Genomic DNA, 109,045 nt, shown 5'->3' on the forward strand with positions numbered 1-109,045 from the left:
TCACTTTACCGCTACATCTCTTCAAGTATTGGTTAATCAGTACCAATTTACCTTTACGATTAAGTTCTGGACTTGAAATGGTTAGCTGTAAGTTACTCATAGTATTTCCCCGTAATTTCATGTTTTTAATTATACATATTTAATGGTTAAATTCAATAAATTAATTTTGTTTTTTATTAAATAAAAACCGAGTAATATGACTAAAAACGAAAGAGTAAATGCTATGAAGTATGAAATTGTAGAGGGCGATCTTATTGGTCAGGACGTTGACGTGATTGTTAACGCTTGGAACAGAAACATTATTCCTTGGTGGCTGCTTTTACCTCAAGGCGTTAGTGGTGCTATTAAGAAAGCCGCAGGCACAGCCCCATTCAAAGAGCTGGCGAAAGCGAGGGCAATTCCATTAGGCGAAGCCAGGATGACAGGGGCAGGGCAATTAGCCTACAAAGCGATCATTCATGTGGCTGGCATTAATATGCTATGGACAGCATCAGAGAAGTCTATACAAGATTCAGTAATAAACGCGCTGAAACTCGCATCAGATAGCGGGTTCGACTCTGTAGCCATTCCTATTATAGGGGCGGGTTCTGGTCGATTTTCAGAGCTACAGGCGCTTGAGATAATAGAGGAAACCATATCCCGAATGAACACTCGTGACATTCGAGATATGAGAGTTGTGATTGTACGCTTTAAGCGCTAACTGACATTCTCTTTAGTTTTTCACCCAGACGACCAATGCATATTATCAGGTAAGTTCTGGCAGGGCTTACGGAGCGACAATCTCTGCCGCTCCTAAAATTTCTTAGCAAGACTCTGGCTTGCAACCTTTCAAACTTAACAATTCCGCTTTCGCTTGCGTATATTGAACCGTTTGAGTTGCCGAGTAATTATCATTGCTTACAGCACGGCAGTATCGATCAAAAGCGCCTTGCAAGCGTTCTGCTTGTTTAACATCAAAACCACCAAGCTTTTTAAAGTCCCATGACTCAATAATTAGGCTAGGGGTGATAGATTGCTCACTGAATTTAACGGTGAACTTACCTTCAATCAAATTACTTTCTAAATCTGAAGGGTTTTTCACATCGCATTCAGATAAGTACGAAATGAAACCATCTACGCTTGGGTATTCACAGAACTTTTCTGACAGCTCTCGCGACAACTCGTGATCAAAGCCTAACCATTCACCCAATTTTAAACCTTCAACGTAAGGGATCACAAAATCAGGCATCGTACTTGAGCATTTAAGGTTTGGATGCAATTCATGAAGCGGGTTGCAATCAGGAGTAATAGGCTTAACAAATTGACTAATACTATACAGATTGAATGAACTGCATTTTGTAAGATCCGCCATGCACATTGGTGAATCTTCATCGTCATCCATGTCATTAAAACCTAAATCTGCTTTGATTTTTTCAAAGTGAATATCATCCACTTCAACAGCTTGCAGGTAAAAAAATGAAAACGGTTTGCCTTCTTCCGCTTGAGAGACAATAGCTGTATGAGCTGCGATGAATTTCATAACGAATGCCTTTTGTTAATTCGATTTAATAATTTAATTATACACGAATCGAACGCAGAGTAAATAAAAAAGACAGCCTCTAGCTGTCTTTCTGTGTTTTTAACTGAAAAATGTGACGTTTATGAGTTAACTAGGCATACCTTTCCATCTTTAAAGGTAATGCTCGCAGGCTCAAAATCAACTAATTCAAGATTTCTTTGGTATTGCTCAATCACTTTTTTAGCATTTGAAAACTTAATCTCATAATTAGAAAAGTCAGGTTTAAAGTTTAGGTAAGACTCAATCCCATATCCTTTACCTAGAAGCGCATCAAAGATTTTTTGGGTTTTATTCAGATCTTTACTGACGGATGCTGTTAGTTGCTCATGCTGCTCTTTAGTGTAAAACCCTGCTGATGCCAATTCATCAATGACAGCTAAAACCTGATAGCCGTAGATATTCATAACTGGAACAGAAACAGCACTTCTCTGACCTGATAAAACACCGATCACACCTTGCGCACTTCCGAAACTATTACTTCCACTATCGCCAAAATGAATCTGTAAGTGTGGAGGCTTAATAGAAACAGCTTCATGTACAATCGCATCAATTTCATGAACCACTGAAGAGTTAACGATGGCTGCTTTCACCATACATGCAGGAATTTTCGAACCATTAATAAACACTGACTTCATTAGAAATTACCTCGTTAATTCAAGATGCATTTTTTAACTTGCTTTTTTTACGCCACTTCTCGACAAAGCCATGATTAACAAGCGTGTTATAAGCAGTGACAGGAATACATAAGTCCTTTAGAGCCTGCTTGATTTCGGCAACTGTTTTGCCTTCAAAAATCATCGATTTTACTAACGGCTTCGCTCTATCGGCTTCACTCAGCCTTTTCCACATGGCTGTACGCGACTTTGATTTCATACCTATTCCTCATCATCATCCTGATACTCTGACACAATCGCTAGAAATTCTTCTTTCTTGTCTGCAAGACAGAAGTTCTCGATAAACTGAATCATAATCTCAAATGACTCTTGAGTTACATTACCTTTTGTACCGAATACACCGCAATTTAACGGAAGTCCGAGTTTTTGGCGAAGCTCTTCGTTTTGTACAGACTCCAGATTTAACCCTCCGAAGTAACAAACATCGAAGATAAATTCATTTTCAGAGCCTGATTCATTGTAATATCCAACAACAATCTCCCAATACTTTTCATTACCCAAATCGGCAATGCAGAAGCGGGGTAAAGCATCGTTGTGCCATGATAGATCTTCAAGTTGCTCAAGTAAGTCCACCAGCTTTTTAGGCACACCTTCAAAAGCATCACGACCAAATTCGTAAGCCCAATTTGGCATCATTTGACGCAAGGATTTCCTTGCTAAATCACTGGCTGAATCCGCAGACATCGGATTAATCATGATATTGTTTAGCGCCAAGAATCCAATCAGAAGCTCTTTATCAGCGCTCTCTTCATCGCTGAAATTAGGATCTACTTCAAGCATGGCTTTTGTCGCAATCATGCGCTTTTCGTTCATAGTTTTATTATGGTGTGTACATTGTGACAATGCACTTACTACGATGTCGTACTTACGCTGTAAATCTTCTGTGCGGATTTTCATGACTGCCTCTACCAGTTCGTATCTTATGTTTACCAATATACATCTTTAATAATTAAAAGTAAATAAAAAGATTTAAAATGCGGGTGATTATATTTGTTTATTTATTGCGCTTAAATCAGTATAATGCCTGTAAAATCAATAAATACGGTCAAGCCATGAATGAATTTAATCGTGACCCGTTTCGCTATAACCCAGACGAGGAAGCGGAATTGGAGGTATTGAGAAATCAAGTGAAAAGTCAAAGGCGTGAGCTTTTGAGCTTAAAAGTTCAGCTATTTAAGATGAGAGTTAAGTGTGTTGCACTTGATATTGAGAACGCTTGTTTAAAGCTTCAAAATGCTTACCTAACTTTTAGGGTAAATCAGCTAACAAAGCGTAGAGAGAGTTATGAAAGACGATTTTACGCTTAAGCGTTAGTGCCAGATCGTTGCTGGCACTAGATGGCTGAAGTTAAACTCTGTGAAAAAATATCGTTGGACTATCTAACTAACCACCACTTAATTGAGACAGTTGCTTTTGATACATTTCAATATCAGACAATACATTTGACAACTTCACTTCATTTGCTGAAAAGTTTTCTTTGAAATTTGTAAAATTACAAATTGCAAAGCCATCCCTCACTTTGTCATCAAAAACCTTCTGGATTTTATTTAGCTCAGCATTTAATTGTTCAAGCAAATACTCAGACTCTTCCAGAGTATAATAATCAAAAGAACGAAGGGTTTTAACAGCATCTGCGGCTGGATATCCGTAAACATTCAATGAAATCAATTCCGAACCCATGTGATCTTGAATTGATTTGGCATTTTCATTACAAGCATTAACTTTGATTTGCAAGCATGGCGGAATAATTAAAACAGTAGAGTTAATTGCTGTCTTAATATTTTGCACATGAGCAGGTCTATAAAAAACCGAATCAATTTTATCTAGCTTGAATTTACTACCACTGATAAATAAAAACTGTTTAGATTTCATAGGAAAATCTCTACATGGAAAATACAATTTCACAAGCCAGCTCGATAGTTCGCTCATCATACTCGGTTTTACCCGTTCTAAGCGCATTCTCAGCATCTTCACGAGACATATTAGAGAAGAACATGCAAACGTGGATCGCGTTATTTAGGGACTCTAAATCCACATTAATGAAATCCGAATGGAAGAATAATACATCTAGCTGTGCTGCTTGAATTCGAAAGCTCTCAGAGACTTCCTCGATAGCCAGGAAAGCGCCTACCAGGTCGAATCCTGGATTCGAACGTTTTTCAGGAACTAACCCAACAAACAACTCAAAAATAGGGCTAGGCAATCCGCCAATGGTCACGCCATTGGTCGCTGCACAGCACTCACAAAGCGCCTCGTTATCAACGAATTTAGCTTCAAAAATTTCCATCTGACAAGAGCAGCGGTCACAGGTAAGCATGGGTAATTCCTAGTTTCTTGATTTGTTTTTATTATACATGAAATACATTGCAAGGCAATATTTAATTATTTAAAATCACCTTGCGTAGATAGCTACTGTCCTAGTAGCTCTTTAACAGTTGGTCTGTCATCTTCAGCTAAAAAGTGCTTATTGATATCTTCTACACAGACTGCTTCGCAATCTGCGATTAAACGAATGCGGTCTTCTGTTAGGCTTAGCCATGCTTCAAGTCGCTTTTCTCGCTTTGAGACTTCCGAATTGTCGATCTGACCATTATTAATAATCCAAGGCGCGGAAATACGGTCAATATCGCAGCCACCAAACAACTGATAATGTAAGTTCAGCAGGTATTTTACCGCATGGTAAGTGAAGGTGAGCGGTCTTAGCTCCATTTGAGCGGTATAGCCTTGTAAGATTTTCACAATATCAGTGGATAGCAAGCCACCATGATCGGTAATCAGCGTTCTCACTTGCTCCATTAATGGATTTTCATTAGGTCGAATCATATTATCCTCTTGACTCTCTGAATACATTTTACCCCTAGTGTCCCATGTCCTGAGACATAGGACAGCCTAGAATTAAGCTGCCTTACCGAAAGCTCTTTTGATTTAATAGTTTAATTATACATATGTAGTAACCAGAGTAAATACTAAAAACTCTATTTTTTTGATTTTAATAATTAAATTTCCTTTGACTTTTATCCTTAGAAATGTATAATTTAACCATAAACTAATAAAGAGAGACACCGCCATGTTACTGATTAATAAAGGCATCAACTTACACACCAAGCGCAACAGCAGCGAAGTTCAAAAACGTGTATGGTTGGAAGGCAAGCGCTTTGCAAAATACGCGCCTATCGGTATGGGTCTGAAAATTACCGACAATGACGAAGAAATCGTTATTGATTTTGTTGACCCGAACAGCGAAGAAGCGACACGAACAGTTTCTAAGCGTAAAGCTCGTGGCGACTATGTTCCACTGATTGAAATCAATGAGTGTAACTCAGAATTACTAACCAAAATGAGCGAAGACGAAGTTTTGCGCATTGTGGTAAAGGAAAACGGCATCCGTATTCGCGCTAATAAGAACACTGTGGCTAGCCGCAGAAAAGAGCGTGAAGAAAGCATTAAGTACAACGTAGCGAACAACATTCCGCTTGATATGGGTTCAATTTTCGCTGGTGGTGGCACATTCGATCACGCTGGACACGAAGGTTTTGAATTATCTGGCTTGAGTACAGTTGTTCGATTTGCGATTGATAACGACCCTGATTGCATCGAAAACTTAGCTACAAATGTGCATCATGTGTTTGATAGCCGCTCAGTTTTGATTGAGTCAGATATCTCCCTTTTGAACGTTGGAAATGGCGCTCTTCCTAAGCTAAACCTGCTTAAATTAACGCCTCCATGCACAGACGCTTCAAAAGCTGGAAAAGCAAAGAAAGGCAACAAATTTGAAACCTCAAAAACGGCTCATCTAATCTACTACTACAGCCAGATTATTGAGCGCACAAACCCTGCATATGTAATTGTAGAAAACGTGCCATCGTTCCAAAATGAGGTAAGCTTCCACCTACTGAGAGCACTACTTGAGTCGTGGGAATACAAGATTCATTTGCGCGTAATCAACTCGCATTCAGAAGGCTTTTCACTGGAAACTCGCGAGCGTATGTTCCTTGTTGCCGAGTCTGCGGGACTTGATTCAGGCTTCGACCTTGACCATGTTTGCCCTATCTTTGAGCGCAAAGGTGTGCTTGGTGAAATCTTGGATGATGTACCTCTTGATGATGATTGCTGGAAGTCAAAACAGGGACTGATCGAAAAAGAGAAGCGTGACCGTGAAGCGGGTAAGGGCTTCCGTATGCAAATCTTTAACGAAGAGTCTACCTATATCGGCACTATCCGCGCTCAGTACACTAAGTCAGGCAGTTCTGATCCACTAATCAAGCATCCAGAGAAAGACCTGTTCCGACTAATCAACAAGGAAGAACACTGCCGATTAAAGAGCTTACCAGAAAGTTTTGTTGAGGGTTGGCCTGAGACGACTGCTCATAAATTCCTTGGCAATGGCTTGGATGGCATGACAGCAAAATCCATCACTTTTGAGCTAGGTCGCTGCATTGGGCTTCTCAATATCAGAGAAGCAGCAAATCAACAGCTAGAACCACAAGCAGCATAATTTTAAGGCACTCAGTCATAATTGGCTGAGTGTTCCTCTTTTTAGGAGCTTAACACCATGAAAAACACCTTTAATCTAACCATTTTCTTGCCAGAATCAAAAATCGACCCAAGTCAGTATCGTGTCTCACATAACGACCTTAAAAGCGCCTCATTTTCACGCTTGGACAGCGAAGAGGGAAACCCTTGCGCCATCTATCAAGTCGAAATGAATAAGCCTTACAACGCCCAAGATTTAGAGGGTGAGTTTTGCGTAACCCATCCAGAATATGACGTAATGGGAGTGGATGTTTTTGTTGATGAGTAATCTTTTTAATTAAACAATTAAATTTATATTGACCCGCAATCTTATAAGTGTATAATTGAGCACATAAAGTTAATTATGAATTTAGTTTAGGAACACCATCATGGAAGCAGTTGCATCACCTTATGAAATTGGTAAAAAGGCTTACCGCACTGGCATTTCAATTCCTGCTCAAGACAAGTCTTTTATGAACTGGCTAGCGGAAAATACAACTGGCGAAGTTGGCACAGCAATTGAACCATTAAAAGAGTGGAAAAAGGGCTTTGACGAAGAGCTTGAATTGGATTTGAAATTGAATTTTCCAGAGAATTTCGACGAATAAATACCAGACAGGGGGCGCATGTTGCCCCTTGTGTATTTGATCCTTATACTGCTTTTTCATCTTCAGGCTCAAGACGATTTAAGGAAAGCCATGTTTGAACTGATTAAAACCTTTGTTCTAGTGATTGTTCCTTCGCTCATGTTTAGCCTGACACTTCAGGAATACTTTCAAAGTAAATTCGAAAGACAGTTGTTTGTCGATAGAAAGCCACTGTATCGCCTCGCATTGGCTTTCACGGCAAGCTTTCCGATGAATCTAGCCCTTATCATTAACGCCTATTCTCCAGCGCATTACAGCTACTTAGAAGCAGCTTTATTGTTTGTCCTTAGTGTGACTGCCACTACAGCCATTATTATGCGCCGTTACAACAATATTGAGTATTTCGGTACATACTGTGTACATTACTCAAAGAAAAAGTCATGCAAGACGGCTACAGTACATTTTACGCCTAGCGTGAATGCCAAGCTTGCTAGAAAAGGTTTTTCCAAGCATTCAGAATTCAAAAAGTTGTATCACGACATTCTTTTTGACAGCCTAGATAAGATCGATAGCGATACATCAATCATCACCATTAAATCGCCAATGTTGAGAGCAAGCAGTCAATCTAAAATCGCCAAGGCTTTTAAAGACGATCCCCGAGTGCTAAGGGTAGAGAGAAAAGGTAAGAAAAACCTATTTATCAACCTTTACTATTTTGTATTTCTCTCTTGCTTACTACGAACGCCTGTAAAGCTGCGAGACGTTTACACGATTAATATCGTACTCAGTCACAATAATAGCTCAGCAATGGAAACTCACAGCGTATAAACTACTCTCGAATAAGATACAGAGTACTAAAATACTCATTAGACAATTGGCATTTGACCCACTCTTGTAGTGGGTCTTCTTTTTTAATTATTAAACTATTGACCTAAAACCTTATTTGTGTATAATAACTACATTAACCAAATAAAGGAACACCGCCATGAATAACCAAACTTCTTTACTGTCACTGGTTGACAAAAACACACTGGAAGCAAAGATCGCAGAGGCTCGTGAGCACGACCAGATTAACGGCATGACACCTGCTGTATTTGCATACAAAGACCTTGATGGTGAATTACGTGTAGGCTTTAATTTCCAACCTGTAGGCACTGAAGTTGGTGATCGCTTCCATATTGATCACGGTGTGGGCATTAACCGCAACGAAGATGGTGAGGTTCTTTGGGTTTACTCGCCTGAAGAAGATAAGACAGAAGAAGAGCTAACCGAGCAACAGCGTTCTGATCTGGCTTTTCGCGCTGTACTTGCACACTCAAGCTACGCTGGTCTTGATACGGCAAGCATGAGCATGGAAGAGCAAATCACCGAGCTTATGAAAGGTATGCGCTCTCTTTGTGCAGACTATGGCGTTGATTTTGCCTCATTCTCTAAGGAGCCGTTGACGTTCCCTGACATGATTAATTACCCGATGCCTGAGGTCTTTGCTCAATTAGCCGATCAAGAGGGTTGGGGCTTGTTTGAGTGCGAATCTGGTATCAGTCTTTGTCGAAATGATGAAGCTAACCTTTTAAAAGACGATACTGAAGCTTGGGATTTTGTGATCCGCAAAGCAATGACAGGCTCAGAATTCCATATCGCGGTTATTGCAGGCATCAAACAGCAAAACCCTGATGAATACACACTATGGGTCAATGAGAACCGTGTATTTAATAACTATCACTTCCACAAAGATTTTACTAACAACAAAGAACAAGCACTCAAAAATCTAGGTCTATAAAATACAGGTTTTCCCTTAGTCATTGGGCTAGGGGAAAACTAAAAATCACTCGATAAATTCTAATTATTTTATTGCAGATAGTGTGCTAAAATAAATTAAAATTCAGTTGGAATTCCTACTGAATATTCAATTGAGGAATCTATAAAATATGTTTGCCTTAGAAGAACACTCCCGAACAAGTAAGCTAGAACCGATCTCAGTTTCTGATGTTTTTGATGACATTAAGCTTACCGCTGGTGGAGCAAACCTTGAAGAACAGGGCTATATTCCGCTAACGGATGAAACCTACAAAACACCCCCTCACTCACTAAAGCTAAACCTACGATACATGGTAAAGCCTTCTCAGGCTGTTATTGAGCACATGGAAAAGTTTGGTTGCGGATACCCAAAAAGAGCGATTGAAAGTATTGTAAGCTCAATTTCGTTTGCCTACGCTGCGAGTCAAATCAACGTTAAGACTGCGGGAGTAGTGAACCCTGACGAACTAGCTTTATTTAAAGAGAATGCTGATTTAGTAGGTGATTGCCTTGTAAAAACAGCTTACAAGAAATTTCACGCTTTACACCCTAACTTTTATTTGCGCTCTTGTATCCCGCCAAATGAAAGCCAGTTGTCTAACATCGAACAACATGCCAGAAACCTTTGGATTGCGGTAGGCTTTACCCTTAAGAATGACGCGATCATCAAGGAAGCAGAGAAAGGGGGCTTTAATAAGTTCTACCTAAATCAAGCTCGACTTGATTATCTGAACAAGCATTTCGGCATTGACGTTCCAACCGTCCATAAAGACAAGCGTATCGATAATGACGACTCGTTAACTCTTGGTTAATCTTGCCCTACGAAATTCAGAAGAATGTAATAAAGCCCGTTTTTTAAACGGGCTTTTTATACCATTAAATCATCCAATCTTGATACTTATCGTTCCAAGTCAGTAAATTCCCGTGATGCTCAAAAAGGTAGTTTTCGTTAAACTCCCACGTTTCTTTAGCTGTAGAATCTGCCTTAGGAAGTCGCAGCCATGCGCCAAGCAATTCAATAGAACCATTGGTTTTTAAAAGCTCTAGGAATTTCGGGAAAAACTCCTGATGCTCACTCTCATAAAAGCACTCTAGAATCTTTCCATCGCGACTATCACAAATAGCATGAACCACTTTTCGCGTTGGGTGATTTTGACGTTCCTCAAAATCTTTAGTCAGGCGAGTAAATGTTTTGATTGACTGCTCTTTCATGGTGAAATTCCTTGTTATTTAATTATTAAATTATACATAAATTAAATAAAAAGTAAATACCCTAATTCCACAGAGAGCTTAAATAAATTTAATAATTAAATATTGACTCAAATACCTATAAATGTATAATTAAGACATCAAATAAAGAAAGGAACATCGCCATGCAAGTTTACGCTCAAGGTCTTACAGATTACAACCGTCACAGCCTACTACTGGCTTACGAGTTTGACGGTACTCAGCTCGCTATGACAGATTCGAGCATTAATGTGTTCACCAAAAAGCCTAAAGTTGGCGAGTTCATTTTAAGCCGTTGTAAAACTCAAGCGTTTCGCGTTGTACGCCATGCGAAAGCTACCGCTTGTGGTCAAGATGTAACAGTGACATTCCTATCAGAACCGACACCAGTTTCAAAAGAGAATCCTCACGCTGAAGCTAAAGGCGATAAAGGTGTTCAAGTAGAAGTTCACCTGATGCGTGGATGCTGTCATTACATCGAGACCTACTATCTGGCTCGCCCTCGTGGTTTCAAGCTAAACGCACGTCTTCTATAAATAAATCGCCCTCTCCAAGCAGGAGGGGGCAGGCTTAACAATCAGTAAGGAACTGACACCATGACAATGACACTACCTCTAATCACAGACATCAACTTAGCTCCAACGTTTGCGACTGATCGAGAGATCGATTTCAGCCCGAATGCGCTTGTTAGCGAAGAGCAAAAAGCTACTATTAATGCTATCTCAGACGCTTATGGGTTCGAGTATCCTGATGAGCTAGTTGATGGCGACCCTCGCAAATTAATTATCTCAAATGAAGAAGTGGACTTCTTAGGCTTCCATAACGGCAAATTTGGTCTTCTTATGGAATTTGAGCTTGCGTACCTACAACCAGAGTCTCAAGCAGGTATGGCGCGTAATGAGTGCGCTAGTGATGCTGAAATCAAGCGCCTGTACGAAGAGCTTTGCAAAGCTTTCAATTCTGAGAAGTGCGAATACGTGAAGAAGTACGATAAGTCTGAATTCTTCTTTACCTATCATCACGACAACTTTGAAAACGGTTTATGCTTGGTTATCTTTACCCCGTTTGTTGTCGATGGTGCGGTGTACTCATCACCATACGAAAGCAAAACAGCACTGAAAGATATCGTTACAGAAACATTTACATTTCTTAATGAAATCTGGCCGACACTAAACATCGAAGAAGCCGCTTAGCGTTAATCCCCCTCTTTAAGCCTTAAAGAGGGGGTAGTCTTAAACCAATACATATTTAGAATAGTGAATATTTATGGCAGTAAGTATTTTTATTGGAAAATGTAAGTCCAGTGGGGAGGAAGTGCTAATTTCAAACGCCCTGAGAGGAATGAAGTGTAATTGCGTTTGCTTTAACTGTGGCGGTGATCTTGTAGCAAATAAAGGAAAGATTAAAGCACATCATTTTTCTCACAAGGGAAATTTAGAAAGAAACTGTGGCGAGTCAACTTTACATAAAGTAGCCAAACATATTCTTTTTTCTAAAAAGGATCTCAGCCTTTTTACTTTAACAAAAAAACTTCATCACAACCTTAAATACCCCAAACCTTCTGAAAAAACTCTTGAAAATGCAAAGCTAAATCTGAGTTCATTTAAAGTTGAAGATCGTCAACAAGGTATCATTTCTGATGCATCTTGTATGGCAGAATTTAATGGCGCATCCTTTCCGATTAATTTTGAAATCGTTTACTCGAATAAAATCGATAAAAGAAAGTACAAAAAAATCAAAAACAGAGACATCACAACAATTGAGATTAATCTGAATAAGATCCAGAATGAACTAAAAGATTCCAGCAATATTGGTTTGAATCTTATTATTGATAATGTATTAAATGAGATTAACTATAAGATTATTCACATTTCTAAAGATGTGATTTCACTATATCTAAAATTCCACTCAAATGACAAATTATCCTCCCTTTTTTCATCTTATGAAAAACTTTTGAGCCTAAAAATTGAAGAGAACCTCAAGGCGAAAAACATTGGCGTGATTAATTATTTGAAATTATATGGTTTTGTTAATGATAAAATCGAGAGCTTAATTTATTCAGAGTTTAGTTCAGAAAATTTGAGACTAAATTGTTTTGATTTAAATAAGCACAGTTTCTTTGTTGATAATGGCAATGTAGACTTACTATATTCAGAGAGTCCACTTAATGAAAAGGATAAAGTATTCTACTTTAATGAAGACGGGATTTATTCAAATTACTGTCAAAATAATGAACGCTCGGTGATTAAGGATTCTATTCAAAGAGAATGCTACGATGATAAGATTTCAAATCTTACCCAGTACCTAACAGGGATTTCAATTTTCAAAAAGAAAGAGATTGAAAAGCTTAGATCTGAATCCATGAAGATTAGCGATAAAGAACTACAAAATAAAATTAATAACTATCTAGATAAAATCTCAGGATTCTATATTTCAAGAATTGAAGTTTCGGGTTTATGCTCTAGATTTAAAGATTTTAATGTTGAAATCAAAAACTCAAAAACGGATGATAAATACAGTTATACATTCAACTATAAAAGTTATTGTGATGGCAGCGCCTTTTATCTCGATCCAGTGAAAGTTCTTGAATATAAAAAAGACAGCAATATTCAAGACCTAATTGTTTGGCATCATTTCTCACTATCAAAAATCAAAGAAAGAATTAATCGCAGGATTGATGAAGATACAAATGCTGTTAGTCGTGGATATATTGGCAATAATCAAAATCAGCCAAGTGAAAACTCAAAATATAATCGAGATCTATCTAATATTCTAAATGACTTTATCAACAGAACTAACTCAATTTACCATAGTAAGCCATTAGCATTTCCAAAAAATCATACGGACGGATTTTACAGAATTAGAAATAAACATAACTCTACATATAACGTTATTTTTCGAACAATTCCTGATTATGCAAAAGAATACATTAGCGAGTTTAGCGAAAGTTATAGCCGTGATAAATGTAAGTTTCTAAGTATTGAGCTTGGAGAGCTTGACCACACCATTAAATTCTTAGTGAATGGAAAAAAGAGAGAATACCCTCTTTCTATTATTAACGATGCATATAATGAAGCAAACTTACCCGAATCAAAAGGTATTCAATTTTGCATTTTCACAAAAGACCTGTACACAAAAGGTTTCGAGCAATCTTTAAAGGTAACGCTTACTGAAAAAGTGAGAAACATTTGTGAAAAAATGGAGCTTGAAGCAGCTACCAAGAAAACTCAAGTTTGAATGCTGATTTTTAATTGATAAACTTTACTTTGATTGTTTTTTATGTATAATTGAAACATGCAAAAATTAAGGTAAAGCCATGATTAATTATAAAGAACGCGTAGTTGCTGAGCTGATTTTTAAGCATCAAGTACACTCTCTACTCGTGACCCGTATTGAAGACAATGTAATTGAAGTTCGTTGCTCAGGTCGAATTTTCGACGCGAAAGGGAATGGCTTCACATTCACAACGCTAACAGCAAAAAACAAAATTGAAAATTTGGGCGCTTACATCTACACCTATCTGACCCGAACGCTTAAATGGAACAAAAACCTGATGGTGATCCGTGTTGATGGTCAAAGTTACAACTTTCACCAATTACACACTCATGCTTCTGGTTCTATGTTCATCGCAAGCGTAAAAGAGAAAAACGGTGTACCTGCTTACACGCGCTCAGACTGTCTTAACAAGGTTTTGTTCCATAGTGGCGCTAACGCACATCATGGCAACACACATGAGCTTACCGTGTTCCTGAATCAACATTTCAACGAGGTTTCTACTGTTGCCAAAGCAATGAATGAAATCGGTCTTGAAACTATCCGATTTGAGTTTTTAAAGCAGTTGGTGAACAAGCAGAAAAACGTATCTAAAACACTGAAAATGGCAAAGGCGCTATACAACAGCTTAGGCAATGAAACTGACTTTGCTAAAAGTCATCGTCAGGTTGGCATGGTAGGTTCATTTCCTGATAACCGTACCATCACGCTAAATCACGAATGGTTTCACGCTTAAATCAAACTTACCGTTAATAGGGAATCACCATGATTGAATTATCGCCAGAACTGGATATCAAAGGTAAAGTGGTTACTTTTACTGAATCTATGGGGGAAAGTGAATACGACATTCACTCGGGCAAAGATGTTCGTGTCGTTGAAGTCTATCTCGACCACAACACCTGCAAAGAAAAGGGCGGTTGTGACCCAATCACATTACCAATGATTAAGGTTGAGCTGGTGGACGATCCTAGCATTACCTTTAACGCATGGTCTGATGAAGTCGGTAGCCATAAAGTCATCGACATTTTTCACGCAGGGATTAAAGCAGCTCAACCGCTGTACGATAGTTATGTAGGCGTACCTGGCTTACCAGGTTACGATCCAGAAAAGGTTAAAAGCCTTGAGGACTACACAGTCGAAGCTGAAAAGCTTAACCCTTATCAGAAAGGCTCGTGCAAGCATGAGGTCTTCAAGAAAGGCTTTGAGTCTATGTACTTTAAATAGCTTTAATTAAGAACGCATTCAAAAAATATACACAATCAAATTAAAATCCCGAGCTTTTAATCTCGGGATTTTTCATAAAAAACTATAAGTTATAGTGAAGGGGCGTTATCTGACGAAAGCTCAACTTTCTTATCTGCCTTATCCTGGTTTACCATCGCTTCAAAAACCATATCACCTTTTTCTGCTAAATCTGGATTCTCTTTCAAGAAGCAAAGGGCGCTAAGCTCTTTTTCAGCAAGTTTTTTATCCTTACTATTGTTGAACCATAGACCTGATTGAATATCGAGGAACTTCTCTTTAAGTTCACTCAACATAAATCCACAAGGAACTTGAGAAAACGGTTTTCTCCACATCTGATCTAGGATTTTTTCAACACTTCTAAGCTCAATAAAGTCATTCATCACGTTGCTTGTACCGTCTCCGATAGTAAAGCCAACCTCATGTTTCATCCCATCTGCCGCTGTGTCAAACGCCTTTTTCAGTTCAGATTTTGAAAGGGATTTAACGTATTTATCAGTGAATTTCTCATGTCCATCTGGATGATTAATTGATAAAAAGAAGCTCTGATAATTCACTGTTTCATCAAAGAAATTACGCTCAAGAGCAGCCTTTCTTTCTCGCATCAAAGTGTCGGTGAACTCTTCCATGAATCCTTGAAACTTATCTAAATCTTTCTTATTGAAAGCAATAGAGAAAATCTCATCAATTCTTGAATGCTGAACGCTCGGTTTTTTATCGCCAAAGTCATGAACGGGTACGATTGCATAATGCCCTTCAGGGAAATGACTCTTTAAAATCGAGTTCAAAGCATCTTCCATCGCCTGCAAATCCAAGTAGGCATCATCATCAGTAAATGCTCTTCTGTGATCGCCATTAAAGGTTTTAACGGTTGTAACGCAATCCAAAATAGGAGCGCCGATCTCGTAAAGTTTGTCTTCGATTTTTTCAATGACCTTGTCAGATTCAACCAAAGATTTTTCAATCTTTTCTTTTTCCGCATCGAGCTTTTCAATCGAGCTTTCCAACAGTTTTTCTCTATCATCCATTAGCTGATCTACGATTGATTGACCATCCATTACATAAAGGTCATCATAAGATTTAGCCTTACTTCTTTCTCTCTTCAGTTCTTCTAAATCCGAAACTAAACTGCGGTGTAACAACCCCATCTTGCGAAGATATTCATTAGACGATGAGATAGTACCGATGGCTTTTGCCAGCGCGTAATGGAAAGCGTTTTGCTGTGCATTATTTGATTTTGAAATAATATGTCTGTAACCCTTCATTATTGGTCTTTCCTTTTTTATATTTAAATTATTATATCACCGCCAGGATAAATAAAAAACCAATACAACAAGAAACAATCGAAAACTCTGTCCTCGTAAGAGGGCAGTAAATAAAAGAGCTTCGCTCTCAATAAACAATTGGCTTTCTTCTCTTCTGCTTCTCATTCTTTTTTACGCTTTTCATAAATTAATAATTGACTCTGAATCTAATTTAGGTATACTAAGAATGTTCCCGATAAGAAGTGTAGCACTAGGGGCTGCATCTCTGGGAATGAGTAAGTAGCGTCAACTCTTTGTTGAACTCTCCCCTATCGCAGGCTAGGGAGGCGGAATCCGCTTCAATAGCTCGGTAAAGCTACGAATCACACTGATTCTCTCTGCTAAAGGTAGAGAACCCAAAACCAGTTTTTATCAATGCTCATAACCTATAGGGCTTGATGCTGACTAACGCGATAGGCGCATACATTAAGCCGAACAAATAGGAAATGACCATGACTAAAAATATCACTACTCCACATCAAGTTGTCACCGCTGACGTTATCAAACTGAATGTAAATAACGTTATCGCAATGATCCGCAAACACCTTAAAGTAGGCTGTACACCTTCTCATGCCCTGGATATCGCTTGCGCTGGCTTTATCAAAGACTATCAAACACTGAAAGGTCTTGCTGACAAAAACTTCTACGTTGCTAAAGCTAACTTTGGTACTCGCAGTAATCCGTTTATTGTTGAGCGCGATATCGGCTTTTATGATAGTGCTTGGTTTGCTCGTGAAGCATTCGAAGCAGAAGCGGAACAATGTATCGCTGCGGTTGAATGGCAAATTTACTGCAATGGTGAAGCTACAGGTATTCACATTCAGTCCACACCAGTAACAGAGAAGAGAGGTTACACGCTAGTTGTCGAGGTGACGGGCGAAGATGAGACAGACCTTGAAGATGGACTAAATGAAGTGATTAAGAATCTACACTGCTACACTGGTGGCGATAGAGGCGAAAATCGCTCTTACAGCTTCACTAAGTACGGTGAGGAAATGGAGCCAAATGTTTTCCCTTACACTTTTGAAGAAGCCATTATTGACAATAACGGATTCCTTAGAGTGTCTAATTACGATGACGAATTAGAGGAAGTGTTTAGAAAAATCGGCTACAACGAAAGCGATATCAAGCGTTGGGATGGCGACCTAATGCTTGTGAAGTGGGTCGATATTGAAAATGCTGACGATGAGCTTGATTACGATGATGAATGCTTAGCATTAGATTCTGATGGTAAAGTGGTTCATGAGCTAGAATTCGAAGACATGAAGCAAGCGCTAAAGAACTCCGATGAAAAGCTTCACCTATGCGTTGTAAAAGACACGAAGTGATAAAACACATATAATTATTCAATCGCTTATTCATAAAGCCCGTTCCTGAACGGGCTTTTATCAAATTCTACATTAGAGCACGAACCCGAACCAAAGGAATAAGAGCATGAAAAGCTTAATCGGTGAAAGCGTTATTAACATCCATCGCACAAACCCAATCGTTGGTAAAATCCTCCGATTTGAAGAAGGTGTGAATGGTGGAACTGTGGTTAGATGGGAAGGGCAGAGCTGGGATTCCCACATGGTAACTGATGACTTAGCTCTAGTTCGAGATTGGCCTGTCAGAGATGAAAACGGTGAGAGCTTAGGGCATAAAAGACTTTCAACCTACAATGTTAATCAAACCTCTGAAGAATCTAACGAAAATTGATTACTTTTTAATTATTAAATTATTTACTTTTGCTTCTCTTTATGTATAATTAACACATAACCAAATGGAGAGAAGCAAATGCGCACTCAAGATGTTTTAAAGCAATTCGATAAAGCTGTTACTGAAGGCTGCTACGGCAAGCCTGATGCGAGCGACCATGCACTTAACGCCTTATTTCACAGCGAGGTCGTTTCAAAATCTATTCAGGATTACACCGCTAATCAAGAAGACCACTTTATCTCAGACAATACAGGACACGATTTTCACAAGTCGTTCCGTGAGTGGGGCGTGATTGCTGATACAAACCTTGCTCTTGCTGTATGGAATCTTCTGCAAGCTTCAAAGCTATTCTGGATCACCATTGATAAAATGATTAAAGCAGACCGTGACAGCGGCATTGTTTTTATTCATATTGGTGACGATAGCGAACTCACCAAAACGAATGATTTGAACAATCCCAACTACGCTTAAGCAGGAAAATATCATGATGACAGGTAGCACAGTAGCCCTAATTGCTAAACTACAAAGTAACGGTTGGGATCACTCAATCAGAAACGTAAATTGCACAGCTTATTGCGTAGACTCGCTTTCAAAAGACGGTGTTACCATCATTGATATTTGTACCATCAAATCACGCCTGGTTGATGGCGTTGAGGTTTCAGAGCGCTTTCTGTCTGCCTATGTCACGACATTTGAGCACGATTTTGAGATCGACACTCTAAAGGGTCTATTTCATTGGCTGGAAAGCAAAAATTTCATCGAATCTGAGCACTCTCTCAATGAATCCGAATAATAAGACAGAATCATCCACTCAGTTAGAGTTTGTTGATCCAACAGGTTGGGCTTTATCTGTATTTTGGTTTCTGGAACTGGAAGACAACGAAGAGGTTATCGCGTTCTCTTCTGATGACCGAGTAGTAAACCTTATCGGGGCTATGCGCGTATCATCACCATCATTAGCGGGATGCGGGAGTTCTTTAGGCGGTGTTCTTTGGGAGTTTGAAGAGGTTAAGCCCAAGCATGACGGACTGTATGATCTTGTATGCGCATTGCCAGAAGCCATCAAGCAAGAGAAAGCGAGGCGTATTGCAAACAAAATTGCGTGGAAGCGATGGGAAAAGAACGCTATCTCTTTGGGGTATGAACTAACTAGTGAACCCGACTATGCTGATGTAATCCTAGAAAAAGGATTAAATCAGTTTTTACAAGAGCTGAGGTAGGGCTGATTGAACTCAATCAGCTTCACGACACATGGACACTATTGAACATTTATCCGATTTTAAAGATGAGCTAGCCTTAGTTATCAACACTAAGCTATCGCGCTCATCTTTAAGTTTACGTGCGGTTGCTGCGTCAATCGATGGTGTGACCCCTGCGTTACTCAGCAAAGTTCGAAACTACAAGCTTGACTCTATTACGTCTGACCGACTTATTCTTTTAGTTGGGCAAATTGAGTTATTGCTTGATGGTAAAGTTTCAGGGTTTGACGTTACTTTAAACGAAGCCAAGAAAGAGGTTACAGTGTCCTTTCTTGGCTCAGTATAGCGCTTTCCACATCATCCCCGTATTTCTCATTCACCTTCTCTGCGAGCATAATTACCGCTTGTTCGAAACTTGGCGCTGACACATCCAGATCGTAATCGTGCGTTGTAACAATTTCACCGTTTTCATCCTTGATAAGTCCACCAGCTTCAAGGCAAATAACAGGCGCGTCTCTCTCGCCCAGCACGACAACAGACAAAGCATCCTCAAAACGGCTCCTGCGCGTTTCTAGCCGTGTTCCAGCTTTCCAGTCAAGCCCAAGCTGCTTTGCTGTCAAAGAGTCCTTACTGTACGTTGTGGAGTCTTTTACGTTGAAAATCCTGTGCTCCATTAAAAAGTACCACGCATCCATAAATAACATATTCATCTTACCTTTAATGATTAATTTCGGTCTAATGATACGGGCAAAAATGGCGTGTTATCAGATTTTGTATAAATGGCTGTAGGAAGGGGTAGGGAAGGGTTTTATGGCAAACAAAAGCTGCCTTATGAAAGGCAGCAGGAACAATTGGGTCTTTCTTTTCTTCTATGGTAGACCAAGCACTAGGAATACTAATGCCTGACACCGAATTTTTCCCAACGTTGGTAAACTTACCAGTAGTTCTAATCGTCTTTTTTTGCGTATTTCAGAACTTCTGAACGGTAAACTTTTGTGCTGTATCCGCCTTGCTCGTAAGCTAGAGAGCGCACTGTACTCTTATTGCCTTGCTCTACTTCGTTTTCCTTAAGTAGCTCAATAGCGACCTTTTCAGTGTCATACAGGGCAACAATCGTCGTTGCGTATTTACTGATCTTGTTTTTGTAACGTTGCTTAATCCAAAAAGCTGTAGCAACATTTAAAACCAGACCCGTTACAGCAATGAAGGTAAACTGCTTAGGGTTAGTGATCATCACATCAACCACTTTGGTTAACCCATCAATTAAATCATAAAGCATGTTGCCTCCAGGCTTTTCTTAGTTCATGTATCCATTATACATTTACAACCCTAAAAGTCAATAGAAATTTAATAATTTAATTCTTTACCTTTTGATTTACCTATGTATAATTGAGCGCAATTAATTAGAGCAACAAAAAAAAGAGAATCCCCATGTATATCAATATTCAATCGCTAGATTTTGAAAGCCTAGACCTATCCAAAACAGAAGGCTTCCTGCTACTTGCAACGATTGAAACAGATCTAATGGTCGAAATTGCACTTTGTGAATTGAAAGAGAAGAACTCGGCTCATGCCCTTGAAATGTCTCGTCTATATCAAGTCGTTTGCCATATTTACAATATCATTTTCAATGAAATTAACATTAACATCCAGAAACTCAGCCAATCGTCGCGTTATGTTCAGCCTGCTTGGTCTATGGGTACACAAATTTCACTGGATAAATACGATCACTTACGCACTGAATCAGCAACAAGAAATGCCGCTATCAGACCGTTTTTTGCCGCGCTAAATATTGACTATCCACGTTAATATCAAGAGAAGGAAAGCCACATGCCAAAGACTCAAGAAATTGTCATTCGTTTTGGTTGTTTTATCGTGAATGGGGATGAGAAGACCGCTGAAAGCCGATTGACTCATTTTTTAGAAGTGAAATTCAATGAGCGATTTTCGTCTCATGGCATTTCTATTTCAATGCCAGGATTTGAGCGAATCCCACCGCAAACTGATGATGTGAGACCGTCATTCATCCCTAACAACCTATGGTTTGATGTGGTCAGCAACTGCCAGGAATCAGCAATCAACCTGATCCGTGAAACACTCGGCTCAACAGAATTTAAGTCTTTCGCGTCTGAGTATGATATTGAATTAGATTGGTTTGATTTTGAATAATTTTAGTTTTTAATAATTAAATCATTTACTTTTTATTCTACCTATGTATAATTGAAAACATCTAAAGAAAAGGGTGCATCTCATGAATGAACAGCGACTAATTGACTATATCAGTAAGAAATTCAATGGCGCTAGCGTAGCCCAAGTCGTCATTGATGATGAGTTTGGTAATGTTACTGCCACTGTAGATGGAAAGACATTCACAGACTGCGGCTTCATTGAAGAGTTTGAAAAAGAAGCGCAAACGCAGAATTCGCTATAAGACCACGTAAAAAAAGAGTAAGGAACCGCCATGACTGCCAAATACGCCACTGTAATCGAAGTAAATAAAATTGCTGCAATCGCAGCAATGATTGAGAATAAAGCAACGGTAGAGATCCTACCTACGCTTAATGGTCAACTTGAAGTACTTATTAACAAGGTTCAGTTTGCCGTTTTTGATATGTACACTGACGCTTGCGGCTACATCACTCAACTGGCGAATGATGGCTTGTCAGAAGAGCAAGAAAGCCTACTTGCAAAACACCAAGACCTTGTGTTTTTCAACGGTAAAAATGGCGTACTAGTCGATTTTAGCGAAATTGAGTCGTTTTTCAGCAGTAGCACTATGCAGGAGAATCTGAGTCATACCGCTGATCGATACCATGCCCTGATTTGCTTTGATATGAGCAAGCGTAAAATTAACCGCTCAAATCAAAAACACCTTTTCCTAATTTCAGGTGATAACTTGGCTCATGCCCTTGAAGAATTCAAGAGCACAGATGAATCAAGCGGCTTAGTAGAAAGCGAGCACAGCAATGATTTTGGTGGCGAAGTCATGACCGTTATTTTTGAATGTGAAGCGTAATTAGACGTTAAAAAGGGAGGCTTAACCTCCCTTTTTTGAATTCTTATTGCTGGTGGTTTTCTTCAGCGATAACCTTAGAATAATGAGCCTTTCTTTTTTCAAGGGTGTCAGTTACCTTTAGGTAAGCCACAAGCCATCTAAAATCTTGAACTAAAATGACCTTATCATCATTGAATTTTGAGTATATTTTTTTATATCTCTCATCTTCATATTCATCACAACCGCGATCTTTAATCGCCTCTTTGATTGCTGCAATTAAAGCCTCATGATCGCCAGAATACAAAAGCTTGTTGTTAATTAGATTACTTTCCCTGATATCACAAGACCCCATATAAATCCAAGTGCAAAGCATAAACTGAGCCGTGATTACGGCAAGCGATTTTGTCAAATCCGCCTCATTAAACGTAATCAGCATAAATGCGGTATACATGGTTACAACCAAGGTCGGAAATATCATTAGTAAGTTCTGTTTTTGTGTGACAATATTAGCCGCATCCTTTAGAAGATCCGCCTTATCACTGCTTGTATTATTCTCTATTGATTTCATTCGCTATTCCCTATTCATTATTTTTATTCGTTAATAAAATACACCAACCTGCCAGAAGACAAAAGGTGATTGTTTATCACCCACACACAAACCTTCTCTTTTGTGACTCTTTTCGTTAATTTAATTATTAAATCATTTACTTTTGGGTTGCGTTGTGTATAATTAAGATAAATAAAGAACACCGCCATGAGGAACGCCAAATGAACAAGATTGAATTAGCTAAAAAACTTTTAGAGTACGCTGTTTATGATAACCACTTCGTTAACCCCAACTATCATAAATCAGCAAGTTTCTTTGAGGCACTGGAAAATCGCGCCAATGAAACTATGGTTTATGCAAAGGTTTTTTGGCGTGAAAATCGATTCACTTATGCTTGGGGTAAGGGCTTCTTAACTCCAAATGACAAAGAAAAATACCTGGCATTTGTTGAAGAACTGGCTAGCCATATCGAATTCCTTGGGGTTGACAAAGGTAAGCTTACCATCGACTCAAGCGCAGGTTTCGAAAACTCAGCACTTGGTTCTCCGTACACGTACAGCGAGCCTATGAACTTCACTTTTGTACTGAGTGCAGAAAAAGCCTGTGAGTTGTTTGCTGTATTAGAGCAACATTACTCAAATATGGTTCACTCAATCTCACTGATTGAACTATTCAATCCTGTTCATGAGCAAGATATTGATTCAATTGTTGAAAGCAAACGCGAACAGGCGAGAGCAGAGATTATCAACAAGCTATCTAAAATCAAGCGCGGATATCTAGCTCATCTACCGTCAGTTTTTGGATTTAGCGTTAATCAGTTACGCGGCAACACATACGATCTTGTGCGAAATGATGTAACCGAACGGTTATACGACAAAGTTGAACAGCTAAACCGCTCAATTCAACAATCTTTGATTGATGCTGGCGTGCTGGTATTCGCAGCCGATAATCGTGAACACGTTCGATTCATGAATAAAGCGGACTTCAAGAAAACCTTCAAAGCTGCTGAACGTAAAGCGTTATACGCTGAACTCCCAGAGCTAAAAGACCATTTTGAGCCTGTAAATGCCGCTAAAGCTGCTTAAATAACCACCCCCTAAGAGAAAGCCATCATACCGATGGCTTTTTTATATTCTAGCCGAAGAATTTATCCATTAAATACTTAAAATTATTCTTTACCTATATATATTAATATGTATAATAGTAAACATTAAATAAAGGACACCATGTAATATCAGGAGCTACCAATGAATATTGGTCTATTTTTCTCGTGGTTTGTAGCCATGTTTATTTTCATGTTTGCAACCTGCAACTTTAAAGGGGATCGCTACGATTTACAGTCAGATGCGTTTGCAATCGCTCAGTTTTCTTTCGTTTTAGCGTTTTTGGGCTTTATGGCTAACGCACCACTAACGCTATCATTTGGACTGTATATCATGCTTTTGCTCGCAGCCGTAATGGTTGGCTTATATCATATGAAGCAAGAAGATTGGTGGAGAGCACCAGTACCACTTCTACTTGTTCTATTGGTGTACACTGTCACTTCAACAGGCATGTTCCGTGCAGAAGCAATGGGTAACTTGATTGCACCAAAAGAGATTGATGCTCCATTATTTACGCAAGTTAAAGATCCTGAATTACGCCTGGTTCCTAAAGAAATCGCATTTAACAAGCAATCAAAAGCTGTGAATGGTCGCCTACCAGACGGATCAATTATTGGTTCGATGTTTAGCCTCGATTTCCGTTCATCTATCATTCAAGTCATTAATGGCGAGAAATACTACGTCACGCCGCTCACATGGTCGGGCTTTTGGAAGTGGGCATTGAATGACTATGATGTGATTGGTTATGTGATCTCTAGCGCGACAGAAAGCAATGCAGAATCAAAATTAATCACAAAGAACCCTGATGGTTCAGACATCCAAATCAAACTTACTAAGGGTGGCTTTTTCGGCTCTAACCTTGAACGACACATTTACTCAAAATTTGGCAACGTCCTAACAAGCAACTCTTACTTTGTTCTTGATGACAATATGTACCCATACTACGTTACATACAAAATCAAGCCTGAAGTCGGATTTGATAACTACCTGCCTGATGGAGCGTTTATTACAGACCCTCAGACAAAAGAAGTGACGTATTACGCACAAGAGGATATCCCTGATTTTGTTGATACCAACGCCTCAGAATGGGTACTTCTAGACAATATTGATAAGTGGGCTAGTTTACGAGAAGGCTTCATTGAATCACTAGGCTCAAAAATTGAACTTAGCGCAACGGAGTTTAATGGTGAAAAAGACCTGTTCTTCATTGATGCTGCGAACACTAAAAACGGGACTGCATTCTTTACGGGAATGGAAAATCCAAAGTCAGCAGGTAAGTCACTATCAGCGATGCTGTTTGTAGACAGCAAGACACTTGAAACATACATCTATTACCCGACTAAGGAAGCGCAAAGCGAAACAGCGGTACTTGATTCTGTACGCTCAGCACTGGGTAATCTATCTGACAAGTGGTCGCCAACACAGCCAATTCCTTACCGAATTTTTGGTGAAGAAGATGTATGGTTGACCCCAATTGTGACTCAGGGTGGCACTAGCCGTAAAGTTGAGGCTTATGCTTACACGAAAGTATTCAGCACTGAAAAATCGGTATGGGATAAGAAGCTCTCAAACGCTACTACAAAGCTTTTAACTGTAAGTAGTGAATCAGGCCAAATCTCTAATGAAGAATCGTTAGAGCCTGTTTCTGGAAGCCTGAGAACCATTTACTTTGTAAACGACAATGCTTATCTCACTCTTGACTCACAAACTAAGGTCATTGAGTGTAACCACCAAAGCGTAATTGAATGTCGCGGTGTTAAAGTCGGTCAGTGGTTAGACTTTAAAGCTATGAAGAAATCAGACAAAGAATTTGTTCTGCTTAGCTTCACTAAAAACCCACTAGAGCAATAAAACTAAACAGCCTCTCAACATGAGAGGCTATTTTTTCCAGCCAGGAAACACAATTATGATCATCAAAGCTATCGCACTTATCTCTGTAGTCGCTCTATTCGCTCTTTACTTCAATCTACAGAGCATCCACACAAAGAACATGCTAGGGCATGACTAGGAGGAATTTGAGCCGTATCGCTTAATTTCTATCGGACACACTATATAAAACCTGAATTGTCACAGTTCAGGTTTTTTATACTTATTTAAAAATAACTCTTGATTGTCCCTTTTTTGTCCTGCATACTAAGTCCATAAAAAGGGATAAAAGGGTTCACATTATGTTTTTAAATTCAATTTTAGCAATTGCCAATGTTCGCGTTCGTCTAACACCTTCACTGGTAGAAGACATCTGCAAGCTTGCTGGCACAGACAAATTTTCAAAAGCGCTACCAAACCTTGAAATCGCTATCAAAACCGTCAGCGGCATTCTTGATGATATCAATCGCGGCTGCAAAGTCTACGTGGTCGATGCTGAAGGGAATAAAGGTAAAATTTCATTCGATGTTCAATGCGCACTTGGTGACGACGAAGAAGATGATAGCGCAATTGTGCGTAATCGAATCACGAAAGGTCTAGCAAACGACATCATTACGCTCGCTGAGCGCATGGGCTTTAAACGTAAGGATGGGAAAACAACAACCATTTCCAACGCACTGCCATATCTACATGCTGCAATCATCATCGCTGAAGACCTAAAAGAAAGGCTTGATAACGGGACTAAGTTCTACTTAGTTGAACCAAACGGTGAAAAATACATTATGCGTTTTTTCCAATAAAGCCAGATAGGACACTAAAAGCGCACACGATGGAAAAGTCAGAGAACGGAGTCAAAGGAACCAATCGTTAATCCCTTGCTCTGCAAGGGCAATATCAATGGGTCGTTTTATCTCTTTGGTTTTTACATGCGTTTTTAATAATTAAATAATTGACTCTCAATTTTAAATATGTATAATTAGAAACATAGAGTTAAGCGATAACAAAGAGGATTTCGCATGAGCCAGCAAAGAACACTTTCAACCTTCGGTTTCCCTTACCACGTAGATGATGAATTCGGTGGTATTTACATGGCTCCTATGGATTGTGTCATGGTAAACCCAGAAGGCGCTATGCGCTCTCCTAATCAGGAAAGTGTCGATAAGTTCAAAGCTGAGTTCATCGCGAACGGCTACAAGTTTAAAAAACCTTTAGTCGTTATCCCACAGCTTATTGATGGTGAATTAAAACTTTCTGTTGCTGATGGTTCTGCTCGCTTTACAGCGGCTAAACAAGCTCAGGAAGAAGGTCATGAATTCGATGGCATCAAGGTTGCTGACATGCGTGACAAGCAAATCCGAGATGCTAATTTCTTCGACATGACGGATGAGCTAAAAGTAGTTTGTGATGCAATGAATGCAGATAACTTCGTTGAAATTAAAGCTCTGGTTATCAAAATGGCGCTACGTAATTACAACCGTGAAGATCTAACTCAATTCGCGCTAGATTACTTCCTTAACTAACAGCAGAGAGTAGATACCATGAAATCTCATGCAACCATTACTATCAACACATCCATTAATGGCATCGACCCTCATAAGTTTGTGGTAAAACATCCATTCCTATATGAATGCCAGTATGATCATTCACACGTAGAAAACGGTAAAACCCAATACGTGTTTAATCTTACTGTAGACACGACCCAAACGTTAGACGTTAAGCGTCAGGAAGTCACTGTAACTCACCCTGATTACGAAGTGAAAAGCCAGGATGTTAATGTTAAGACCAATAAACAGGTTTACCTTGTGATTTGGCATACAGATGACAATGAAGCCCGTAGCTCTCTGGTTGAGTCAATTGATGCTCATAGCGCATGGGGTAAGGTAGCTACAGATTACGAAGCTAAATACGGTCTTTCTGAGGATGAGGATGTTTACCTCGAACACGTTAAGTCTCTGGCTGAATTACACGAAGAATCAGGTATCGCTTTGGTCAAAGCTAACTGAGTCTAGCGACTAACTCAAAACATACTGATAATAAGGGCTGCACTACGCAGCCTTTTTTATTTAATTTAATAATTAAATCCTTTACTTCGACCGTGACTTGTGTATAATTAAACACATAGAGAGTTAGCGCTCTTACTAACCTAAAAGGGGAGTGGTTATGCTTCAAAGAAAGTGCTGTAATTGCGCCACAATCATGTATGTTCAATCAGACTTTTGCTCAGAAAAATGCAGTGATGAGTTTGATGCGTACATGAAATCAGAAATGGGTTGCTCTGATACTCAAGAGCAAGCGGAATCAAACGAGGAAGCATCATGAGCCGAGTTAAACTTACAGTAGATACCGTGGATATGGTTCATGTAGAAATTGACGGGATCGACGCAGGGGTTTTCGATAACATCGACGGAGGGAAATACTCTTGGTTCCCATGTCGAACAGATCAGCTTTCAGGCGATCACATTATCGAAATTGGCAAGGCTCTGAATGAATACAACAAACAGCAAAACCAACCTGTTTAAGTGTGAAATTCAATCCTAAACCCATAATGATGTAATCATTTTTATTTGCTTAATTAATTAAATTATTTATTTTGATTTTTGTTTGTGTATAATTTCAGCAAAATGACAAATAAAAATAAGCGAATGAACATGAATTACATAAAAACTCTAATACTTTTTGCATCGGTACTCATACTTTCTGGCTGCGCTGACTCCATGAGCTTTCAGCAAGCCAGTGAAGCAACCCAAGTAGGCTTTTTCTACGGGTTCTGGCATGGAGTCATCGCGCCGCTGGCATTCATTATCTCGTTGTTTGATGAAGATGTCGCGGTATACGCCATTTACAATAACGGTGCATGGTACGACTTTGGTTACATTCTTGGCATAGGTGGTTTTGCAAAAGCATGTGATGAAGGAGTACAAAGCAAATAGGACTAAAGCATGAAACTGACAAAAGCACAATCAAATCAGCTAAATGACATGGTTACACAAACTCGCATTACTCGCGGTAAAAACGCAGGTGTGCGTAAAGACGCTTTAGTCGATATTAATCACTTTGATATGCGCTCATTCAATAAGCTTATCAGTGAAAAGCTGGTGGCTCCGAGTGAATACAACGGTAACGAATGGTATGCCACTGAAAAAGGCTACGCGTTTTGGTTACAAACAAAATCAGCCAAGTAGGGGATCGATATGCCAGGCTCAAATTTAAGCGCTGAGATTCGCCTTTTAATCGTTGAAATGAATGATGAGGTTGAACATCTCAAAGGCAGAGCGCTCAAGGAACCCGAAAAATCCGAACACTATTACGGTTATATCGGTGGCATCACCGAGTACCGAACCAAGCTTGAGCATATTTTAGAGAAGTCTGGCAATAGAGACCGACCAGTAACAATTGACCAATAGCCCCATAAAGAGCCGCTACTACAGCGGCTCTTTTTCGTTCTTATCTGTTCTTAGCTTCATCTTCACGCCAATACTTCTGATAAACAGGATGTAAGCGATAAGAGATGCCGCGAAAATCGTCACAGAACCTATCACAATAGGGAGTTCCCAGTTACTTTGACTCATAGCCAGCAAACAGGTGAAAAACATCACCATGAGGGACATGGACGTTGAGATAATTGCTCCATTTTGCGCCCTGGTTAAGACTTTATTAGTCATCATCTATTCTCATGTATTTAACTGCCTTCATGATAATTCAACGATGAAATATGTTAAAGCAACTTTGGAAGAAAAAAGGGCGAGGTATCGCCCATGTATCGAATGGCTTCTTTCTACTCTGTTTATGTCTCTGAACTTATTCAGCCTAAAATGAAAAAATCACAGCATCTAGCCGTGATTAATAATCTCATAAATTGTACCGAGATAAGCTAAAATTATTAATGTAAGTCATCAACTTACATTAAGCCAAAAGGGAACATGAAAATATCCTTTTTATATATAAACGAATAAATTCCTATGTTCCCTTTCGCATTAAATTTGTCAGCTTATAGTTGCGCGTCACAAGCGTTGCAGCAATCCGAGTCATCAAGGCAATCATAACGACCACCAGACAGATCTACTGAACCATTCGACTTGAAGCACTCGTCTTTATCTTCATACTGACCAGAAACAACAACATCATCGTCATCGTCTTTACTCACATATGTGCGACTAACGCTATCTTCCTGAGTTAGATCAGCAAAGCAGTTTGGGCATCGAGGCTTATCATCATCGACCCACACACCTTCTGGACTCATCAATACAGGCTTAAATGCCGATTTCATGTAGTCTACCATTTCAGGCTTATCTGAATGCGCCCATTGTTCAATAACTTCATGCATTTGGCGTTCTGTACAATAGTACTCAACCTGACCACCAGCACGTAAACAAAACGCATGGTAACGATCAGCGTTAACGATTCTGAAGCTATGAACAAGATAAGTCCATTCCCATTGAGTAAGGAATAATGAAGTTGAAAGCCACATATTCCCATTGTTTACGAATAAATCAACAATATGCTCACTACCGTACAGTTCTTTTTGAACTGAACCATGCATCTTCAGGTCACTCATAAGGTATTCAGCACCTAAAATAGAAAAACCATAGAGAGTTTCTTCATATCGCTTTTCAAGAACTTCACGAGCATCCTGGCTTGGATGAATGTAAATCGTATTTTTTACATTAAATGTAGCGACCTTTTGTTCAATAGGGGTTAGCGAATCAGTTTTCATGGTGCCTCTTAAATGAGTAGTTAACTTTTATGTTTTAATTATACATAAGCAGCAATAAAAGTAAATGTAATTTTTAATTATTAAATTATTGACTGTCAGATTAATGAATGTATAATTGATTACAAGTTAAAGAGTTCAACCATTGGGTATTCAAATGACTGAAGAAAACAAAGAATTACTGCACAAGCATTTTCGCATGGGACGCGGCAAGTACCGTCTTATCAGTATCTGGTCAGCGCCATCAAATGCAGTGCTTGAATCAAACCCAATGGGCTACAACAAAATGATGGCTGAGCGCCCAAAATGCTGCAACATGGTTTGTGACCACTGCGGCACAGGGATTATTCATCACTTTATCCTTGAAGATGAAGACAAAGAGCGATTTAGCGTAGGTTCAAGCTGCATTGAAAAACTCGGTCAATATGACTTAGTGACTGCCGCTCAGAAGATGGAAAAAGAGCGTCAACGTCAATTACGCCAGGAACGTGCAGAGAAAAAACGTGCGGAACAACACGCGAAGTACGAAGCTGAAATTGAAGAGCAGCGTAAAAAGAACGGCGGACTAACCGATCATGAAGTGTTGATTGAAGAGCGTAAGCAGCGTGAACTGGATAACAAAAAGAAATACAGCGAACTGTCAGCTCCAATCGTTGCGCTTCTTGAAAAGGCTGGTGGCAATTTCTGTTCTGATATGGCTGACAACCTACGAAACGGCTCTATTCCTTCAGGTGGCGCTAAGAGAATCGTTATCGAAGTAATGACTAAACAGCACACTGGTGCTCGTAAGAACAGCAAAGCTTACAATGCCGCACAGCCAGAAATGGAAGCGTTGTTTGAGTCGGTAGAGGCTGAATTCAAAGTCATTAGTGAAGCGCACTATGCTTACCTGCATAAGTCATTTGGCTTCAACTCATAAAAACTTACACCCAATTCTGTTTAATGCCCTATAAAAAGGGCATTCCATAATTCAATTTAGGAATTTAAACCCATGACAACTTTAACCTTAAATGAAAAACTCCTTACGGTTCTAGCCGCTCTTAAAGCAAAGCAAAAACTAGCCGTTATTGAATGCTCTATTGATGGTTTCTCAAGTGACTGGCGCAAGGTTTTGAAAGATTACTTTTTCAAACAGCTTTCAGATGAGCTAATTGAAGAGGTTGGCTTGAAGAAAAATGAGTTTTGCCTAATGGCAGTTGAGCGCTTAGAAATCCCCGAAGAGTGGATGTTCACTAAGAGCACAGAACTAGATCAGTTCAGCTTCTCTTACTAAAATTCAAATCCCTGTCCAAGTCGGGCAGGGATAGTCACTATTGATTACTTATGTTGCTCGGCAAGGTAGCTGTCAAGCGCTTCACTGCCTCCAATTAGCTTACCACCGATAAACACCTGTGGAACTGTAGTCGCGCCTGTAATCGCTCTTAGGCTCACTGTGGTGGCATCCTTACCCAAAACAATCTCTTCGTACTGCAAACCCGCATCAATCAGCGCTTGCTTTGCTTTTACGCAGAAAGGGCAGCTAGGCTTTGTGAATACCGTGATCGACTGTGCAACCTTGTAGTCTGGGGCAAGGTACTTAAGCATAGTATCCGCATCAGACACTTTGAATGGGTCGCCTGGCTCATTAGGTTCAATAAACATTTTCTCTATTACGCCATCTCGAACCAACATTGAGTATCTGTGCGAACGCATTCCAAATCCTAAGTCGCTTTTTTCAACTAGCATTCCCATGCCTTTTGTGAATTCGCCATTACCATCAGGAACAACTTTAATATTATCCGCTCCCTGATCCGCTTTCCAAGCGTTCATCACAAACGTGTCGTTAACTGACACGCAAAGAATATCGTCAACGCCATGCTCTTTAAAAACAGGGTATAGCTCCGCGTAACGGGGCAAGTGCGAGGAACTGCATGTCGGTGTAAATGCACCTGGCAAGCTAAATACGATGACGGTCTTACCTTTAAATAGGTCATCAGTGGATACATTTACCCATGCATCACCTTCACGCACAGGGAATACTACGTGTGGCACAGATTGTTTTTCTTTGGACTCAAACATTACTAATTTACCTTTTAATTGATTCTATTTTATTGGTTTACCAGTACAGTATCCCAACTAATAAATAAAAGATAAATTCGATTAATTCTATTAAATCAATTGTCCAGAACTATTAATAGCCATGTCATAAGAGTAATTTGAGGTTTATTTACTTAATTTTTGCGTGTAAAATTCACAAAAAATAAAGGAATAAACAATGAATAATGAAGATTTTTTCAATCAATTAATGAACTTTTCCACAACGCCAGATACCATATTCTCACTATGCGGCATCACATTAGTTGCGGGATTCGTTTATATGCTACTCAAAGTCATTGTCATGCTATTTCATAGCTTTAACAACACCCCTGAAGAAAGCAAGGCAAAGTTCCCTAGCGTATGGATGCCAATTCAAACCGTACTTCTCATGCAACTAATCATAAGCGCAATGAAATTCAGCAGTCAGGATGAGCGATACACGACTATAGGCAATGTGTTTGGCTCAGCGGTTCAGGGCTATCAGGTAGCAGGGCTTTTCATAGCGGTAGTCATCATCTGCCTTTCCATTTCTTTAGTGTCTGATGTAAAAACCTTTTTCCAATCCAATAAAAACGAAAAGCGAGCTTAAAAGCTCGCTTTTTCTTTTATGGAGTCGGTAAATCAGACTTCGTATTTCAGTACCGCGTTTCCGTCCTTCATTTCCATTGAAGTAGGGTAAACGCGATCACCGTCAAACCATAGCGTTAATGAGGTCTCACTTGGCACATCTTCAAGCTCAGGAATCATTTCAGCAGCCAACATAGGTTCTTGATTTGAGCTTGTCTTGCCTTGCGAGTCAAAAATCACTTTTAATTCAACAAAATTACGACTCTCAATTTGGCTAGTGTCCACCATATACACAGGGTGATCGGCACTTGAATAGGGTACGTTGGCGTGTACCTCATTCGCGTCATTTTCAACTAAAAATGAGATAAGATCTGAAACGTTAATGGACATTCACTTTCCTTTTTATCGTAAACAAATAAAGTTATACTTTTTAATGACCCAATTATACATTAGCAACATCAAAAGTAAAGGTTGTTAATGATTAAAATTGTGGTTAGTCCGCCTATTTCCCTGGTTCGGGATCTGCTCGTTTGATAAGGACTAGCTCGCCCTTGTTAAGTTGACCCCAGTAATTACCGCGCTTGTCATGTACTCGGTAACGCCAATTAACCGCATACTCGGCACTACCAAACAAAAATCGCTCACCCGTTTTTTTAATCTCAATAAGGTCGCCCTCATTGAAAGCGACCTCTTCTCTTAGAAAGTTAGGATTTTTCATTAGACCTAACCTTGAGCTTCGATATTATGTGCAGCCCATACCGCTAAGGCTTGCAACTGCTTTGGCGAGAAATGACCATCGAGATGCACTTTGCCTTTTTCAAAGTCACCCACATCAAGCTCGCTATCCGCTTCCTTGTCAAAGTGAATGAAGTTATCAGAGCCTTTTAACTCAGCATCTGACACAACGGAGCATTCATTTTTCAGGATGGCTACAGCCTCATCATAAGTCATGTTTTCCATTCCAATTCCCTTTTAGCTATTAGCTGCAATGATTTCTTCAAGTTTACACTTAATCAGTTGATTAAGTGATGGATCAATTGGCTTCTCTCTGTCACTTAGCTGTTCTTTCAGCTTGTTAATGGCGCGAGTACGGTTTTTCTCACGAGTATTGAACAAGTAGTTAAGCGGTTTCGGTGCCGCTTGAAACGCCAGGGAGATACCAAAGCCTACCAGATCGCAAATATGCGGTGCGCTCAGCTCCAGTTTTTTCAGGTACTCTTGAGCCATAAGAGGGGTAAGCTCTTTATCCATCATTGATTCAATCAGGGTGTGCAGAGCCGCTTGAGTCGAGTGCTCATTCTGGAAATTACCAACATGTAGAAACACATCGAATGCCTGCTGATTGTTCTCGACAATCAGCTCAGGAATAATTAAGTTAATTTGCATAAGCTACTCAGTTCACTTTATTTATTGCCAGATTTTACCATAAATATCATTAATTTACAATAAATATCAAGCGTAATGGTTATCATGAACCAATAGGAAAATGAGAGGGTAGAGCGACCCACTTACTGATCGCTCTCAATACATTACTCGTTATCCATCTCGATTTCGTAGAGCATATCAAGTGCATCCCTGTCGAAACCTTCAGCCTCCAGCGTATCCATATTGGCATCTGGATCATTGAAAAGGCGACATAATGCATTGTGGTACAGCTCAATCACATTATCATTGACCTCAAGACTTAAACGCTCCAATACGTTGCGGATAACCTCGGTTTCTTGCTTATTAACGCTCATAAAGTTTCCTTTATTGATTTGATAACCTTTAATTATTATTATACATAAATAAGGTTAAAATGCAATAATTTAATTATTAAAAACTCACAATCGCTGAGCATGTAGCCCAGCGGTTTAGTAGAGCAATTTTAATCGCAAGGGAACGCTGATAGGGCTAGGCGTATTTTTCTAGCAAATCTGCAAGCGCACCATTTTGTTTGTACTCTTTGAGCTGTTCAAAGCTAATCTGAGTACCACCAAGATCGGAGGTGTTATTCAAGCAGCTAATCGCATTAAAACCAAGTTTGTGCTTGCGTAGGTAAATGTATGCCTTAGAAAAGGATAGTGGTCGAGAAGAATCCTTTAGGTAATCATCTAGCACACTAAGGAAAGATTGCTTAGAGAAACGGTAATCACCTTTTAACTCAGTCTCAAAAATCGAAATGATTTCATCGATTTCATATTGAGCCAGCTTTGTTACGTCCAGAACTAGCGGTAGAGAAAGATATGTGCGATCCATTTTCCAAGCCTTTTAGTTTGTTATTCATGCATTTCTTGATTTCCATTATACATGAATAAAGTCACCGTACAATAATTTAATTATTAAAATCTGCATTTTTGTCCACCAGCGAGCTGGCAAATAGCTATTGCTCTTACCTCCTGGCAATAAAAAAGAGAGAAGGGGAAACCTTTCTCTCTTAACTGTTCGATTAGCTATCTATCACACCTTACGAGGCTTAACCAACTTCAACTGCCCGATACCCAGCTCACCTCCATCAAATGGAATGCAGAACTCCACACCGATTGGAACCGTGTATTGTTTAAGCATACTGTTATTCATAATTAAGAACCTTACAGGCTCTTCTCTAAGATGATTAGGCAGAGATTTCAACGTCTCAATGGCTTCCTTCCAGTATAGGATTGGATCAGCAGCCGCGTTCATTGTTGTTGCAACTTGGTCGAACCAATTCATCTGAGATTCGTAATCAATAAGGTAAGAGGAAATAGTGATTACACCTTCATTCAAAAGCATATCGGAACAAACTAAAAGCTCTTGATTTTGGTTTGGCATTAACGCACTGTTTGTCAGAAACACAGGCTGATCTTCAATCCCTTCACCCATCTTAATAAGGTCGTTGTAGGTGAACGAACCAAAGTTATTGTGCATTGATTGAATACACCGCTGTAAGCGAGACTCTTCAGTAGGAGAGACGCACGATAGGATCTCGCTATTAAAGCTCAGAAGTCGCACTTTGCTCTTGCTAAGGTCAATAGTTTTGCTGAATTTGCCATCAACCGATAACTTAATAGAGTTTCTTGAAATAGACGATTCAAAAGAGATATGGTCGATATACCCATCAGGTAATTCCTCATCACTATGAACGGTAATCACTTTCCCTTTAGAAAGCGCCTTTGCAGCCGTGTAAGCGTGAAGTTCAAAACCGCTATCCATATTGTATTCAAAGTAATTAACGATGAATTCCTCATTATCCACAAGCACAGAGAAACAATATTCTCTATCATGCTCTGACTCTTCGATGAGGATCGTCATCATGCAAGAAAGCAATTCGAGAGTGATGTCATACGGATCATGCTCATAAATACCAGCTTCAGTTCGGCACTCACTCTCAGTAAATTCGAACACGTCAGGAAGCTGCATAGTCTCAACGTAGCTCTTTTCCGTCAGTTTCCCAGAGGCTTTCACCAGGCTAGCACTCGCCGCGTTTGTGGATGAGAACCCAAATAGCTTAGAGGCAATGACTTGCCCTTCAGACAGGGACTTAAGAGACAGACTTGTCTTTAAACGCTTGGAAAGCGTTTTGAATGCATTTACATACATAGGGATACCTTAATATCTATGAAACGATGCCTGCTACCAACTTCAAACACCGCATCAATGAAATTAAGATACAAGTGGCTTGATAAATATTAATTGAGATTTGGGACGCGGTAATCCGCTATAAGGTAGCCATCCTGCGTTTCTCAATGACGCTGATATAAGGCTACCATAAGTCATGATTTATTACCACGAAATAAGCTCTAAGCAATAAAATAACCGATGTATATCATGCATTTTCATTTATTATCTGTTTTTGATTTAAATGTATTGACTCTGTGTATTATTTATATATAATGGACTTATCGTTGAGAAAGGCACTGCAAACGGGCAGATAGCTGGCAACGTAGGTTCAGAATCTCCTGCCACCTTCATAGGCAAAATTCGTAGCAGTTAATCACAATTTTTAAATACATAATTTTCTAATGGCGATTAACGACAAATCACTTAAGAAGGTAGAGTGTCCGACACTTTAAAAGTTAATTGCTGATTGTGGAGAATTACCATGTTTAAAAATGCCGATCACGCAAAGAAAGCGACTAAATCAATTTTCGATTTCACTAAAGCTAACCCTAAAGCCAAACTCTCAGAGTTCCGCGATTTCCTGGCTTCTAGGATCAGCTACAATACGTTCCATGACCTCCTAAACAACGTCTCTGCACCTCAAGAGGCGAAAGAAATTCCGCTTTTAGGATTGCTTTCTGGTGATAACGCCGTACAGGTGAATAACACATCATTTGGCAGAGTCTTTATCATGCCTGACTCCATTGTAATTAATTATGATGTTGAGATTGATAAGAATGGCTTGTTTACTGATGAAAAATCACTAACGATTCCCCTAAGCCACATCAACAAAGCGAAGATTGTTGGCTCAAAGGTATTCCTGAAAGATGAATGCGATGAGCTGGTGGAGCTGGTTATCTACCTACCAATGAATAGCCATCAAGTTAAAATTACAACCAATCATGACCTAATCACTGTTAGAAAATCTCTGGATAGTGGAGAAACCGAAGAGTACAGCTTCAGCAATGATCGCTCTGGTGAGTACATGGCTAAAGACAAATTTAAAAATCTCTTAGAATCGTCAGTATCGAACTTTGATGAATACAGCAAGGACGACATTGATTCTCTATGGGAAAGTGGCAGTGAGTCATTTGGCGCAGGTAAGATTGAGGTTATCTACGAACTGGATTCTGATGATGACATTCTATGTAAAGGCGAATTAGCTGAGATTCAAATTGAATTTGATATTGAATCAGCATCTGTTAGTCAGATCGTGCAGATTGTTAATGACAACTACGATGAAGACTCAATCATTGAAGGGTTAGAGGATGGCTCTCTTAGCACAACGACTTGGCATGGCAATGGAATTCCTGAAATTACCATTACCGCTACAGGTGAGGTTGTAGGCATTATTCTGTCACAAGAGATTGAAGGCAATTACGACGAGTTTCGTTAATAAGAACTGAACACCAAAAACCAATTTAAAAAGCGTGGCTCTTGAGTCACGCTTTCTTTTTGCCTGTTCGATGTAATGAAAGAGCTTATCAACGATGAATAAGCACCTATTACGATTTCCTAAGCCCACTCATAATCTTTTCAAGCGTTACACTTGCGGCTTTGTTCGCTTGCGTTGTAGCAACATCATGAACGTTAGAACCGATATTGCTTTGAGTCCAGATCACACCTGCGGTGAATAAACGAATCTTTTCGATTACCTCTGCACGATTATCAGGGCTAAACAGTCGCTTTGCGTCCATGTTCAGGATGTGCGTCAGAAACGGCTCAGAAACAACTCCAAGGAACTCCATTGCCATTCTAAACTCTCGGTTCGAGTCAATGGTGTAACCCTCTCTAACGTACTGCACACGCTCGCTTAGCTGCTCCATAGCTTTCTTGTATAGTGCCTTAACAAGCGGTTCTCGATAGAACATGCTAAATTCATTCGAAATAGATACGATTTCACGCAGACGAAACTCAAGCTGTGTGAGGTTGTTGATTTGCTGAATGCTATCTATATTGCCCTCAATAACGCCAGGCAATTTAGCCTCTAAGAACTCACTTTCAAATGGCTGGTATTCTTCCTGTAGCACTTTAACGTACTCACGCGCCATCTCAATAGTCACTAAAGGGTGATCAACAAACGTCATGTACTCATTCGGACTGGTTTCATCTACTTTATTCACGCTTACTCTCTCATAAACTCGCATTTATTTTAACGAATAATATCAATGATTTTACTATTTACCTAGCACTTTACGCACATTGTAATTCAGGAATTAACCAATAAATCATTTAGAAACTAACTTAATTTTTAATTATTAAATTATTGACTCGCAATCCGCACTCGTGTATATTAACTGCAAATGGAAACGCAATCCAAAACGAATTAGTAAAGGGCATCACCATGAAAAACCAACAACCATCAAGCACTACTAGCCAACCTGAAATCACTCACATCTGGTTTCACGACTCTAAAAAGCGCGTATGGGATACACCACTTGATGAGCGTTGGGAAAAGCAATGGGAGAAGCTGGAAGTTGTTGGTGAGAACAACCGCAGTTACATCCTGAGCAACGGTGCGAAAGCCCCTAAGAAGCAAGAAAATGTCAAGCTAGGCACTTTTGCTTACTCAGACGAGCAGCTAAAAGAAATCATCTGGCACCACAATAACAACCGCAAAATCGCTGAGGAAATCAAAGCTCTTGCTGGTGGAAGCATCGAACTGACTCGCGAGCTAGAAGCTCTACTTGCTAAGTACAAAAGCTAGCGCAATCTTTCTTGGTAGGGCATGATAGTGAATCATGCCCTTAACAAGCCAAATAATCGCTTTGTATTCAATGGAGAACCTTAAATGGCAAGAGCCACTAAACAAGCTGCTTGGATTTCGTTATGGAACGAAATCAACCACATTACCTTCCTTGATACCAAACTTGACGAGGAACGGTCTCAAAGCGTTAATGAGCTAATCGAAAGCGTTCAGAAAATCCAAGATTCTGGAGATCTGAGCATTGAACAAATTTACACGCTGGCTGACGTTATCAATCTGTCATTCAAAAGCGGGATCAGCAAAGGACAATAGGAGTCAACATGGCTGTCACTCAACACGAAAGCATTAAGTACACTCTGAGCTTCCAGGAAGCGCTTGAGCAGGTAATGGACGGTAAAGGCTGGGCGCAAGGCGAACATTTTGCCGATGGTGTGATCATGATGGAAAAGGGCGGTATGTTCATTGATGGTCGCGATTACCTACATGTTCATGACTTTAAAGATGAACGCGGCAACCAAAAGTCAGACATTCAGATCACTAAGAACTTGATGATGCAAAAGTTCCGTATCGTAAGCACTCAAGCGGACGCTGAACGCAAAATCAGCTAATCCCATGCCTATCTCAAACACCGCAAGCAATGTAGGTGACTGGACGTTTGCCGATTTAGACGACAATGCCAGAACTGAATTTGTTTGCGGTGGTTGCTATTATCTCGCTGTAACCCTCCATAAACTCACTGGTTATCCGATTTACGCGGAAATCGATGGTGATGATTTTATCCATTGCTGGGTAACTGACCCTGACGGTAACGCTATCGACATCAATGGGATTCATAACGGGAATTGGGCAAAGACCCCGTACTCTAGCGCAACCCCTAAAGGCTCTATCCTCAAGTACCACGCTCTCGACACTTTGGATAATACCGATCTGCTTGAATGGGCTAGGGACTTGGTATTAAGCCACCCATCACACTTCAATTTAATCTAAAATAGTTGGTTTTTAATAAATAAATTATTGACCTAGCGCCATAGCGGTGTATAATTGAAAACAATTAAAGGGTAGGGCATCGCCACTATCTAAACCGAATTCAATAAAGAGGCTTATTATGGCTACACAAAAAGAAGTAGTGTTCCTGAAAAATCGCGGTGTTGTGGAAATTTGTCAGGCATTTCATCGTGAACTAGAGCAATACGGCGAGCTAAAACCTCGCGGTGAAGAAAGCATTGATGCATTCGTTGCATCTATTAACGCTAAGATTAAAGGCGAAGAAAAAGCCTCTTAATCCAACCAAGCTTTTAACTATTTTATTGACTTTTTCTGTTTGTTTTGTATAATCAAGGAAAGTCCAATAAATAACAAAGGTTATCGCATGGAACGTCAATTAAAGAAAAGTCAGCCGCGTAAAGTGAAAGCGAAACAGGTAGTCCTGGCTAGCATCCTACTGGTTGGGCTGACCACTGGCAGCATTAGTGTTTACAAGGACTTTTGCGACTTTAAAGAGAAGGCTTGCGCTGGCTTATTGCAAGGCATGTAAGCGGAAATATTGGTAACAAACAACCATGAGCAACACACGCATTAATCTTTCTGATTTGAAATCAGCAAGACTTCGTACCCTATTTACCTCGCACCTAAGAGGCGAAGCACTTGGCTCAACACTTTTCAATCGCGGCTATGTTTTGCACGAAAGAAAAGCCGAAACAAAATCAGCCCTTGATTTTCTTGAGCCTGCTGCGAATAAAGAAAAGCTTAAATTAGCGTTTCTTTTCCTAAAGCCTGTGATTGAGATTGCGGTTTATCTAAGCCTATACCTGTACTTAAGCAACCAAGACGGCTCATGGTTGTTTCCAAAGTACGCAGGTCTGGTGACGCTTGCAGCCATTGCAGCTATGACCACTATGCAAATCACTGGCTCTTTGAGCGATAAGACTAACCAAAAGTATTACCTTCCATTTGGCTTAGGTTTCTTGTTTGGCAACCCATTTTCAGATCTAAAGATCACGTACAGAATCGCAAGCCTTGAAGATGAGGTAAAGGAATACAATGAAATGTGCTCCTACCTCGCTCAGCACGAACGTACAATGGATTATGTTCGCAGCAACTACAACGAATTCAACGGAGTCGAGAGAGCATTCGCTGATAACCTAATCAGAATTCGAATGAAAAACTCAGAACAGGAATTATTGATTAACAAGTTTCTTAGCGAAAGCAAAGTTATCAAAGAAACCACAGAGAGCGCACACCATGAGTAACATTATCGATGCAACGTTCGTTTCACAATGGGACGAAGGCAATGTAGAAACAACCTGTAAGGTTAATCTTGAGACTTTAGAAGTCACGGACATTGAGCAGAGTGACGATTCAGAACACATGATCAACCTGCTTGAAGAAACGGTTGAAGTGACCATCAACGAAAAGTACGAAATCTACCATCCCGACCAAAAGGGCGATAAGTACTTTATCAAGGAAGCAGACAAGGCTCGACTACTCGCCCAAGTCAACACATAACAGAACCACTCGATACTGGCAGCAATAAGCTGCCTTTATCAATCTAAGTAGGTAATAAGCCCTATAACCACCATAAGAGAAAACATCATGCAGCACCAAGAATCCAATAAGACAAGTAACAAAATCACTAAGCAAGATTTAATTGAATTCTGCGCATGGGTAGGTATCTTCGCAGTATGTGCATTCTTTGAATTGCATGACAAGGTAGATGACAAAATCGCAATGCTATCTTTATCGTTTGTATAGAGAGGCAATAGGTGATCGTGTATAGGAATAATACATAGGGGAAGATACAACACTCATACAAAATGAGTAACACATCTTCCCAACATAAGACCCCAAAACTCAAATTAAGATTCTTCAGAATCCATATCATCTTGGCATCGTTTAACACCATCCATATCTGCTTTATACCAACTAAGCACTAGCTGAAGTATTAGTAGAACAAAAAAGCCTGACAGTAAGAAAATTTGAGTTTTAATATAAGACTCCATAGAGGCATCAAAAACAAAGTAGACGACAGTAGCCATTGCAATCACAGGTAAGATCAGCATAGCTACATACTTTCCCTTCGAAAGCTTGCTAACTGGAATTTGTTCATTCACAGATAAAGTAGAGGGACGCTTTACGTTTGTCTTTTCTAACTCACACTTTTTCATTTTTGCCGATTCCATTTCTGTATAAGTGGTAGTGCGAATAATACATGAATTAAAAATTACTTCACCAAATTCATTCGCCTGCCACTCTATAAGCGCCCAAACGATAAAAGAAGGCAACAATGCCAACTAACTTACTTTGACCGCTTACAATGCAAATGGGGCGCAAATAGAAAGGGTGTTACAAGTAATACCTATAACACCCCAAACAAAACTACCTTATCGCTCTAAACCACTCACTGACTTTTCAGGCTCATCATGAATAACATCATAAGTGATAATCTCCTGGATACCGTTAGCTTCCTCAATATCAATCAAGTCCCTATAGACGTAATCATTGCAAGTGACGTTCATGTTAACCACTTCAAGCACCTTAGCTAGAATATCGGCAGTCTTATCACCATTACACTTAACGTCTTTAATCTCTACAGGGATAATAGCGTTAAGCCTTACATGGTATCCATCCTCACTACCACCTTCATTGATTTCATCGATAATCTCAAAGGTCGATTCTGCCCTTACCACGTTAGACAGGGTAATGTGATCTTTCATAATAGGATGTCTTACCCTTACCATCGTATCAACAATCTCAGATGTCCTATCAAGGATCTCAGCAAACTTATCTTTGTCCAAACCCTTAACACATACTGGTAGAGCAATCTTATATTCACCTGAAAATTTCATCTTACTTCTCTTTTATTATTTATTTTTCTTATTATATCAGTCCAAACCCAACAAATAAAACTCTATTGCTGGTGGATGTTCATAGTACAAGCGATAACAATGAGGATATGGCTGATACAGTATAAGCATTGATTCTCAATGCAGAACCAATTGGTTCCTCTTTACTATGCATCTATGGTCTCTCATTTAATTAAATTATTAAATTTACTTTTGAGCTTGTTTATGTATAATAAAGACATTAACAATAAAGCCCAAAGGGGAACGCCATGTCTATTATCACTTTTGAACAACGTCGAGCTAGAATGACTACGCCTGAAGACGTAAACAAAGAAATCAACCTGGCTGCTGCCTATGCCAAGTCCCTACATACAAAGGCTAAGACTTGCCAAGGCACACTAGCTGAAAAGCTGGCTATCAAAGATAATGCGAAGAAAGCTGATGAAGTGACTCGCAAGCTTAAGCTACAGTCTTTCGACATCGAAGATGAACTGAGAGCGGAAAGCCTGACTCACTAAGATATAAAGGCTCTAGGTGAACTGGAGCCTGTTTAAGTTACTCGCTGTAGTGTGGCTATAGCGAATACTTGTTTGACCCCAATAGAAAAAGGCACACCGTGACAGTGTGCCTTTCTCATTAGTGAAGCGTTTCCGCCTCAATGATGTTAATGAACCGTCTTCTTTGAGGTTTAATTGTCAGATCCAGCGTAAGCTCTCCCGAGTTCGCCCAGCGGTCAAAACACCCCTTAGGCTCGCTGAATTCAACCACGTTACCATCTCCGATCACACGGAGGTAACGATCACCCAAATCGACTCGCTCGTAATCCCTATCAATAACAAGCCCAAGCCAAGCAAAAAGCTCGCGTGTGCTCATTTTGGTGTTCTTACGGCAAAGCTCAAAAACACTCATTTCCTGTTTCATACCCTACGTTCCTTTTAATTCAAAATTAAAAGGTCGTTAGCTCAGTGCAGGTACGAGACTCATATTATATATAAAAAAGCCAGCGGTCAAGCATTAAATCTAAAGGTTTTCAATTTCTAAATAACCACTTACCATTCCTAGAAATGCCTTAAGGTTTCTTTTATGCAAGTTCCTAAGATGCTCAGTGCTGCAATCGTAAAACTTAGCCACCTTAGTCAGACTCCTTGCACCAAGATCCTTTGCAACCTCGCTTGGCAACATGGATTGGTATCCGCGATTTGAGTATTTGAAATCATTTAAAGCCACAGTAGCCACCTAACCATTAAAATAAAAGGAGAGCCGCTACAGCCCTCCTAGTGAACAATCAGAAACAGAACTTGTCGATTGCCTGCTCTGCGTAAGGGAGAGTCGTAAATGAACCCAAGTCATTAAAACCTTCTACCGCGTAGTTGCCTTTATGCACACCACACATAACCAAGTAGATCTTGTGACCTCTGTAAAAGTGTTCTTTCTTCATTCTAACTCCTTACGTTAGCAATCTAATGAATTTGGGATTAAGCCGCTACTTTTGCTTCAAGTGCGCGTTTGAAATTAGCCAGTAAAGTATCTACTTCACCTTTCATTTCATCGGCTTCAACTTCCATCTTGAACGGGTCAAACTCAGTGTCATCACCGTTGTCGTAAGCGTTCATTGCATCTTCAGCAGCTTGAGTGTGAATAGCACAACCTTCAACCTTGCTACGGCAAAGCTCTACAGCAGCATGAAGGTACATTTCAACCTCAATGTCGTTACCGTCTTCGAAAGTAACTTTAGTGCGAGGTGCTTCAACCGCAAGCTTAGCAGCTAGGCTCTTAGCCTTCTCATTGGTGTAATGGCTTAGGTTAGTAGGGCTAACAGCTTCAAGTTGCTCTACAACTTTTAGGACTTCTGCGTACATTTCAGTTTTTTGTGCTTTATTCATTTTTATTGTTCCTTTCTGACTGTTCGTCTTTAATATAACGCCAATATTATTGGCATTTTGAGCAAAAATCAAGTGTTTAGGTAAAATTTTTTGTTCTTATTATATGTAGTGACAAAACCAAGTAAATATGGTAGTATTTTGCAAAATTAAACAGTAAAGGTTTATCCATGAATAATGAACAAGCAACACTAATTGAAGACGCCATAAACGCTTGCATCTTCAATACTGGACTCAACTTTGAAATAGTAGACACCATCATGTCTAAAGTTAAGGACGGGGATCTAAGTTTCCATATGGATACCAGACAGGGGCGCTTCTTTGGACTGTATAGCGAGAAACCCATCTATGAATTTGAGTGGCTACATGAGTTCACTCGCACATCATTGATTGATTCCAATATTAGAGAACTGACCAATACCAATGATCCTCGTAACTTCATTGATGGCGCTGTAGCTAAAGAGAACACGATTTTCTACATGCTAAGTCAACGATTCATCCTGGTTCAGGACACCTCATGCACCGCTAACGACATTGATGATGTTTTGAATCGCAAGAATGTAAGAGCCTCAAGCAAGTTCATTAAGGCTATTATCGACCAGGGCGAGGGGAAGTTCGTACCATTTAACCTACTGGTGTTTACAGGGGAAAAACTCCCACTATCTCACTTCAGCCAGCTAGACAAGCTGTCTAAGTGGTACGAGAATAACAACGGTAAGCTCTTCATTGTTAATGGCGGTCACGTAATCAACGAATCAAATCCGCTGGTGGTCTTTCAGAAGCTTGTGAGCAATAAAAACTACCCAATTACAGATGACCACAAATCCCTCCTAAAAAGCGCTGAGAATGTCTGTATTGGCTTTGACTCCAATATGGAGCCATTGACCATCGACATCATCACAGTCACGCCAGAGCTTATTACAGCCGCTAAATCGAAAGATGATAATGGCATCTATGTAGAGCTTTGCAATGTCGATAACGGATGGATTCGCTTTCTTGAGCTGGGCAAGTCCTATGATGCTTTACGCTTCACTGAGTTCGATAGAAAACTCATCAAAAACATCTAACAAAAAGGGCAGCTAAATAGCTGCCCTTTCTAGTCCGATACCGTCATTCACTCAGACAGGACTCGTAACACTAAAGTAAGCGTTACCCAAAACTCGGTCACGTTTGTTCACAAGTGAATTAACCGCTGATTCAATACTAATCGCAGACATCTTGCTTGCTGAAAAGATCAGGCGTTGCGGCATTTCAAGGATGTAAGCGAGCTTCTGGTTGATGCACTCAATCTTAGCCATATCCGAGATCGTAAACTCAAACACTTTTGCTAGAAGCTCAGTCTCTTGGAGACTTTCATAATCCGAATGGCAATACTCCGCAGCCATTTTCAATGAACTTGCCAGCGTGGTTGCGATTTGTTGACGATATTGCTGCACTTCAGCGTTAAGTGTACTCAATTCTTTTTCAAGAAGAGATTCAATCTCAGTCATAACAAGCTTTGCTTGCTCACCGTCTAGCATAAACAGTTTTGGCACTAGTGATTCGTTTGGCATGGCGCATACTCCAGTTTCAATAATTGAATTAATTATATACGGATAGAGCCGAAGGTCAACATAAAATAATTAACTTAAAATTATTGACTCTTTTACTTATTGATGTATTATTTATGTATTAGCTTTAAAGGTGACTACATGAACGAAAAGACACTAGCTATCATCCTTCAAGCTACAGTAAAAAATGCTGTTGGTGTTCTACAGGGTGTTGAGGCACACCAGCTAAAAGAGTTTCTTATTCTTGAATCCAAAACAAAGATTAAGAAAAACTTAGCTACTGAGCAGGTTAAGCGAACCAGTCTCGATGGTGAGGTTCAAATCAACCTAACCTTCATCCCTGGTGATGAAGATAAGCGCCTGGCAATGATTGCTAAGGTTAAAGATGAGATCGTAAAGGTTCAGGCTGAGACTTTACAGGAATTGCAAAACGCATTGCTGCTCGTTAATGAAGGGATTAGCAATACGGTGGTGTTCACAGAGGATGACAAAGAACATTAATTGCTAAATAATTCTTTACTTTTATGCCTTTTTAGGTATACTAGAAGAGTGGGTTAGGGGATAACCCACTCGTCAGATGGAGCTACATTCCTAGAGATGATTCTCTTGAAGAGTCTTTCTCTTTAACCTTAGAGAGGTCGATAACATTTCTAATTTCGATTGCGTCAGTATTAAAGATGACACCGAAGTTTTCATCTGGATGCGCCCTAGCTACTGACAGGTCTCCAGGGTTTTGCTCATACTTGCAAACCTCTTCATGAAACACTTTTGAATAAAAATCTACATTTCCATCGGTTCCAATTACTGCAATGGTTTCAGACATGTTTCGGATCATTTGCCACATATTATTGCTTCTTCTCATTGTCTCAAGAACAAAGTGTTCTCTTGATTTGCATGTGGCAAATTCTTCGTAGACAAGATTGCAAGGGTCGATAAAGTTATTAACGTGTTCTTCAGCGGTATCTTTCCAGTAGTCTGGATCATCATATTCATCAGGAGATACATCATCCAAGAAATCTGGTAGAACAGTGTTTAACTCATCGAAAGCTTCACCTTCTGATGGTGCCTCGCCATTTTCTTCCCATTCAGAAGCGAAATTGTAGATTGCTGAAGATATTCTTTCCTCATCATACCCATTAATCTCGTAAACCCTAGAAATAACGTTGTTAATTATTTCAAGCCAAGATTCCGTGTCGATGTAATCTGATTCTAGATCATCAATAAAGCCATTATGCTCTACCTTTAAAACGTACACGTAACCAGGATTTTCTTCATGAGATGCATGTAATGAGGCTTGCTCTGTGTTTACCCCATAGTATGCATAAATACCAGAGCCGTAAATGTCATTATTATTGTTTGAAAAAACAACGTCCTCATCAAGCGCAACTACCATTTTTTTATCGCGTCTAATCCTTCCATTAAACAACTTGAATTCATCAATTTTGTTTGGAGAGCCGTGCGTAAATAGAGATATCATAAATCTTCCAACATTATTATTTATTATTTAATAAATATTTTACCGCATTGAGCAGTCAAATTGGAAGCATTCTTTTATTGATGACTCACCAAACCTATAGATTTAAAAAAATCAGAGATTTTATTTGACATATAAATTCTGAAGTAATAATATCTCCACATCGCCTAAGGATTCCAAAGGATTCTCTTAAGTGATTCAAAAGTGTTTGAAAATGTGTGTTTGTGTTGGGAACAGGAAGGGGTGCCTTCCTGTTCTTTTTTGTGCGTAAAAAACAAAATCGACACAAGTGTCGATAATAACATTGTAGTTGTCGCAAGCGACAACAGTATCATTGTAGCTGATGCGAGCATCAGCAGTAGCGTTAAGATCAAAAAAGCCCACAAGTAAGGATTAACCTTTCGTGGGCTTTTTAATAGAGGATTGAGGGTTTAATTATGCGTTTATAACCTCAACTTCTGTATCTGGCTCTTTATGCTTGTTAACAGAAAATAAAGAAAGTACAGAAACTGAACCAGCAGCAATGACTGAAAAGTCCAATATGGTTTTTAGGCTTCCGCTAACCAACCCAAATGATGAGATTGCGTAAAGCACAAAAGAAAGTGTGAGCGAAGTCAAAATTATCTTTGAAAAAGACATATCAATAAAATTAGGCATAAATATCAATCCTCTAAGCTTGAATACACTCTTTTTATATACCAATAAAAATAGAAAATCAAGCGTTCTTATTAAATTTTACGTAATAAATAGCAAAAAACCACTAACGCGAGCTAACTCAAACGGTTGCATTATATACAGCCATGAATTAAGATGATCAAAAAAGTAATAAACGGAATAAAAAAGATGAATAATAAAATACCTGCTGCTGTAATTACCGCTTCCATAAGCGCAGTTGCATTGGTTGCCGCTCATCAAAAACTAAATATCGAAGAAGATAAAGTAAATAAAGAATCAGTTGATGATCTGGCAGATACAATCGCTCAAATACAGTCCGCAAACGGAAATAATTCAATATTAAATAAAGAACTAGCTAAGTCACTAGCTAATGAAAATGGTGAGTTACTAGGGATTAACATTAATGAAGTTTTAGCCAAATCAGACTGGAGTAGTAAGTACAACCCATATGGTTATTTTGAGGAAACTCACTCAAATGCTGGTGAAAACCCATCTGGCTGTTATACGAACTGTCACAGCAACTGCCACGGAAGTAGAAGCTGGAGATAAAGAAAATGGGCGAAAGCCCATTTTTTTATACCTTGCAAATTAATATCCAACCTTTATAATCCCAAAAAACAAACAATTAAATCAATAAATGAGAACTAATAATGAAAAAGACCATTCTTGCTCTAGCGCTAACAGTCATTTCTCTACCATCCTTAGCAAATGATTTTGTAAACAAAGAAATTGCAGAAGCAACAATTAGAACCTTACCTGGATTGACAGAGTCAGACATTGTATTCGCCAAACATGATAAAGAATCTAACTTTAATGTTGTTAGACTAAAAACTGGTCAGGTTCTTTATGGCGATCAGAATTTAAAGCATTTCATTGTTGGCGATTCTTACTCAAGAAACTCAATCTTAGCTTCTGATGAGATTACAGGTGAGCTGTATAATCACACATCCAGCTTGTATTCCGATTTTCATAAATCAATTTTTGATAACCTGACTGGTTATGGAGTACAAGCAAAATCTAAAGATGAGCTTATCAAAGTTAAAGTATTTTTTGAGCCTCGATGTGGATATTGCAATAAGCTTCATGATAATGAACAAAAGTATCTTGATGCTGGCATTAGTATTGAATACATCCCGTATCCAATTTATGACGGTGAAGAAAAGCTATCATCCAAGGCTCTCGCTTACATGATCTCTGCTGAGACACAAACTGAAAGAAAAGAAAGAATGGAGCTTATGATCAAGAAGTTCCATGAGAACATGCAGAAACCCGATATAGCCGAATACGTAAAAGATGTCGATTTATCTATCCTACAAACCCATATCAAAGACATTTCAAATCTGGCAATTGAAGGTACTCCTTACATTCTTGGTGAAAACGGTATAGCAATACCAGGTTACGCTGAACCAGAAGATATCATTCGAGCCATGATGAAGTAAAAAAACCCCGACATTGTGTCGGGGTTTTTATTATTTTCTTTTTCTCATCAAGGCAAATCCAAGCAACCCTAATAAAGATAACGTTGAACTACTACCACCACTCTTAGAAGAGTCAATTAGCCCAGAATATTCAGGTTCATCTTCAGCTTCATCAGAATTGATAAACGGGTCAACATTAAAGTCATAGCTTACATTTTGAATACTTGTTACATCGTACCCATTGAAACCTGACAATGAATCAACAGCCTGGTTTATCCAATCATAGTAATGACTGATTTTCGTAAACCCACCGTGCTCATTATCATTTTTCATTATGCATTTTTTATCAATCTTGGTAACACTAACGTAAGAAGTAACACCAACCAATCTAAGTCCAAAGTCTGCATCAGCTACATTGTCTTTATCTTTCCAAACTAAAGGACCACCGCTATCACCACTACAAATAGCGTAATTAACTTCTACATCAGGAGATTTAGTGCAGATAATATCATCTGAATTTCCACCTCCAGCTTTCATATCTTCGCAATATGTTCGACTGACACCTGTTAGCATAACTCTATTCAAAACATCAGATACATCGTTCTCATCAAGACCATATCCACTAGCTAAAAGGTTTCCAGTATTAGCACCATTATGCGCATAAAGAGTATCGAATTCAGTCATCATACTCGTAACACTGGATTCATCTGCCACCTTAATTTTTTTAGCATTGAGTAACTGATCTTCGGCATAGATAACAGCAATATCGTTTTTATTTTCAATATTACCATCCCACAAATCATCTATAGCAACATCTTTAGGGTAAACACTAAAAATCTTCTCTACTGGCGCTTCTGGGTCTTCAAAATCTAGGTATGTAACATACGCCTGAGTAAAATTCATTGCTCCAACATTCTCAAGACAATGCGCTGCTGTTAGAAGAACACTACTGTCAAGAATACTCGCTCCACACAAAGAATGCTGTACGAGATTACCATCGGTTCTTTCAATAATTAACTTCGCCTGATATGGGACTTCAGCAAGCTGACTCTTTAATCCATTATGTATTTGAGGTTTGAAATCTGTAGTATCTGCATTTGCACTCAAAGCCAAGAATCCAAGTGACAGAGCTACGATATTTTTCTTAATCATTTTATTCATTCACGCTTTTATTAAATTTAATGCGCAATATAAAACAAGCCTATTAATTATTCAATTAAAAAAGGAGCTTTCGCTCCTATATACTAAACTCTTCCCTAAAATCACGTCTAAACAACACACCTATAGAGTCTTTGTGAACTCCAAAGTCCTGATTTATTCGCCCATGACTACGCAAAATATCATCTACCGACTTCACATCAGATACATCAACTAGTTTATTGTTCAAATCATTATCAAGAGACTTAAAAAGCACAAACTTGCCATTTGACTTCGCTTGATAATACACTGTGAACAAGTCATTGAAAGACATCCCGTCAACCAATACTGCAAATCCATCACATGCTTGATTCCAAGAAGACATCTTCGTTCTCATTTTTATCGCCAATTCGGGTTTAAAAATTTGATGATGAAGCATCTCAGGCATAAGCGGAGCATGTTCTGTTTCCAACAGTAATTTTCTCATAAAGACGCGATCTTCAATCTTGAAATATTTTTCTTGAAACCCTGCTTTCTCTATAGCCTCAATATCTAAGAAACTATCAATTCTAAACCTTGTGTAATCACCAAAAGAACCGACTGGCAATGCGATATCCTTAAGCTTCTCAATGTTTGACACAATAAATTTTAAAGCATCATCGGGATTTACAGTTAAAGAGTTTGCATAATCAATAAACTGCTGAACCTTTTTATCCTTTGATAAACACCTAAACTCGACAGGTATCCCATTATCGATTGCATGAACAAACCCCTCCCTCATTCCTTCAGTAAAACCTCTATCTAGATAGTAGATCTTCCTGTTCGCTTTTTTATGAATGGCAAAGCTCCTACCGAGACCAAGGCTTCTTTCACTAGTATCCTCATCATTAATAATTTTAGGATATATTAGATGAAGACACTGAGGGTTTTCATTGTGATTGATAAGAGAATCTCGTACACACGCCTTAGTAAACTCTGAGTTATACTCGATGTTTCCTGCATAAGGAGTCTCGATAATGACCTTGTTATCAATATCGCTAAAGCTTAAATCGTTGTATGTGTTTTTAGTTAATTGTCGTATAAACATTTTAAATTTGATTTTTTTTATTCTTTATATAAAATTGTACCACATCAAAAATCAAACAATAGAAGAAAAAACATGAACGATAAAAAAACCAACAAACTTGCCATTGCTGCATTTGTAGCTGCTGCTGCATTCACAGGCGCTGGATACTACGTACAAAGCACAATAGATACTCAAGACCCAACTTCAAGCGTAAGCGTTGAACAAGATGGTAAATACCAATTAGGTAAGCACTACTTGAAGCTTGATAAATCCTACCCTGAGTATAAAGGCAAAGTAGTAGAATACATTAACTACCTATGCGTACACTGTAACTCAGTAGTTCCTAAAGTTAAAAGCTTCGATGAAGGTAAGGATGTTGTAGAAGTTCTTCATATTGGCTCACCAGGCAACAACTTCCTAGAAAAATTATTCTTTGCCATCGAAGATATGGGTAGGGAAGATATTCATACTCTTATTCAAGAAAAAGCTGTAAACGGCAAGCTCGCAAACGAAGATCAATTCATTTCTTTTGTAGTGTCTCAAGGCATCAAAAAAGAAGAACTTTTAAGCAAAATGGAATCAAAGTCAGTATCTGAAAAGATTAAGAAAGCAAATGCAATGGCATTTGAATCAGGTATCTCAGGCACACCATCGTTTATCATTGATGGGCAATACGTATTGAACATTGGTGAGATTAGCAGTTGGGACATGGCATTCGATGTCATGGAAGAAATCTACAATAAAGAAATGAAGTAATAAAAAACTCCCCTACAGAGGTAGGGGAGTTCCAAACTTACCTTTTGCCAGAATAGCCTCATCTTTTAAAACATAACCCACCTCGTCAGAAACAATAGAAAGCCTTTCTTTTCTATCAGAAACATAAAATGAAAACAGAACTTTCAATTCACCCCTGATTTTAACTATTAACTTACCTGTGAATGGAATGTTTTTAATTCTGATGAGACAGTTATCAGCCGATATGATTTTAGTGCTAACCAAATCAACATCACCGCTGAAGTCGAAAAAATCATCCTTCCTAACAGAAATGAACTCATCAACGATTTCCTCAATAGAACGGCTAGCAACCATACTAGCTTCAACTAAAAATGACATATCGCATGGAACATCACTGGTCATAATCTTCAAACCATGACTGAAATCTACAAGATTGGATATGTCCTCATCAACGAGAAACCCACTGTCATGACAATCTTTGCAATATGCTCCAACAACGTTGATATCATCTTCATCAAACCCAAAATGTTTATTGAATGATACTAGCTGCTTAACAGCGTTAGTGTAATTCGTAAATTCATTTAAATTCATTAGTCAAATCCCATAAGAAGATCAATCACTGAATCATTATCAAGAGTTAATAACGCTTCTTTCATAATCTCAGAATACTTTTTATCAAAAACAAATTTAGAGACGAAACAATTCTTAACACGATCAATATTATCTTTAGTTGCTTCATGTCCTGATCGGCTCACAGAAGTCTGGAAATATGATTCTGGAATTTTCAGTATCAAATCACCCATAACTTTCTTATGACCAAAGATTTTGTTTGCATCACCACCCACTGCAAATGACTCAATAAGAGAATCAACACTCATGCTTGGTGAGAAGCTTGAATTAATGTAGTGCGAGAAGTTATCGATAAAGATAGCTGATTTTTTTATGGACTCAACTGAAGCACCAGAATGACCGTTCTCAATCATTACTGAGATATACTTCTTGTATAGTTTATTCTTATCGATAACCACTTCAATATCAGATGCAGTATCAGCTTGAAAAGCTGAGTTACTTACGTGATTGGAAGGATTTACTGCTTGACCAAAATGACCAGAACTAAAGCTTGGTTCACCTTGCGGCTGAAAGAAAACATCATCATCCTCGTCCAACTCAGCCCTAATCAGCTCTAAACGCTTATCCTGCTCAGATACAGAATTGTCCTGAGTCATTTCTAAAGTTGAATTCTGTGACAAATCTTCAATCGGAGTTGTAGATGGAGAAGTAGATTCAAAGTTTAAAGATTTTTGATTTTCATCAGAAAGCCTTGCCTGTTCTTCCAAAGCTAGTTCATGTTCATTCGCTAGTTCTGAGCAGACGAACTCAATGAAACTCTCATCCTCACGACTAGGGGTTTCCAGTCGAATATCTGAAAGTTTGAAAAGGGCATGATTGATCTTTTCCAGACCATGTTGGCAGGAAACAGTTTCTTTCGAATAGAGAAGTGCATCCTCGACAGCGTCAAGGAAATCATTAAATTTATTAATTTTCATTTTGTGTTTGTGTTTTTTGTGTTTTGTGTGTTGCAAGAGTTTACACAGAACAATCCATGAAGATCAATAAAAATTTTCTATGTTGTCCGAGTATTTCCTGAATAAAGGAATATTAATTTATTAATATCCAAAAACTCTCAGTGTTGTCCGAGTATTTCCTGTGTATTAGTATTTTAAATTAATTATTAAACACCTTCGGTGAGTTTACGATTACTTTGAGTTTCTCTAACTTGATAATTCTAGTCTTACTCAATGATCAAATAACAAGAAAATTGATCTTCCAAGATACTTGTATCTTGGTTTAATTATAAATTTATTATTAATAATATTTATTATTATAGTAATTTTAATTGAATAGTTAATGTTTTTTATTATATAAATATTAAAACATAGTAATTATAAATATATTATTAATATTATATATAGATAATCATATAAATTGTTTTCAAACTATAGTCAACTGTTTTTTTTGAAAGATAAAAAAACTTGATTTAGTTAAATTTCTAGTGTAGATTTCGAATCCAACATAAAAAACACATAGGTATTCAAACATGTCAAAACAAGCAAAAAACACTGATAAGTCAAAAGCTTTAGAATCTGCACTTTCTCAAATTGAAAAACAGTTTGGTAAAGGTTCGATTATGCGACTTGGCGATAACCGAACTATGGATATCGAAACCGTCCCAACTGGCTCTCTTGCGCTGGATATTGCATTGGGTGCAGGCGGTCTTCCTATGGGTCGTATCGTTGAGATTTATGGACCTGAAAGTTCAGGTAAAACGACTCTAACTCTTGAATTGGTTGCTCAAGCTCAAAAGCTTGGTAAAACCTGTGCGTTTATCGATGCTGAACACGCTCTAGATCCCGTATACGCTAGAAAGTTGGGTGTTGATATTAACTCACTTCTAGTCTCACAACCTGATACAGGTGAGCAAGCACTTGAGATCTGTGATGCTCTAGCTCGCTCAGGGGCAGTTGACTTAATGATTGTTGACTCTGTTGCCGCATTGACACCTAAAGCCGAAATTGAAGGTGAGATGGGTGATAGTCATATGGGTCTTCAGGCGCGTATGCTTTCTCAGGCTATGCGCAAGCTTACTGGTAACTTGAAACAATCAAACTGCATGTGTGTTTTCATTAACCAAATCCGAATGAAAATTGGCGTTATGTTCGGTAATCCCGAGACAACGACAGGCGGGAACGCATTAAAATTCTACGCTTCAGTCCGTCTTGATATTCGTCGCACAGGCGCTATCAAATCAGGCGATGAAGTTGTTGGTAACGAAACTAGAATCAAAGTGGTTAAGAACAAAATCGCTGCTCCATTCAAAGAAGCAAATACTCAAATCATGTATGGCAAAGGATTTAACCGCACAGGTGAGATTCTTGACCTATCAGTCAAAAACGGTCTAATTGACAAGTCTGGTGCATGGTTCTCAATGAACGGCAATCAAATTGGTCAGGGTCGTGAAAAGGCATGTGCTGAACTAGAGCGCTTAGGTATTCTTGAAGAGCTGTACACTAAGATTATGGAGATTCATAAGTCTAGTGTTTCTGAAGACTCTGCTAACGCAGAAGAAGCGATTCTTGAAACAGAAGAGTAAAAACAATGCCAGCGTGTAAGAATATTGATGAAAAATACTTACGCGATTTATCTTGGGGGATCGTGGTTAGAATCCCCCAGATTGATATCGAGAAAAACTTCCATTACAGAAAATATGGCTCGATTAAAAACACAAGAAATGAAGCAATAAAGTTTAGAGATGAAATCTATAAAAAGCACTTTGGTAGATCAATCTCGAAAAGAACATTTCATACTAAAAAGCGCAAGTCCAAGAAAAACACAAAACTTCCAGAACTAGAGCCAGGTCTATCTTATGGCTACAGCCGAGGAAAGCTCCTTTATGTTGTACTTACCTATTCAGAAGATCCAGAAAAGCCTGCACAGAAGATTAGGTTTAACATTAAGAAACTTGGCTTGGAATCAGCAATAGATCAGGCAAAAACTGAATTATCAAAAAAAAGAGGCTAAGCCTCTTTTTCCATTTCCGATCTCAAAAACTTATGCCTACTGAAGCAGAGAAGACATTACCTCTAAGCCAATCACCTTTTTACCAATCAATCATATCCTACTTAATAAAAATTTATTGAATCACTGTGTTACCAAAGCATAATAAAGCTAATAAGGTAGGAAATAACGAAGAATGACAATTAAAAAGAAGAATAAAAAATATTTGTTTTGATATTTACTTTGATTAAAAAACATGTTATAACTATTATAACTGTTATAACTATTATAAAGTTATAATTCTAATATAAGGATAGAACTTTCAAAAACGAAGTTCTTATGAAAACCAAGTCAAAAATACCTCAAAATTCTTCTGCCACTACTGGCACTTTAACTGCCAGCACTGGCACTTCCTCTGCCAACCTTGGCATATTCACTGCCAACCTTGGCAAAACAATGTGCCAGTAAGATTTACCCTTTATTTTTCCATGCAAAAGTCGAGTGTCTAAAAAGTTGAATTGGGCAAAGGTGCAAAGCCTTGGTAAAAAGCTAGATTTTGCAATCAAATTAAGCGCAATATAGAGTTCCATCCATTAAAATGATTAAAAAACTCTCTCAAATTTGTTGAGAGAGTTTTTTATTGGTGATATTATTCACGAAATTAAGAATAAAAAATAAAGAAGCATATAAAAATGAACGATATGAGCGAAAAGATAAAAAAGTTTGAGTCAATGGTTGATGAGGAATCAGCTTTAATTGACTTAAATTCTGGAAAAGAGTTTATTACTCACTTGCGTAAATATCGTCTGCTTGTCTTTGCATTCACTGTTTCTTGTTACTTAGTAATTGTACTTCTTATGTATAGTGGCTTTAAGCTTTACGGTGCATTTGATGAGGATTACTACATATCAACTTATAGTGGTCACACACAAAAAATTTATCAATGTGAAAAGAGCAAGTGTAGTGCTAAAGGTTTAGTAGAGGAATAAAAATGAATAATAAAACACCTAAAAAAAGTAAACCTGTAAAACAAGTAGCTGTAGCTGAAAGGCGTGAGTTCTACAAAGATGCTCACGCTTCACTTGTTAAGCTGGCTGTAACATCTGTAGTTTGTTTGGTTGTTTCTGTGGGTCTAGCGATTTATTCCCATTCAAGCACAACCAAGAACGTATACTTCGCGGCTACCGATGATGGACGAATGGTTAAAATGGTTGCCCTAAACACACCAAACCAAAAAGACGCAAACGTATCTGCATGGGTGCAAGAAGCAATCATAGAAACTTTCGATATGAACTTTCACAACATGAAAAGTCAGATCGCAAAATCATCTATGAAGTGGTTCACTCAGTCTGGTGGTGAAGCGCTAGTTCAAAGTCTAGATAGCGAAGGCTACTTTGACACAATCATCCGAAACAAACTGATTGTTGCATTTGCGCCAACACACACTCCTGTAATAACCAAGAAGTTTTACAACTCTTCTACAGGAAAGTACACCTGGCATTTGCAAATGGAAGGTTTACTAACATACCGCACACAAACCAAGGTATATAGCGACACAGTAGTGTTTGCCATAGAAGTAGAACGAATCAGCTTAAGAGAAGACCCTAAAGGAATGGGAATCTCAAAAATCATATTAAGAAAAAAATAAGAAAGGCGAATAAATAATGAAGACTAAATTAGGTATTCTTGCACTCTCTGTAACAACAGCTTTTGGAGCGAATGCAAACACTCAAAATACTGAACAAAGTCAGCCACCAGCGCCTGTTCAATATCAAGAACAAACAATTACGTTCAAGAATGATCAGGGTTTTATGATGGCTTCAGATTTTACTCCTGAAGAACTTCAGTTATTAAGACAAAAAAAAGACGTTTTGATCAAGTATCTTTATGAGCAAGAGCAGTTAGAAAAACTTCGTTCAGTATTAAAAGAAGAAGAGCGAAGAAAAAACTGGGAATCGACCAAAGAATCGTCTTACCCATTAACTCCGCAAGAAGTTATTGAGCTAAGAAAACTATCAAAGAATATTGAAGAATCCCAAAACAAGCCTCTTCAAAATATTAAAAACCAAATTAGAACAGTGAATCTCGATGTTGGCGCATCAGAACCAGTAACTATTAATGTTGTAAAAGGCTTAGCTTCTTCTGTTGTATTTTATGATGAGACTGGCGCTCCTTGGCCTATCGAAGGTGAAATCATTGGAGATGTTACAGCATTTAAAAGACATAAGATTGGTGACAGACAAAACATCGCTGGCTTTGAGGTTATGAGAAACTTTGCTGAGTCAAACGCTCTTATTCATCTTAAGGGCTTGGATGTAAGTATTGTTATTCGATTGGTAGGTAGCGATACAGTTAATGATTCACGTCTATCAGTACGAATTCCTAAACCAGGACCACACGCAAAATTGATTCCAGTAGCCACTCAGACGGTTGGTGTAAATGACCCGCTACTTGTAAGTGTTGCTAATGGTGAGTTTATTCAAAACTCAAAGCGCTACGAAATCGAAGGTGTTGAAGCTACAGCATTCTTCAAAGATGGATACTTGTACATCCGAAGCAAACATCAATTAGTTATACCATTACCAAAAGAAGCTCAAACAACACCTTCTGGTTACTTGGTATATAAAGTGCCAGCAACAGAAGATTTCTTATTCCTCGTAGATGGTGAAATGATTGAAGCTTCAATTAAAGAATCTTTTGATGTGAAAATTAAACATAAAAGCAGCTTATTTAAATAATAAAGGCAATAAAGATGGCTAAGAAAAAAGGTTTGTTTAAAGATATACCGTTACCAGTAAAAGTATCTTTAGTCGCGTGTGCAGTAGCAATGGGGTTGGGTACAGCATTAATGTTCTCTCTCCCTTCTAATAACGCAATGCTGAATACAGATAACGGTGAAGTAAAGATTACTGCAACACCAAGCACCAGTCAGATAGAGACTGCTGCTGAGTCTGGTCAGCAATCTGAAATTATCAATAAAATTTATGAAGAAGAAAAGAAGGACAAGCTTAATGAAGCTGTAAATGGCAAAGCATCCTACTTAGAATCGCTAAAGCTCAAAAATGAAGAAAAAATGACTGATAAAATGGATCAGCGTGAAAAGGAAATTGAGCAAAAAGCAAATATAGATGCTGTTTTAGGTTTAGATACTCGTGTCCAAGAGGCAAGAAAGAAAGAAGAGGTTCGTCAAGACCGCAGAAATCTAAATAATCAAAATCAACAAGTGCAACAGGTTCAACAACCATTAGTGCCTACCATCCCACTATTTGATAGAGATGCATTCCTTGCACAAGAGACAGGTAAGCTGACCGAGATTAAGCAACTAAGAATGGCAACTTCACAGAACATTGTTAGCAATGGCATTGCTGGAAATACCTCTTCTACTGTAACTGCTAACTATACTCAAACTGGTTCATCATCTGGTAGTTCAAGAGGAAATCAAAATACTGGTGAAGCCGCGCCAATCGCAGATTTCTTGACGGATGGTTCTCGACTAAAAGATGTGAACGAAAGAGCGAAGCAATATCAGGTAGCTCAACTCGATGAGTTGAGAAAAGCAAGTAATAGCGCTGCTGGTCGTCCTACTCAACAAGGTAAAGTAACTAGTAGTGCTGGCGTAACGACAAATTCAACTATCCAGGATTTAGCTAACCCTATGGGATTTGCCGATACAAGCTCTATGGCTTATGTAACACCTGGCACCATCTATTACGCGATTTTAGAAATTGGCGTAAATACAGATGAGCTTTCTTATGTTCGCTCAATTATCATTCAAGAGGGACCTTTGAAAGGAGGTGTTCTGTTGGGTATGCCTGAGAGAAGAGGCGAGAAAGCTGTAATCATGTTTAATAAGCTAGCTCTGAACGGTAAAGATTACAGTATTAATGCTGTAGCACTAGACCTAGAGACTATGCGTTCAGGTATTGCTGATAATGTAGATCGACATACGTTTGAGCGATACATGAAGCTAATGGGCGCTGCATTTATTAGTGGCTATGCTGACTCATTGGCTGGCTCAACAACTAAAACTTACAGCGATGGTACAACAGAAACCATTACTGAAAGACTGCCAGATGCTGATGACCAAATCGCTTATGCGATTGGTAGAGCGGGTGAAAAACTTGTTCCTATTTTTGAGCGCGAGTTTGATAGAGAACCAACTGTTGAGGTTGACTCAAATAGAGAAATTGCAATCATGCTTTTAAACGGGATTCAGGTTGAAGAGCAATAATAAAAAACGAGGCAGTAGCCTCGTTTTTTATTACTCAAACAAATAGATACATCAGATAAGAATTTCCATTAACATGAATACCTATGAAAAATCTTGCCTAATGTTCTGATTTGATTTAATTTATGTTAAAACAAATTCGCAATAATGCGTTTTACCAATAATAACAACTATTAGTTAAAGCATTGAATAAAATACATAGATGTCATGTAGGTTAGTACCATCTGCATGATGTTTTTTATGTTGAATAATAAACAGATTAATGTTATCTTTGCGCAAAATTAAACTAAAATAAATTCAAGAGAATTAAAATATGGCTAAAGAATTAGACGATACTTTGGATGATCAGCTAGACATTAATGAGTTGGAAGATGATGAGCTGCAAGATGACGAGCTTGGAAATGCGTATTCCACTGAAGAAGATCCATACAGCGACGATGAAGAAGATGAAGATGAAGAAGACTTAACTCCACCAAAGACTGGTTTGAGTCCAATCATGAAGGGCATCCTAGCTTTCACTGGTGTTGCTGTTGCAATCGGTACGGCTGGCATTGCATACCTTACAATCGCTGGCGGAAGCGCTCCAGCTCCTGTACAAAATACAGCAATGAGCGTTGCAGACACCGTAGCACCAGATGCTAGAGATAACATGGCTCAAGCATTGAATGAGGCAAAAGCAACTCCTGTACTACCTGCTTCAGTTAATACTGGTAATGACCTACAGATTGATGGTTTAAGCACTCCTGAACAAATCGTTCAGAATTCTGGTGCTTCAGTAAGTCAAGGCTCTGTTGTTTCCGATTTTGATTTATCTTCAAATGTTAAACCTGAAGTTCAAGTTCAACCTAATGCATCCACTGGCATGACCAAAGAAGAAATGGATAAATTTAAGGAAGATCTTGAGCGCGAACTTGAAGAAAAATATTTAGCAAAATTCAAGACTATGTCAAGCAGCATCAAATCTGATCTTGAAAGTGAGCTAACGAAGAAAATTGCAGACTCAAGCTCGCAGAATGCTGAAATCGTTAAGCTTAGAAAAGAGATTCAAGAACTTAAAGATAGCAAGCTGAAACTTTCTGATAATGAAGAAATCAAGAAGATCTACGAAGAGCTTGAAACTAAGCTATCTGTTGTTCGCCTTAGTGAAGAAGAGAAAGATGAGCTTTTAGATGGCAGAAAACGTCTTCAGGGATTCATGGTTCTTACAGCTAGCCTAGATGGTGAGATGTCTATCGTAAGAACGCCAAGTGACCGAGTGAACGTTTTCTTTAAAGGTGAAATCTTTAATAATGCGGGTGACTACGTAAAAGTTACAAATGTGACTGATGGTGGATACTTAGTTCTTGTTGGCGACAATTACTTCATTGATGAAACCTATGTAGAGCGCTCTAAAGTAAAAACCACAAAGGTTAATCGCCCTGCAAAGAAACAGCAAACCTCTCAGAAACCAAAAGTAGAAGAGAAGAAAGCTGCTGAAAAGCAAGCAAAGGTTAAGCCAACTGAAATTGATAGTCGTGCATACCGCGCTCAAGAAATTAATGGTAAAAAAGTTGCTGTTGGTTGGGTTAAGAGCGGTGAGTACTCACAAGGTTACTTAGTAGCAAGCCCTTCAGGTGATTGGACACCAGTTAAAATTGGTGATGAACTAAAAGGTCTTGGTCGTGTAACTGGTGAAGACTTTGATGGAAATCTAATTGTTGGTAACTTTGTAGTGTTAGCTGCTGAATAACAACACGAAACTTAAGAAAATTTAAAGCCACCGATTCAGGTGGCTTTTTTATGTTTGATAAAAATAACACGCAGGTTTATAATCCGAAATAAAAAAGAATATTATTAAATTATGAAGATTAGAGAAATAATACTATCAGTCAAAAGAAGCACTTTTCGTGTTGATGATCCATTTTCTGATGAGAGCAATCCAGAGTTCAAGAAAAATAGAAAGATCGTGTTAGAGCGCGATGGATTTTCTTGTCAATGCTGTGGTTTTAAAGCTGAAAAGTTTCAGGATGTTCACCATATTGATGACAACCACAACAACAATAAAGAAGAAAACCTTATTACCGTATGCCCACTCTGCCACATGTGTCACCACTTAGGTCATGCTGGCGCGAAAGAGATGGGGGATTTAATTCATATTGATCCTAAGCACGGTTTAACTCAAGCATCACTTAACTCTTTAGTAAGATTTTTATGGTTAGCTGAGGGTTCATCAAATAAGGAATTCGCTCAAAATGCAGTATCTTTGTATAACCGCCTACATCTACTTTCAGTAAATGCAAAGAGAGTAATTGGAACGAGCAAGCCTGAATTGCTTGCCAGACACCTCCTTAGCTTAAGCGAGCGTGATTATGGTAAAAGGAAAGAGAAGCTTGAAGGTATTTATTTCCTTCCGTCCAAGTCTGGGTTTACAAGGCAGTTGGAATATTGGCGTAAACTTTATGATAAAAACAACCCGCCAGATAAATGGATTGATAACGCTTCGGCAAGATTACTTAAATGGTTTGAGAATGAACATGGTGATGCTGATACCGATAATGCGGTAGCGAGCTACCTGAACAGTAAGAGGGTATAATTTTGAAAATTGGTGTTTGCTGGTTTGATGAAACCAAAGTAGGTAGTTCAGGATGGTGTTCGGTAGCTGGTAGCCAATCAAGACGAATTACAGGTATTAGTGAGCTTGAAAGCAGTGTTTTCTGGGTTACTAATTTAAATTATTTTGAATACAAAAACCTAAACTTGGTTAGAACTCCCAACATAGTAGATGAGCAATTCTTTAGAAGTAAGCTATCTGTTTTAGCTCAAGAAATTGGAACGAATGAAACTCCTGATGTTTTATGCCAAAAATTATCTTCAATACTTCACGGAGTCCATTTGTTGGGTATAACCAACCTTGGGATGAGTGACAACAGCTTAGCTAGTTACAGATACACTAATGCTATGCAAAGTGTTTTGCTAAAACAAGAGTGGAGAAGTCAGCCCAAAGGGAACCAAGCGAGCATGATCATTGAGGCGATAAAGCAATCCACTCAAGAAAATCAGGCGATGACTGGAAAGTTTGTTCCAAAAGGAAGTAAGGCTACTCAGTTTATATTTCCAAGAGGCTCATATGCTAAATGGATTCTGTCTCAGAAGTATCCATTAAACAACAATTGGCGACCTTTAAACTTCAAGGAAAATAAAGAAACAATTATTGGATTTGAAGATGGCTCTAAAATACGCGGTACAGATGCTGTCATTGATAAGCTTAAAAATATTTCTGAAACAAACGCGGGGATATTAAAGGTATCGGTGCTGAGTACTGATGAGTCATATGTAAACCACTCGAAATTTGGAGCTGGAGCAAACAATATGATCAGATGTTGGGCAACTATTCCAGAAATAATTGAGATATCGAAGTATTCAAAGGTATCAATTATGAACGGATTCCATACTGAATCTGGTCATTTAGATCTGCCAGAAATATTAATTCCAGATGAAAGTGAATATTCTCTTTCTAAAGGTTTGCTTCTGGAAAATGCTTGGGTAGCTTTATCGTCACCTTTATATGTCAAAGGGTACAATAACGTAAGTGCTATAGGTGCTTACATGAGAGCCTATGATCGTATTATGTGTGGCAGAGCAGCGGCTTCATTTTCTAGACACGGATTTGTAATAGGATCCTATGGAACAGGAAGAATCGTCTCATATGTTAAAAGCGGTGAAGAGCATGTCGCTAAAGAACTTGCATTTAAAAATAAGCTTCTTCCTTTAATGAGGTTCATGGGTGAGTAATTATGAGTAAACTATTTGAAACGGATGGAATTCCTGAAGATTTTAACGAACTTCTCTCTTTAGATTTTTATTACCAAGTATGCAATCTCAATCAAAATGGAGTGATGGATAAAGAGGTCGTTATCGAACTTAATAACACTATCTTCGCTCCAGAGCATGAAAGAAGACAAAGATTGATACAAATAATCACTAAACAAGAAAACCAAGCTCAAAAAATTGAAAGCGAAGAAGAAATCCAGTATATTTAATCAATAAAAAATATATCAATAAATTAATTAAATAAAGAATAAATATTATGAGTTTACTATCAAATCTATTTAGCGCATTTAAAGCAGGAGTTTATGACTACTGTGAACTAGAAGCGCCGTATTTCGATAGCAAGCATAAAGGGATTTGGGCTACCAGAGATGGTGGCTTAATCTCTATGTACGAGCTTAAAGGTTCGTACAAGATGCTTGGCAAACATGGATTTAAAGACATACTTAGTGTGTTGACTGACGAGCTTTCAAAGAAACTTAAAGATCCAGGTCATGTTATTGAGTTTGTGTTTATTCGAGATCCTGAGCAATCGAAAGACATCGTAAGAAAGCAGCTAGAACCTATTCGTTCAACCATGAAGAGACTTCAATTAGATCTTGAAGGTTTAATTAATGAACGCGAAAAAGTCCTGTCTGAATCGTTAGTTTTTGAGAAATGTTTAATTACCATCAAGACGACACCTGCCGCACTTAGCCGCGCTCAAACAAAAGCAGCTTTAGATGCTCGTAGTGAAAAAGCGAAAGAAGTAGGCGTTAAGCCTGGTAAGTATGGTCAATCACCTTTCGTTGGCTTGGATGCTTTAAGGATTCCTCATATTGGTGTTTGTGACTCTGTAATTGGCACTTTAAAAACACAGTGTGTTATTGAGCAGTTTGACCACCACGAATTCATTACTGAGATAAAAAAGCAAGTTGAGCCTTACTCAACTAGTACGGATTGGAAACCTTCTCTCTTGGGTGACAAGATTAGTGCTAAGTTAGTAAGGGAAGTAGACCAAGAAGCTGATCTTAGCCATCTTAGTAATGCAGATATTGCTTTTCAGATTTTTGGCAGAAAACCTCAACACGCTGATGAAGACTATTCTTCAGTTAAGCATGACAATGTGTACTATGCACCGCTGATGATTGAAAGCTGCCAAGATAAACCAACAATGTTTGGCGCTCTTTTTGATAACATTCCAAAAGAGATTCCTTGGCGTTTAAATTTAACAATAAAAACTGGTCATGACACAATTGTTAGTAAATTGGGTAGCAAAAGAGCATTTGCTGGATTCTTGCAGTTTTCGAACTCCAATAACAAGCTGATAAAAGATGCTGCTGAAGAGCTGATAGATAGAGCTATCAACAACACTCTAGTTTCATGTCAGGTATCAATGTGTACTTGGTCTAGAGATTACAATGAGTTAATCGAAAGAAAAGAAATCATCAATCAGCAGCTACAGAAGTGGGGTAGTTTAGATGTTATTGATGAACTAGGCGATCCAATTGAATCATGGATTGGGACTTTGCCAGCTTTATCCACCAATAAGATTGCGGCTGCATTCCCGCTTCCTGTTTGGGATGTTCTATACATGCTGCCGCTTACAAGACCTTACAGCCCTTGGGAACAAGGCTCAATGATCTTTGGTACTCATGATGGAAAAATTTATCCTCAAACGGCTGGCAGTGCCATTCAGAAGAATACTTCAGAGCTAACTTACGCACCACCTGGTAGCGGTAAAAGTTTTAAGCTTTCAGCTCTTAATATGGCTCTAATCCTAAAGCCTGGTAATACAAAGCTACCAAGACTGAAAATCATCGATATCGGTTTCTCTTCTAGAGCATTCGTTGAGATGATACAAGATGCATTGCCTGAACATCTTAAATATCAAGCTCAAGCAATTACGCTTGAGAATAGAGCGGATAGAGCCATAAACTTCTTCTTTACTCCGCTAGGTAATAGACATCCATTAACAGTAGATAAGCAAGCGCAGGCGAACATTCTTGAGTTGCTTTTGACACCAGCAGGTACTAAAGGAACCATTCCTCGCTTACCTGAGGTCTGTTCAGCCCTAATTGATGCCGCATATACATACAGACAGGATGAAAACACTCCTAACCTGTATGAGCCTGGTATGAGCGATATGGTTGATGAAAAACTTGACCAATATGGGATCGAGGCTACAGAGGACACAAGTTGGTGGAGTCTTGTTGATAGATTCTTTAAGCGTAATGAAATTGAAGCCGCTTCGAAATGCCAATCCTTCGCTATGCCTCTACTTTCTGATCTTACTTCACTAGTACAGGATTCAGAAATTAAGGGTATTTACGGGGATGCATTAATCGAGGGTGAAAAACTATTAAGTCTTGTTTCTCAGATGATTACATCATCACTTAAAGACTTTCCTGTTCTTACACAACCATCGGCTATTGATGTTTCTTCTGCACGAATCTTATCAATCGACTTGCAGAACGTAGCTAAGAAAGGTGGTGCTCAGGCTAACAAACAAGCCGCATTAATGTTCTTGTTAGCAAGAACGGTGGCGTGTAATGACTTTTATGTAGTAGAAGACACGTTAGTCGAAATTAACCCTGATTACTATGACTACCATAGAAAGAAAATTGAAGAAGAAGATGGTATTCCTAAAAAATTAGCAATGGACGAATTCCATCGAACCAGAGGTTTTGATCAGGTACGCTCTCAAGCAGAACAGGATATTCGTGAAGGACGAAAATACGGCGTAATCGTTAGCTTGCTGAGCCAAAGCTTGGAAGATTTCGACAAGAGCATGATCGAATTCGCGACAAGTATCTTTGTTATGGCAAAAGGTATCTCAAGTGAAGTTCAAAAATCTATCGTTGATAAATTGAGTCCAACTGCGGATTCAATGGTTGGATTCCGTAACTTTGTAAGAGGACCAGGTAAGGAAGGTTCAACTTTCTTGTATATTGCTGATGTTGACGAGACAGATGGTGTAGAGCAAATTCTGAGACTAAAGCTAGGTGCGGAAGAAGTTTGGGCGTATTCAACAACCCCTGACGATGTCGCTTTACGAAGAAGACTAGTTAGAAAGATCGGACTACATTCTTCACTAAGAATTCTAGCAAAAGAGTTCCCATCAGGCAGTGCGAAGAAATATATTGAATCGTTAAAAAACCAAGCTCAAGATGTTGAAGAAGAGTCAGTAATAGCCCAAATAGCAGACAGGCTCATACAACAAAACGCAAGCATCGTTTAATGTAAAGTCCCGCTATGCGGGCTTTACTATGTTGATTTTTTATTTAATTAAGTATATATTTAACCTCAAATAAAATTAACAATAAACACAATCAAACATAAGTGATTAATAAAATGAAGATAAATAAAAGTTTAATCTTTTTGGGAGTGTTGGCAACTACTGGTTGTTCATCTATAGCTGCGAATAACCCTAATGAAGATATTTCACTTGCCAATAGCAAAGCATTAGAAACATTAATGAACGTGTCTATTGAAGCTCGTGATGAACTTAGACTGATTGCAAAAATGCAAGAAGCTAAATCCTTAGAGTCTTTGACGGATGAGCAACATAAGCAAAAAGAAGCTCAAGCTCTAGCTGTGCCACCTGGTTTTGAGTCTGTGGTTGAATTTGGTATTACGGATCGAGCATCAGTAGTAACAAGAGCCTTAGCTAAAATGGCTGGGTACACATACAAAGAATACGGAAAGCCTCTAGGAACATTCCAAGAACCTTGGGTGAAAATCCCTAAAGCGACCAAACCTCTTTCTGAATTCCTCAGAGAAGTTGGTATGCAAACAGGTAATAATGTTCGAATCGAAGTATATCCAGATGCTAAATTAATTAGATACGTGTATAAAAACGTAGAGTAATAGGAGGCTATATGAGCTTTAAGAAAATTACTCTAGTGGCAAGTATTGCAGCCGCTCTAATGTCGTTTGGTGCAAGTGCGTATAACTCGATTGATGAAATCGCCTCTCTGAAATATAACCCAAACGTTGCTAAATCAGACATTATCTCTGAAGAGGGTCAAAGACAAAAGGCTCAGCGTGACGCAGCTTTATCTTTGGGTGCTCAGTACGGTTATTATGCATATATGGACGCATTGAAAAAGAATATTCGAGAGAAATCTGATTATCTTGATAGTGTTTTCGACTTCAATACGTTAATGAAACTAACATCTGATGGTTATGATGAGCTGTACTTACTCCCACCTGTAATTGCAGAAATTGATAATTCAATAAAATTGTCCGATGACGCAAAAACGATAACTCTTGCGGATAAAGACTGGCTTGAATTAAGAGAAGCCAGATTGGTAACATCAGCCCCAAACTGGAGACAATACCTTCTATTTGATAGAGAGGTTGAAATATCATCCCCACCAAATGTATTGCTTCCAAAATCAATTATGGAAGAGAAGCTCTGGAAAGAGTGGGTGGCGCAAGGATGGGAGTCAGGAAAAGCCCAAGCTGACAGGGAAATGGCTAGAAGGGCAGAGAGTCTGGGTCGTGACTATAATGGCATGTGGCGTTTCTACAGATTAAGTTTAATCAATAAGTCTAAGAAACCAATTGTTGTTAGCTCATACCAAGAAGTTGTGGGAACTGAAACACACATGCGTGAAGGCGAGCGTGTTATTAAGCTTCAGGTAGGCGCAGGATTTAATACAAACCCTGAACAATGGGATGCATTAATCTTAGATAGTCGAGGCTCATACAGAGCACCAATTGAAAAGCCAGACTATGAAAATAAATTTAATTAATAAAAATAATAAATAATAATGGAGGCGCAGAGGTTTCCTCTGCGCAAAATCAATGTTTGACCGTAGTAAGTTCATTCTAGATATTCCACCTCGTGTGGAAACTAAGGAACAGCTTGATCGAATCCTTGCTCATATGCACGATCACAACGCATCGGATATTTTTATATATTCAAACAACAAGATTTGGATGCGTGTTAATGGTCGTATGGTTCCTGTATCAAAAAGAAAGCTCAAAATTAACGAGGTAAGATCTTTAGTTCAAGTTTTAGACGGGACATCGGCTGTTGGTCGATTAGGTGATGCTGAGCCAATAGATACCGCATACGAAATGAAAGAGCAGGTTAATGTTCCTGGAAAAGAAGATCTAGTTCTGAGGCGCAGACGCTTCAGGGTTAATGGCATCTCAAACATTACACAAGGCTCAAATGGCATTTCAATAACTATTCGTAAGCTTTCTACTGAAATTGTAAGAGCTAAAGATCTTGGTGTTGAGCAGGAATTAATTGATGTTGTTACAAGCTCTAGACAAGGTCTTATTTTGGTCGCGGGTGGTACAGGTCATGGTAAAAGCACATTGCTTTCATCATTGATATCTGAAAGCTTATTGGATGAAGAAGGAAATCATGTCCTTGTGACTGTTGAATCACCAGTTGAATACGTCTACGAAGAATTGGATATGCCTTCATCCATTGTTTGCCAAATGGAGATTGGATCATGTGTCAAATCATTTAGCCGAGGTGTTGAGAACACATTACGAATGGCTCCTACAATGATTGTAGTTGGTGAGGTAAGAGATAAAGCCACTAGTGGAGTAAGTATTGAAGCTTCAAACACTGGACACCTTGTTTTTGCAACCTTACACTCAAACACTGTGTCTTCTACACCTGAGCGATTTATTGGTCTATTTGATTCAGATGCTGAAAAACAAAAAGCAAGATTTGATTTAATAAATGAAGCGAAATGCTTCATAGCTCAGCGCTTAATAAATACTTTAGATGGAAAGCGGGTAGCAATTAGAGAGTATTTGATATTTAATAGTGAGGTTAGAGAATATTTATATGACAATATGAATAACCTAACACGAGCAATTAAACACGCAATTAAGAAATGGGGAAGACCTATGTGCGTGGATATTCAGAGAAAATTAGATGCTGGCTTAATTTCTGAAAAAGATGCTCAAGACTTGTTTAAAGAATACGAATAAATAAAAGGAACAGTCATGTATCAACACGCAAATAAAAAAGTAAAGTTTCTTGTGTTTGATGGTTTGATCAGCATACCTTTCTTATTCTTAATGCTATCACCGAGCTGGGTTATGCTCGGTATAGTATTAACTATAAGTTTTGCATTGTTGTACCTATCATCGAAAGGCATGGATTTGCACATGCTGTTTAGAAAATTGAGAACAATGATGATCGGTAACAGAAGGTATAATAGACCACCAAACAGAAAATTAATTTAATTAACATATAAAAAACAGATTGATTTTTGAAAAAAGCAAAAATATAATTGTATTTAAAATTCGAGGTCAGAATAATGATTAATAATAATAAGACAAATAAAAAAAGTAAGATAATGCTGTCAGTAGCAACAATCGCTACACTATCAGGCGCATTTGCACCGTTCGCACAAGCAGAACTTTATATTTCTCCGTTGGTTAGAGAGTCAGTTGTAATTGATAACGAGCTGAATCAAAAACTTTCTAACAAGGATGAGGGTGCTGTAGTTGTTGGTGAATCCAAAGACTACGGTAAGTTCGTCATGCAAGAGAAAGCAAAAGTAGAAAAGAAAGCGTTTGGTTACGGTAAAAACGTACCGCTTTTCGTAGCTGCTGAGGCAAACATCCCTGTAGATGATGGTTGGTTGGTTCATATTGATGAAAGCATTCAAAAGAAACCTGTTAGCTGGGAATCAAACAGTGACTCTTGGGAAGACACTATTAAGATTATCGGTGAACAAAACAATCTAAATGTTGTAATCAACCCAGTTGAAAAGTCTATCGGCATTTCAGGAAAGGAAAAACCTAGTCTGGCTAAGCACTTAGCAAACCGTGTGCCTGAGGTTTGGGTTTTAACTCCTGGTAAAACATTGAAGAAAAACCTAGAAGACTGGTCTAAAAAGGCGGGTTGGCAGCTTCACTGGGATGACTCTCTAAAAGTTGATTACATGATTGAGCATAAAGCTACTATGACAGGAAAATTCCTTGATTCTGGTGATGAAGATGGCGTGATTACGCAAGTTCTTGATTCATTGGCTGATGCGCACGTTCCACTTAGAGCTGAATTCTACAAGAAAAATAAAGTTTTATTGATAACTGAAGCTGGATTCAAGCAAGAGGTTAAATACTAATTATGAGAAATATAGAAATGAATAAAGTATCAAAAGTCGCTTTTGTAGGTTTAGCGGCATCTGTAATGGGTGGCTGTGCTACACATAAGATTGATGAATCTGCTGAAATCGTTGATGCTGGCTTAGACAATGCAAGCCTACTAAAAGAGCAAGGTGATACTCTTAGCCGTAAAGCTACCACTTCAGTAATCAAGGATGAGTTCTTCTTAGCTACTACTCCATATAAAATGAGTAATCGCGATACTTTACCATCTTTCTTTGAAGAGAAAATTCTTTTCAGTCAATCTGAGCCTGTAAGTGTTCATGAGATCCTTAATAAAGTTACTGCTGAAACTGGAATTCATATCAACATCACTCAAGACGCTTACCAATGGATTAACGGCGACGAAATTGAAAAAGATGATGAGGAAGACACAGGTGGTGCTGCACAACCTGCTAAGCCTCAAGGTGGATTCGCTGCGCCTGCGCCAGGTTCGTCCACTCCTTGGCCTCAAGGCGAGTCCAAAGACGGAACAGAAAAATCAATCAAGAAAGTTCATGACCGCGCAAACTATGCTGGTGTTAACCTACGCTTGCTTGAAGAAAAGTTCTCTTTCAAATTCCGTGGAACCATTGAAGAAGTTTTAGATCGAGTAACACAAAAACTTGATGTGAACTGGAAATGGGAAAATGGCAAGGTTGAGATCTACAAGCTAGAAGTAAAACACTATATTTTTGATGGTGCGAATGCTTCTGTTGAATTCCAATCTTCAATCACAACAAAATCTTCAAGTGAAGATTCTAGCAGTGGTCACAACACTACTTACACAACAAACTACAAGCCAATGTATGATGAAATTTCAACTACATTGTCTAAAATGATGACAACTAACGGTAAGTTCCATATCAACACCAATACAGGCATGATTACTGTAACGGACGTACCAAGTGTTCATCGTGAAGTGGAAAAGTACATTGAGCAAATCAATGTGATGGCAAGTAAGCGAGTCCTTATCAAAACTCAGGTTATTGACATTGTATCTGATGATAACGGTGACTACGGAATGGACTTGAATGCAATTTATTCTGGTTCTTCACGATTCAACTTCAAGTTTAATCCTCTAGATCCTTCTGCGACTGGTGGTAACTTTGAAATCGGCTTGATTGATGGAACATCTGCTTGGAATGGTTCAAAAGCTCTAGTTAGCGCTCTAAATACAATGTCCAAGAACATCTACGAAAACTCAAGCACTGTCACAACTCAGAATGGACAACCTGTTCCAGTTCAGATCATTGACAGAAAGAACTTTGTAGAAAAAGTTACATCTGAAACTGATGAAGATGGCGTTAAGAGCTACGAAATAACTACTAACAAAGTTATGCCTGGCTTTAGCATGACCGCTCTTCCTAAGCTAACAAGCAAGGGAACAGTAGCAATGCAATTAGCAATTGACCTTAAAAAGCTGAATGCACTGAACGATTTTACTGCTGGTGATATTTCTGCAACTCTGCCAGATGAAACTCAAAAGTCATTTATGCAAAACGTAAACATTAAAAACGGTCAAACACTAATGCTTTCAGGTTTCGAAACAACAATTAACGATTCAGAAGTTAAGTCTGTTGGTGGTGAAGAATCTTGGTTATTCGGCGGTAAGAAAGTTGGTGGCAAGAAAAAAGTTATGACTCTTATCCTTGTTACTCCGTACATAATGGCTAACTAACTTGGAGGTTAGTTGTGGTAAATAAAGCAAAAATTAACGGGGTAGAGTTTGGTTTTGGCTTGGTCTGGGAGGATTTAAACTCCCAGAAAACTAAAGCTCAAATCCAAAGCATCTTAGATGTGAACTCCTGTAAGTTTGGAGTTCACAAAAAAGATAAAGATAACCCTGACGAACAGCAGTTGGGTTACACCAACTTAAAAGAGCTGAAAGGTACGTTGTCTGCCGCTTATGTATTAGCAAGCATCAGTAAAGAAATCACTGTTATTGAAAAGATAAGTGAAGAAGATTTTTGGATCTGTGGTGTTAATGAAGGCAAAATTATTTCAACTACAGATGTAGTAGTTGCTCAGCATGATTTAGCAGATCACATTGAAAACCTTAAAGGCACTTACTCTGACATTGAAATCCCATTCGAAATTACTTGTTCGGAAGAGGTTGCTGAAATAATCAGTGAGATGGGCGTAGAAGTTTCAATTGAAGAATATGAATCATTTGAGTCCAAGTTACAAGAGTTTGATTTAAGCAAGTCTTTCAGTAAGCAAGCCAGAATTACATCACTAAAAGGCGTTCCTGTTCTGGGAATTGTTCTTGGGTTTGTTCTTGTTGGCGCTGGCGCTGTAGCTTATAGCTTAACTTCACCTCAAACAGTAATCGCAGAAGCTGAATGGACTGCACCAGTCATAAAAGAAGCTAAAATCTCGATTAAATCTCAAGAAGATATAGTCGCAGAGATAAAGGCAGCCGCATATGCTGAGGAAGTAAAGTGGTTGACTGAAGACTTTAGACAGCAAGATCCTGTTGAAGTAATTAACTCATTCATTGATATTCAACGAAGAGTGCCAATGTTTATTGGTGGTTGGGAAGTTCAAAGCATCTCCTACGAGCGACAAAAAGGTAATCTAATTACTGTTGAGCTTCAAAGAGGACCGCTAGGAACGCCAGTAACACTTAGAGAGTCTCTGTTGAATTACCATTCTGTGCATATTGTAGATGGTGGTAACAAGGCAACAATTTCTTTTGATATGCACGATATCAAACGCTCAGAGAGAATAACTGATATTGTGTCGTACATTAGAGACCACAAGTATAAAGACGTTGAAATCATTCATGATTCACACTTTATGGGGTACAAGTGGAGTGTTGTTAAGTATGATTTCTCACTAAGACGCGAACCAATTGCAGGCATTGCGAATCCAGAAGAGGCAAAAGTTGCGCTGCTTAAAAATGAAGGTAAGTTAATCAATATTGTTGGGAACAGACCTTATAAGCTTGCTGAGCTAAATAATGTATTAGAACGCTCAAGAACAACTCTAATTGAAACATTAACTATGTCGAGAAAAGATGATAGTGAATGGCAAGTTCAACTTTTAACATACACTAAATAATAAAAAGCTGCCAAAAGCGGCAGCTTTTTAACTAAATAAATTCCAAAACGTGTAGCTCTCTGATATATTCAAGAATAAAAAATAACAGGTTAATAAAATGAAAAATACACAATTTAAAAAAGTCTTTTTAAGCTTGGCAATAGCAGGGCTTGTTTCAGCAAGTGGTGCTGCATACGCAAATTCTGTTCAAGTAAAAAATGCAGAATCAAATGATGTTGTAAATAAGCTTCTAAATGTTGAAAATATTCAAGAAATTGAGCAAAATGTTGATAAAGACGCTAAGAACAGAAGCTCTGAGCTAATTTACGACTCTAAGAAAAGTATCGATAACTCAAACAAACTGTCAAGTTTGCAAGAGGAAGCTGAACTTCTTGAAGCTCAAATAAAAGTTACTGAAAAGCAAAATATTTTGAACGAGAAGAAAGAAGCGTCAAAATTGAAAGCTGAAATTGAGAAAAATAAAAAGCTTTCCGAAGAAATTTCACAACTTAATGCATTAATTTCCGAGCTTGAAGACCAAAATGACAATTTGAAATCTTCGCTTTCAGCTTCTGAGCAAAGAGTTTATGCGCTTGAGCAGGCAGCTAAGAAAAAAGAGGCTGGAGAAGACTTCTTTGCTAAGGTATCAGTAGACCGACTTTACGGAATCAATAACAATCTAAAAGCTGATCTGGTATACGATAATCACATTATCACGAGAAAAGAAGGGCAGGAGATTGCTAATGGTCTAATACTGACAAAAATCAATGAAGATAATATTGTTGTTAAAAAAGGAACAACAACCAAAACAATCTTCATCTCAGTTTACGACAAAGACAATTAATAAAGTCAAAAGTAAAAAACAACAAGAGTTGAGCTTGCAAGAGCGAAGCTCTTGTTGTTTTTTTGTCTACTATGATATACCATTATCGTCAATGAATAATAAAAAAAATTGAGAAATAATAAATGAGCTTAGTTAATAAGATTCAGAGCTTATTGAATTCTGAGATAAGTTTTAAGGGTAATGCTAAAAAACAACCTGTAAAACAATCAAATTCTAAAAGTAATGAAAAAATAAAGAAAAAAAGAGAAGTTAAGACTATTCGTACACTAGAGAATGTTCCTTCCTTTAGAAGAATTATTTCTCTTGGCGATGATAATGTCATTCCTGAAGATCAAAAAGAATCTATCATTCAGTTTACTCAAAAACTGAAGCAGGACTATATTGTATTAGACATTAGTAAACCAGGGGCTGGTGAAAAGAGAGCTGCTATCTTATCTTCAATTGAGATCTCAAACTCAATTGGTGTAGATAACAACTATCTTGGCATAAGAAAAAAATGTCTTGATAAAGGATACAGAAGTGTTGCAAAAGAATATGCTTCTCGTGAAATTATCCAGCTTCTTTATACAAAGAACACTAAAAAGAAAAGTGATGACAGCGTAAGTGATGATGATGGTGCTTTGGTTAAGAAATTCGATGATATGCTTATCGAAGCTGTTGAAAATGAAGTATCAGATTTACACATCGAAGTTGAAGGTGACGATTCACTAGTAAGACACCGTATAAATGGTCAGCTTAAAAATGTAGATACTTGGGATTCAGTTCATGCTTTAAAGATGGCTCAGGTTATTTACACCGTAGTAGCGGAAGAGAAAGATGTAACATTTAACCCTTCCGAACAGCAGGCTGCAATCATTAACAGAGAGCTTTTAGTTCCTGGCGAAGGTAATATTCGAGTTCGTGTTCGTCTAAATACAATTCCAGCATATCCAAGCGGGTTTAACGTAGTGATGCGTATTCTTAAGATGGGTAAAGCTGGAACGAAGCTTACTTTTGACATGCTCGGATACTCATTCGATCAGATCGAAGGTATTAAAGAGTCAATTGCTAAGCCAGTTGGTTGCACAATTATCAGTGGAACAACAGGTTCAGGTAAATCGACATCGCTTTCAGTGATGTTGACTAGGCTCGTAAATGAGAACTTGGATGTTGCGAGAACATCATGTTCTATCAAAATAATTACTGTTGAAGACCCTCCAGAATATGAGGTGCCGCATGTTACACAGTCTCCTGTGGTTCGCTCAAAATCGAAAGATGAGAACCCATTCAGTGCAGCAATCAAGGCGGCAATGCGTTGCGACCCAGACGTGCTCATGGTTGGGGAAGTGAGGGATGAACACTCAGCAGAGCTACTTGTACACGCTGTGCAATCAGGACACCAAGCATTTACAACAGTTCATGCTCCAAGTGCTCTAGGAATCGTGCCAAGACTTAGAAGTTTGGGTGTATCCAATGATGTTCTTGGTAATGATGAGTTTATCGCTGGATTAGTATACCAGGCGCTACTCCCTGTTCTTTGTAATGAATGTAAGGTTTCGATGGAAACATACGTAAACAAAGTAAAAGGTGGTGAGTATTTTGTTGAAGACAAATTCGGCTTTGAACAGCTAATTGAGCGTTTAGACAAAATCACAATGCCTGAAGAGAAAAAGAATATTTTCTTTAAAAATCCATGTGGATGTTCTGAATGTGACAAAACGGGTATTTCTGGTCGTACCGTAGCTGCCGAAGTTATCGTGCCTGATCTGTTCATGATTGATTGTTTCTTTGAAGGAAATGATACAAAGGCAAAAGAACACTATAAGAAAAAAGGTGGTGAGTTTGCACTTGATCATGGCATAACTAAGATGCTCGATGGAAGAGCGGATCCTAGAGATGTTGAGAAGAAACTTGGTCGTGTAACGGGTGCTGTTCGCTTATCAAAGATTGAAAGCCTAAAAAATGGCTCGGCTGAACTCGAAAATCCAGTATTGAATACTGAATCTGATCTGTTTAACATTGAAGATTCAAGTTCTGCTGAAAATGTCAGTAAGGGAACTACAGTTATTTCATTAGCAAATAAAAAAGGCGGTTTAAGCAGCAAGCCTAAAAATCCTAAATTAAATCAAAATAATGAAGTAGACGAAAGCGAACAAAATAATAATGAAAGCGAATAAAGGCATTAAAAATGGCAGATAATAAATTAAACTCTTTCGAGAGAAAGTTTGCAAAAATGCAATTCGGACTGAAAGTCCGAATTGACCTCTATAAAAAAATATCATCATTCATAAAAAATGGTGTTCCAGTGAATGACATTGTTCAAGAGCTGGAAACACAGTACCTTAGGTATAATAAGAGCGATATCAGAGCTACAATTCTCGGTGATATACGCGCTAACATGTCTAAAGGTGAATCGTTTGGTGAGGCATTAGCTCACTGGGTTCCACCTAGTGAAGCAATGATTATTCAGGGTGGTGAAAAGTCAGGTAATATTAGTCAGTCTTTTCATAATGCAATAAAAATTACCGAATCAGCATCTCGCATGAAATCTACAATCATTGGTGAGATTTCATACCCTGCGGTTCTATTGATGATGCTTAGTGGTTTGATCTACATGTTCTCGACCCAAGCCATACCAGAACTAACATCAGTATTGCCTCCTGAAAACTGGCCTCCAGTCTCCCAGAAGCTATATCACATGTCTAAGTTTGTAGAAGAAAAGTGGTGGTTGGTAGTCGCTGTATTCTTTACGTTTGTAATCGTATCTTTTAAATCATTAGATTCAATGACGGGAACGTTGAGAAACATACTAAACAAAGTACCACCTTGGTCAATATACAAGACATTCCAAAGTTCTGTTTTCCTGATTTCCACATCAGCGATGATGAGTACAGGTACGCCGATATTTGAGGCGATGAGCAGATTAAGAAAGATGTCACCCAAATATGTTGCAAATGAAATTGATAAAATTCTAAAAGAAGTCGATAGCGGTACGCAAATCGGTGATGCAATGAATAGTGGGTTCTTAGACCGTGATACGGGTATCGATGTATCTATCTATGGTAAAGTCGCGAACTTGCAAGAAGCACTTGATAGCATTGGTAGTGACGCTATTGAAAACGGCATTGAAAAAATTAAAGGTGTCGCTGGATTACTTAAGAACCTAGTCCTATTTGGTGTTGCTTCTTACATCGGTTGGGTATATTACGCTTTCTATACACTAACTCAAGCAATCGGTGATAGCGTTTCAGCCGCAATGTAAAAATTTTAGAAATTAATTAGTTTAACGAATAAAAAATGGTTGTATTTTGAATTTTGTGTGGTACTCTTTCACTAAATAAAAATAATAAATAGCTTACTTCGAAACAAATTAAATAATAATAAGGTAAGCTAAACCATTAACTCAAAAAAATAATCAAAAAAATAAACAAGGAATAATAATATGAAGATACGTTCTTTGAGCAAAAATCGTCAGATTAAGTCTAGACGAGGCGCTACGCTCCTCGAACTGACAATGGTAGTTGGTATCATCGCTATCATCTCTATCGCGGCTATTGCTTACTACAACAGCGTAAACAACGGTAACAAGATCAAAGATGAAGTTAACAACCTAAACAGTTTGTCTGCTGCGATTCGCAACATGTTCAATACTCAAGGTAGTTACGAAGGCTTAAGCAACGCAGTAGTACTGAAAAGCTCAACCTTCCCTGATCGTATGCGTGTTCCAAACAACAAGACTCAGATCAAGCATAGCTGGCTATCAAACGGTGTAACTGTAGCATCTGCTACAGTATCAGGCACTGCCCACGATGGTTTCACTATCACTTACAAAGATGTACCTAATGATGCATGTACCGACATCGTATCTAACACTTACCGTCACTTTGTGAAGGTAGAAGCTGGTAACGGTGCTATCTCAAACCTTGGTGATGTGGCTGGTTCTTGTAACTCTGGTAGCGACAAAAACACAATCATCTTCACAACTCGTTAATTCGAAATTGTGTTTAAAAAAGAGAGGCTTGCCCTCTCTTTTTTTATTTTCAATATTAATTTACGAATCAAAGAAAACTTTACTGTTTTAATTTTAAATGTTATAAAGCGGTAAGAAAATAATAATATTAAAGGTAAATAAAGTGGATAATGATTATTACGGAGTTGGTGAGGATTACTCAAACTTCAAGGATATGATTGTTATTGTTGATAATTTGGAATTGAGTCACTTTTCACCATCAACAAGAATAGCATATAACTCCTGTGACAAGGTAAACGGCTTAATTTCTCACACCATTGAAAAATATAAGATAAACAAAGAAATAAACAGAAAAGACTTTCGAGTTGAATTTGATAATTATGTTTATCGTGGAACCATCATGTCTTCTATTCGTGGAGATCACGTTCTTCTTAGGAGAATGCCAAAAGAGGTTTGGCCTCTGAAACAGTGCTTCTCTTCTCTAAGCACAAACATGTCCAAGGCGTTATATAAACACCTAACAGAAGCTCGTCTTAATATGGGTGGCATTATCATTGTTTGTGGTAATCCTGGTAATGGTAAGTCAACAACTTCCGCTTCCATTGTTAAAGAGCGCTTGGAAATACATGGTGGTCACTGTAATACCATTGAAGATCCATGTGAAATGCCGCTTCATGGTAAAATTGGCGAGTCTGGTTATTGCATCCAGAGAGAAGTTAGTGGAAGTGAATCCTTCGAAGATGCTCTCCGCGACACTTTAAGGGGATATCCTACAGCGAGTAACAACATTCTTCTATTGGGTGAGGTGAGAGATCCAACAGTAGCGGAACTAGCGGTAAGATCTGCAATTGATGGTCGTTTAGTAATAACAACATTCCACTCGGCGGGAATCATTGAGGCTATAAAGCGTTTGCTTAATCTATCAGCAGATAAGTTAGGAATGTCAGAAGCTTCAGATCTTCTCGCATCAAGCTTGAGAGTTGCCATACACCAAAAGGTAATCGGTAACACACTTAAAGTGACTTCTCTATTTGATACTGATGCAGTTGTAGGTGCAATACGCGACCAAACATCTAATGTGTCTCTAGAACATTTACAAACCGAAATTCTTAACCAAGCTAAAAAGATAAATGATGGCATCCCTATTCTTACAAGAAGTAAGAACGGAAAATCTAAATTAGGCAGATAGAAAACTAAAATGGTGCTTCTTGTCGGGGCATCATTTATAATTAAATAAAAAAATAAGTGATGAATACCCATGAAAATTAAGAAATTAAAGAATCAAAGAGGGTATACACTGATGGAATTGATGCTTGTAATAGCAATCATGACGCTTATTTCCATTGGTGTGATGCAAGATAGAATGGCAGAAGCTTCACAGCTAAGGGCAAAAACTCTTGGTAAAGAAATTGCTACTGTCGCAACAGCCCTCCAATCATACACTGGCTATTACTCTGGCTCTGTTGGCGCTCCAGGCGCACCTGTAACAGGCACAGTTCGTACAGGCATCAACTTTTTGAAGTCAAATACTTGTTCTGCGGCTGAAACTACAAGCAAGGGCGCTGTTCCAGTTGGCTTCCTTGGTGATTGTGGCTTCTTATCACATGTGGGAACCCCAACAAGAGACCAAAGAACTACTTTTGGTAACTTGTCTTTTAAAACCACGTTTAAGCGCACTGCTGCTGGTGCTGGGAATCCTGGAACAGTTTTGGAAGGTATAACAGTTCTTGACCCGCTAAAAGGTCATAACGGCGTAATGATGTCGGAATCAGGCTTGGCTGCATTAGTTGCTGGTGGTATGTCAGCTACCTCTGTTGGAGCTGGTGGTGAAGCAGGATACCGCGTAGTTTATTGTGTACCTGGTGGTCGCGGAGACGCATCATACAACAGAATGTGTACGGGCAATGCAGATAAAATCGTTATCATGACGACTACTGACGCTACAGCGAATATTTGGTTAAGAACCGATGGTCGCAACACAATGAACAACCTAATCACGTTTGGAGACACAGTTAGCTCAGCATTACGCGGACTGGTTAATATCAACAAACTTGTTCTGCCAAGAGGTGGTCAGAAGTTGACTATCGAACAAGATAGTAAAGTGTTTGTAGATATAGACAAAAGTAAGTTTGATGTTATTGATGCAAACTTAACCGTAAAAGGTTCTGGATACATTAAGTCTGAAACATCCGTTGTTGCCAAAAACTCTGTGCAATCGAAGGTCTATTTGCCATTCCTTGGTGACGGTAATGAAAAAGCGACATCAAGTAACTACCGTGTAGAAATTGATGGCAAGTCAGAGATGAAAAATGTTGGTTTGAATGGTATTTATCTAGGTAAAACTGCTGGCTCAAGAGCGGAAAACAACAACATTACTTCGATTACGGCTGAAAATAACACATCAGTAAAACTAAGATCTAACTCTCTTAATTTTGAACAAATTTCAGGTGCAGATGTTGCCCTTAAAGGTCAAGTTAATGTGTCACAATTAGGAGTAGAGCTTGAGAATGGTACGCATAAATCTCTATCACAATTATTGCCAAGATACACACTACTAGGTGTTCAAAAAATTGTAGGTAATGGCACTGATTATGTAAGCAAGTCCACATATGAAATGCTTGGATGTCGAACTCAAGATATGAAGCCAATTCTTGTGGTTAGTGGTATGAACGTCCAAGGATTCCTGGCAACAGACTCATCGTGGAAAGGTTTTGATGCGCCTCATTTCGGTGGTAGTGAAAGGGCATTTGCTATTAGAGATCCATCCCGCTTTATTACATATGGTGAAAATATCGCATATGTAAGAGATCACGGCTCATCTTGGTCAGCAATTATTGACGGTTACTCTCGCGGTGCAAATCACAGTAAAAAAGGATGGGCGCAAAGACGCTACGGTGCTGGTTTGCTACATGTTTACTGTCTAAACGATATCAAGAAAACCCTTTAATATATAAGGGAATATAGAATCAAGTTACTGAGAAGTAACTTGATTTTTTTTGTCTTATTGGTTAATGTAAGAAATAATTAAGAAAATAAAAAAGTAATTAGGAAGCAATAAATGATTAACACGATAATCGCAAAGCCTACAAAAGACTGTAATGCTGATTGCGCTTACTGCTCCAGCCCTCCAGATATGGATGGACACTGGACGTTTGAAAGATTTAAGAGCATTTTCGACCTAATATCTCCAAAACTTTCAGAATCCGCTGTGTGGATTTGGCATGGTGGCGAGCCTATGCTTTTAGGCGATAAGTTTTACATTCAGTGCTGGGATTACGTAAAAGAATATAATGAAAAAGAAAACAAAAATATTAAGTTTTCTATGCAGTCAAACATTCTTCTTTATTCAAAAAAATGGAAACCCGTTTTTAGAGATGTTATGAAAGGGTCTGTTTCAACATCGTTTGATCCCGATATGACATACAGAACCCTTAAAGGCTCAACCGAAAAGTACGCTGAACAATTTTACAAAAAGCTTGATGCTGTATTGAAGGATGGTTTCAACCCAATGGTTGTTTCTACATACAGTGAAGAATCAGCTCACTTAGGCATGGAGTTGTATGAAAAAAGCCTTAATAGTGAAAATCAGTTCCATCTAAGATTTAACTATCGTTATCCAGCAGGTCGTGCGAACAATGATGGTAATGGACTAATCCATCCAGAAACTTACGGTAAGATGTTGATTGAGCTTTATGACCGCTGGTTAAAAGATACTCCGTCATTCTCTATTACACCTTTAGATCAGATGCTTGATTTGACTGTAGGTGGAGACAACGAACGTTGTCCTTGGATTCGTGGTTGTAATGGAAAATTCTTAGGTATTGAACCTAATGGTGATCTATATAACTGCGCAGACTTTGCTGATTTGAAAGACGATAAATTTAAATTTGGCAATATCTTTTCAGCAACAGTGAAAAACAATGTGAATTTTGATGTAAAAGTAAGAAAATCAGACTTTGCTGAGAAGATCTTTAGATCTCCCGCATCACGCTCACATGCAAGACGAGTCAGCAAACTACCAATGGATTGTAAAACTTGTCGTCACTTCCATGAATGTCAGGGTGGCTGCATGAGAGATGCAGAATTATACAACAGAGGCTTGGGTGGCAAGTTTTTCTACTGCGAATCTTGGATGATGGTTTTTGACCGCATTAAAGAGTCAGTGCTAAGTGGAGAGGCTGATGGAATCTTAGCTCGCTTAGGTTATGATCCAGAACACTCTAAGAAAGTTGTGTCAGATAAAGTAGGGCTGATTTAATAATGAAAGTTCTTTCTGTTTATGTAAAACCAACAAACTTTTGCAATATAGATTGTGACCATTGCTATTTGCCCGAAGAAGTTCGGGCTAATAAAAAAACCATTTCGTTTGATGAGCTTCGTAAAGCATATGGATTCGTAAAGGACGTTGCTTTACGTGAAAATTTCGATGATATTCACTTCATATGGCATGGTGGTGAACCCATGATGCTAGAACCAGATTGGTATGAAGAAGCTCATAAAATTGCAGATGAGGTGTTTGGAGAGAGAGAGTATGGGACAAGCATTCAAACCTCTCTAATCAGATATTCAAGCAAATGGGATGGTTTAATCAATGATCGCTGGGATGCTTTTGTTGGCTCATCAATTGATTTTTCCGCAAGAACAATAAGAAGCTCAACAGACTCTTATATCGATTTGTGGATGAAGCGAGTAAACAAAGCAAGAGAAGCTGGAATTACTGTAATTCCTGGCTTTGTTCCTTCTAAGAATGAGATTGGGAAAGAAAAAGAAATCGTTTCATGGTTTGTTGAGAATGGGTTTGAAGCCTTCAACTTTGAAAGATATACAAACTTTTTAAATAAGCCTGATTTTAATTACCCTTCTAATAAAGAACATTCGCTATTTATGATTAATCTATTTGATGAGCTGATGCGAATGATGGAAGAAGAAGGTTCTGCTCCTGACGTTAAACCAATATACGCGGCAATACGAGGCGTAAAAGATAAAGTTTCTGGTGATAGATGGGGAACAAACTGCCAAAGTAGTTTTATTGTGATTGAGCCAAATGGTGATATTAATACCTGTCCAGACAGATCTAGTGTAGAAAAACCATTTTCTAACTTTAAAGATGGGGCTGATGCATTCTTAAACTCTAAAAGTCGAAGAAAATGGATTAGAATGTCTGTGGTAAAACACAAAGGTGAACATTGCTTAAATTGCGAGTACAATACTTGGTGTCAGTCTGGATGCCCGATAAATCCAAATAAACCATTTGACCCAAAAGTTGCAGACTGTTCTGGACATAAGTTATTTTTGAATCACGTAAAGCAATTTTTAAATTCTGAAAAGGGTGAAATTGCTGTCAAATACATAAGTTAAAATAAATGAGCAATCAAACTAATAAAGACAATAAAGACTATTTCGATCACCTCATATACATGCGTGTATATGAGGGCTGCAACCTTCATTGTAAGCACTGCTTTATTCCCGCTAACCCGAAGAAGATGTCAATTGAAAAAGTTAAAGAGGTTAGGGACTCACTGAAAGGTTTTGCAAAGCCTGGTGATGTCTTACTTTTTCAATGGCACGGTGGTGAGCCTACTGCTAGAGGTGCAAGGTTCTTTAAGGAAGCATTAGAGCTTATTAACGAGCTAAGTGATACATACGTAATCAAGCACGGAATACAAACTAATTTAATCAATTACAACGAGAAGTGGCGCGACATTTATCTCGACTACTTTGGTGGAAGGATTGGTGTAAGTTGGGATGCAAAAATTCGATTGATGAAAAAGGAAGATCCAAATTCAAATGTTGAATATGAAAGAATCTTCTTTAAAAATCTAGAGCAGTTAATATCTGATGGTATAGAACCATGCATTGTTGTTACTGGTACAAAAACCTTATTTGAAACTCTTAACAAGCCTAAAGATTTTTTCCAATTCTTTATTGAAAAAGGCGTTAAAGAAATTCATATTGAAAAATTGACTAAAACTGGTAATGCGATTGAAAACTGGAATGAATTAGGACTCACTCATTTAGAATACGCTCAATACATGAGCAAGCTTCTTAAGTACTATGTCCGAATAAAAAACTCAGAACTTGATTTCTACGCATCTCCATTTGATGGCTATATTGACTCTGTTGCAAGCATGGATACACCAAAACCTAAGGGCTATGGATGTAATTCAGGGAAGTGTGACACGGCATTCCATACGGTTGACTCAAATGGATATACTGCTGGATGTACTGCTCTTACAACTAATGAACAGTCTTCAAATTCAAACAATGTTTCTTTTAACAAAAAAATTATAGTAAGAAGAAAAGAAAAAACATTGAATTGCTTTGATTGTGAATTTAAGTCGATCTGCAACAGTGGTTGTGCGACTGAAAAAACATTCGATGGCTCAGGAGGGTGTTCTGGTGGTTATCTAATATATAAAGCAGCTAAAGAAGTTATTACAAAAGGATTGGTTTGACTTTTTAGTAAGATAACGATTTAATAGGAAAAAAGTTGTAAATAAAAGGCTAATAAAAATGAAATTATCAGAATTGCATGAATATATTGCAAAACAAAAAGAAGAAGGCAATCCGCTCACCCATGTCTATGGGATAGAAGTAGATGATTATGTTCATGAAATCCCAGAAGGTGTAGTTGAAATCGGCTTGCTGGCTAAAATGAATGAAGATGGTGATGATTTAGATGATGACCTCGCTGATGTAATTACCAGATACTATAAAGATGCTAAGTTGAAAGTGATACTTGAGGTTCCATTTGGATTAGAGCATGATGTCAATGAACTAGTAACAAATATGCAGCTTCTAAACTACGATATTTCAATCTTGCTCCCTGGTTCTGACAAAATGAATGATCCTGAGGCTTGGGATGAGTTTTATGAGCTAAATAAAGAATACCTTGAGTGTTTGTTCCAAAATCCTAAAGTTAAAAATCAAATCTATCCAGTAAGTAGCTACTTCCAGTATCTTCTAATGGAATGCAACAATCATGTTCCAGAAACAATGGCTACAGATGACTACATCAATGCGCGTTTTGTAGAAGGTGTAAATATCGAACTAATGGATAAGATGAAAGATAAGCTTCGCGAAGATATCAATGAGCAATTTGAACCTTTCGGTGGTCTTGAAACATATGCTCGAACATTGAATGTCGCTCTTGCCAAGGTAATTGCTAACAAAGCTGAAGAACAAATGCAGCTACAAAAAGAAGCTGCGGATTGCGAGAGTTCAGTTGAAGAAGAACAGTCTGATTCTGATTAAAATTGATAAAAATGAATATCAATTATTCGAATTACAAATAAAAAATATTAAAAGGCAGCTTACGAGCTGCCTTTGGAGTTTATATGAATAACCAGTCTTTTGTTTTGCATTTTAGAATAACAAAAAATTGCAATGCTAATTGCTCATATTGCTCGTCCGCAATGCAAACAAAACTTGACAGCATGACACCAGAAGAAGCAAGAATATCTGCCGAAAACACACTGAAGTATTGGGACGATCTAGGCGTTAAACCTAAATACCTAACTATAGAATATGTCGGTGGTGAAGTAACAATGCTACCAATTGAAGATTTAAAAGCTCTTGTACTGAGCGTTAGAGAGGTATTTGTCAGCAAAGGCATACACGTAACTGATGGCGTTCAAAGCAACCTAATTGCGCCGAAGCGTAAGCTTGATGAGGTGTACAAGCTATTTGATGGGAGAATTGGAACATCAATCGATAACTACACTAGGCAACGAAAACTAGGTACGTCATCTACGCGATACAGAAAAATGCTAACGTCGAGTCTAAATCATATAAATAAATATGATAATAAAACCTTGCCTGCCGTTTTAACAATTGATGGTGTAAATAAGGGGTTTATTCTAGATGAATATCATCTAGCTGAAAGAGAATCCAGAAACATTGTCGTTAGACCTGTCTTTCAGGGAGGATCAGATATTGTCTTGGTTTCTGAATCAGAACTAGAAAAAATTTACTTAGAATTGTTTGAATCCTGGTTCATGAAAGGAAATATTTTATTAGAGCCATTCAACACATTGTTAAAAAAACGGTTAGAGCATTTTGGTCTAAAAGGAACAGTGGGTAACTTTTGTTCATGGCAATCTGATTGTGTTGATAATAGTCTAAGTATAGAACCAAATGGTGATATTTATGTTTGCCAAGAACTTGCAGATCATAACTTCGGGAAATTAGGTAATATTATTGATTATTCAATTGATAGGGACGAGCAAAGGAAGCTTTTAAGGCGCAAGATAAAAATTGCAAAAGAATGCGGTAGCTGCCCCTACTTTAAAGAATGCCAAGGTGGATGTATGATGCACGCTATAGAAAAAAGATTAAGCGTGTATGCTAAGACTCCATATTGTACAACTTGGAAATCATTATTTTCACTGATGGATAAACTTATAAGTCAGTACAAACTGGAAGAAATTGAAAGCTGGATTTTAAATAATGAAAAATAAAGTATTCTTTCCCAATTATAAAATTGCAAATATTTACGCAGGCATAAAGATTTGTGAATTCAATCTATCTAGAAATAATAATAGGAAAAGAGGGACTAGTGGTTTAAGCGGACTTTACTCAAAGCTATCCCTGTATGCCGATGTGTATTCTGCATTACTCTTTGACAGATACGCGACTATTGATTTTGATTACGTCATCGTAGGGCAAGACCATCTCGTTAACGCCATAGTAGCTTCTGAACTTGCATCAAAGGGTATGAGAGTAATGATTCATGCTACACCTGAAGAAAACCTGCCAAAAGAAATCAGGAAGATAGATAGATACAGATTTCAAATTGACAATGAAAAGTTCAGTAGAGTGCTTTCAAAAAAGATTTTCGACGAGCAGCTCACCTCAATTGATCAAATCATTGAGCGTTGTTTTTCTATTAAGTCGTTTTCACATGGTGCTCAGGAAAGTCTCCCTGTAATAAACACAAACTATGACCAGTACTTCACATTCTGTGAAGAAGAAAACAAGTTTCATCTCTTTACTAGCGCTAACAGTCCCGATAAAGAGAATGACAAAAACCTATGGGCTTTAAAAAAGAATCTGCCATCTCTAAAATTATTGAAAGGCAGAGAAAAAAAAGGGTTTTTAGCTAGAAAGCTATATTTTGATTCTATCATTCGCTGTGATAAGATTATCGAAACATCAAGATCGCAAGCTAAATTAACTTACGTTGATGGAAATCAAAACATTGTAAAAGTGGCATCTTCAAAAAAGAAAACTGATGAATATAAGAGATACACAATTGCAGATCGTATGCTTGAGATTTTGGACACATTAGAAATAATTAATAAATAGGATAGTTATGTTTAACTCAACCTTCTTATGCCAGATAAATGTAACTAGGGACTGCAACCTAAGGTGTGAGCACTGTTACATAAGCACAGACAAAAAAGTTTCGTCAAAATACATGACAAAAGAACAGTTCTGCCAAGTAGTAGATCAGCTTTGCGACTTTCTTGTTTCCAATCCCAGCTACCTAAATGCTGAAGTGCATGTAATCGGTGGTGAGCCAAGTATGCTAGGCGAAAAATTCTTTAAAGAAGTTTTGCCTTATGCAAATGAAAAGTTTGCTCAGATACCTACAAACGTTAAATTATCAATAGTAACTAATCTACTTACCTCACGAGCTGTAAAAGTAGCTAAACTTTTTGATCATATTTCTACTTCGTATGAAGTGAATACTCGCTTCATCAAGGTGAATCATGAACACGCGCCTGAGCTAGAAAATCAGTGGATTGATAATTGCAAGAAGATGATTGCAGATGGTCATAAAATAAATGTCACTATGGCTATAACTAAGCAAGCTGTTGATCTTGGCGCTAAAAATGTACTCGAATACCTATATGGTATCGGTTTTAGAGGTATTCATACAGGCTTTTTCATCCCGTCTGGGGATGGAATGAAGCATATCACAAGCGTATTCCCTGCATTTGAGGAAACAAGCCAGTTTTTGATTGATGCTACAGACTGGTATCTTGAGAAACGTAAAATTTGTGATGAAATCGCGGTTAATCCAGTTGAATCTCTTATCAACTCCATAAAGTTCAATAGAGCAAATGACGATATTATATGTCCGATTATACCTGGAAGTATTGACATTGACTGGAATGGTGAAACAGTGACGTGTATTGAAGCTGGTGGTGAGTTAGGTTTCGATTCTATGGGAAATATTTTCGACTCAAATATTTCAACAATCATGAAGTCAAAGAAGTATCGACAAGAGAGACGTAAGGCGATGAAAGTCAAAACGTCATGTGTTGGTTGTGACGAGATGGAGCAGTGTCAGATGGCTTGCGGAATTTTACATGATTTTTGGAACGGGGAAGGTGAATGCCCTGGCTTTAAACGTTTTATTAAGAACACTAGAAGACTAGTAGAAGTAGAAAATGTCCAACCAAGATACGAGTAAGATAAGAAAACGGTCTCAGGAAGAGATAGACCAAGCTTTAAAGCAAACTAGGGGTGGTTCTTCATTTTTTTCAATATTCAGAATTTTATACAAAATGATTGCACCATCAATTGCTAGATTGCTAAACCCAAAGGTTATACTTTCTGGAGTAAATCAAGCTCAAAACAATACAGTTAAAGAAAAAACTGAAACTGCAATCTCTAGACCATACGATTACGATGGACAAAAGTGAACCAATTGGATTTTGCGGCATATTATTGTAATATGCCGCTTAATAATTAATAAAAGGAATAAAAAGTGAGTAATGTAAATTTCACGACTAAAAAAGTAGTCATTCCGTCACCGAAAAGAGATTACGACTGCTATAAAATGCCTGATGGTTTTGATGCGAACACACAGAACAACATAGAAAGCGGGTATTTCGTTTTTACGATGATGCCATCATTAAGATGCGAACTTAACTGCCCACATTGTTACTTATCAACAGATGAACGAAGAAACAGCCCAGTAATGAGTCTTGAACAGCTCCAAGAAGTAATGGATAAGGTCTATGATTACTATGCAGACAAAACTGATGTACCAGTTAAGTTTCTCTCATTCTACTGGTATGGTGGTGAACCAACCCAGATGGGTATAGATTACATGATATCTGCCTTCAAGCTCATTGAAGAGCGTTTTACCGAAAAAGATGGCTACCATATCAGACACACCCTTTTAACGTCTCTAATAGCCGTACAGGAGTATTGGTTTGAGTTTTTTGAAAAGTGGTGTGGCGGTTACTTTCAGACATCTTTTGATGGCTTGATGCGCGGTAAACGCTATATGAGAGACTGGGAGCGAAAAGTTAAGCTTGCTAGATCTCGTGGAATTAGCGTTGGAACAATTACCGTAGTAAACAATAAAATTTTAGAAGATACTCCAAAGGGCGTTCTGGACTATCTTGTTGAACTTGGTATTAGCGAAGCTTCATTCCTACCAATGATGCGAAATGAGCAGAATGAAGCGCATCACTATGGGAAATATGCGCCATCAATGGATCAGTATTCAGAGTTTATGATTGAGTTTATGGAGTATTGGTATGAACTCAAAGAGAAGGGCGTTAATGTTCCTGCTATTGGTCAATCCCAATACATAATGAGTAGGGCAAACACTGACAAAAACGGAAACATAGCTGGTCAAACAATGTTTCTAATGCCAAATGGTGACTTTACACTTCCAGATTACCGAGATGGATATACTGAGTATATGCAACCCTTTGGAAATATCTTTGAGTCAGACTTTGAAACGGTTCTATCCTCAAAAGATAGAAGAAAATATCTCCGTAGACAATACTTTGCAAACAAGAATACTGAATGTATTGACTGCGATAGACGACACCAGTGCATTATGGAATTTTGGAAAGAAAACAAAAAAGATGATGATTGCTTCGGAGCTAAGAAGTACGTGGACTGGTTAGTAGATAGAGAGAGTAGGATTCCTGTCGTCTCTCTATCCAATGGAGTGATGTGTTAAACAATACTCAACTCTAATAGACACAGGTTAATGTCATCTCGTATTTTACGAATGTAATTAACCTGTTTTTTATCACCTTCAGTTTTTTTTCTTTCGGCTATTCTAGTTTTATTAAGTTTAGCGCGACCTTCCACAAACTCAGGGCTAACCTCAGAGATGGGTAAACCCATCTCAATTCTACAAAGTTCTTTTGCTATTGAGTAAATGGCTTCACTGGAAAGATCAGATGCAAGACGCTTTTTGGCTTCTAGAAGTGTTTCGCCTGATGATAGAGATTTTAAGATGTTATCTATGTCTGAATCAGAAAGTTGGTATTTCTGAGTTAATCGCTTTATTGTCATTATACATACCTTTGTTTTTATGTTATTATTAATTCAATTCAATAACCAATTTTATTTAAAAGAGAAATAAAATGCCAATAAAACTTGATCCTGTTTTTTATGAAAATTTCTTTGTGTACGATTATGAGACCGCTGGCTTAGATAAAAATCATAGCCAACCTGTTCAAGGGGCTTGGATTTATACTGATTCTCAATTGAATATCATTCAGGGGTCAGACCAAAACGTATATTGTAAAATGAGATTGGATGTAGTTCCCTCAATTGATGCATTCATGATTACTAAAATCGATCCTAAGACGCTAGAAGAAAAAGGCGTTTCTGAATACGAGTTTGCAAAAATAGTTCAACATGCGATGCAGCAGAAACCAAACACATGCATTTCTGGTTACAACACAATGGCATTTGATGATGAAGTTACACGAAATCTAATGTTTAGAAATAATCGCAGAATGTATGATCATGAGTGGAAGAATAACAACGGAAGAGTTGACTTCTATAATCTATTAAAAATGACATATGCTTATTTTCCTAACCTTATTAACTTCCCTCATAATGAGGAAGGAAAGATTAGTTTAAAGCTTGAAGATCTATGTAGAGCTAATGATTTATTACACGAGTCAGCCCATGATGCATTAAGCGATGTAATTGCAACAGTGCAGTTGGCTAAGCTAATTAGGGATAAAAAACCTAGATTGTTCGATTATTTCTTGAAACTATCTAGCAAGAATAATGTAAAGAACCTACTGACCGAAAGACAACCAATGTTTTACACGGAAAGGGTTATTGATGAGGCTAATTACTTCACTACATTAATTTATCCTTTAGTTATGGATCCAAAGAATAGCAATGCATTTATATGTGTTGATTTAACTCAAGATCCAACTGTATTAATTAATTCAAGCTCAGAAGAAATTCAAAAGCTAGTTTTTACTAAACGCGCAGATTTGCCTGAGGATGCTCCTAGACTGGGTTTACATTCTATTAAGACAAATAAGCAACCAATTTTGAAAGAAGTTGATGAACAGTCTTCTAGCTTATTATATAAGAGATTTAACATTAATCGTGAACAATGTGATAGAAATCTTGCGTTGATTAATGAAGCCATAAAGAATGACCCGTACTTCTTAACAAAGTTACAAGCAGCATTTGAAAGCAATTTACCTGATAAAAGTGATGTATATGGTACTTTGTATTCAGGAGGTTTCCTTTCTAACAACGATATGGCAATAAGAGACTCAATGCATCACATTGTGGACTTTAGTAGTAATGCTACAAGACTAGAAAAGACAGATGTCTATGACCAAGCATTGAAAGCAAATGATAAAAAGCGTATTGCTGACTTATTGCTTCGCTCTAAATGGAATACTCACATGGATAACCTTCTGTCGAGCGGGGAATACTCAAAGGTAGAGTTTAGAAACTATCTTTCCTATGTATCGAAAATGGTTAGCTTTAAGCTTCCTGATGCTGATAATGAAACAATATCCTCATTCAAAACCAGACTGAAAGAGCTACCTTTTGAAAGGGCGCTTACAGATGAAGAGAAGTACATCTTAAAAGGTTTGGAGCAGCATGTTGCTAAAATGGAGTCTAGTCTTTCAGAGTTGAGAGAGATCGACAAGCAAAACGAGTCAGAATATAAAGTTGAAATTTCAGGTGACTCTAGCTTCAAAAAATTTACGATTCAAACTAGAGAATTAGAAAGAAATCAGAATTTAAGCATGTAGCTTTCTAAACCACTTATTAATAAAAGAGAGATTATTGACAATCTCTCTTTTTTATGTAATATAAAAAATAGAATATTGGAGGAAACATGCTTATTTTAATAATTGCTGTAATTATGGCTATAGCGGCGATTTGGGCTGGGGTTGGCGCATTCTACGGGATGATTACTAACTATCTCCATAGCCTCTCTCCTGAGTCTGTAGGGGTTATTAAATACATACCTTACTTAGAGTATGGGACGATGACTTTAATTATTGGCATCCTAATTTTTCAAACATACCAGATTGCAAAAATTAAAGATGAATAAAAACCCTCGCAGTGCGAGGGTTTTTTGTTACTTACCGCCTTTATTTTCATTATCAGGCTCTGGCTTATCCTTACCATCACCTTTAGGCTGTCTCATGTTAAATTTAAGAGTTCTCATAATACCGTCAGCTTTGTGTTTGATATCATTAACACTGCCTTTCAAAGCTTCACCTACTTTATCTTCCCCAAATCCTCTATTACCAGCGCCACCAGCAAACCATTCTAAAATGTGGTTTGGCAAAGTATACATGATAGAAACGATAGTTTGAGTGATTGCTAGAGCAGTTGCTGTGTACAGAGCAATCAACGCGAACAGATCTAATGGGCTACCATGTAAATACATTTTTGCTGCTGACCAGAAGAATGTATTAAAGATAGTGAACCCAAGTGAAGCAATCGTGATTGCGCCAATTAAACCAATAATCATTAATGACGGTTTGAGAATAACAACAATTAATAGTTGCATTGCTCTTTCCAGCCTTTGTCCCAGTATCCCTTGACCTTCAGGAAGCAGCATTTGAACAACTGCAAGTGGAGCAGCAGTAGATGCTTCAATAACTGTCACTAAATAGCCAATCATCATATTTGTCCATGCTATTACAGGTAAGAACGGGATCATGTAAGCTAAAACAAATCCGCATGACAAGTAGGCAATAGAAATAATCAAAAGTAATTGCCCGACTGAACTAAGAACCGAAGCCAAGGCATTAAGTGCTCCACTGCCTCCTCCTGTAACATCAACCCCTTTAAATAGCCAACTCTCACCAATTGCAGGAATGCCAGCTCCAAGAGCCTTAACCCCTACAGCCAATCCATATCCTGTTGCAGCGTAGGTGTTCATTGTATGACCGATTGAAGATAGTGTTAAAAACGGGTTTGAAAAGCCAGCAGGATTAAACATGTTACCTTGAACTGATTCACCTGCTTCCTGTTCACCAAAGAAAATTGGACCGCTAGCAAAATGATTCAGAATTGCTTGAGTAGTATCTGTTGCATATGTCGATGCAACATCCTCATCAATTTCACAGTCATCATAACTAGGACACTTACCCATATAAGAGTCAATATTTACAGAATTGCTTTTTGATGTCTTTGGACCTATTCCTTCGACATATCCATTTGACGCTTTGTAAACATAGGAAATCAGTGCCTTTGCTGCCTCATAATTTGCATTAGACTGCTTACATGCTTCAGATGCATCAATGTTTTCAGTTATGTTTTTGCATAATCCTGAACTTGCTGGAGCAGAAATTTTATTATCGATATCAAAAGATCCAACTTTTTGTTGGGTTGAGCCAACCTCAATAAACCATAAACCCGCTGCTGACCAACCACCCTTAGTTATTCGATCAACTTGTTTCTTTTCATCACCAGTTAGTTCTCTATATAGATAGCTAGGAATAGTGCTTGTAATCTGGCTCTGAAATGCGGAACCAGCTTTTGCAAATCTTTCTGAATTACTTTCAATCTGACTCAGTATCTGTTTGTTAGAATCATCTGAATTAGGTGTTTTTACAGCTTGATTTGCTCTTTCTGGATTTCCTTTATCTAAGTCCCCTATATCAATTGCTATAGCAAATGCGGCATTAATTGCATCAGGCAATGTTTGTTTTTGGAACATGCTGAATGCAGTTTCAAAATTTTTGATTTCATCAAGGTCTGCGCTTGATAAAGACGCATTTTCATTGATTATTGAGTCATTTTTTTCTAGTACCTTAATGGAACCACAGCCGTACATAAATGAGATATTGTTAATCTGAATATCGGACTTAAGAAGGTTTGTTAAACCACCAACATTTGCAATTCTATGGGTATAGGTCTCAGCATCTGTCTTGATTACATCAGCAAAAATATTCTCTTGCTTGATTTCGAAAACCTTTCTCGTTGAACCGTCAACAGTTTTAATCTGAGTCGTTCTACCTGTGTAGTAATCAACTGTAGCAATTTGCGCCTTATTAGGGTCAGATCCTGGCTTTCTATAGCCTGGTATAATTCTCTCCGCCTTAACGCTGTGATCAACGCAGGATAAGCTCTGAACAATATTCAAAAGTGGCTTATTGCCAGGAGATACAGGTGAGTACCCATATATACCATCTGTTGTTAGCTTAGAAGCGGTATTGTTCCACAAGAATGTCGCTGAATTTGAGCCAAAAATGACGAGCCATATAATTCCAACCTGAGATAGGGACATTACTCCACCACCAATACCAGGAACTGGCATAACCAATCCGATCCCCAATACAGATCTTATAGGCATCCAAACAGGAGACCAGTTTCTGTTGAGAACCTCACCACTATGAGTAGAGTTTAATGCACCACCACCTAGAACGTAGACCATAACCACAGTTCCGAAGGTGATTGCCAATAGATTGGTAAACCCTATAGCAGAAGCCAGTATAGAAATATCACCACTATCATTCGTCCAAGGCTCAAATATAAAGCTACCAAAAATTATTCTTAACCAAACATGAAAATAGTCAACGTTTGCATCCGAAGGATCCAAAGACACTGGCATATTTAAGATGTTATTAAAAGCGCTGTTAACAGAATTTTCTCCATAAGAAACATCACTTGCATAGGCACTTGCACTACCTAAAGCAAGGAAAAATATGAAGAACATTACAACAACATTTTTTATTGGTATTTTATTAATGTTCATTTTTTATTTTTCCATTTTATTGTTACTTAAATAATAACTTAATTGGAGCAAATTCTAAAGGTTTTCGTTTGATTACGTTGAAATATTGAATGTATGATGTGGTTAATACTTTATGGCGTTGAGACCAATTCCTGGCAACAATTCTAGCTCTCCACAACTGATATGAGTTCGACCAGTAAAGCAAGGAAAGACCAAACACAAATCCAAAGCATATTATTGTAGATAGAATTGAGCTGAAGCTAAGGGCTTGCCATAAACAAAACAGAAATAATACAATTACGCCTATATTGGTTAACCTCAAAGCTTTGTATCTATTGAAAAACTCGTCTTTTGTTACAGAGCTAGACACAGCAGGTGAGATTTTGCCTTCCGATTTTGCTGTTTCTTTTATGTCTTTGACATATTTTACTGTTACATTCTTTTTTAATTCTTTTGTTGCATCAGATGCAATCATCCCGAATATTTTTTTTATCATTTATATATACCTAATTAAAACATAAAAATGGCATATTTAGCGTGTTGCCTACAAAACAAGCAAAGTCAAGGATGTTCATTGCAATCATACCCGCGCCAATATGAATAATTGACTTTTTAAGTGGGCTTGAATCCTGTCCTTGCTGTTTTGGTGCTCCCATGTCTTTTAGTATGTAAATACCCTTAAGGAATGAGTAAACGCCAAATAAGAAAATTATACCAATGAGCATTTCAATGGTTTGTGCAGGTAAGTATTCACCTAACCAGCTATTGCTTAGATCTCCAACCTTCCCAAGCATGTCACTCTCATTGATTGATAAAACATCCATGCTATAGCTAGGTGTGCTATTCGAGACTGTACCTGAGAAAATGTGATATGCTGCACTTGATGACAATAAAAGCATCCCTGCGAACATTTTACTTACAGCATGTGAAATAGGGTGCTGGTTTTTATTCTCAGCATTTCTTTTAACATCATATAATCCAGCACCAATGAGCACTAAGCCAAGAAGTATAAAGGCGCTAACTATCAAAGAATTGATAGGGAATACTTGTTTGTCTATGAAATCATTGTTGTCGTATCCGTTTGCAAATGTTTGCAACGGCAGAGTTGCCGCGACAACCCCCCAAAAAAACCTTTTCATATTCTTTTCCTAAATCTTTTATTATATTTTGTTATTTATTTTTATTTTTATTTTATTTAGTTAAATTTGAACTGTTTTCAACATCTAGCATCAAGGATGATGCTTGCAAAGCTTCCATTCTTAATTGTTGTTTGTACTTAAGGATATCCAGATGGATTTGGAATGCTTGCATTACAGCCATTCTTCTTTGCAGTTCGCTAGGCATTACCGCATCTTTTTGATCGGCTGTTGCTCCAGCAACCTCAACAACCCACTCAGGATTACCCCACCTTTCATCAGAGAAATCTTGTAAAAGGGAAAGTTCAGATGGCGCTTTTAGTTCACTACTTTCTCCAGCAGAACCTCTAACAGCAGCAATATGCTGAAGTGAAGCAACAGCAAGCGACCTTATGGCAAGTTTTCTCATTTCTTTAACCATCATTGCATCTTTTTCAAAAGAGCCTTCAGGTAGGGTTTGTGACTTCTTGTGTTCTGGTAAAGGACCAGTGATTAAATCAATAATAGTGTCAGCAGCCACTTGCTCGCTTGGCTCATAAGCATCTTGAGTTTCAGTCCCAAGCAAGATCCCGCCTCGTAAACAAAGGCTTGTTGAAAGCTTGTCTGTTCCCTCAATATTATCCGCATATTGTAGGTTTCGACACAGCTCGATTAGCTCTTTAGTTTTTTCAACTTTCTTTTCAGTAACTTTAACTTGACTGTCTGTAAAGTTATTATTTTCGTGAGAGTCTTTATCCAGTTTTGAAACGGTTGTATCGGTAGTTACACAGTCAACAGCGTTTGAAACCTTTTGGATAGCACAAGTGCGCGGTGCTTGTTTGTCAGGTTCTGACATTTCTTTTACCATCAGGTTATGCAGGGATTCTTCAAGCTTTAATTCCTTTTGTAGTGAGAATTGAGCCAGGAACGAATCCATTGACATAATTGCTTGCTGAAAATATGAGTCAGCAGCCATCATAGCTGTCATAAGTTGAGATTCTGATACCCATTGTGATGCTGATTGTATGTTACCGACGATTTCTTCTGTTAAGTTTGCAAAGTCAACGTTAGGGATTGCGTGAGATGGAGCGCTAACTGTCAAACTTGAACCTAGAACTACAGCTAATACGGTTTTCTTTAATTTATTCATTTTATTCAAACCTTTATATTTTATTGCCAAGAACAAAACCGCTATTACTTAAATCACGGCTAACTTGTGTCCTATGCGTAAAACCATATTTACCAAAATCTCTTTCTATAAATTTGGCGCTTAGCTGTTTCATTTCCCTAACCTTTTTACTTTCTTTAAATAGGGTTCCGCAACTAATTAGCTCGTCTTTACTTACATATGGGGCAAAATTTTCGAATTTCATATTGTTTTCAATTCCTTAAAAAGAGGTTATTATTCATTATTAAATAGAAAGGAACTTTACACTTTTATTTAGGTTAATTTAATAATAATATATTATCAAAGTCAACTTTGAAATACTAACAGATTAAGAGATATAAAATGAAAAATAACTCGCAAGATATATTCTCGCCTGGTTTTCAAGATTTGTTTTGGGGAACGTTAGAGCCTGATTTTAGAGGCTTCATGAGCGATCTGGAAAATAAAGAGGTTTGGACTCATAAATATGAGGAATTTCCAGACATGTTCAAACAACTTGCAGATCTTTTACCACATTGCGATGAAGTTCGAGCTATGAAAGCGGACAATAAAACAATAAGGGATTTCATTGCAGTGTTATCAGCAATGCCAGCACGACAATCTTTATCAGCCCTTTCATGGTTAGATTCTCAATCATCCTCAGAAACTCGTATAGGATGGGGGGCTAAAATCTTCCTAGAGTGTGCTGACATCTATAAAAATAAACAAGAAGATCCTCTGAAGCTTGAAGCAAAAGCAGTATATAAAAGAGTCCAATCAATTTCTCAAACTAGATTACTTGTAGATCTTTTTGTGAACGAAGCAATATTCGGAGAAAAGAAATGAATAAGATAAAACTAACATTTTTAAGTTTAGCTATTGGCAGCGCCTACATGCTTCCTGTCAACGTGAGTGCTGCTGATGCCGTACCTAAAAGACCAAGTGTTTGCAAAACAGAATCCAAGGCAAAAATCAAAAAGTATATTGAGAAGCAAGAGCAGTCTTGTGAAACTGAGTATGGAATTGATACAAAAAACAAAGCAGAAGATAGTGACTACTGGTCAAATAGTGATGACGCTAACTGTGATTTAGGCTTGAAATTCCCAAGCTTGCCAGGGTTTGACTTAGATATCAGCGCCCTTAATGCATGTGAGATAGCGCAAGCAGTGACGGAGAATGTGGTTGGAGAAGTTAACAAAACCACTCAGGACGCTGTTGATAACATTACAGAGAACGTAACTGGTGATAAGGACGGTTTAGATCTTGATGTTGACCCTAATGATACCGTTGTAAATGAGATGGAACAACGCAATGTAGCTGGAATGGGTAACTGATATTAAAGCCCCGAATGGGGCTTTTTAGTAGGAAACAATATCTATGAAAGACTTTTTAATGATCATTGAATCTGATTGGAAAGTTTATAAATTAACTCAACTTCTAAATGAGGTTGGTTGCACAAACTTCAAAGTCATGTCAACAAGAGGCAGGATTCGTGATTTCCCATCCAATAGGATGGGTGTAAATCTTGAAACATACGCCGCAGAAGAAGTGTATTTAGATGAGCATTTAATAAAAAAAATCCGATCTGAAAGCGGAAAATATGCAAAAACACTAATTTGTACAGATGATGACACAGAGGGAGAAAAGATAGCTTTCGATTTGGCTAAGGAAATAATAAACAACTATCAAAGATCTATAATTAAAGATATGACTACTAATTCAGTACTTAAAGCAATCGGTAATGGTCGAGATATAGATATGAAGATGGTTAATGAACACATATCTAAAAGAACAGTCAACAGAATTATAGGGTTCAATCTGTCAGTAACTGATATTAGAAATAGATCAGAAGTTGGCAGAGTCATTACTCCAGTATTATCACACATAGAGAAAAACGCTCAAAAGTCTGGAATCATATATAAAAACCTTCAATCTGACGGAAAAAATGTAAAGCTAATCTTTGATTGCTTCAATATGGATAGAGATACAATAAAGGGTATTACTGAGCAACTTTCAAACATTACCAAGATTGAATTGATCCAATCTGATGAAAATGAATTACTTGATAGCAGCACACTTTGGAATGGTAAGCAAGCGATGATTAATATTGCCAGTTCATTGAATATGAAAGTGATAGAAGTTTTCAATCATTTACAGGATTTATACGCAGAAGGTTTAATATCATATTTTAGAACCGACTCCTGTTCTGTTTCGGATGATGATGTTAGCACCCTTATCGAATTAGCAAGTGAGTTTGGAATCGTTCCTGACTCAAGAGAAAGTATTATATCTAGAGCTAAAAAAGGGAATGATAAATTATCAAAGATTGAGAGGGTTCAGCATAGTCATGGCGCATTAATTCCCTTAAATCCACACTTCAATCCATATGCTCCATTATCTTCTCTATCTGATAGAGATAAAGTTTATAGTTTACTAGTGAGACACACTTTGAAAGCTGTAAAAAAACCAGCAATCATAAAAGTAGCACGTTTCAAGCCTGATTTAAGCAGTATTAACAATAAAGAGTTTTTTAACATAATCTCTCAGTACAGAGATAAGGTTGATTATAAATTTATTTCAAGAACAATTAAGAGTCACGATAAGCCTGAGTTTCCATACTACCCAGAAATTTTACCTAATGGTGTAAACTTAGGCATTGAAAAAAGGAGTAAAGATTGCGGTCATAGGTTAATTCAAAAAGATCTAATGGTTGCATTATTGTTGGTTAGGTATGGATTGTCACGACCAAGTACTTTTGCATATCACTCTGATAAGATATCAAAAAGATATATAAATGATGAAAACACCTTAAATGCTCATGCGAAAAGCTCATTACTTAAAGCAAGCCAGGTTGCACCTGTACTTTGTGATTTAAAAACATACCATGAACTAGACAATATCTTTGCAAATAATGAAATGACGCTTCATGAAAGGATTGCTTTATCTCTAGAAATCATAACAAATAAAGATACAGCAGAAGGTCAAACAACAGAAAAAGTCAAATCGAGCGAAATTTCTCCATTTAGATAAAGAAGTAAAAAAATGGTTTGATTATGTCAAACCATAATGATAATCTTCTCCACAAATAATAAGAGTAGCATGACATCGATCACGTTTTGCAAAAAATAATATAAAAAAATAAATAAATGGAAAAGAAAAATGGGTATTAAAAAGTATGTGAATCAAATTGGCGCAGGTATTGCGAGTACTAAACAATTAGCAATGCTTACTCCAGCAGTTCAAAAGATTGTTTCAGAATTTTCTCGTGAAGAGATCAAAGAAGCTCTTGAAGATGACGCAAAGCTGCAAACTTTTGCGGAAACTGTTTACTCAAAACTACCTATTGGTATTAAAGCTAAGCTATCAAAAGAGTGGTTTATTGAAGAAATGGTTAAGCGCAAAGATCTCCTTATGTCTAAAAAGAGCAACAAAAAGAAATTGCGTAAAAAGAAAAAGTAAAATTTCTTAAATATTTTGCAAAAAATACTTGCCTCGCCTATCTTTATGTATATAATTCAGAATACAAATCGATGAGGCGAGGCAAGAAGATGAACTTATCTACCGAACAATACAAAAGCATTATCGCTAACTCCTTAGCAATAGCACAAAAACAAGGCCGCATCGGTCTTTCACTTTCTGAAATCGCTACTGAAACTAAACAGAAGCGACAATTCCTAAAGCTAGCCAGCTCTGACCTGAAAAAAGATTCAGTTATTGATCACAAATATGATGGTGGTTTGCCAGTACTTACTTTTACTGGTGATGAAGCATACCTAGAAGCTCACCCCTTACCAGAAGGCTTTAGCTTTGCTGAAGGCGGTTTCCTTGCGGAAGCATCTAAATCCTTGAAAGGCTCAATTGTTCAAGGTGGCTCAAAAGAACCTAAAGTTAAAGCTTCACCAGCAATCAACATTGAGAAGAACACTCAGGCTAACACCATTTCAAATGATGATAGTGACATCCTTGTTGATCTAGCAAAAAGTATGATTAGTTACATTTCTAAAAACAGAAATGATGACAACAACTATTTTCATGCTGACCCTTTCTTCAAAGATGCAAACCTTACAGGCTATACAATGGATGACCTGCTGAATGTTTGTGGGGCGTTAGCAAAAGAGGGTTATTTGAAAGAAGATGACCTCTTGAGTGAGTTACAGGATGCAAACCTATACATTGTTGAAGATAACTTTGATAATGTTGAAAAAATGAGTGATGCTGAATTACAGTCACTTATCTCTAACTACGCACCAGAACCGTCTGTGGTTACAAGTCCTGTAGCTGTTAACACTGGAAGTGCATCAGCGCCAGCATCGGCACCTAAACCTCAAACCACTGCCAAATCGACAGAAAGAGAAACTTTGTCTATAGCAAAATCTGAAACTAAGCAACCTGTGGAAATGAGTGATTACCTCAAACCACTATACAAACTTGATATTGCTAAAGTGTCAGATTTAAATAGAAAGGAGAAACGTCAAGTTTCAGGTGCTATCATACGACAAATGTTAGCTGAGAAAGGCGATAGTATGAATAAAGCCAACCTTTTTGAGCTTACTAAGCCTGTACTCAATGTATCAATGCCTACTTTCTCTTCCTGGCTTGAAGAGCTTGTTAATGAGGGTGTTATTCACACCACAAAAACGAAAGCTCGACTAATGTACCTGGTTGAAGGTGAAACTTCAGATATCGGTCTTCTACAAAAAGTTGAGGATCTGAAATTACCTAAAGAAGAGCGTAAATTTAGCACTGTACTTGATTGGGAGCTTGCGACTTCTAAAGAAGTGGCTCAATCAGTATCGACTGAATCAATCACTCAAGAACAACCTGTTCAAACACAAGAGCATAAAGTAGACCCATCAGATGCATTTGGAGACGATTTTGTTTTTGAAGCTTTCCCTAGCTCTATGAGTGAAAGCTCTAACGAAAATGAACTTACGGATGTTCAGCAAAGCGGTATTGAGCAAAAGCAAGAGCCTGTGGTTGATTCATCTGCTGCAAACGTACAGCAAGCAACCTCAACTGAGAGTCCAGTCAACATGTCTCAGCAACTAGAAGCTCTTCTTGAAGAGGTTATGGGCAGTATTGATAAGTTGAACGGTAATAATCAAGCTCAGAAAATCGGCTTAGAGGTTTCTCAAAGTATTGCTCGACTAGTGAATTATACCGTTGAGCGTGAAGAGGAATGTAAGAAGTGGCGAGATGCAACTAAGCAATTTCTTACTCAAATCAAGTAAAGCGTAATCATACAAAAGGAGGCTATAAAGCCTCCTTTTTTAATGTCTGTAATCTCAATACAAATCCTTTCTCAAAACACGAACACATTGAAATTCAGGATGATACAGCGCTAAAAACGATAGTTATAATATTCTGATAGGATAATAAAAATAAGATCATGGATTAATTTTGCGTTGGACATCTGTAACACCAAACGTCACATTAGAAGATATGAAAATCATGTCAGATCTACTGTCGAAAGAGCTTTCTTCAATTTATGAATTGGCGATCTTGATGATTTGAGGTAAATGCTACAGCAGTAATTTAGTTTTTTGGTAGGATATTGGGTTATTGGGTTATCGGGTTATTAGGTGGCTAGGTTAGTGGGTTAGTGGGTTAGTGGGGTACTTAGTATCCAGCTAATTATTGGTTAATTTAGTCAATAAAAAAGCCCCTTTCGGGGCTTCAATTATCAATTCTTGTCTTATGCTGCTTCTTTTAACTCAACTTCTTCTTTTGGAAGAGGTTGTAGTTCGAAAACAGTTTCTTCTGAAGATGGTGACGTAAACATAATATCTTTTAGTCGCTCTTCAAGCATGTTACGAACGCCGCGAGCGCCTATCTTACGCTTTAATGCCATATCAACGAGCTGATCTAGAGCTTCATCGGAAATGACTAGCTTGTTACCATCCAACTCAAACAGCTTCATGTATTGCTTTAGAATTGCATTCTTTGGTTCTGTGCATACACGAAGAAGTTCTTCTTTAGTAAGCTCGTTCAATACAGCAATTGAAGGTAGGCGACCAACAAATTCAGGGATAAGTCCGAATGAAACTAAGTCTTCATGTTCCAAATCTGCTAGTGCGTTTTTAGACTCTTCAGCTTTATCAGCATTCTCATCTCTAAAGATGCCAATATTTACAGATTCCGACTTTTTCTTCTCTTTTAAGAGTTCTTCAATACCAGCAAATGAACCACCACAGATAAATAGGATGTTAGATGTATCTACCTGAAGGAACTCTTGCTGTGGATTTTTACGTTTGCCCGTAGGTGGAACAGAAGCAACGGTGCCTTCAATAATCTTCAATAAAGCTTGTTGGACACCTTCACCAGACACATCCCTTGTAATATTTGTAGATTGCGCCTTTTTAGCGATTTTATCAATTTCGTCAATGTAGACAATGCCTTTCTGCGCCTTTTCTACATCGTAATCGCAATTCATAAGAAGGCGCTGAATAATTGTCTCTGTATCATCACCGACATAGCCAGCCTCAGTCAGGGATGTTGCATCACAAATAGCGAAAGGAACACCAAGCATTTTAGCTAGTGTTTGAGCAAATAGTGTTTTACCAGTACCTGTTGGACCGATAAGTAAAACATTTGACTTATCAAGCTCAACATCGTCATTTTCTTGAGTTGCATTGATTCGCTTGTAGTGATTATAAACAGCAACAGCAAGTGTCTTTTTAGCTTCATCTTGACCAATAATGTACTGTGACAAGTAGTCAAAGATTTCTACTGGTTTTGGAGTGCTCAACATCACACTTTGAGCTTGATCGTTAGCCATGCTTTCTTTTAACAGATCATATGATGTTTTTGAGCATTCGCCACAAATAAATACATTTTTGGTTGCTCCGTTTACTAAATCACCACGTTTTTCCGAGCAGAATGAACAATGATGTTGCGCCTTTGGTTTATCAGTCATGAACTAAACTCTTTGTTAATTTGTCTTTGTATGTGATGATTTATACCAATCGCCACAACAAATGTCAATCTAAACAGTCAATTCATTGGTTTTTCTTTGCTTTTTGCTTGTTTCTGGAGATATTTCTTTAACGGAACCCCAGTTTAGACCCTGCTCAGCATCGACAACCAATGGAACAGAAAGGTTAACAATTTTTTCCATTTTGTTTTTAATTAATAAATAAAAACTTTCTGCTTCATCAGGGTGAACATCAAAAACTAGTTCATCGTGAACTTGTAGAACAAGTTTGCTCTTCATCTGTTGAGTATCAATTAAATCGGAAACTGAACACATTGCCATCTTGATCAGTTCCGCCGCACTTCCCTGCATTGGCGCGTTAACAGCCTGTCGCAAAGCTTTATCCCTCAGGCGTTCATCATTGGAATCTGCATTTTCAATAAGGATTCTTCTACCACCAATGGTATTAACGTAACCATTTTTAATCGCAAATTCTCTAACACCGTTTAAATACTTCTCAACCTGAGGATACCTAGAGAAGTAGAGTTCCATATAACGTTGAGCCTCTTGAACAGTACTGTTCAAGTCTTTGGCTAAACCATACTTTGTCATTCCATATATGAGACCAAAGTTAATAGATTTAGCAGCACGTCTTTGATCGTCCGTAACTTGAGATTCTGGAACGCTAAATACCTCAGCAGCAGTTGCTCTGTGTATGTCCTTGCCATCTTTAAACGCTTGTAACAGTTTAGGGTCTTGCGACAAATGAGCTAAAATTCTCAGTTCGATTTGAGAATAGTCCAGAGATAAGATCCTTCCATCAAAAAACCGTGAAACAAATGCAGTTTTAACGTGCTTAGCGATCACATCCTTAGATGGCAAGCCCTGTAAGTTAGGGTCTATGGTACTAAGCCTGCCAGTTGCAGTTACATCTTGAGTAAATGTACACTTGATTAATGGCTCGTCTTTACTAACCCTTGTTATTATTGGTGAAACTACATTGTTTTTAATGTAACTATACTTTCTGAAGTCAAGTATTTTTCCAATAACTGTATGTTTGTTTTGCAATTGTCTTAAAGCTTCTTCATTAGTACTTCTGTTTTTTGGTGCAGGAAGTTTGAGTTTGTCATAAAGAACTTCAGCTAATTTAGCTGGTGAATTAACATCAAACTCAGTATTCGTTATGCTTTTTATTTCAGATTCTAATACAGCAACCTTCTTAGCCAAATTGTTTAGCATAGACTGTAATAGATCATAGTTTACGACAACACCTGTATCCTCCATGCTAGCTAAGGAGAAGGCTGATGGTATTTCTATATTACGGAGGTAGCCATCGTTATTCTCACGCCTCAGCAGTCTGTGAACTTGTCTACAAGCCCTCAATGAAGCATCAGTCTTATCTGCAATGGCAGCGTAAACCTCATGAATGTTTTCACTTTTATTGATTAATCGATCTGGCTTTAAGTTGATTTTAACCAAATCAGAGATTCTTTGACCAAAAGAGGTTTTACTTTGTCTAGAATCTAGGACGTAGTAACCTAAATCAAAGTCTGAAATAATTCTGTTTTTGAACCCATAATCAAGGTTTAGCGCTTTAATTATTTCTTTTGTATTATTCGTTGCAACCACAACATCTTCATTTCTTGAAATGAAATTAAGTAGCTCTTTTAGTTCTGGACTATTAAGTCTGAAAATATATGTTTCTGATTGGTCTGGTGATATAGAAATTACTTCATTGTTCGCGCACAGAGTATCTGTATAAATGTAACAAGACTTCTTCTTTCTAATGTGATGAAGCGCAGCTTCTAAGTTTTCCTCTCCAACAATAGCTCTAGAGTACAAAGAACCATCAATAGTAAAACCTGACTGTAGACGGTCTGCATCAGGAAGCCAGTAGTACATCTTGTTGTTTTTGTAGCTATCATAAAGCCTTTCTGGATCTATGGCTTTTCTAGAAATTGATGACAGCATAAATGATTGTGATGAATTTCCAGTTAATAATCCAACACGGTTTTTAAGCTCATCTTTACTAACGGAAATTGAAAAGTTTGAATATAGCAAATCATAAAATGATTCACTTTTAGAGTTTTCATTTATAAACTTTGCAATCAGACTCGGATCACTCATGCATACAGGCTCAAAACCTTGATCCATATCTCCGCAAACAGCGAGAAACTCTGGGATAAGAGCTGGTGTGATGCCTAGAACGTTTCGAATTATTTGCTCATCAATGATTTGATTACTATTAAGTGAAAATACTAAAGAACCTTCACCTAGAAACTGACAAAACGAGCGGTTATTGGTAGCAAATATGAAACTTTTATCTTTTGTAAGGTTCGCAGCAAGATCAACGGGCTTATCAGTAAATGTTACGTTGTAACCTAGTGCTGACAAAATTGATTTAGCTTGTTGAACATCTGGACGGTTTTCTTTGCTTTTGTCAAAGAAACATGATGTGAAGTCTGGCAAGTAATCTTTCAACAAGGTTCTTGCTGTCATTGTCAATACAGGTATATCAAGCTTTTCACCGACGAAAAGCGAATTCCCATCAATAATTGCAGTGTTCTTAATGCTCATTTTATACTTTCTTAAAAATTAGTTTCCTCCATTATATCAAATCCCTTCTTACGGTGTAAGAGGGGATTTGGAGGTTTGATGAGCACCATTATCTTCCTAAGCAACAAGGGACTAACTTATCAAGGTTTTCCTTATCGCAATAAGGTATTCCAAAGCCAGGATCTTTGTTTAATGGAAAGACATCTGGGTCGGAACTTGGAAAAGTAAAGTTATCTTGTAGGTTTGCTGTGTAGCAAACATTCAGAGAGCCTGGATCGTTCATATCAAGTGGTTTGTATGCAAAGTTGTTGTCAGCAATCCATCCATCAGGAACCTGCTTTAGATAAGAACCTTCAATTAAATCCTTAAATTTAAAGCCTGATCCTACTGAGTTGCCTTCTGACTTATAGACTTCCATTGCAGCAATTATTTGCGAACGTTCGTTACGCATTCTAGCGGCTTCAGCTTCAACAGTATTGCTGTTAAAGGCATCCCCCCCATAGTAGAGTGCTGCTCCACTTACAATCGTTATTAAAGAAATAGCGACTATAGCAATAATCATATTAAACACTTTAGTATTCCTCTTTATTATTATTTATTTGTTATTAATTTATTTATTATTTTGTTTAATATTACGTCTAGAGGGGTGAATAATCAAGATAAATGTGAGCTTGATCACTAAGTGGTTTGATTAATACTCCCAATCAATGTGTTTTTTTACAGCTATTGGTTTTTCGAAGTAGTTTAGAGCATCAAATCCAAGCGCTTCACCTTTATTGTTTATTCTGACAAATCCCAT

The 109,045-nt window shown here is 38.1% G+C and carries 139 protein-coding genes (2 of these 139 running past the window's edge); 92 read left to right on the forward strand and 47 right to left on the reverse strand.

Annotation, left to right across the window (positions count from 1 at the left end; genetic code table 11):
* Positions 1-100 carry the beginning of a hypothetical protein gene (locus R7P80_RS00750; RefSeq protein WP_187027481.1) on the reverse strand. It extends 248 nt beyond the left edge of the window, so the window shows 100 of its 348 coding nt (coding positions 1-100); it begins with the start codon at positions 98-100; its stop codon lies off the left edge, out of view.
* A gap of 123 nt (positions 101-223) precedes the next feature.
* Between R7P80_RS00750 and R7P80_RS00755 the strand changes: the two genes are divergently transcribed.
* Positions 224-700: a macro domain-containing protein gene (locus R7P80_RS00755; RefSeq protein WP_045592387.1), complete on the forward strand. Its 477-nt coding sequence runs from the start codon at positions 224-226 to the stop codon at positions 698-700.
* Positions 701-802: 102 nt separating this feature from the next.
* On the opposite strand, the gene R7P80_RS00760 is transcribed toward R7P80_RS00755, so the two are convergent.
* From R7P80_RS00760 to R7P80_RS00775, 4 genes are all read right to left on the reverse strand, one after another.
* A complete protein-coding gene (locus R7P80_RS00760) occupies positions 803-1,519 on the reverse strand; it encodes a hypothetical protein (RefSeq protein WP_318096411.1) in 717 nt (238 codons plus the stop codon).
* A gap of 119 nt (positions 1,520-1,638) precedes the next feature.
* The gene (locus tag R7P80_RS00765) at positions 1,639-2,193 is read right to left on the reverse strand and encodes a hypothetical protein (RefSeq protein ID WP_021485493.1); all 555 of its coding nucleotides are present in this window, start codon (positions 2,191-2,193) and stop codon (positions 1,639-1,641) included.
* Positions 2,194-2,212: 19 nt separating this feature from the next.
* Positions 2,213-2,431 carry a hypothetical protein gene (locus R7P80_RS00770; RefSeq protein ID WP_020330700.1) on the reverse strand — a complete coding sequence of 73 codons (219 nt, stop codon included), beginning with the start codon at positions 2,429-2,431 and terminating at the stop codon, positions 2,213-2,215.
* Positions 2,432-2,433: 2 nt separating this feature from the next.
* The gene (locus R7P80_RS00775; protein WP_318096414.1) at positions 2,434-3,129 is read right to left on the reverse strand and encodes a hypothetical protein; all 696 of its coding nucleotides are present in this window, start codon (positions 3,127-3,129) and stop codon (positions 2,434-2,436) included.
* A gap of 77 nt (positions 3,130-3,206) precedes the next feature.
* Here R7P80_RS00775 and R7P80_RS00780 point away from each other — a divergent pair, with 77 nt between their 5' ends.
* Positions 3,207-3,539: a hypothetical protein gene (locus R7P80_RS00780; protein WP_318096416.1), complete on the forward strand. Its 333-nt coding sequence runs from the start codon at positions 3,207-3,209 to the stop codon at positions 3,537-3,539.
* Between the two features lie 76 nt (positions 3,540-3,615).
* On the opposite strand, the gene R7P80_RS00785 is transcribed toward R7P80_RS00780, so the two are convergent.
* The 3 genes from R7P80_RS00785 to R7P80_RS00795 form a co-directional block, all read right to left on the reverse strand.
* Entirely contained in the window at positions 3,616-4,104 is a 489-nt protein-coding gene (locus tag R7P80_RS00785) for a hypothetical protein (RefSeq protein WP_273981096.1), read from the reverse strand.
* A 10-nt stretch (positions 4,105-4,114) separates the two neighbouring features.
* Positions 4,115-4,549 (reverse strand): hypothetical protein, encoded by a 435-nt coding sequence (locus R7P80_RS00790; RefSeq protein ID WP_048516526.1) that lies wholly within the window; start codon positions 4,547-4,549, stop codon positions 4,115-4,117.
* Positions 4,550-4,641: 92 nt separating this feature from the next.
* The gene (locus R7P80_RS00795; protein ID WP_116921067.1) at positions 4,642-5,055 is read right to left on the reverse strand and encodes a hypothetical protein; all 414 of its coding nucleotides are present in this window, start codon (positions 5,053-5,055) and stop codon (positions 4,642-4,644) included.
* Positions 5,056-5,299: 244 nt separating this feature from the next.
* On the opposite strand from R7P80_RS00795, the gene R7P80_RS00800 reads away from it, so the two are divergent.
* The 6 genes from R7P80_RS00800 to R7P80_RS00825 all read left to right on the forward strand — a co-directional run bounded on the left by R7P80_RS00800 (position 5,300) and on the right by R7P80_RS00825 (position 9,940).
* Positions 5,300-6,727, forward strand: coding sequence for a DNA cytosine methyltransferase (locus R7P80_RS00800; RefSeq protein WP_140294269.1), 1,428 nt, complete (start codon positions 5,300-5,302; stop codon positions 6,725-6,727).
* 57 nt (positions 6,728-6,784) lie between these two features.
* Positions 6,785-7,033 carry a hypothetical protein gene (locus R7P80_RS00805; RefSeq protein ID WP_085762264.1) on the forward strand — a complete coding sequence of 83 codons (249 nt, stop codon included), beginning with the start codon at positions 6,785-6,787 and terminating at the stop codon, positions 7,031-7,033.
* Between the two features lie 100 nt (positions 7,034-7,133).
* Positions 7,134-7,352 carry a hypothetical protein gene (locus R7P80_RS00810; RefSeq protein WP_020330690.1) on the forward strand — a complete coding sequence of 73 codons (219 nt, stop codon included), beginning with the start codon at positions 7,134-7,136 and terminating at the stop codon, positions 7,350-7,352.
* A 90-nt stretch (positions 7,353-7,442) separates the two neighbouring features.
* On the forward strand, positions 7,443-8,159 hold the full coding sequence (locus R7P80_RS00815; RefSeq protein WP_054389051.1) for a hypothetical protein: 717 nt from the start codon (positions 7,443-7,445) through the stop codon (positions 8,157-8,159).
* Positions 8,160-8,316: 157 nt separating this feature from the next.
* Positions 8,317-9,111, forward strand: a complete 795-nt coding sequence (locus R7P80_RS00820) for a hypothetical protein (RefSeq protein ID WP_318096422.1) — start codon at positions 8,317-8,319, stop codon at positions 9,109-9,111.
* Positions 9,112-9,259: 148 nt separating this feature from the next.
* Positions 9,260-9,940: a hypothetical protein gene (locus R7P80_RS00825; RefSeq protein ID WP_318096424.1), complete on the forward strand. Its 681-nt coding sequence runs from the start codon at positions 9,260-9,262 to the stop codon at positions 9,938-9,940.
* A 64-nt stretch (positions 9,941-10,004) separates the two neighbouring features.
* Here the strand turns inward: R7P80_RS00825 and R7P80_RS00830 are convergent, their stop codons facing one another.
* Complete coding sequence (locus R7P80_RS00830; RefSeq protein ID WP_020330686.1) at positions 10,005-10,340, reverse strand: hypothetical protein; 336 nt, start codon at positions 10,338-10,340, stop codon at positions 10,005-10,007.
* Between the two features lie 161 nt (positions 10,341-10,501).
* Here R7P80_RS00830 and R7P80_RS00835 point away from each other — a divergent pair, with 161 nt between their 5' ends.
* The 5 genes from R7P80_RS00835 to R7P80_RS00855 all read left to right on the forward strand — a co-directional run bounded on the left by R7P80_RS00835 (position 10,502) and on the right by R7P80_RS00855 (position 14,852).
* Positions 10,502-10,891: a hypothetical protein gene (locus tag R7P80_RS00835; RefSeq protein ID WP_085762268.1), complete on the forward strand. Its 390-nt coding sequence runs from the start codon at positions 10,502-10,504 to the stop codon at positions 10,889-10,891.
* Positions 10,892-10,951: 60 nt separating this feature from the next.
* Positions 10,952-11,548, forward strand: a complete 597-nt coding sequence (locus R7P80_RS00840) for a hypothetical protein (RefSeq protein ID WP_318096427.1) — start codon at positions 10,952-10,954, stop codon at positions 11,546-11,548.
* A gap of 73 nt (positions 11,549-11,621) precedes the next feature.
* Positions 11,622-13,592 carry a hypothetical protein gene (locus R7P80_RS00845; RefSeq protein WP_318096430.1) on the forward strand — a complete coding sequence of 657 codons (1,971 nt, stop codon included), beginning with the start codon at positions 11,622-11,624 and terminating at the stop codon, positions 13,590-13,592.
* A 79-nt stretch (positions 13,593-13,671) separates the two neighbouring features.
* Positions 13,672-14,364, forward strand: a complete 693-nt coding sequence (locus tag R7P80_RS00850; RefSeq protein WP_318096432.1) for a hypothetical protein — start codon at positions 13,672-13,674, stop codon at positions 14,362-14,364.
* A gap of 29 nt (positions 14,365-14,393) precedes the next feature.
* Positions 14,394-14,852 carry a hypothetical protein gene (locus R7P80_RS00855; protein WP_318096434.1) on the forward strand — a complete coding sequence of 153 codons (459 nt, stop codon included), beginning with the start codon at positions 14,394-14,396 and terminating at the stop codon, positions 14,850-14,852.
* An 89-nt stretch (positions 14,853-14,941) separates the two neighbouring features.
* On the opposite strand, the gene R7P80_RS00860 is transcribed toward R7P80_RS00855, so the two are convergent.
* On the reverse strand, positions 14,942-16,135 hold the full coding sequence (locus tag R7P80_RS00860; RefSeq protein ID WP_318096436.1) for a hypothetical protein: 1,194 nt from the start codon (positions 16,133-16,135) through the stop codon (positions 14,942-14,944).
* Positions 16,136-16,626: 491 nt separating this feature from the next.
* On the opposite strand from R7P80_RS00860, the gene R7P80_RS00865 reads away from it, so the two are divergent.
* The 6 genes from R7P80_RS00865 to R7P80_RS00890 all read left to right on the forward strand — a co-directional run bounded on the left by R7P80_RS00865 (position 16,627) and on the right by R7P80_RS00890 (position 19,417).
* Positions 16,627-17,502: a hypothetical protein gene (locus R7P80_RS00865; RefSeq protein ID WP_318096438.1), complete on the forward strand. Its 876-nt coding sequence runs from the start codon at positions 16,627-16,629 to the stop codon at positions 17,500-17,502.
* Positions 17,503-17,608: 106 nt separating this feature from the next.
* On the forward strand, positions 17,609-17,872 hold the full coding sequence (locus tag R7P80_RS00870; RefSeq protein WP_318096440.1) for a hypothetical protein: 264 nt from the start codon (positions 17,609-17,611) through the stop codon (positions 17,870-17,872).
* 78 nt (positions 17,873-17,950) lie between these two features.
* Complete coding sequence (locus R7P80_RS00875) at positions 17,951-18,343, forward strand: hypothetical protein (protein WP_020330677.1); 393 nt, start codon at positions 17,951-17,953, stop codon at positions 18,341-18,343.
* Between the two features lie 13 nt (positions 18,344-18,356).
* Entirely contained in the window at positions 18,357-18,665 is a 309-nt protein-coding gene (locus R7P80_RS00880; protein ID WP_318096443.1) for a hypothetical protein, read from the forward strand.
* Positions 18,652-19,092, forward strand: coding sequence for a hypothetical protein (locus tag R7P80_RS00885; RefSeq protein ID WP_318096445.1), 441 nt, complete (start codon positions 18,652-18,654; stop codon positions 19,090-19,092). The genes R7P80_RS00880 and R7P80_RS00885 overlap by 14 nt, the downstream gene beginning before the upstream one ends.
* Positions 19,093-19,123: 31 nt before the next feature.
* The gene (locus tag R7P80_RS00890; protein ID WP_045592416.1) at positions 19,124-19,417 is read left to right on the forward strand and encodes a hypothetical protein; all 294 of its coding nucleotides are present in this window, start codon (positions 19,124-19,126) and stop codon (positions 19,415-19,417) included.
* Here the strand turns inward: R7P80_RS00890 and R7P80_RS00895 are convergent.
* Complete coding sequence (locus tag R7P80_RS00895; RefSeq protein WP_318096447.1) at positions 19,389-19,745, reverse strand: hypothetical protein; 357 nt, start codon at positions 19,743-19,745, stop codon at positions 19,389-19,391. The two genes, R7P80_RS00890 and R7P80_RS00895, sit on opposite strands and share 29 nt — an antisense overlap.
* A 272-nt stretch (positions 19,746-20,017) precedes the next feature.
* Positions 20,018-20,350 carry a hypothetical protein gene (locus R7P80_RS00900; RefSeq protein ID WP_020330674.1) on the reverse strand — a complete coding sequence of 111 codons (333 nt, stop codon included), beginning with the start codon at positions 20,348-20,350 and terminating at the stop codon, positions 20,018-20,020.
* A gap of 152 nt (positions 20,351-20,502) precedes the next feature.
* Between R7P80_RS00900 and R7P80_RS00905 the strand changes: the two genes are divergently transcribed.
* From R7P80_RS00905 to R7P80_RS00920, 4 genes are all read left to right on the forward strand, one after another.
* Positions 20,503-20,880, forward strand: a complete 378-nt coding sequence (locus tag R7P80_RS00905; protein WP_318096449.1) for a hypothetical protein — start codon at positions 20,503-20,505, stop codon at positions 20,878-20,880.
* Positions 20,881-20,901: 21 nt separating this feature from the next.
* The gene (locus R7P80_RS00910; protein WP_020330672.1) at positions 20,902-21,240 is read left to right on the forward strand and encodes a hypothetical protein; all 339 of its coding nucleotides are present in this window, start codon (positions 20,902-20,904) and stop codon (positions 21,238-21,240) included.
* Between the two features lie 82 nt (positions 21,241-21,322).
* Positions 21,323-21,502, forward strand: coding sequence for a hypothetical protein (locus tag R7P80_RS00915; protein WP_116921077.1), 180 nt, complete (start codon positions 21,323-21,325; stop codon positions 21,500-21,502).
* A 30-nt stretch (positions 21,503-21,532) separates the two neighbouring features.
* Complete coding sequence (locus tag R7P80_RS00920) at positions 21,533-22,087, forward strand: hypothetical protein (protein WP_085762279.1); 555 nt, start codon at positions 21,533-21,535, stop codon at positions 22,085-22,087.
* Between the two features lie 43 nt (positions 22,088-22,130).
* Here the strand turns inward: R7P80_RS00920 and R7P80_RS00925 are convergent, their stop codons facing one another.
* The gene (locus tag R7P80_RS00925; protein WP_318096452.1) at positions 22,131-22,634 is read right to left on the reverse strand and encodes a hypothetical protein; all 504 of its coding nucleotides are present in this window, start codon (positions 22,632-22,634) and stop codon (positions 22,131-22,133) included.
* A 200-nt stretch (positions 22,635-22,834) separates the two neighbouring features.
* Between R7P80_RS00925 and R7P80_RS00930 the strand changes: the two genes are divergently transcribed.
* The 10 genes from R7P80_RS00930 to R7P80_RS00975 all read left to right on the forward strand — a co-directional run bounded on the left by R7P80_RS00930 (position 22,835) and on the right by R7P80_RS00975 (position 28,986).
* The gene (locus R7P80_RS00930) at positions 22,835-23,698 is read left to right on the forward strand and encodes a hypothetical protein (protein ID WP_318096454.1); all 864 of its coding nucleotides are present in this window, start codon (positions 22,835-22,837) and stop codon (positions 23,696-23,698) included.
* A gap of 162 nt (positions 23,699-23,860) precedes the next feature.
* On the forward strand, positions 23,861-25,567 hold the full coding sequence (locus R7P80_RS00935) for a hypothetical protein (protein ID WP_318096456.1): 1,707 nt from the start codon (positions 23,861-23,863) through the stop codon (positions 25,565-25,567).
* 317 nt (positions 25,568-25,884) lie between these two features.
* On the forward strand, positions 25,885-26,382 hold the full coding sequence (locus R7P80_RS00940) for a hypothetical protein (protein WP_318096458.1): 498 nt from the start codon (positions 25,885-25,887) through the stop codon (positions 26,380-26,382).
* Between the two features lie 216 nt (positions 26,383-26,598).
* Complete coding sequence (locus tag R7P80_RS00945; RefSeq protein ID WP_045592429.1) at positions 26,599-27,102, forward strand: hypothetical protein; 504 nt, start codon at positions 26,599-26,601, stop codon at positions 27,100-27,102.
* A gap of 18 nt (positions 27,103-27,120) precedes the next feature.
* Complete coding sequence (locus R7P80_RS00950) at positions 27,121-27,585, forward strand: hypothetical protein (protein ID WP_045592430.1); 465 nt, start codon at positions 27,121-27,123, stop codon at positions 27,583-27,585.
* A 157-nt stretch (positions 27,586-27,742) separates the two neighbouring features.
* Positions 27,743-27,901, forward strand: a complete 159-nt coding sequence (locus R7P80_RS00955; protein ID WP_155399613.1) for a hypothetical protein — start codon at positions 27,743-27,745, stop codon at positions 27,899-27,901.
* A complete protein-coding gene (locus R7P80_RS00960; protein WP_020330660.1) occupies positions 27,898-28,101 on the forward strand; it encodes a hypothetical protein in 204 nt (67 codons plus the stop codon). The genes R7P80_RS00955 and R7P80_RS00960 overlap by 4 nt, the downstream gene beginning before the upstream one ends.
* Before the next feature lie 129 nt (positions 28,102-28,230).
* Positions 28,231-28,512 carry a hypothetical protein gene (locus R7P80_RS00965; protein ID WP_038128423.1) on the forward strand — a complete coding sequence of 94 codons (282 nt, stop codon included), beginning with the start codon at positions 28,231-28,233 and terminating at the stop codon, positions 28,510-28,512.
* Between the two features lie 9 nt (positions 28,513-28,521).
* Positions 28,522-28,764, forward strand: a complete 243-nt coding sequence (locus R7P80_RS00970) for a hypothetical protein (RefSeq protein WP_020330658.1) — start codon at positions 28,522-28,524, stop codon at positions 28,762-28,764.
* 9 nt (positions 28,765-28,773) lie between these two features.
* Complete coding sequence (locus R7P80_RS00975) at positions 28,774-28,986, forward strand: hypothetical protein (protein WP_229623877.1); 213 nt, start codon at positions 28,774-28,776, stop codon at positions 28,984-28,986.
* A gap of 18 nt (positions 28,987-29,004) precedes the next feature.
* Here R7P80_RS00975 and R7P80_RS00980 read toward each other — a convergent pair whose 3' ends face one another.
* Both R7P80_RS00980 and R7P80_RS00985 read right to left on the reverse strand, forming a co-directional pair.
* Entirely contained in the window at positions 29,005-29,247 is a 243-nt protein-coding gene (locus tag R7P80_RS00980; protein WP_318096464.1) for a hypothetical protein, read from the reverse strand.
* 323 nt (positions 29,248-29,570) lie between these two features.
* Complete coding sequence (locus R7P80_RS00985) at positions 29,571-30,296, reverse strand: hypothetical protein (RefSeq protein WP_318096465.1); 726 nt, start codon at positions 30,294-30,296, stop codon at positions 29,571-29,573.
* A 154-nt stretch (positions 30,297-30,450) separates the two neighbouring features.
* Here R7P80_RS00985 and R7P80_RS00990 point away from each other — a divergent pair, with 154 nt between their 5' ends.
* Positions 30,451-31,212 carry a hypothetical protein gene (locus tag R7P80_RS00990; protein ID WP_318096467.1) on the forward strand — a complete coding sequence of 254 codons (762 nt, stop codon included), beginning with the start codon at positions 30,451-30,453 and terminating at the stop codon, positions 31,210-31,212.
* 72 nt (positions 31,213-31,284) lie between these two features.
* Positions 31,285-31,566 carry a hypothetical protein gene (locus tag R7P80_RS00995; protein ID WP_045592441.1) on the forward strand — a complete coding sequence of 94 codons (282 nt, stop codon included), beginning with the start codon at positions 31,285-31,287 and terminating at the stop codon, positions 31,564-31,566.
* 44 nt (positions 31,567-31,610) lie between these two features.
* Here R7P80_RS00995 and R7P80_RS01000 read toward each other — a convergent pair whose 3' ends face one another.
* Positions 31,611-32,351, reverse strand: coding sequence for a glutathione peroxidase (locus tag R7P80_RS01000; protein ID WP_045592443.1), 741 nt, complete (start codon positions 32,349-32,351; stop codon positions 31,611-31,613).
* A gap of 196 nt (positions 32,352-32,547) precedes the next feature.
* On the opposite strand from R7P80_RS01000, the gene R7P80_RS01005 reads away from it, so the two are divergent.
* A complete protein-coding gene (locus R7P80_RS01005) occupies positions 32,548-32,958 on the forward strand; it encodes a hypothetical protein (RefSeq protein ID WP_318096469.1) in 411 nt (136 codons plus the stop codon).
* A gap of 32 nt (positions 32,959-32,990) precedes the next feature.
* Here the strand turns inward: R7P80_RS01005 and R7P80_RS01010 are convergent, their stop codons facing one another.
* From R7P80_RS01010 to R7P80_RS01040, 7 genes are all read right to left on the reverse strand, one after another.
* Positions 32,991-33,326 (reverse strand): hypothetical protein, encoded by a 336-nt coding sequence (locus R7P80_RS01010; RefSeq protein WP_318096471.1) that lies wholly within the window; start codon positions 33,324-33,326, stop codon positions 32,991-32,993.
* Between the two features lie 112 nt (positions 33,327-33,438).
* On the reverse strand, positions 33,439-33,654 hold the full coding sequence (locus R7P80_RS01015) for a hypothetical protein (RefSeq protein ID WP_140294454.1): 216 nt from the start codon (positions 33,652-33,654) through the stop codon (positions 33,439-33,441).
* 5 nt (positions 33,655-33,659) lie between these two features.
* Complete coding sequence (locus tag R7P80_RS01020) at positions 33,660-33,896, reverse strand: hypothetical protein (RefSeq protein WP_140294452.1); 237 nt, start codon at positions 33,894-33,896, stop codon at positions 33,660-33,662.
* 12 nt (positions 33,897-33,908) lie between these two features.
* The gene (locus R7P80_RS01025) at positions 33,909-34,322 is read right to left on the reverse strand and encodes a hypothetical protein (RefSeq protein WP_318096473.1); all 414 of its coding nucleotides are present in this window, start codon (positions 34,320-34,322) and stop codon (positions 33,909-33,911) included.
* A gap of 143 nt (positions 34,323-34,465) precedes the next feature.
* Positions 34,466-34,675: a hypothetical protein gene (locus R7P80_RS01030; RefSeq protein ID WP_020331599.1), complete on the reverse strand. Its 210-nt coding sequence runs from the start codon at positions 34,673-34,675 to the stop codon at positions 34,466-34,468.
* A 154-nt stretch (positions 34,676-34,829) separates the two neighbouring features.
* Positions 34,830-35,174, reverse strand: a complete 345-nt coding sequence (locus tag R7P80_RS01035) for a hypothetical protein (RefSeq protein ID WP_318096475.1) — start codon at positions 35,172-35,174, stop codon at positions 34,830-34,832.
* A gap of 201 nt (positions 35,175-35,375) precedes the next feature.
* Positions 35,376-36,494, reverse strand: a complete 1,119-nt coding sequence (locus R7P80_RS01040) for a hypothetical protein (RefSeq protein WP_318096477.1) — start codon at positions 36,492-36,494, stop codon at positions 35,376-35,378.
* Between the two features lie 502 nt (positions 36,495-36,996).
* Here R7P80_RS01040 and R7P80_RS01045 point away from each other — a divergent pair.
* Positions 36,997-37,950 (forward strand): hypothetical protein, encoded by a 954-nt coding sequence (locus tag R7P80_RS01045; protein ID WP_318096479.1) that lies wholly within the window; start codon positions 36,997-36,999, stop codon positions 37,948-37,950.
* A 109-nt stretch (positions 37,951-38,059) separates the two neighbouring features.
* Here R7P80_RS01045 and R7P80_RS01050 read toward each other — a convergent pair whose 3' ends face one another.
* Positions 38,060-38,677 carry a hypothetical protein gene (locus tag R7P80_RS01050; protein WP_318096480.1) on the reverse strand — a complete coding sequence of 206 codons (618 nt, stop codon included), beginning with the start codon at positions 38,675-38,677 and terminating at the stop codon, positions 38,060-38,062.
* Between the two features lie 221 nt (positions 38,678-38,898).
* Between R7P80_RS01050 and R7P80_RS01055 the strand changes: the two genes are divergently transcribed.
* The 9 genes from R7P80_RS01055 to R7P80_RS01095 all read left to right on the forward strand — a co-directional run bounded on the left by R7P80_RS01055 (position 38,899) and on the right by R7P80_RS01095 (position 42,012).
* Entirely contained in the window at positions 38,899-39,261 is a 363-nt protein-coding gene (locus tag R7P80_RS01055) for a hypothetical protein (RefSeq protein WP_318096481.1), read from the forward strand.
* Positions 39,262-39,345: 84 nt separating this feature from the next.
* Positions 39,346-39,573 carry a hypothetical protein gene (locus tag R7P80_RS01060; protein ID WP_045592463.1) on the forward strand — a complete coding sequence of 76 codons (228 nt, stop codon included), beginning with the start codon at positions 39,346-39,348 and terminating at the stop codon, positions 39,571-39,573.
* A gap of 8 nt (positions 39,574-39,581) precedes the next feature.
* On the forward strand, positions 39,582-39,869 hold the full coding sequence (locus R7P80_RS01065) for a hypothetical protein (protein WP_116921094.1): 288 nt from the start codon (positions 39,582-39,584) through the stop codon (positions 39,867-39,869).
* A gap of 4 nt (positions 39,870-39,873) precedes the next feature.
* A complete protein-coding gene (locus tag R7P80_RS01070; protein ID WP_229623868.1) occupies positions 39,874-40,248 on the forward strand; it encodes a hypothetical protein in 375 nt (124 codons plus the stop codon).
* Positions 40,249-40,366: 118 nt separating this feature from the next.
* Positions 40,367-40,543 (forward strand): hypothetical protein, encoded by a 177-nt coding sequence (locus tag R7P80_RS01075; RefSeq protein ID WP_155399614.1) that lies wholly within the window; start codon positions 40,367-40,369, stop codon positions 40,541-40,543.
* A gap of 87 nt (positions 40,544-40,630) precedes the next feature.
* On the forward strand, positions 40,631-40,795 hold the full coding sequence (locus R7P80_RS01080) for a hypothetical protein (protein WP_155399615.1): 165 nt from the start codon (positions 40,631-40,633) through the stop codon (positions 40,793-40,795).
* Positions 40,796-40,820: 25 nt separating this feature from the next.
* Positions 40,821-41,510 (forward strand): hypothetical protein, encoded by a 690-nt coding sequence (locus R7P80_RS01085; protein WP_318096485.1) that lies wholly within the window; start codon positions 40,821-40,823, stop codon positions 41,508-41,510.
* Positions 41,503-41,766 (forward strand): hypothetical protein, encoded by a 264-nt coding sequence (locus R7P80_RS01090; protein WP_318096487.1) that lies wholly within the window; start codon positions 41,503-41,505, stop codon positions 41,764-41,766. The genes R7P80_RS01085 and R7P80_RS01090 overlap by 8 nt, the downstream gene beginning before the upstream one ends.
* 87 nt (positions 41,767-41,853) lie before the next feature.
* Complete coding sequence (locus tag R7P80_RS01095) at positions 41,854-42,012, forward strand: hypothetical protein (protein WP_229623864.1); 159 nt, start codon at positions 41,854-41,856, stop codon at positions 42,010-42,012.
* 104 nt (positions 42,013-42,116) lie between these two features.
* Here the strand turns inward: R7P80_RS01095 and R7P80_RS01100 are convergent, their stop codons facing one another.
* On the reverse strand, positions 42,117-42,551 hold the full coding sequence (locus R7P80_RS01100) for a hypothetical protein (RefSeq protein WP_273981070.1): 435 nt from the start codon (positions 42,549-42,551) through the stop codon (positions 42,117-42,119).
* Positions 42,552-42,641: 90 nt separating this feature from the next.
* Positions 42,642-43,106, reverse strand: a complete 465-nt coding sequence (locus R7P80_RS01105) for a hypothetical protein (RefSeq protein ID WP_038129364.1) — start codon at positions 43,104-43,106, stop codon at positions 42,642-42,644.
* Positions 43,107-43,372: 266 nt separating this feature from the next.
* Here R7P80_RS01105 and R7P80_RS01110 point away from each other — a divergent pair, with 266 nt between their 5' ends.
* A complete protein-coding gene (locus R7P80_RS01110; RefSeq protein WP_038129362.1) occupies positions 43,373-43,621 on the forward strand; it encodes a hypothetical protein in 249 nt (82 codons plus the stop codon).
* A 118-nt stretch (positions 43,622-43,739) separates the two neighbouring features.
* Here R7P80_RS01110 and R7P80_RS01115 read toward each other — a convergent pair whose 3' ends face one another.
* The 3 genes from R7P80_RS01115 to R7P80_RS01125 form a co-directional block, all read right to left on the reverse strand.
* The gene (locus tag R7P80_RS01115; RefSeq protein WP_045592470.1) at positions 43,740-44,024 is read right to left on the reverse strand and encodes a hypothetical protein; all 285 of its coding nucleotides are present in this window, start codon (positions 44,022-44,024) and stop codon (positions 43,740-43,742) included.
* Positions 44,025-44,388: 364 nt separating this feature from the next.
* On the reverse strand, positions 44,389-44,541 hold the full coding sequence (locus tag R7P80_RS01120; RefSeq protein ID WP_318096490.1) for a hypothetical protein: 153 nt from the start codon (positions 44,539-44,541) through the stop codon (positions 44,389-44,391).
* 37 nt (positions 44,542-44,578) lie between these two features.
* The gene (locus R7P80_RS01125) at positions 44,579-44,986 is read right to left on the reverse strand and encodes a hypothetical protein (RefSeq protein ID WP_020331584.1); all 408 of its coding nucleotides are present in this window, start codon (positions 44,984-44,986) and stop codon (positions 44,579-44,581) included.
* 167 nt (positions 44,987-45,153) lie between these two features.
* Here R7P80_RS01125 and R7P80_RS01130 point away from each other — a divergent pair, with 167 nt between their 5' ends.
* Positions 45,154-46,050 (forward strand): hypothetical protein, encoded by an 897-nt coding sequence (locus R7P80_RS01130; protein ID WP_267411057.1) that lies wholly within the window; start codon positions 45,154-45,156, stop codon positions 46,048-46,050.
* A 51-nt stretch (positions 46,051-46,101) separates the two neighbouring features.
* On the opposite strand, the gene R7P80_RS01135 is transcribed toward R7P80_RS01130, so the two are convergent.
* A complete protein-coding gene (locus R7P80_RS01135) occupies positions 46,102-46,536 on the reverse strand; it encodes a hypothetical protein (protein ID WP_020331582.1) in 435 nt (144 codons plus the stop codon).
* Positions 46,537-46,674: 138 nt separating this feature from the next.
* Here R7P80_RS01135 and R7P80_RS01140 point away from each other — a divergent pair, with 138 nt between their 5' ends.
* On the forward strand, positions 46,675-47,034 hold the full coding sequence (locus R7P80_RS01140) for a hypothetical protein (protein WP_116921101.1): 360 nt from the start codon (positions 46,675-46,677) through the stop codon (positions 47,032-47,034).
* Positions 47,035-47,116: 82 nt separating this feature from the next.
* Here the strand turns inward: R7P80_RS01140 and R7P80_RS01145 are convergent, their stop codons facing one another.
* Positions 47,117-48,010 carry a hypothetical protein gene (locus tag R7P80_RS01145; protein WP_318096495.1) on the reverse strand — a complete coding sequence of 298 codons (894 nt, stop codon included), beginning with the start codon at positions 48,008-48,010 and terminating at the stop codon, positions 47,117-47,119.
* Between the two features lie 432 nt (positions 48,011-48,442).
* The gene (locus R7P80_RS01150; RefSeq protein WP_273981065.1) at positions 48,443-48,664 is read right to left on the reverse strand and encodes a hypothetical protein; all 222 of its coding nucleotides are present in this window, start codon (positions 48,662-48,664) and stop codon (positions 48,443-48,445) included.
* A gap of 153 nt (positions 48,665-48,817) precedes the next feature.
* Between R7P80_RS01150 and R7P80_RS01155 the strand changes: the two genes are divergently transcribed.
* Complete coding sequence (locus tag R7P80_RS01155) at positions 48,818-49,231, forward strand: hypothetical protein (RefSeq protein ID WP_318096498.1); 414 nt, start codon at positions 48,818-48,820, stop codon at positions 49,229-49,231.
* A 101-nt stretch (positions 49,232-49,332) separates the two neighbouring features.
* Entirely contained in the window at positions 49,333-50,121 is a 789-nt protein-coding gene (locus R7P80_RS01160; RefSeq protein ID WP_318096499.1) for a thioredoxin fold domain-containing protein, read from the forward strand.
* Positions 50,122-50,151: 30 nt separating this feature from the next.
* Here R7P80_RS01160 and R7P80_RS01165 read toward each other — a convergent pair whose 3' ends face one another.
* Complete coding sequence (locus R7P80_RS01165) at positions 50,152-51,261, reverse strand: S1 family peptidase (protein ID WP_318096501.1); 1,110 nt, start codon at positions 51,259-51,261, stop codon at positions 50,152-50,154.
* Positions 51,262-51,337: 76 nt separating this feature from the next.
* Positions 51,338-52,324, reverse strand: a complete 987-nt coding sequence (locus R7P80_RS01170) for a hypothetical protein (RefSeq protein ID WP_318086953.1) — start codon at positions 52,322-52,324, stop codon at positions 51,338-51,340.
* A gap of 72 nt (positions 52,325-52,396) precedes the next feature.
* Here R7P80_RS01170 and R7P80_RS01175 point away from each other — a divergent pair, with 72 nt between their 5' ends.
* Complete coding sequence (locus R7P80_RS01175; protein ID WP_318086954.1) at positions 52,397-53,059, forward strand: DsbA family protein; 663 nt, start codon at positions 52,397-52,399, stop codon at positions 53,057-53,059.
* A gap of 12 nt (positions 53,060-53,071) precedes the next feature.
* Here R7P80_RS01175 and R7P80_RS01180 read toward each other — a convergent pair whose 3' ends face one another.
* Entirely contained in the window at positions 53,072-53,629 is a 558-nt protein-coding gene (locus R7P80_RS01180; protein ID WP_053318280.1) for a hypothetical protein, read from the reverse strand.
* Positions 53,629-54,585: a hypothetical protein gene (locus R7P80_RS01185; RefSeq protein WP_133297310.1), complete on the reverse strand. Its 957-nt coding sequence runs from the start codon at positions 54,583-54,585 to the stop codon at positions 53,629-53,631. The genes R7P80_RS01180 and R7P80_RS01185 overlap by 1 nt, the downstream gene beginning before the upstream one ends.
* A 551-nt stretch (positions 54,586-55,136) precedes the next feature.
* On the opposite strand from R7P80_RS01185, the gene recA reads away from it, so the two are divergent.
* The gene (recA, locus tag R7P80_RS01190) at positions 55,137-56,189 is read left to right on the forward strand and encodes a recombinase RecA (RefSeq protein ID WP_229623859.1); all 1,053 of its coding nucleotides are present in this window, start codon (positions 55,137-55,139) and stop codon (positions 56,187-56,189) included.
* A gap of 5 nt (positions 56,190-56,194) precedes the next feature.
* Complete coding sequence (locus R7P80_RS01195) at positions 56,195-56,617, forward strand: hypothetical protein (protein ID WP_318086957.1); 423 nt, start codon at positions 56,195-56,197, stop codon at positions 56,615-56,617.
* Between the two features lie 338 nt (positions 56,618-56,955).
* Here the strand turns inward: R7P80_RS01195 and R7P80_RS01200 are convergent, their stop codons facing one another.
* Positions 56,956-57,183: a hypothetical protein gene (locus R7P80_RS01200; protein ID WP_318096505.1), complete on the reverse strand. Its 228-nt coding sequence runs from the start codon at positions 57,181-57,183 to the stop codon at positions 56,956-56,958.
* Positions 57,184-57,285: 102 nt separating this feature from the next.
* On the opposite strand from R7P80_RS01200, the gene R7P80_RS01205 reads away from it, so the two are divergent.
* The 31 genes from R7P80_RS01205 (at position 57,286) to R7P80_RS01350 (ending at position 91,505) form a co-directional block, all read left to right on the forward strand.
* Positions 57,286-57,582 carry a hypothetical protein gene (locus R7P80_RS01205; protein WP_318096507.1) on the forward strand — a complete coding sequence of 99 codons (297 nt, stop codon included), beginning with the start codon at positions 57,286-57,288 and terminating at the stop codon, positions 57,580-57,582.
* 2 nt (positions 57,583-57,584) lie between these two features.
* Complete coding sequence (locus tag R7P80_RS01210; RefSeq protein WP_038129332.1) at positions 57,585-58,241, forward strand: DotI/IcmL/TraM family protein; 657 nt, start codon at positions 57,585-57,587, stop codon at positions 58,239-58,241.
* 16 nt (positions 58,242-58,257) lie between these two features.
* Positions 58,258-59,331 (forward strand): IncI1 plasmid conjugative transfer protein TraN, encoded by a 1,074-nt coding sequence (locus R7P80_RS01215; RefSeq protein ID WP_020331567.1) that lies wholly within the window; start codon positions 58,258-58,260, stop codon positions 59,329-59,331.
* 14 nt (positions 59,332-59,345) lie between these two features.
* Entirely contained in the window at positions 59,346-60,824 is a 1,479-nt protein-coding gene (locus R7P80_RS01220; protein WP_318096509.1) for a DotG/IcmE/VirB10 family protein, read from the forward strand.
* A 310-nt stretch (positions 60,825-61,134) separates the two neighbouring features.
* Positions 61,135-62,550 (forward strand): hypothetical protein, encoded by a 1,416-nt coding sequence (locus R7P80_RS01225; RefSeq protein ID WP_318096511.1) that lies wholly within the window; start codon positions 61,135-61,137, stop codon positions 62,548-62,550.
* A 111-nt stretch (positions 62,551-62,661) separates the two neighbouring features.
* On the forward strand, positions 62,662-63,393 hold the full coding sequence (gene icmJ / locus R7P80_RS01230) for a type IVB secretion system protein IcmJDotN (protein ID WP_318096513.1): 732 nt from the start codon (positions 62,662-62,664) through the stop codon (positions 63,391-63,393).
* Positions 63,394-63,395: 2 nt separating this feature from the next.
* A complete protein-coding gene (locus tag R7P80_RS01235; RefSeq protein ID WP_020331563.1) occupies positions 63,396-64,592 on the forward strand; it encodes a hypothetical protein in 1,197 nt (398 codons plus the stop codon).
* A 2-nt stretch (positions 64,593-64,594) separates the two neighbouring features.
* The gene (locus tag R7P80_RS01240; protein WP_038129330.1) at positions 64,595-64,840 is read left to right on the forward strand and encodes a hypothetical protein; all 246 of its coding nucleotides are present in this window, start codon (positions 64,595-64,597) and stop codon (positions 64,838-64,840) included.
* 47 nt (positions 64,841-64,887) lie between these two features.
* A complete protein-coding gene (locus R7P80_RS01245; protein WP_045592550.1) occupies positions 64,888-67,848 on the forward strand; it encodes a hypothetical protein in 2,961 nt (986 codons plus the stop codon).
* Between the two features lie 113 nt (positions 67,849-67,961).
* Entirely contained in the window at positions 67,962-68,477 is a 516-nt protein-coding gene (locus R7P80_RS01250) for a DotD/TraH family lipoprotein (RefSeq protein WP_038129328.1), read from the forward strand.
* 11 nt (positions 68,478-68,488) lie between these two features.
* A complete protein-coding gene (locus R7P80_RS01255) occupies positions 68,489-69,367 on the forward strand; it encodes a type IV secretory system conjugative DNA transfer family protein (RefSeq protein ID WP_045592552.1) in 879 nt (292 codons plus the stop codon).
* 52 nt (positions 69,368-69,419) lie between these two features.
* Positions 69,420-70,571, forward strand: a complete 1,152-nt coding sequence (locus R7P80_RS01260; protein WP_318096517.1) for a type IV pilus twitching motility protein PilT — start codon at positions 69,420-69,422, stop codon at positions 70,569-70,571.
* A 15-nt stretch (positions 70,572-70,586) separates the two neighbouring features.
* Positions 70,587-70,829 (forward strand): IcmT/TraK family protein, encoded by a 243-nt coding sequence (icmT, locus tag R7P80_RS29405; protein ID WP_038129327.1) that lies wholly within the window; start codon positions 70,587-70,589, stop codon positions 70,827-70,829.
* A 74-nt stretch (positions 70,830-70,903) separates the two neighbouring features.
* The gene (locus R7P80_RS01265; RefSeq protein WP_051141207.1) at positions 70,904-71,716 is read left to right on the forward strand and encodes a toxin co-regulated pilus biosynthesis Q family protein; all 813 of its coding nucleotides are present in this window, start codon (positions 70,904-70,906) and stop codon (positions 71,714-71,716) included.
* Positions 71,717-71,733: 17 nt separating this feature from the next.
* Positions 71,734-73,416, forward strand: a complete 1,683-nt coding sequence (locus tag R7P80_RS01270; protein ID WP_273981049.1) for a hypothetical protein — start codon at positions 71,734-71,736, stop codon at positions 73,414-73,416.
* 14 nt (positions 73,417-73,430) lie between these two features.
* Entirely contained in the window at positions 73,431-74,801 is a 1,371-nt protein-coding gene (locus R7P80_RS01275; RefSeq protein WP_045592564.1) for a type 4b pilus protein PilO2, read from the forward strand.
* Between the two features lie 97 nt (positions 74,802-74,898).
* The gene (locus R7P80_RS01280) at positions 74,899-75,624 is read left to right on the forward strand and encodes a hypothetical protein (RefSeq protein WP_318096521.1); all 726 of its coding nucleotides are present in this window, start codon (positions 74,899-74,901) and stop codon (positions 75,622-75,624) included.
* A gap of 122 nt (positions 75,625-75,746) precedes the next feature.
* Positions 75,747-77,780: a GspE/PulE family protein gene (locus tag R7P80_RS01285; RefSeq protein WP_318096523.1), complete on the forward strand. Its 2,034-nt coding sequence runs from the start codon at positions 75,747-75,749 to the stop codon at positions 77,778-77,780.
* An 11-nt stretch (positions 77,781-77,791) separates the two neighbouring features.
* On the forward strand, positions 77,792-78,865 hold the full coding sequence (locus tag R7P80_RS01290) for a type II secretion system F family protein (protein WP_045592569.1): 1,074 nt from the start codon (positions 77,792-77,794) through the stop codon (positions 78,863-78,865).
* Positions 78,866-79,045: 180 nt separating this feature from the next.
* Positions 79,046-79,594, forward strand: coding sequence for a type 4 pilus major pilin (locus R7P80_RS01295; protein ID WP_021485431.1), 549 nt, complete (start codon positions 79,046-79,048; stop codon positions 79,592-79,594).
* A 142-nt stretch (positions 79,595-79,736) separates the two neighbouring features.
* The gene (locus tag R7P80_RS01300; protein ID WP_020331550.1) at positions 79,737-80,762 is read left to right on the forward strand and encodes an ATPase, T2SS/T4P/T4SS family; all 1,026 of its coding nucleotides are present in this window, start codon (positions 79,737-79,739) and stop codon (positions 80,760-80,762) included.
* A gap of 69 nt (positions 80,763-80,831) precedes the next feature.
* Positions 80,832-82,520, forward strand: coding sequence for a type IV pilin protein (locus R7P80_RS01305; protein WP_318096526.1), 1,689 nt, complete (start codon positions 80,832-80,834; stop codon positions 82,518-82,520).
* 111 nt (positions 82,521-82,631) lie between these two features.
* Complete coding sequence (locus tag R7P80_RS01310; protein WP_318096528.1) at positions 82,632-83,831, forward strand: radical SAM protein; 1,200 nt, start codon at positions 82,632-82,634, stop codon at positions 83,829-83,831.
* 2 nt (positions 83,832-83,833) lie between these two features.
* Positions 83,834-84,931 carry a radical SAM/SPASM domain-containing protein gene (locus R7P80_RS01315; RefSeq protein WP_053312540.1) on the forward strand — a complete coding sequence of 366 codons (1,098 nt, stop codon included), beginning with the start codon at positions 83,834-83,836 and terminating at the stop codon, positions 84,929-84,931.
* Between the two features lie 5 nt (positions 84,932-84,936).
* Positions 84,937-86,028: a radical SAM protein gene (locus R7P80_RS01320; RefSeq protein ID WP_258637656.1), complete on the forward strand. Its 1,092-nt coding sequence runs from the start codon at positions 84,937-84,939 to the stop codon at positions 86,026-86,028.
* 58 nt (positions 86,029-86,086) lie between these two features.
* Entirely contained in the window at positions 86,087-86,827 is a 741-nt protein-coding gene (locus tag R7P80_RS01325) for a hypothetical protein (protein ID WP_053314414.1), read from the forward strand.
* 83 nt (positions 86,828-86,910) lie between these two features.
* Positions 86,911-88,032 (forward strand): SPASM domain-containing protein, encoded by a 1,122-nt coding sequence (locus R7P80_RS01330; protein ID WP_318096535.1) that lies wholly within the window; start codon positions 86,911-86,913, stop codon positions 88,030-88,032.
* Positions 88,022-88,879: a hypothetical protein gene (locus R7P80_RS01335; protein WP_318096538.1), complete on the forward strand. Its 858-nt coding sequence runs from the start codon at positions 88,022-88,024 to the stop codon at positions 88,877-88,879. The genes R7P80_RS01330 and R7P80_RS01335 overlap by 11 nt, the downstream gene beginning before the upstream one ends.
* Before the next feature lie 112 nt (positions 88,880-88,991).
* The gene (locus R7P80_RS01340; RefSeq protein ID WP_071236949.1) at positions 88,992-89,993 is read left to right on the forward strand and encodes an SPASM domain-containing protein; all 1,002 of its coding nucleotides are present in this window, start codon (positions 88,992-88,994) and stop codon (positions 89,991-89,993) included.
* Positions 89,971-90,225 carry a hypothetical protein gene (locus R7P80_RS01345; RefSeq protein WP_318096540.1) on the forward strand — a complete coding sequence of 85 codons (255 nt, stop codon included), beginning with the start codon at positions 89,971-89,973 and terminating at the stop codon, positions 90,223-90,225. The genes R7P80_RS01340 and R7P80_RS01345 overlap by 23 nt, the downstream gene beginning before the upstream one ends.
* 65 nt (positions 90,226-90,290) lie before the next feature.
* On the forward strand, positions 90,291-91,505 hold the full coding sequence (locus R7P80_RS01350; protein ID WP_258637653.1) for a radical SAM protein: 1,215 nt from the start codon (positions 90,291-90,293) through the stop codon (positions 91,503-91,505).
* Here R7P80_RS01350 and R7P80_RS01355 read toward each other — a convergent pair.
* On the reverse strand, positions 91,502-91,846 hold the full coding sequence (locus tag R7P80_RS01355) for a hypothetical protein (RefSeq protein WP_054389680.1): 345 nt from the start codon (positions 91,844-91,846) through the stop codon (positions 91,502-91,504). The two genes, R7P80_RS01350 and R7P80_RS01355, sit on opposite strands and share 4 nt — an antisense overlap.
* Positions 91,847-91,917: 71 nt before the next feature.
* Between R7P80_RS01355 and sbcB the strand changes: the two genes are divergently transcribed.
* Both sbcB and R7P80_RS01365 read left to right on the forward strand, forming a co-directional pair.
* Positions 91,918-93,573 carry an exodeoxyribonuclease I gene (gene sbcB, locus R7P80_RS01360; RefSeq protein WP_318096543.1) on the forward strand — a complete coding sequence of 552 codons (1,656 nt, stop codon included), beginning with the start codon at positions 91,918-91,920 and terminating at the stop codon, positions 93,571-93,573.
* An 86-nt stretch (positions 93,574-93,659) separates the two neighbouring features.
* Positions 93,660-93,878, forward strand: coding sequence for a hypothetical protein (locus R7P80_RS01365; RefSeq protein ID WP_054389678.1), 219 nt, complete (start codon positions 93,660-93,662; stop codon positions 93,876-93,878).
* 27 nt (positions 93,879-93,905) lie between these two features.
* On the opposite strand, the gene R7P80_RS01370 is transcribed toward R7P80_RS01365, so the two are convergent.
* Genes R7P80_RS01370 through R7P80_RS01390 form a run of 5 tightly spaced genes read right to left on the reverse strand, consistent with a single transcriptional unit; the run spans position 93,906 to position 99,003 of the window.
* Positions 93,906-96,536 carry a DotA/TraY family protein gene (locus tag R7P80_RS01370; protein WP_318096545.1) on the reverse strand — a complete coding sequence of 877 codons (2,631 nt, stop codon included), beginning with the start codon at positions 96,534-96,536 and terminating at the stop codon, positions 93,906-93,908.
* Between the two features lie 22 nt (positions 96,537-96,558).
* Complete coding sequence (locus R7P80_RS01375) at positions 96,559-97,011, reverse strand: hypothetical protein (protein ID WP_054389676.1); 453 nt, start codon at positions 97,009-97,011, stop codon at positions 96,559-96,561.
* Positions 97,012-97,021: 10 nt separating this feature from the next.
* The gene (locus tag R7P80_RS01380) at positions 97,022-97,654 is read right to left on the reverse strand and encodes a hypothetical protein (RefSeq protein ID WP_054389675.1); all 633 of its coding nucleotides are present in this window, start codon (positions 97,652-97,654) and stop codon (positions 97,022-97,024) included.
* A 52-nt stretch (positions 97,655-97,706) separates the two neighbouring features.
* The gene (locus R7P80_RS01385) at positions 97,707-98,780 is read right to left on the reverse strand and encodes a hypothetical protein (protein WP_318096548.1); all 1,074 of its coding nucleotides are present in this window, start codon (positions 98,778-98,780) and stop codon (positions 97,707-97,709) included.
* Between the two features lie 13 nt (positions 98,781-98,793).
* Positions 98,794-99,003, reverse strand: coding sequence for a hypothetical protein (locus tag R7P80_RS01390; protein WP_038129313.1), 210 nt, complete (start codon positions 99,001-99,003; stop codon positions 98,794-98,796).
* A 137-nt stretch (positions 99,004-99,140) separates the two neighbouring features.
* Here R7P80_RS01390 and R7P80_RS01395 point away from each other — a divergent pair, with 137 nt between their 5' ends.
* The 5 genes from R7P80_RS01395 (at position 99,141) to R7P80_RS01415 (ending at position 104,008) form a co-directional block, all read left to right on the forward strand.
* Positions 99,141-99,623 carry a hypothetical protein gene (locus R7P80_RS01395; protein ID WP_318096551.1) on the forward strand — a complete coding sequence of 161 codons (483 nt, stop codon included), beginning with the start codon at positions 99,141-99,143 and terminating at the stop codon, positions 99,621-99,623.
* Positions 99,620-100,111, forward strand: a complete 492-nt coding sequence (locus R7P80_RS01400; protein WP_118895377.1) for a hypothetical protein — start codon at positions 99,620-99,622, stop codon at positions 100,109-100,111. The genes R7P80_RS01395 and R7P80_RS01400 overlap by 4 nt, the downstream gene beginning before the upstream one ends.
* Before the next feature lie 43 nt (positions 100,112-100,154).
* Positions 100,155-101,807 carry a DNA topoisomerase gene (locus R7P80_RS01405; RefSeq protein WP_318096553.1) on the forward strand — a complete coding sequence of 551 codons (1,653 nt, stop codon included), beginning with the start codon at positions 100,155-100,157 and terminating at the stop codon, positions 101,805-101,807.
* Positions 101,808-101,936: 129 nt separating this feature from the next.
* Positions 101,937-102,236 (forward strand): hypothetical protein, encoded by a 300-nt coding sequence (locus R7P80_RS01410; protein WP_020331528.1) that lies wholly within the window; start codon positions 101,937-101,939, stop codon positions 102,234-102,236.
* Positions 102,237-102,325: 89 nt separating this feature from the next.
* The gene (locus R7P80_RS01415; protein WP_318096555.1) at positions 102,326-104,008 is read left to right on the forward strand and encodes a hypothetical protein; all 1,683 of its coding nucleotides are present in this window, start codon (positions 102,326-102,328) and stop codon (positions 104,006-104,008) included.
* Between the two features lie 464 nt (positions 104,009-104,472).
* Here R7P80_RS01415 and clpX read toward each other — a convergent pair whose 3' ends face one another.
* From clpX to R7P80_RS01435, 4 genes are all read right to left on the reverse strand, one after another.
* Positions 104,473-105,693 carry an ATP-dependent Clp protease ATP-binding subunit ClpX gene (gene clpX / locus R7P80_RS01420; protein WP_273981026.1) on the reverse strand — a complete coding sequence of 407 codons (1,221 nt, stop codon included), beginning with the start codon at positions 105,691-105,693 and terminating at the stop codon, positions 104,473-104,475.
* A gap of 69 nt (positions 105,694-105,762) precedes the next feature.
* Positions 105,763-108,267 (reverse strand): DNA polymerase, encoded by a 2,505-nt coding sequence (locus R7P80_RS01425; RefSeq protein ID WP_318096558.1) that lies wholly within the window; start codon positions 108,265-108,267, stop codon positions 105,763-105,765.
* A gap of 88 nt (positions 108,268-108,355) precedes the next feature.
* Positions 108,356-108,817 (reverse strand): hypothetical protein, encoded by a 462-nt coding sequence (locus tag R7P80_RS01430; RefSeq protein ID WP_133297312.1) that lies wholly within the window; start codon positions 108,815-108,817, stop codon positions 108,356-108,358.
* A 120-nt stretch (positions 108,818-108,937) separates the two neighbouring features.
* Positions 108,938-109,045 carry the 3' end of a hypothetical protein gene (locus R7P80_RS01435; protein ID WP_021486115.1) on the reverse strand. 387 nt of this gene lie beyond the right edge of the window, so only the last 108 of its 495 coding nucleotides appear in the window; its start codon lies beyond the right edge, outside the window — the gene reads right to left on this strand; its stop codon occupies positions 108,938-108,940.

It is taken from the genome of Vibrio sp. 2092, assembly GCF_033339635.1.
Lineage (GTDB): Bacteria > Pseudomonadota > Gammaproteobacteria > Enterobacterales > Vibrionaceae > Vibrio > Vibrio alginolyticus.

What these genes read in the sequence shown, in the direction of transcription:
- R7P80_RS01090 (WP_318096487.1), top strand. Translation starts at nt 41,503, where the DNA reads ATGAGTAACATTATCGATGCAACGTTCGTTTCACAATGGGACGAAGGC.
- R7P80_RS01385 (WP_318096548.1), bottom strand. Translation starts at nt 98,780, where the DNA reads ATGAATAAATTAAAGAAAACCGTATTAGCTGTAGTTCTAGGTTCAAGT.
- R7P80_RS01150 (WP_273981065.1), bottom strand. Translation starts at nt 48,664, where the DNA reads ATGCCTAATTTTATTGATATGTCTTTTTCAAAGATAATTTTGACTTCG.
- R7P80_RS01290 (WP_045592569.1), top strand. Translation starts at nt 77,792, where the DNA reads ATGGCAGATAATAAATTAAACTCTTTCGAGAGAAAGTTTGCAAAAATG.
- R7P80_RS01400 (WP_118895377.1), top strand. Translation starts at nt 99,620, where the DNA reads ATGAATAAGATAAAACTAACATTTTTAAGTTTAGCTATTGGCAGCGCC.
- R7P80_RS01280 (WP_318096521.1), top strand. Translation starts at nt 74,899, where the DNA reads ATGAAAAATACACAATTTAAAAAAGTCTTTTTAAGCTTGGCAATAGCA.
- R7P80_RS00890 (WP_045592416.1), top strand. Translation starts at nt 19,124, where the DNA reads ATGGACACTATTGAACATTTATCCGATTTTAAAGATGAGCTAGCCTTA.
- R7P80_RS00925 (WP_318096452.1), bottom strand. Translation starts at nt 22,634, where the DNA reads ATGAAATCAATAGAGAATAATACAAGCAGTGATAAGGCGGATCTTCTA.
- R7P80_RS01285 (WP_318096523.1), top strand. Translation starts at nt 75,747, where the DNA reads ATGAGCTTAGTTAATAAGATTCAGAGCTTATTGAATTCTGAGATAAGT.
- R7P80_RS01175 (WP_318086954.1), top strand. Translation starts at nt 52,397, where the DNA reads ATGAACGATAAAAAAACCAACAAACTTGCCATTGCTGCATTTGTAGCT.
- R7P80_RS00980 (WP_318096464.1), bottom strand. Translation starts at nt 29,247, where the DNA reads ATGATGACTAATAAAGTCTTAACCAGGGCGCAAAATGGAGCAATTATC.
- R7P80_RS00975 (WP_229623877.1), top strand. Translation starts at nt 28,774, where the DNA reads ATGCCAGGCTCAAATTTAAGCGCTGAGATTCGCCTTTTAATCGTTGAA.
- R7P80_RS01200 (WP_318096505.1), bottom strand. Translation starts at nt 57,183, where the DNA reads ATGGAACTCTATATTGCGCTTAATTTGATTGCAAAATCTAGCTTTTTA.
- R7P80_RS00825 (WP_318096424.1), top strand. Translation starts at nt 9,260, where the DNA reads ATGTTTGCCTTAGAAGAACACTCCCGAACAAGTAAGCTAGAACCGATC.
- R7P80_RS00910 (WP_020330672.1), top strand. Translation starts at nt 20,902, where the DNA reads ATGCCAAAGACTCAAGAAATTGTCATTCGTTTTGGTTGTTTTATCGTG.
- R7P80_RS01120 (WP_318096490.1), bottom strand. Translation starts at nt 44,541, where the DNA reads ATGAAGAAAGAACACTTTTACAGAGGTCACAAGATCTACTTGGTTATG.
- R7P80_RS00790 (WP_048516526.1), bottom strand. Translation starts at nt 4,549, where the DNA reads ATGCTTACCTGTGACCGCTGCTCTTGTCAGATGGAAATTTTTGAAGCT.
- R7P80_RS01095 (WP_229623864.1), top strand. Translation starts at nt 41,854, where the DNA reads ATGCAGCACCAAGAATCCAATAAGACAAGTAACAAAATCACTAAGCAA.
- R7P80_RS01415 (WP_318096555.1), top strand. Translation starts at nt 102,326, where the DNA reads ATGAACTTATCTACCGAACAATACAAAAGCATTATCGCTAACTCCTTA.
- R7P80_RS01065 (WP_116921094.1), top strand. Translation starts at nt 39,582, where the DNA reads ATGGCTGTCACTCAACACGAAAGCATTAAGTACACTCTGAGCTTCCAG.
- R7P80_RS01220 (WP_318096509.1), top strand. Translation starts at nt 59,346, where the DNA reads ATGGCTAAGAAAAAAGGTTTGTTTAAAGATATACCGTTACCAGTAAAA.
- R7P80_RS00835 (WP_085762268.1), top strand. Translation starts at nt 10,502, where the DNA reads ATGCAAGTTTACGCTCAAGGTCTTACAGATTACAACCGTCACAGCCTA.
- R7P80_RS00995 (WP_045592441.1), top strand. Translation starts at nt 31,285, where the DNA reads ATGACAACTTTAACCTTAAATGAAAAACTCCTTACGGTTCTAGCCGCT.
- R7P80_RS00855 (WP_318096434.1), top strand. Translation starts at nt 14,394, where the DNA reads ATGATTGAATTATCGCCAGAACTGGATATCAAAGGTAAAGTGGTTACT.
- R7P80_RS00810 (WP_020330690.1), top strand. Translation starts at nt 7,134, where the DNA reads ATGGAAGCAGTTGCATCACCTTATGAAATTGGTAAAAAGGCTTACCGC.
- R7P80_RS01115 (WP_045592470.1), bottom strand. Translation starts at nt 44,024, where the DNA reads ATGAAACAGGAAATGAGTGTTTTTGAGCTTTGCCGTAAGAACACCAAA.
- recA (WP_229623859.1), top strand. Translation starts at nt 55,137, where the DNA reads ATGTCAAAACAAGCAAAAAACACTGATAAGTCAAAAGCTTTAGAATCT.
- R7P80_RS00775 (WP_318096414.1), bottom strand. Translation starts at nt 3,129, where the DNA reads ATGAAAATCCGCACAGAAGATTTACAGCGTAAGTACGACATCGTAGTA.
- R7P80_RS01375 (WP_054389676.1), bottom strand. Translation starts at nt 97,011, where the DNA reads ATGATAAAAAAAATATTCGGGATGATTGCATCTGATGCAACAAAAGAA.
- R7P80_RS01345 (WP_318096540.1), top strand. Translation starts at nt 89,971, where the DNA reads ATGTCCAACCAAGATACGAGTAAGATAAGAAAACGGTCTCAGGAAGAG.
- R7P80_RS01310 (WP_318096528.1), top strand. Translation starts at nt 82,632, where the DNA reads ATGATTAACACGATAATCGCAAAGCCTACAAAAGACTGTAATGCTGAT.
- R7P80_RS01130 (WP_267411057.1), top strand. Translation starts at nt 45,154, where the DNA reads ATGAATAATGAACAAGCAACACTAATTGAAGACGCCATAAACGCTTGC.
- R7P80_RS01110 (WP_038129362.1), top strand. Translation starts at nt 43,373, where the DNA reads ATGTCTATTATCACTTTTGAACAACGTCGAGCTAGAATGACTACGCCT.
- R7P80_RS01060 (WP_045592463.1), top strand. Translation starts at nt 39,346, where the DNA reads ATGGCAAGAGCCACTAAACAAGCTGCTTGGATTTCGTTATGGAACGAA.
- R7P80_RS00935 (WP_318096456.1), top strand. Translation starts at nt 23,861, where the DNA reads ATGAATATTGGTCTATTTTTCTCGTGGTTTGTAGCCATGTTTATTTTC.
- R7P80_RS01205 (WP_318096507.1), top strand. Translation starts at nt 57,286, where the DNA reads ATGAACGATATGAGCGAAAAGATAAAAAAGTTTGAGTCAATGGTTGAT.
- R7P80_RS00895 (WP_318096447.1), bottom strand. Translation starts at nt 19,745, where the DNA reads ATGGAGCACAGGATTTTCAACGTAAAAGACTCCACAACGTACAGTAAG.
- R7P80_RS01215 (WP_020331567.1), top strand. Translation starts at nt 58,258, where the DNA reads ATGAAGACTAAATTAGGTATTCTTGCACTCTCTGTAACAACAGCTTTT.
- R7P80_RS00765 (WP_021485493.1), bottom strand. Translation starts at nt 2,193, where the DNA reads ATGAAGTCAGTGTTTATTAATGGTTCGAAAATTCCTGCATGTATGGTG.
- R7P80_RS01355 (WP_054389680.1), bottom strand. Translation starts at nt 91,846, where the DNA reads ATGACAATAAAGCGATTAACTCAGAAATACCAACTTTCTGATTCAGAC.
- R7P80_RS01035 (WP_318096475.1), bottom strand. Translation starts at nt 35,174, where the DNA reads ATGGATCGCACATATCTTTCTCTACCGCTAGTTCTGGACGTAACAAAG.
- R7P80_RS01010 (WP_318096471.1), bottom strand. Translation starts at nt 33,326, where the DNA reads ATGTCCATTAACGTTTCAGATCTTATCTCATTTTTAGTTGAAAATGAC.
- R7P80_RS01025 (WP_318096473.1), bottom strand. Translation starts at nt 34,322, where the DNA reads ATGCAAATTAACTTAATTATTCCTGAGCTGATTGTCGAGAACAATCAG.
- R7P80_RS01315 (WP_053312540.1), top strand. Translation starts at nt 83,834, where the DNA reads ATGAAAGTTCTTTCTGTTTATGTAAAACCAACAAACTTTTGCAATATA.
- R7P80_RS01080 (WP_155399615.1), top strand. Translation starts at nt 40,631, where the DNA reads ATGGAACGTCAATTAAAGAAAAGTCAGCCGCGTAAAGTGAAAGCGAAA.
- R7P80_RS01380 (WP_054389675.1), bottom strand. Translation starts at nt 97,654, where the DNA reads ATGAAAAGGTTTTTTTGGGGGGTTGTCGCGGCAACTCTGCCGTTGCAA.
- R7P80_RS01260 (WP_318096517.1), top strand. Translation starts at nt 69,420, where the DNA reads ATGTTTGACCGTAGTAAGTTCATTCTAGATATTCCACCTCGTGTGGAA.
- R7P80_RS01185 (WP_133297310.1), bottom strand. Translation starts at nt 54,585, where the DNA reads ATGAAAATTAATAAATTTAATGATTTCCTTGACGCTGTCGAGGATGCA.
- R7P80_RS01255 (WP_045592552.1), top strand. Translation starts at nt 68,489, where the DNA reads ATGAGCTTTAAGAAAATTACTCTAGTGGCAAGTATTGCAGCCGCTCTA.
- R7P80_RS00920 (WP_085762279.1), top strand. Translation starts at nt 21,533, where the DNA reads ATGACTGCCAAATACGCCACTGTAATCGAAGTAAATAAAATTGCTGCA.
- R7P80_RS01070 (WP_229623868.1), top strand. Translation starts at nt 39,874, where the DNA reads ATGCCTATCTCAAACACCGCAAGCAATGTAGGTGACTGGACGTTTGCC.
- R7P80_RS01320 (WP_258637656.1), top strand. Translation starts at nt 84,937, where the DNA reads ATGAGCAATCAAACTAATAAAGACAATAAAGACTATTTCGATCACCTC.
- R7P80_RS01390 (WP_038129313.1), bottom strand. Translation starts at nt 99,003, where the DNA reads ATGAAATTCGAAAATTTTGCCCCATATGTAAGTAAAGACGAGCTAATT.
- R7P80_RS01165 (WP_318096501.1), bottom strand. Translation starts at nt 51,261, where the DNA reads ATGAATAAAATGATTAAGAAAAATATCGTAGCTCTGTCACTTGGATTC.
- R7P80_RS00795 (WP_116921067.1), bottom strand. Translation starts at nt 5,055, where the DNA reads ATGATTCGACCTAATGAAAATCCATTAATGGAGCAAGTGAGAACGCTG.
- R7P80_RS01000 (WP_045592443.1), bottom strand. Translation starts at nt 32,351, where the DNA reads ATGTTTGAGTCCAAAGAAAAACAATCTGTGCCACACGTAGTATTCCCT.
- R7P80_RS01015 (WP_140294454.1), bottom strand. Translation starts at nt 33,654, where the DNA reads ATGAAAAATCCTAACTTTCTAAGAGAAGAGGTCGCTTTCAATGAGGGC.
- R7P80_RS01125 (WP_020331584.1), bottom strand. Translation starts at nt 44,986, where the DNA reads ATGAATAAAGCACAAAAAACTGAAATGTACGCAGAAGTCCTAAAAGTT.
- R7P80_RS01005 (WP_318096469.1), top strand. Translation starts at nt 32,548, where the DNA reads ATGAATAATGAAGATTTTTTCAATCAATTAATGAACTTTTCCACAACG.
- R7P80_RS00875 (WP_020330677.1), top strand. Translation starts at nt 17,951, where the DNA reads ATGCGCACTCAAGATGTTTTAAAGCAATTCGATAAAGCTGTTACTGAA.
- R7P80_RS01020 (WP_140294452.1), bottom strand. Translation starts at nt 33,896, where the DNA reads ATGGAAAACATGACTTATGATGAGGCTGTAGCCATCCTGAAAAATGAA.
- R7P80_RS00900 (WP_020330674.1), bottom strand. Translation starts at nt 20,350, where the DNA reads ATGCTTTATGATTTAATTGATGGGTTAACCAAAGTGGTTGATGTGATG.
- R7P80_RS01225 (WP_318096511.1), top strand. Translation starts at nt 61,135, where the DNA reads ATGGCTAAAGAATTAGACGATACTTTGGATGATCAGCTAGACATTAAT.
- R7P80_RS01040 (WP_318096477.1), bottom strand. Translation starts at nt 36,494, where the DNA reads ATGTATGTAAATGCATTCAAAACGCTTTCCAAGCGTTTAAAGACAAGT.
- R7P80_RS01210 (WP_038129332.1), top strand. Translation starts at nt 57,585, where the DNA reads ATGAATAATAAAACACCTAAAAAAAGTAAACCTGTAAAACAAGTAGCT.
- R7P80_RS01340 (WP_071236949.1), top strand. Translation starts at nt 88,992, where the DNA reads ATGACAAAAGAACAGTTCTGCCAAGTAGTAGATCAGCTTTGCGACTTT.
- R7P80_RS01410 (WP_020331528.1), top strand. Translation starts at nt 101,937, where the DNA reads ATGGGTATTAAAAAGTATGTGAATCAAATTGGCGCAGGTATTGCGAGT.
- R7P80_RS00850 (WP_318096432.1), top strand. Translation starts at nt 13,672, where the DNA reads ATGATTAATTATAAAGAACGCGTAGTTGCTGAGCTGATTTTTAAGCAT.
- R7P80_RS01305 (WP_318096526.1), top strand. Translation starts at nt 80,832, where the DNA reads ATGAAAATTAAGAAATTAAAGAATCAAAGAGGGTATACACTGATGGAA.
- R7P80_RS00860 (WP_318096436.1), bottom strand. Translation starts at nt 16,135, where the DNA reads ATGAAGGGTTACAGACATATTATTTCAAAATCAAATAATGCACAGCAA.
- R7P80_RS01395 (WP_318096551.1), top strand. Translation starts at nt 99,141, where the DNA reads ATGAAAAATAACTCGCAAGATATATTCTCGCCTGGTTTTCAAGATTTG.
- R7P80_RS01370 (WP_318096545.1), bottom strand. Translation starts at nt 96,536, where the DNA reads ATGAACATTAATAAAATACCAATAAAAAATGTTGTTGTAATGTTCTTC.
- R7P80_RS00805 (WP_085762264.1), top strand. Translation starts at nt 6,785, where the DNA reads ATGAAAAACACCTTTAATCTAACCATTTTCTTGCCAGAATCAAAAATC.
- R7P80_RS00905 (WP_318096449.1), top strand. Translation starts at nt 20,503, where the DNA reads ATGTATATCAATATTCAATCGCTAGATTTTGAAAGCCTAGACCTATCC.
- R7P80_RS01075 (WP_155399614.1), top strand. Translation starts at nt 40,367, where the DNA reads ATGGCTACACAAAAAGAAGTAGTGTTCCTGAAAAATCGCGGTGTTGTG.
- R7P80_RS01245 (WP_045592550.1), top strand. Translation starts at nt 64,888, where the DNA reads ATGAGTTTACTATCAAATCTATTTAGCGCATTTAAAGCAGGAGTTTAT.
- R7P80_RS00785 (WP_273981096.1), bottom strand. Translation starts at nt 4,104, where the DNA reads ATGAAATCTAAACAGTTTTTATTTATCAGTGGTAGTAAATTCAAGCTA.
- R7P80_RS01250 (WP_038129328.1), top strand. Translation starts at nt 67,962, where the DNA reads ATGAAGATAAATAAAAGTTTAATCTTTTTGGGAGTGTTGGCAACTACT.
- R7P80_RS01330 (WP_318096535.1), top strand. Translation starts at nt 86,911, where the DNA reads ATGAATAACCAGTCTTTTGTTTTGCATTTTAGAATAACAAAAAATTGC.
- R7P80_RS00955 (WP_155399613.1), top strand. Translation starts at nt 27,743, where the DNA reads ATGCTTCAAAGAAAGTGCTGTAATTGCGCCACAATCATGTATGTTCAA.
- R7P80_RS01045 (WP_318096479.1), top strand. Translation starts at nt 36,997, where the DNA reads ATGTTTAAAAATGCCGATCACGCAAAGAAAGCGACTAAATCAATTTTC.
- R7P80_RS00780 (WP_318096416.1), top strand. Translation starts at nt 3,207, where the DNA reads ATGCGGGTGATTATATTTGTTTATTTATTGCGCTTAAATCAGTATAAT.
- R7P80_RS00930 (WP_318096454.1), top strand. Translation starts at nt 22,835, where the DNA reads ATGAACAAGATTGAATTAGCTAAAAAACTTTTAGAGTACGCTGTTTAT.
- R7P80_RS00990 (WP_318096467.1), top strand. Translation starts at nt 30,451, where the DNA reads ATGACTGAAGAAAACAAAGAATTACTGCACAAGCATTTTCGCATGGGA.
- icmT (WP_038129327.1), top strand. Translation starts at nt 70,587, where the DNA reads ATGTATCAACACGCAAATAAAAAAGTAAAGTTTCTTGTGTTTGATGGT.
- R7P80_RS01055 (WP_318096481.1), top strand. Translation starts at nt 38,899, where the DNA reads ATGAAAAACCAACAACCATCAAGCACTACTAGCCAACCTGAAATCACT.
- R7P80_RS01270 (WP_273981049.1), top strand. Translation starts at nt 71,734, where the DNA reads ATGAATAAAGTATCAAAAGTCGCTTTTGTAGGTTTAGCGGCATCTGTA.
- R7P80_RS01265 (WP_051141207.1), top strand. Translation starts at nt 70,904, where the DNA reads ATGATTAATAATAATAAGACAAATAAAAAAAGTAAGATAATGCTGTCA.
- R7P80_RS00985 (WP_318096465.1), bottom strand. Translation starts at nt 30,296, where the DNA reads ATGAAAACTGATTCGCTAACCCCTATTGAACAAAAGGTCGCTACATTT.
- R7P80_RS01030 (WP_020331599.1), bottom strand. Translation starts at nt 34,675, where the DNA reads ATGAGCGTTAATAAGCAAGAAACCGAGGTTATCCGCAACGTATTGGAG.
- R7P80_RS00755 (WP_045592387.1), top strand. Translation starts at nt 224, where the DNA reads ATGAAGTATGAAATTGTAGAGGGCGATCTTATTGGTCAGGACGTTGAC.
- R7P80_RS01160 (WP_318096499.1), top strand. Translation starts at nt 49,333, where the DNA reads ATGAAAAAGACCATTCTTGCTCTAGCGCTAACAGTCATTTCTCTACCA.
- R7P80_RS00915 (WP_116921077.1), top strand. Translation starts at nt 21,323, where the DNA reads ATGAATGAACAGCGACTAATTGACTATATCAGTAAGAAATTCAATGGC.
- R7P80_RS01105 (WP_038129364.1), bottom strand. Translation starts at nt 43,106, where the DNA reads ATGAAATTTTCAGGTGAATATAAGATTGCTCTACCAGTATGTGTTAAG.
- R7P80_RS01425 (WP_318096558.1), bottom strand. Translation starts at nt 108,267, where the DNA reads ATGAGCATTAAGAACACTGCAATTATTGATGGGAATTCGCTTTTCGTC.
- R7P80_RS00760 (WP_318096411.1), bottom strand. Translation starts at nt 1,519, where the DNA reads ATGAAATTCATCGCAGCTCATACAGCTATTGTCTCTCAAGCGGAAGAA.
- R7P80_RS01135 (WP_020331582.1), bottom strand. Translation starts at nt 46,536, where the DNA reads ATGCCAAACGAATCACTAGTGCCAAAACTGTTTATGCTAGACGGTGAG.
- R7P80_RS01195 (WP_318086957.1), top strand. Translation starts at nt 56,195, where the DNA reads ATGCCAGCGTGTAAGAATATTGATGAAAAATACTTACGCGATTTATCT.
- R7P80_RS01335 (WP_318096538.1), top strand. Translation starts at nt 88,022, where the DNA reads ATGAAAAATAAAGTATTCTTTCCCAATTATAAAATTGCAAATATTTAC.
- sbcB (WP_318096543.1), top strand. Translation starts at nt 91,918, where the DNA reads ATGCCAATAAAACTTGATCCTGTTTTTTATGAAAATTTCTTTGTGTAC.
- R7P80_RS00840 (WP_318096427.1), top strand. Translation starts at nt 10,952, where the DNA reads ATGACAATGACACTACCTCTAATCACAGACATCAACTTAGCTCCAACG.
- R7P80_RS00820 (WP_318096422.1), top strand. Translation starts at nt 8,317, where the DNA reads ATGAATAACCAAACTTCTTTACTGTCACTGGTTGACAAAAACACACTG.
- R7P80_RS01405 (WP_318096553.1), top strand. Translation starts at nt 100,155, where the DNA reads ATGAAAGACTTTTTAATGATCATTGAATCTGATTGGAAAGTTTATAAA.
- R7P80_RS00865 (WP_318096438.1), top strand. Translation starts at nt 16,627, where the DNA reads ATGACTAAAAATATCACTACTCCACATCAAGTTGTCACCGCTGACGTT.
- R7P80_RS01140 (WP_116921101.1), top strand. Translation starts at nt 46,675, where the DNA reads ATGAACGAAAAGACACTAGCTATCATCCTTCAAGCTACAGTAAAAAAT.
- R7P80_RS00815 (WP_054389051.1), top strand. Translation starts at nt 7,443, where the DNA reads ATGTTTGAACTGATTAAAACCTTTGTTCTAGTGATTGTTCCTTCGCTC.
- R7P80_RS00770 (WP_020330700.1), bottom strand. Translation starts at nt 2,431, where the DNA reads ATGAAATCAAAGTCGCGTACAGCCATGTGGAAAAGGCTGAGTGAAGCC.
- R7P80_RS00800 (WP_140294269.1), top strand. Translation starts at nt 5,300, where the DNA reads ATGTTACTGATTAATAAAGGCATCAACTTACACACCAAGCGCAACAGC.
- clpX (WP_273981026.1), bottom strand. Translation starts at nt 105,693, where the DNA reads ATGACTGATAAACCAAAGGCGCAACATCATTGTTCATTCTGCTCGGAA.
- R7P80_RS00940 (WP_318096458.1), top strand. Translation starts at nt 25,885, where the DNA reads ATGTTTTTAAATTCAATTTTAGCAATTGCCAATGTTCGCGTTCGTCTA.
- R7P80_RS01240 (WP_038129330.1), top strand. Translation starts at nt 64,595, where the DNA reads ATGAGTAAACTATTTGAAACGGATGGAATTCCTGAAGATTTTAACGAA.
- R7P80_RS01085 (WP_318096485.1), top strand. Translation starts at nt 40,821, where the DNA reads ATGAGCAACACACGCATTAATCTTTCTGATTTGAAATCAGCAAGACTT.
- R7P80_RS00845 (WP_318096430.1), top strand. Translation starts at nt 11,622, where the DNA reads ATGGCAGTAAGTATTTTTATTGGAAAATGTAAGTCCAGTGGGGAGGAA.
- R7P80_RS00965 (WP_038128423.1), top strand. Translation starts at nt 28,231, where the DNA reads ATGAATTACATAAAAACTCTAATACTTTTTGCATCGGTACTCATACTT.
- R7P80_RS01295 (WP_021485431.1), top strand. Translation starts at nt 79,046, where the DNA reads ATGAAGATACGTTCTTTGAGCAAAAATCGTCAGATTAAGTCTAGACGA.
- R7P80_RS00830 (WP_020330686.1), bottom strand. Translation starts at nt 10,340, where the DNA reads ATGAAAGAGCAGTCAATCAAAACATTTACTCGCCTGACTAAAGATTTT.
- R7P80_RS00885 (WP_318096445.1), top strand. Translation starts at nt 18,652, where the DNA reads ATGAATCCGAATAATAAGACAGAATCATCCACTCAGTTAGAGTTTGTT.
- R7P80_RS00970 (WP_020330658.1), top strand. Translation starts at nt 28,522, where the DNA reads ATGAAACTGACAAAAGCACAATCAAATCAGCTAAATGACATGGTTACA.
- R7P80_RS01180 (WP_053318280.1), bottom strand. Translation starts at nt 53,629, where the DNA reads ATGAATTTAAATGAATTTACGAATTACACTAACGCTGTTAAGCAGCTA.
- icmJ (WP_318096513.1), top strand. Translation starts at nt 62,662, where the DNA reads ATGAAGATTAGAGAAATAATACTATCAGTCAAAAGAAGCACTTTTCGT.
- R7P80_RS01365 (WP_054389678.1), top strand. Translation starts at nt 93,660, where the DNA reads ATGCTTATTTTAATAATTGCTGTAATTATGGCTATAGCGGCGATTTGG.
- R7P80_RS00870 (WP_318096440.1), top strand. Translation starts at nt 17,609, where the DNA reads ATGAAAAGCTTAATCGGTGAAAGCGTTATTAACATCCATCGCACAAAC.
- R7P80_RS01145 (WP_318096495.1), bottom strand. Translation starts at nt 48,010, where the DNA reads ATGATATCTCTATTTACGCACGGCTCTCCAAACAAAATTGATGAATTC.
- R7P80_RS00960 (WP_020330660.1), top strand. Translation starts at nt 27,898, where the DNA reads ATGAGCCGAGTTAAACTTACAGTAGATACCGTGGATATGGTTCATGTA.
- R7P80_RS00950 (WP_045592430.1), top strand. Translation starts at nt 27,121, where the DNA reads ATGAAATCTCATGCAACCATTACTATCAACACATCCATTAATGGCATC.
- R7P80_RS00945 (WP_045592429.1), top strand. Translation starts at nt 26,599, where the DNA reads ATGAGCCAGCAAAGAACACTTTCAACCTTCGGTTTCCCTTACCACGTA.
- R7P80_RS01155 (WP_318096498.1), top strand. Translation starts at nt 48,818, where the DNA reads ATGATCAAAAAAGTAATAAACGGAATAAAAAAGATGAATAATAAAATA.
- R7P80_RS01325 (WP_053314414.1), top strand. Translation starts at nt 86,087, where the DNA reads ATGAAATTATCAGAATTGCATGAATATATTGCAAAACAAAAAGAAGAA.
- R7P80_RS00880 (WP_318096443.1), top strand. Translation starts at nt 18,357, where the DNA reads ATGATGACAGGTAGCACAGTAGCCCTAATTGCTAAACTACAAAGTAAC.
- R7P80_RS01170 (WP_318086953.1), bottom strand. Translation starts at nt 52,324, where the DNA reads ATGTTTATACGACAATTAACTAAAAACACATACAACGATTTAAGCTTT.